Origin of the sequence: Sinosporangium siamense, assembly GCF_016863435.1 — a bacterium.
In the GTDB taxonomy this organism is placed as follows: domain Bacteria; phylum Actinomycetota; class Actinomycetes; order Streptosporangiales; family Streptosporangiaceae; genus Sinosporangium; species Sinosporangium siamense.
Genome location: NZ_BOOW01000050.1, coordinates 1 through 106052 on the forward strand (window position 1 = coordinate 1; position 106052 = coordinate 106052).

General features: G+C 68.3%; 97 protein-coding genes. 60 read left to right on the forward strand and 37 right to left on the reverse strand.

What is annotated here, in order from left to right:
- Positions 1 to 210 precede the first annotated feature (210 nt).
- A complete protein-coding gene (locus Ssi02_RS34265; RefSeq protein ID WP_204031831.1) occupies positions 211 to 816 on the reverse strand; it encodes a hypothetical protein in 606 nt (201 codons plus the stop codon).
- 310 nt (positions 817 to 1126) lie between these two features.
- On the opposite strand from Ssi02_RS34265, the gene Ssi02_RS34270 reads away from it, so the two are divergent.
- Positions 1127 to 2371 (forward strand): aldehyde dehydrogenase family protein, encoded by a 1245-nt coding sequence (locus tag Ssi02_RS34270; RefSeq protein ID WP_239130260.1) that lies wholly within the window; start codon positions 1127 to 1129, stop codon positions 2369 to 2371.
- A 45-nt stretch (positions 2372 to 2416) separates the two neighbouring features.
- Here the strand turns inward: Ssi02_RS34270 and Ssi02_RS34275 are convergent, their stop codons facing one another.
- Together Ssi02_RS34275 and Ssi02_RS34280 are read right to left on the reverse strand one after the other, a co-directional pair.
- On the reverse strand, positions 2417 to 2923 hold the full coding sequence (locus tag Ssi02_RS34275; RefSeq protein ID WP_239130269.1) for a TetR/AcrR family transcriptional regulator: 507 nt from the start codon (positions 2921 to 2923) through the stop codon (positions 2417 to 2419).
- A 163-nt stretch (positions 2924 to 3086) separates the two neighbouring features.
- Positions 3087 to 3776, reverse strand: a complete 690-nt coding sequence (locus tag Ssi02_RS34280) for a TetR/AcrR family transcriptional regulator (protein WP_204031839.1) — start codon at positions 3774 to 3776, stop codon at positions 3087 to 3089.
- Positions 3777 to 3937: 161 nt separating this feature from the next.
- On the opposite strand from Ssi02_RS34280, the gene Ssi02_RS34285 reads away from it, so the two are divergent.
- Positions 3938 to 4657, forward strand: coding sequence for a DUF2306 domain-containing protein (locus Ssi02_RS34285; RefSeq protein WP_204031842.1), 720 nt, complete (start codon positions 3938 to 3940; stop codon positions 4655 to 4657).
- Between the two features lie 128 nt (positions 4658 to 4785).
- Here Ssi02_RS34285 and Ssi02_RS34290 read toward each other — a convergent pair whose 3' ends face one another.
- The 3 genes from Ssi02_RS34290 to Ssi02_RS34300 form a co-directional block, all read right to left on the reverse strand.
- Entirely contained in the window at positions 4786 to 6078 is a 1293-nt protein-coding gene (locus Ssi02_RS34290; RefSeq protein ID WP_204031844.1) for an MFS transporter, read from the reverse strand.
- Between the two features lie 89 nt (positions 6079 to 6167).
- The gene (locus tag Ssi02_RS34295) at positions 6168 to 6539 is read right to left on the reverse strand and encodes an ArsR/SmtB family transcription factor (protein ID WP_445009413.1); all 372 of its coding nucleotides are present in this window, start codon (positions 6537 to 6539) and stop codon (positions 6168 to 6170) included.
- Between the two features lie 420 nt (positions 6540 to 6959).
- A complete protein-coding gene (locus Ssi02_RS34300; RefSeq protein ID WP_204031847.1) occupies positions 6960 to 7799 on the reverse strand; it encodes an SDR family NAD(P)-dependent oxidoreductase in 840 nt (279 codons plus the stop codon).
- Positions 7800 to 8111: 312 nt separating this feature from the next.
- Here Ssi02_RS34300 and Ssi02_RS34305 point away from each other — a divergent pair, with 312 nt between their 5' ends.
- The 6 genes from Ssi02_RS34305 to Ssi02_RS34325 all read left to right on the forward strand — a co-directional run bounded on the left by Ssi02_RS34305 (position 8112) and on the right by Ssi02_RS34325 (position 14872).
- Positions 8112 to 8249 carry an acyl-CoA dehydrogenase N-terminal domain-containing protein gene (locus Ssi02_RS34305; protein ID WP_204031849.1) on the forward strand — a complete coding sequence of 46 codons (138 nt, stop codon included), beginning with the start codon at positions 8112 to 8114 and terminating at the stop codon, positions 8247 to 8249.
- A 347-nt stretch (positions 8250 to 8596) separates the two neighbouring features.
- Positions 8597 to 9025, forward strand: a complete 429-nt coding sequence (locus Ssi02_RS34310; protein WP_204031851.1) for a hypothetical protein — start codon at positions 8597 to 8599, stop codon at positions 9023 to 9025.
- A gap of 172 nt (positions 9026 to 9197) precedes the next feature.
- Complete coding sequence (locus Ssi02_RS39510) at positions 9198 to 9323, forward strand: hypothetical protein (RefSeq protein WP_275410787.1); 126 nt, start codon at positions 9198 to 9200, stop codon at positions 9321 to 9323.
- A gap of 61 nt (positions 9324 to 9384) precedes the next feature.
- A complete protein-coding gene (locus Ssi02_RS34315; RefSeq protein WP_204031854.1) occupies positions 9385 to 10602 on the forward strand; it encodes a YcaO-like family protein in 1218 nt (405 codons plus the stop codon).
- A gap of 85 nt (positions 10603 to 10687) precedes the next feature.
- A complete protein-coding gene (locus Ssi02_RS34320; protein WP_204031856.1) occupies positions 10688 to 12847 on the forward strand; it encodes an NACHT domain-containing protein in 2160 nt (719 codons plus the stop codon).
- A 60-nt stretch (positions 12848 to 12907) separates the two neighbouring features.
- The gene (locus Ssi02_RS34325) at positions 12908 to 14872 is read left to right on the forward strand and encodes a DNA/RNA non-specific endonuclease (RefSeq protein WP_204031859.1); all 1965 of its coding nucleotides are present in this window, start codon (positions 12908 to 12910) and stop codon (positions 14870 to 14872) included.
- 57 nt (positions 14873 to 14929) lie between these two features.
- Here Ssi02_RS34325 and Ssi02_RS34330 read toward each other — a convergent pair whose 3' ends face one another.
- Both Ssi02_RS34330 and Ssi02_RS34335 read right to left on the reverse strand, forming a co-directional pair.
- Complete coding sequence (locus Ssi02_RS34330; RefSeq protein ID WP_204031861.1) at positions 14930 to 15814, reverse strand: hypothetical protein; 885 nt, start codon at positions 15812 to 15814, stop codon at positions 14930 to 14932.
- 49 nt (positions 15815 to 15863) lie between these two features.
- The gene (locus Ssi02_RS34335; protein WP_204031864.1) at positions 15864 to 16250 is read right to left on the reverse strand and encodes a peptidase inhibitor family I36 protein; all 387 of its coding nucleotides are present in this window, start codon (positions 16248 to 16250) and stop codon (positions 15864 to 15866) included.
- Between the two features lie 704 nt (positions 16251 to 16954).
- Here Ssi02_RS34335 and Ssi02_RS34340 point away from each other — a divergent pair.
- The 3 genes from Ssi02_RS34340 to Ssi02_RS39105 all read left to right on the forward strand — a co-directional run bounded on the left by Ssi02_RS34340 (position 16955) and on the right by Ssi02_RS39105 (position 20444).
- On the forward strand, positions 16955 to 17791 hold the full coding sequence (locus Ssi02_RS34340) for an SDR family oxidoreductase (protein WP_204031866.1): 837 nt from the start codon (positions 16955 to 16957) through the stop codon (positions 17789 to 17791).
- Positions 17792 to 17878: 87 nt separating this feature from the next.
- On the forward strand, positions 17879 to 19879 hold the full coding sequence (locus Ssi02_RS34345) for an ATP-binding protein (protein ID WP_204031868.1): 2001 nt from the start codon (positions 17879 to 17881) through the stop codon (positions 19877 to 19879).
- Between the two features lie 304 nt (positions 19880 to 20183).
- Positions 20184 to 20444, forward strand: coding sequence for an ATP-binding cassette domain-containing protein (locus tag Ssi02_RS39105; RefSeq protein ID WP_307825856.1), 261 nt, complete (start codon positions 20184 to 20186; stop codon positions 20442 to 20444).
- Between the two features lie 6 nt (positions 20445 to 20450).
- Here Ssi02_RS39105 and Ssi02_RS34355 read toward each other — a convergent pair whose 3' ends face one another.
- Positions 20451 to 21563, reverse strand: a complete 1113-nt coding sequence (locus Ssi02_RS34355; RefSeq protein WP_204031873.1) for an alpha/beta hydrolase family protein — start codon at positions 21561 to 21563, stop codon at positions 20451 to 20453.
- 166 nt (positions 21564 to 21729) lie between these two features.
- On the opposite strand from Ssi02_RS34355, the gene Ssi02_RS34360 reads away from it, so the two are divergent.
- Positions 21730 to 22920 carry a sensor histidine kinase gene (locus Ssi02_RS34360; RefSeq protein WP_204031876.1) on the forward strand — a complete coding sequence of 397 codons (1191 nt, stop codon included), beginning with the start codon at positions 21730 to 21732 and terminating at the stop codon, positions 22918 to 22920.
- Positions 22917 to 23570 (forward strand): response regulator, encoded by a 654-nt coding sequence (locus Ssi02_RS34365; RefSeq protein WP_204031878.1) that lies wholly within the window; start codon positions 22917 to 22919, stop codon positions 23568 to 23570. Before Ssi02_RS34360 ends, Ssi02_RS34365 begins: the two co-directional genes overlap by 4 nt.
- Positions 23571 to 23654: 84 nt before the next feature.
- Here Ssi02_RS34365 and Ssi02_RS34370 read toward each other — a convergent pair whose 3' ends face one another.
- The 8 genes from Ssi02_RS34370 to Ssi02_RS34405 form a co-directional block, all read right to left on the reverse strand.
- Positions 23655 to 23909: a Txe/YoeB family addiction module toxin gene (locus Ssi02_RS34370; protein WP_204031881.1), complete on the reverse strand. Its 255-nt coding sequence runs from the start codon at positions 23907 to 23909 to the stop codon at positions 23655 to 23657.
- Positions 23906 to 24166 carry a type II toxin-antitoxin system Phd/YefM family antitoxin gene (locus Ssi02_RS34375; protein ID WP_204031883.1) on the reverse strand — a complete coding sequence of 87 codons (261 nt, stop codon included), beginning with the start codon at positions 24164 to 24166 and terminating at the stop codon, positions 23906 to 23908. Before Ssi02_RS34375 ends, Ssi02_RS34370 begins: the two co-directional genes overlap by 4 nt.
- 118 nt (positions 24167 to 24284) lie before the next feature.
- Positions 24285 to 25439 carry a Gfo/Idh/MocA family protein gene (locus tag Ssi02_RS34380; protein WP_204031885.1) on the reverse strand — a complete coding sequence of 385 codons (1155 nt, stop codon included), beginning with the start codon at positions 25437 to 25439 and terminating at the stop codon, positions 24285 to 24287.
- A complete protein-coding gene (locus Ssi02_RS34385; RefSeq protein ID WP_204031887.1) occupies positions 25433 to 26485 on the reverse strand; it encodes a nucleoside hydrolase in 1053 nt (350 codons plus the stop codon). The genes Ssi02_RS34380 and Ssi02_RS34385 overlap by 7 nt, the downstream gene beginning before the upstream one ends.
- 4 nt (positions 26486 to 26489) lie before the next feature.
- Positions 26490 to 29564 (reverse strand): carbohydrate binding domain-containing protein, encoded by a 3075-nt coding sequence (locus Ssi02_RS34390; protein WP_204031889.1) that lies wholly within the window; start codon positions 29562 to 29564, stop codon positions 26490 to 26492.
- Positions 29564 to 30373 carry a carbohydrate ABC transporter permease gene (locus Ssi02_RS34395; RefSeq protein ID WP_204031891.1) on the reverse strand — a complete coding sequence of 270 codons (810 nt, stop codon included), beginning with the start codon at positions 30371 to 30373 and terminating at the stop codon, positions 29564 to 29566. Before Ssi02_RS34395 ends, Ssi02_RS34390 begins: the two co-directional genes overlap by 1 nt.
- A complete protein-coding gene (locus Ssi02_RS34400; RefSeq protein WP_239130262.1) occupies positions 30366 to 31202 on the reverse strand; it encodes a carbohydrate ABC transporter permease in 837 nt (278 codons plus the stop codon). Before Ssi02_RS34400 ends, Ssi02_RS34395 begins: the two co-directional genes overlap by 8 nt.
- Positions 31203 to 31243: 41 nt before the next feature.
- Entirely contained in the window at positions 31244 to 32491 is a 1248-nt protein-coding gene (locus Ssi02_RS34405; RefSeq protein ID WP_204031896.1) for an ABC transporter substrate-binding protein, read from the reverse strand.
- Between the two features lie 146 nt (positions 32492 to 32637).
- On the opposite strand from Ssi02_RS34405, the gene Ssi02_RS34410 reads away from it, so the two are divergent.
- On the forward strand, positions 32638 to 33828 hold the full coding sequence (locus Ssi02_RS34410) for an ROK family protein (protein ID WP_204031898.1): 1191 nt from the start codon (positions 32638 to 32640) through the stop codon (positions 33826 to 33828).
- Positions 33829 to 33879: 51 nt separating this feature from the next.
- Positions 33880 to 34224: a hypothetical protein gene (locus tag Ssi02_RS34415; RefSeq protein WP_204031900.1), complete on the forward strand. Its 345-nt coding sequence runs from the start codon at positions 33880 to 33882 to the stop codon at positions 34222 to 34224.
- Positions 34225 to 34318: 94 nt separating this feature from the next.
- Here the strand turns inward: Ssi02_RS34415 and Ssi02_RS34420 are convergent, their stop codons facing one another.
- The 3 genes from Ssi02_RS34420 to murJ form a co-directional block, all read right to left on the reverse strand.
- Complete coding sequence (locus Ssi02_RS34420; RefSeq protein ID WP_204031903.1) at positions 34319 to 37165, reverse strand: hypothetical protein; 2847 nt, start codon at positions 37163 to 37165, stop codon at positions 34319 to 34321.
- 162 nt (positions 37166 to 37327) lie between these two features.
- Entirely contained in the window at positions 37328 to 37957 is a 630-nt protein-coding gene (locus Ssi02_RS34425; protein ID WP_204031905.1) for a GNAT family N-acetyltransferase, read from the reverse strand.
- A 72-nt stretch (positions 37958 to 38029) separates the two neighbouring features.
- Positions 38030 to 39667, reverse strand: coding sequence for a murein biosynthesis integral membrane protein MurJ (gene murJ / locus Ssi02_RS34430; protein WP_275410788.1), 1638 nt, complete (start codon positions 39665 to 39667; stop codon positions 38030 to 38032).
- Positions 39668 to 39967: 300 nt separating this feature from the next.
- Here murJ and Ssi02_RS34435 point away from each other — a divergent pair, with 300 nt between their 5' ends.
- The 5 genes from Ssi02_RS34435 to Ssi02_RS34455 all read left to right on the forward strand — a co-directional run bounded on the left by Ssi02_RS34435 (position 39968) and on the right by Ssi02_RS34455 (position 44203).
- Complete coding sequence (locus Ssi02_RS34435; RefSeq protein ID WP_239130263.1) at positions 39968 to 40819, forward strand: hypothetical protein; 852 nt, start codon at positions 39968 to 39970, stop codon at positions 40817 to 40819.
- A 35-nt stretch (positions 40820 to 40854) separates the two neighbouring features.
- Positions 40855 to 41217, forward strand: a complete 363-nt coding sequence (locus Ssi02_RS34440) for a BlaI/MecI/CopY family transcriptional regulator (RefSeq protein ID WP_204031910.1) — start codon at positions 40855 to 40857, stop codon at positions 41215 to 41217.
- Complete coding sequence (locus Ssi02_RS34445; protein ID WP_204031913.1) at positions 41214 to 42083, forward strand: M56 family metallopeptidase; 870 nt, start codon at positions 41214 to 41216, stop codon at positions 42081 to 42083. Before Ssi02_RS34440 ends, Ssi02_RS34445 begins: the two co-directional genes overlap by 4 nt.
- 14 nt (positions 42084 to 42097) lie before the next feature.
- The gene (locus Ssi02_RS34450) at positions 42098 to 43270 is read left to right on the forward strand and encodes a DegT/DnrJ/EryC1/StrS family aminotransferase (RefSeq protein ID WP_204031915.1); all 1173 of its coding nucleotides are present in this window, start codon (positions 42098 to 42100) and stop codon (positions 43268 to 43270) included.
- Between the two features lie 213 nt (positions 43271 to 43483).
- Positions 43484 to 44203, forward strand: a complete 720-nt coding sequence (locus tag Ssi02_RS34455; RefSeq protein ID WP_204031916.1) for an SRPBCC family protein — start codon at positions 43484 to 43486, stop codon at positions 44201 to 44203.
- Between the two features lie 127 nt (positions 44204 to 44330).
- Here the strand turns inward: Ssi02_RS34455 and Ssi02_RS34460 are convergent, their stop codons facing one another.
- The 3 genes from Ssi02_RS34460 to Ssi02_RS34470 all read right to left on the reverse strand — a co-directional run bounded on the left by Ssi02_RS34460 (position 44331) and on the right by Ssi02_RS34470 (position 47412).
- Positions 44331 to 44705, reverse strand: a complete 375-nt coding sequence (locus Ssi02_RS34460) for a DUF488 domain-containing protein (RefSeq protein WP_204031918.1) — start codon at positions 44703 to 44705, stop codon at positions 44331 to 44333.
- A 428-nt stretch (positions 44706 to 45133) separates the two neighbouring features.
- On the reverse strand, positions 45134 to 45550 hold the full coding sequence (locus Ssi02_RS34465; protein WP_204031921.1) for a nuclear transport factor 2 family protein: 417 nt from the start codon (positions 45548 to 45550) through the stop codon (positions 45134 to 45136).
- A 116-nt stretch (positions 45551 to 45666) separates the two neighbouring features.
- Positions 45667 to 47412: a gamma-glutamyltransferase family protein gene (locus Ssi02_RS34470; protein ID WP_204032028.1), complete on the reverse strand. Its 1746-nt coding sequence runs from the start codon at positions 47410 to 47412 to the stop codon at positions 45667 to 45669.
- Positions 47413 to 47783: 371 nt separating this feature from the next.
- On the opposite strand from Ssi02_RS34470, the gene Ssi02_RS34475 reads away from it, so the two are divergent.
- The 13 genes from Ssi02_RS34475 (at position 47784) to sigJ (ending at position 59420) form a co-directional block, all read left to right on the forward strand.
- On the forward strand, positions 47784 to 48443 hold the full coding sequence (locus Ssi02_RS34475; protein ID WP_204031922.1) for an RraA family protein: 660 nt from the start codon (positions 47784 to 47786) through the stop codon (positions 48441 to 48443).
- The gene (locus Ssi02_RS34480; RefSeq protein WP_204031923.1) at positions 48440 to 49588 is read left to right on the forward strand and encodes a pyridoxal phosphate-dependent aminotransferase; all 1149 of its coding nucleotides are present in this window, start codon (positions 48440 to 48442) and stop codon (positions 49586 to 49588) included. Before Ssi02_RS34475 ends, Ssi02_RS34480 begins: the two co-directional genes overlap by 4 nt.
- A 108-nt stretch (positions 49589 to 49696) precedes the next feature.
- Positions 49697 to 50314: a TetR/AcrR family transcriptional regulator gene (locus Ssi02_RS34485; RefSeq protein ID WP_204031925.1), complete on the forward strand. Its 618-nt coding sequence runs from the start codon at positions 49697 to 49699 to the stop codon at positions 50312 to 50314.
- The gene (locus tag Ssi02_RS34490) at positions 50296 to 50655 is read left to right on the forward strand and encodes a hypothetical protein (protein WP_204031928.1); all 360 of its coding nucleotides are present in this window, start codon (positions 50296 to 50298) and stop codon (positions 50653 to 50655) included. Before Ssi02_RS34485 ends, Ssi02_RS34490 begins: the two co-directional genes overlap by 19 nt.
- A 234-nt stretch (positions 50656 to 50889) precedes the next feature.
- Positions 50890 to 51591 carry an alpha/beta fold hydrolase gene (locus Ssi02_RS34495; protein WP_204031930.1) on the forward strand — a complete coding sequence of 234 codons (702 nt, stop codon included), beginning with the start codon at positions 50890 to 50892 and terminating at the stop codon, positions 51589 to 51591.
- Complete coding sequence (locus Ssi02_RS34500; protein ID WP_204031933.1) at positions 51588 to 51773, forward strand: hypothetical protein; 186 nt, start codon at positions 51588 to 51590, stop codon at positions 51771 to 51773. The genes Ssi02_RS34495 and Ssi02_RS34500 overlap by 4 nt, the downstream gene beginning before the upstream one ends.
- Positions 51770 to 52882, forward strand: a complete 1113-nt coding sequence (locus Ssi02_RS34505) for a DUF3500 domain-containing protein (protein ID WP_204031935.1) — start codon at positions 51770 to 51772, stop codon at positions 52880 to 52882. The genes Ssi02_RS34500 and Ssi02_RS34505 overlap by 4 nt, the downstream gene beginning before the upstream one ends.
- 265 nt (positions 52883 to 53147) lie before the next feature.
- Complete coding sequence (locus Ssi02_RS34510; protein WP_204031938.1) at positions 53148 to 53891, forward strand: YoaK family protein; 744 nt, start codon at positions 53148 to 53150, stop codon at positions 53889 to 53891.
- Between the two features lie 134 nt (positions 53892 to 54025).
- On the forward strand, positions 54026 to 54250 hold the full coding sequence (locus Ssi02_RS34515) for a hypothetical protein (RefSeq protein ID WP_204031940.1): 225 nt from the start codon (positions 54026 to 54028) through the stop codon (positions 54248 to 54250).
- Positions 54247 to 55641, forward strand: a complete 1395-nt coding sequence (locus tag Ssi02_RS34520) for an MFS transporter (protein ID WP_204031942.1) — start codon at positions 54247 to 54249, stop codon at positions 55639 to 55641. The genes Ssi02_RS34515 and Ssi02_RS34520 overlap by 4 nt, the downstream gene beginning before the upstream one ends.
- On the forward strand, positions 55638 to 56885 hold the full coding sequence (locus Ssi02_RS34525; protein ID WP_204031945.1) for an FAD-dependent monooxygenase: 1248 nt from the start codon (positions 55638 to 55640) through the stop codon (positions 56883 to 56885). Before Ssi02_RS34520 ends, Ssi02_RS34525 begins: the two co-directional genes overlap by 4 nt.
- 505 nt (positions 56886 to 57390) lie before the next feature.
- The gene (locus Ssi02_RS34530; protein WP_204031947.1) at positions 57391 to 58551 is read left to right on the forward strand and encodes an NAD(P)-binding protein; all 1161 of its coding nucleotides are present in this window, start codon (positions 57391 to 57393) and stop codon (positions 58549 to 58551) included.
- Complete coding sequence (sigJ, locus tag Ssi02_RS34535; RefSeq protein WP_239130264.1) at positions 58548 to 59420, forward strand: RNA polymerase sigma factor SigJ; 873 nt, start codon at positions 58548 to 58550, stop codon at positions 59418 to 59420. Before Ssi02_RS34530 ends, sigJ begins: the two co-directional genes overlap by 4 nt.
- A 258-nt stretch (positions 59421 to 59678) precedes the next feature.
- Here sigJ and Ssi02_RS34540 read toward each other — a convergent pair whose 3' ends face one another.
- On the reverse strand, positions 59679 to 60245 hold the full coding sequence (locus Ssi02_RS34540) for a nucleoside deaminase (RefSeq protein WP_204031950.1): 567 nt from the start codon (positions 60243 to 60245) through the stop codon (positions 59679 to 59681).
- 300 nt (positions 60246 to 60545) lie between these two features.
- Between Ssi02_RS34540 and Ssi02_RS34545 the strand changes: the two genes are divergently transcribed.
- From Ssi02_RS34545 to Ssi02_RS34560, 4 genes are all read left to right on the forward strand, one after another.
- A complete protein-coding gene (locus tag Ssi02_RS34545; protein WP_373870247.1) occupies positions 60546 to 61328 on the forward strand; it encodes an antibiotic biosynthesis monooxygenase in 783 nt (260 codons plus the stop codon).
- 39 nt (positions 61329 to 61367) lie between these two features.
- A complete protein-coding gene (locus Ssi02_RS34550; protein WP_204031952.1) occupies positions 61368 to 62723 on the forward strand; it encodes an FAD-binding oxidoreductase in 1356 nt (451 codons plus the stop codon).
- A 96-nt stretch (positions 62724 to 62819) separates the two neighbouring features.
- On the forward strand, positions 62820 to 63161 hold the full coding sequence (locus Ssi02_RS34555) for a VOC family protein (protein WP_204031954.1): 342 nt from the start codon (positions 62820 to 62822) through the stop codon (positions 63159 to 63161).
- Positions 63162 to 63328: 167 nt separating this feature from the next.
- On the forward strand, positions 63329 to 63619 hold the full coding sequence (locus tag Ssi02_RS34560; RefSeq protein WP_204031957.1) for a DUF6881 domain-containing protein: 291 nt from the start codon (positions 63329 to 63331) through the stop codon (positions 63617 to 63619).
- Between the two features lie 146 nt (positions 63620 to 63765).
- Here Ssi02_RS34560 and Ssi02_RS34565 read toward each other — a convergent pair whose 3' ends face one another.
- The 5 genes from Ssi02_RS34565 to Ssi02_RS34585 form a co-directional block, all read right to left on the reverse strand.
- On the reverse strand, positions 63766 to 64590 hold the full coding sequence (locus Ssi02_RS34565) for an SAM-dependent methyltransferase (protein ID WP_204031959.1): 825 nt from the start codon (positions 64588 to 64590) through the stop codon (positions 63766 to 63768).
- A gap of 328 nt (positions 64591 to 64918) precedes the next feature.
- A complete protein-coding gene (locus Ssi02_RS34570) occupies positions 64919 to 66097 on the reverse strand; it encodes an ABC transporter permease (RefSeq protein ID WP_204031961.1) in 1179 nt (392 codons plus the stop codon).
- Between the two features lie 2 nt (positions 66098 to 66099).
- Positions 66100 to 66777, reverse strand: a complete 678-nt coding sequence (locus Ssi02_RS34575) for an ABC transporter ATP-binding protein (RefSeq protein WP_204031964.1) — start codon at positions 66775 to 66777, stop codon at positions 66100 to 66102.
- Positions 66770 to 68710 (reverse strand): peptidoglycan-binding protein, encoded by a 1941-nt coding sequence (locus tag Ssi02_RS34580; protein WP_239130265.1) that lies wholly within the window; start codon positions 68708 to 68710, stop codon positions 66770 to 66772. Before Ssi02_RS34580 ends, Ssi02_RS34575 begins: the two co-directional genes overlap by 8 nt.
- 58 nt (positions 68711 to 68768) lie before the next feature.
- Positions 68769 to 69602, reverse strand: a complete 834-nt coding sequence (locus Ssi02_RS34585) for a hypothetical protein (RefSeq protein ID WP_204031966.1) — start codon at positions 69600 to 69602, stop codon at positions 68769 to 68771.
- 323 nt (positions 69603 to 69925) lie between these two features.
- Between Ssi02_RS34585 and Ssi02_RS34590 the strand changes: the two genes are divergently transcribed.
- The 3 genes from Ssi02_RS34590 (at position 69926) to Ssi02_RS34600 (ending at position 74226) form a co-directional block, all read left to right on the forward strand.
- Positions 69926 to 70585, forward strand: coding sequence for a response regulator transcription factor (locus Ssi02_RS34590; RefSeq protein ID WP_204031969.1), 660 nt, complete (start codon positions 69926 to 69928; stop codon positions 70583 to 70585).
- Positions 70582 to 71874: a sensor histidine kinase gene (locus Ssi02_RS34595; protein ID WP_239130266.1), complete on the forward strand. Its 1293-nt coding sequence runs from the start codon at positions 70582 to 70584 to the stop codon at positions 71872 to 71874. The genes Ssi02_RS34590 and Ssi02_RS34595 overlap by 4 nt, the downstream gene beginning before the upstream one ends.
- A gap of 435 nt (positions 71875 to 72309) precedes the next feature.
- Complete coding sequence (locus Ssi02_RS34600) at positions 72310 to 74226, forward strand: flavin-containing monooxygenase (protein WP_204031971.1); 1917 nt, start codon at positions 72310 to 72312, stop codon at positions 74224 to 74226.
- Between the two features lie 96 nt (positions 74227 to 74322).
- On the opposite strand, the gene Ssi02_RS34605 is transcribed toward Ssi02_RS34600, so the two are convergent.
- Together Ssi02_RS34605 and Ssi02_RS34610 are read right to left on the reverse strand one after the other, a co-directional pair.
- Positions 74323 to 75000, reverse strand: a complete 678-nt coding sequence (locus Ssi02_RS34605) for a TetR/AcrR family transcriptional regulator (RefSeq protein ID WP_204031974.1) — start codon at positions 74998 to 75000, stop codon at positions 74323 to 74325.
- Positions 74997 to 75764, reverse strand: a complete 768-nt coding sequence (locus Ssi02_RS34610) for an SDR family NAD(P)-dependent oxidoreductase (protein ID WP_204031975.1) — start codon at positions 75762 to 75764, stop codon at positions 74997 to 74999. The genes Ssi02_RS34605 and Ssi02_RS34610 overlap by 4 nt, the downstream gene beginning before the upstream one ends.
- A 47-nt stretch (positions 75765 to 75811) precedes the next feature.
- On the opposite strand from Ssi02_RS34610, the gene Ssi02_RS34615 reads away from it, so the two are divergent.
- The 9 genes from Ssi02_RS34615 to Ssi02_RS34655 all read left to right on the forward strand — a co-directional run bounded on the left by Ssi02_RS34615 (position 75812) and on the right by Ssi02_RS34655 (position 83486).
- Positions 75812 to 76534, forward strand: a complete 723-nt coding sequence (locus Ssi02_RS34615) for a PaaI family thioesterase (RefSeq protein ID WP_204031978.1) — start codon at positions 75812 to 75814, stop codon at positions 76532 to 76534.
- Positions 76535 to 76566: 32 nt separating this feature from the next.
- Positions 76567 to 78252 carry a class I adenylate-forming enzyme family protein gene (locus tag Ssi02_RS34620; RefSeq protein ID WP_204031980.1) on the forward strand — a complete coding sequence of 562 codons (1686 nt, stop codon included), beginning with the start codon at positions 76567 to 76569 and terminating at the stop codon, positions 78250 to 78252.
- A complete protein-coding gene (locus Ssi02_RS34625; protein ID WP_204031983.1) occupies positions 78249 to 78512 on the forward strand; it encodes an SDR family NAD(P)-dependent oxidoreductase in 264 nt (87 codons plus the stop codon). Before Ssi02_RS34620 ends, Ssi02_RS34625 begins: the two co-directional genes overlap by 4 nt.
- On the forward strand, positions 78512 to 78970 hold the full coding sequence (locus Ssi02_RS34630) for a MaoC family dehydratase (RefSeq protein ID WP_204031986.1): 459 nt from the start codon (positions 78512 to 78514) through the stop codon (positions 78968 to 78970). Before Ssi02_RS34625 ends, Ssi02_RS34630 begins: the two co-directional genes overlap by 1 nt.
- A 62-nt stretch (positions 78971 to 79032) precedes the next feature.
- Positions 79033 to 80184, forward strand: coding sequence for an acyl-CoA dehydrogenase family protein (locus Ssi02_RS34635; protein ID WP_204031989.1), 1152 nt, complete (start codon positions 79033 to 79035; stop codon positions 80182 to 80184).
- A 17-nt stretch (positions 80185 to 80201) separates the two neighbouring features.
- Entirely contained in the window at positions 80202 to 81392 is a 1191-nt protein-coding gene (locus Ssi02_RS34640; protein WP_204031991.1) for a thiolase family protein, read from the forward strand.
- Positions 81392 to 82153: a 3-oxoacyl-ACP reductase FabG gene (gene fabG, locus Ssi02_RS34645; RefSeq protein ID WP_204031992.1), complete on the forward strand. Its 762-nt coding sequence runs from the start codon at positions 81392 to 81394 to the stop codon at positions 82151 to 82153. Before Ssi02_RS34640 ends, fabG begins: the two co-directional genes overlap by 1 nt.
- A gap of 89 nt (positions 82154 to 82242) precedes the next feature.
- The gene (locus Ssi02_RS34650; RefSeq protein WP_204031993.1) at positions 82243 to 82674 is read left to right on the forward strand and encodes a hypothetical protein; all 432 of its coding nucleotides are present in this window, start codon (positions 82243 to 82245) and stop codon (positions 82672 to 82674) included.
- Complete coding sequence (locus Ssi02_RS34655; protein WP_204031994.1) at positions 82671 to 83486, forward strand: alpha/beta fold hydrolase; 816 nt, start codon at positions 82671 to 82673, stop codon at positions 83484 to 83486. The genes Ssi02_RS34650 and Ssi02_RS34655 overlap by 4 nt, the downstream gene beginning before the upstream one ends.
- Before the next feature lie 913 nt (positions 83487 to 84399).
- Here the strand turns inward: Ssi02_RS34655 and Ssi02_RS34660 are convergent.
- The 3 genes from Ssi02_RS34660 to Ssi02_RS34670 all read right to left on the reverse strand — a co-directional run bounded on the left by Ssi02_RS34660 (position 84400) and on the right by Ssi02_RS34670 (position 86490).
- Positions 84400 to 85314 (reverse strand): ThiF family adenylyltransferase, encoded by a 915-nt coding sequence (locus Ssi02_RS34660; RefSeq protein ID WP_204031995.1) that lies wholly within the window; start codon positions 85312 to 85314, stop codon positions 84400 to 84402.
- Between the two features lie 515 nt (positions 85315 to 85829).
- Entirely contained in the window at positions 85830 to 86222 is a 393-nt protein-coding gene (locus Ssi02_RS34665; RefSeq protein WP_204031996.1) for a hypothetical protein, read from the reverse strand.
- A gap of 1 nt (position 86223) precedes the next feature.
- Positions 86224 to 86490, reverse strand: a complete 267-nt coding sequence (locus tag Ssi02_RS34670) for a multiubiquitin domain-containing protein (protein ID WP_204031998.1) — start codon at positions 86488 to 86490, stop codon at positions 86224 to 86226.
- Positions 86491 to 86588: 98 nt separating this feature from the next.
- Here Ssi02_RS34670 and Ssi02_RS34675 point away from each other — a divergent pair, with 98 nt between their 5' ends.
- Both Ssi02_RS34675 and Ssi02_RS34680 read left to right on the forward strand, forming a co-directional pair.
- Positions 86589 to 86948 carry a helix-turn-helix domain-containing protein gene (locus Ssi02_RS34675; protein WP_204032000.1) on the forward strand — a complete coding sequence of 120 codons (360 nt, stop codon included), beginning with the start codon at positions 86589 to 86591 and terminating at the stop codon, positions 86946 to 86948.
- 3 nt (positions 86949 to 86951) lie between these two features.
- Entirely contained in the window at positions 86952 to 87530 is a 579-nt protein-coding gene (locus Ssi02_RS34680; RefSeq protein WP_204032003.1) for an ImmA/IrrE family metallo-endopeptidase, read from the forward strand.
- A 578-nt stretch (positions 87531 to 88108) separates the two neighbouring features.
- On the opposite strand, the gene Ssi02_RS34685 is transcribed toward Ssi02_RS34680, so the two are convergent.
- Positions 88109 to 88336, reverse strand: a complete 228-nt coding sequence (locus Ssi02_RS34685; RefSeq protein ID WP_204032005.1) for a hypothetical protein — start codon at positions 88334 to 88336, stop codon at positions 88109 to 88111.
- A gap of 868 nt (positions 88337 to 89204) precedes the next feature.
- The gene (locus Ssi02_RS34690) at positions 89205 to 90020 is read right to left on the reverse strand and encodes an alpha/beta fold hydrolase (RefSeq protein WP_204032008.1); all 816 of its coding nucleotides are present in this window, start codon (positions 90018 to 90020) and stop codon (positions 89205 to 89207) included.
- Positions 90021 to 90779: 759 nt separating this feature from the next.
- On the opposite strand from Ssi02_RS34690, the gene Ssi02_RS34695 reads away from it, so the two are divergent.
- The 6 genes from Ssi02_RS34695 (at position 90780) to Ssi02_RS34720 (ending at position 96266) form a co-directional block, all read left to right on the forward strand.
- On the forward strand, positions 90780 to 91865 hold the full coding sequence (locus Ssi02_RS34695) for a prephenate dehydrogenase (RefSeq protein WP_204032010.1): 1086 nt from the start codon (positions 90780 to 90782) through the stop codon (positions 91863 to 91865).
- A gap of 52 nt (positions 91866 to 91917) precedes the next feature.
- The gene (locus Ssi02_RS34700) at positions 91918 to 92571 is read left to right on the forward strand and encodes a response regulator transcription factor (protein WP_204032013.1); all 654 of its coding nucleotides are present in this window, start codon (positions 91918 to 91920) and stop codon (positions 92569 to 92571) included.
- Positions 92572 to 92702: 131 nt separating this feature from the next.
- Positions 92703 to 93188: a hypothetical protein gene (locus Ssi02_RS34705; protein WP_204032016.1), complete on the forward strand. Its 486-nt coding sequence runs from the start codon at positions 92703 to 92705 to the stop codon at positions 93186 to 93188.
- A 68-nt stretch (positions 93189 to 93256) separates the two neighbouring features.
- Positions 93257 to 94243, forward strand: a complete 987-nt coding sequence (locus Ssi02_RS34710; protein WP_204032018.1) for a hypothetical protein — start codon at positions 93257 to 93259, stop codon at positions 94241 to 94243.
- Positions 94240 to 95019: an ABC transporter ATP-binding protein gene (locus tag Ssi02_RS34715; RefSeq protein WP_204032021.1), complete on the forward strand. Its 780-nt coding sequence runs from the start codon at positions 94240 to 94242 to the stop codon at positions 95017 to 95019. The genes Ssi02_RS34710 and Ssi02_RS34715 overlap by 4 nt, the downstream gene beginning before the upstream one ends.
- Positions 95016 to 96266: an ABC transporter permease gene (locus Ssi02_RS34720; protein WP_204032022.1), complete on the forward strand. Its 1251-nt coding sequence runs from the start codon at positions 95016 to 95018 to the stop codon at positions 96264 to 96266. The genes Ssi02_RS34715 and Ssi02_RS34720 overlap by 4 nt, the downstream gene beginning before the upstream one ends.
- 11 nt (positions 96267 to 96277) lie before the next feature.
- Here Ssi02_RS34720 and Ssi02_RS34725 read toward each other — a convergent pair whose 3' ends face one another.
- Positions 96278 to 97450 carry a sensor histidine kinase gene (locus tag Ssi02_RS34725; protein WP_204032023.1) on the reverse strand — a complete coding sequence of 391 codons (1173 nt, stop codon included), beginning with the start codon at positions 97448 to 97450 and terminating at the stop codon, positions 96278 to 96280.
- A gap of 145 nt (positions 97451 to 97595) precedes the next feature.
- Here Ssi02_RS34725 and Ssi02_RS34730 point away from each other — a divergent pair, with 145 nt between their 5' ends.
- The 3 genes from Ssi02_RS34730 to Ssi02_RS34740 form a co-directional block, all read left to right on the forward strand.
- Positions 97596 to 99518, forward strand: coding sequence for an ABC transporter ATP-binding protein (locus tag Ssi02_RS34730; RefSeq protein ID WP_239130267.1), 1923 nt, complete (start codon positions 97596 to 97598; stop codon positions 99516 to 99518).
- Positions 99515 to 104524: a non-ribosomal peptide synthetase gene (locus Ssi02_RS34735; RefSeq protein WP_204032024.1), complete on the forward strand. Its 5010-nt coding sequence runs from the start codon at positions 99515 to 99517 to the stop codon at positions 104522 to 104524. The genes Ssi02_RS34730 and Ssi02_RS34735 overlap by 4 nt, the downstream gene beginning before the upstream one ends.
- A gap of 154 nt (positions 104525 to 104678) precedes the next feature.
- The coding region (locus Ssi02_RS34740; protein WP_239130268.1) for a condensation domain-containing protein at positions 104679 to 106052 on the forward strand (1374 nt) is incomplete at its 3' end.

Genomic DNA, 106052 nt, shown 5'->3' on the forward strand with positions numbered 1-106052 from the left:
TGTTTACGAGGGGGAGGATGTCAATGCTTGGTCTGCGAGCGGGCGGGTGATGAGGTCGGTGACCTCCATCGCATCCATAAGTCCAACGGTAACGGCATATCTCCGCCCTTGGCGGGCAGAGTGGGGTGCTCATCGTGTCAGGTGGAATGCGACCAAAGCCCTGTGTCCTCCTCAAGGTCGTTTGAGGAGGACACAGGGTGCGTCGCGCCGTCAGGCCTGGTAACGGCAGACCAGGGCTTCGGAGGAATGGCCGATCGCGGCTACCACCGGGCGGCTGGCCGGGCGGTCCAGCCAGGCGCAGGCGGTGTAGGGGTTGAAGTCGATGTTGCCGGAGTTGCGTAGGCACAGGAAGCGGCCGTTGCGGTAGACGCCGATCCATGAGTCCGAGGCGACCTGCTGGTTGCAGTAGCCGCCCACCGACACCGGGCTGTGGATGACGTCGACGGTGGTCGGCGGGGGCACCGTCGGGGTCGTGTCATAGCGGCAGGTCAGCGCGTCGGTGGGGTGGGCGCGCCGGGCGGCGAGCACCGGCCGGGCGTTGGCGCGGTCGAGATAGCTACACACGGCCACGGGGTTGACGTGGACCCTGCGGAACGGTTGGCCGGGTTCGGTCACATGGCAGGCGAGGCCGGTCATCTCGAAGGGGGCCACCCAGGTGTGCGGGCTGACGTGGGCTCTGCAGTACTCGGCGGTCGACACGGGGCTGTATGTGACCTCGACGTAGCTCATGGCGCTGGCGGTCTGGACGGGTATGACGGAGAACGTGACCACGGTGGCGAGCACGCCGAGCACGGAGGCGACTAAGCGTCGGAACATGGGTGACCTCTTCACAAATACGGGGGAACATCACGCGCGGCAGGCATGGGTGCTGTGGAGCGTTCGTGAGTACCCCCGAGAGCCGAAATGTCCGCACGGCATTGCTCAAGGGCAGACGGGGATGGCATGGTCGTCAAGCACGCAAACGGGAGCGTTCCGAAGTGCGGCAACCAGGTGCGTTTCGCCTTGCACACGCAGTATCAGATAGGAAACCTTCCTATGCAATAGGGGTTGGAGCGGATTGAATATCATGGCGCTCCAAGCCCCGTACGGCGGAAGCCGCACATACGACATAGAAGGCTCAAAGCCTGTGAACTCCACTGACGTCGTTCAAACCGTGACCGAGCTGGGCGCGGCAGCAAAGGCCGCCGCGCCTCACCTGCTCAAGGCGAGCGACCACACGATCGTCGAGGCGCTGGCCGGCATGGCCCGCCTGCTCAAGACCAACGAGGGCGCGCTGCTCGAAGCCAACGCGGCCGACGTCGCCGCCGCCGCGGAGTCCGGCCTGTCCACGGCGCTGACCGACCGGCTGCGGCTCGACGCGCAGCGGCTCGCCGCGATGGCGGCGCAGCTCCAGGACCTGGCGGCGGCTCCCGCGCTTGACCGCCGCCGCGTCGTGCGTGATCTCGGTGACGGGTTCGTCGTGGAGGAGTGGCGCAGGCCCGTCGGGGTGATCGGGGCGACGTTCGAGGCACGTCCCAACGTCGTCATCGACATCGCCTCGCAGTTGCTGCGTTCGGCGAACGCCGGCGTGCTGCGCACGGGCGGCGCGGCCATGCGCTCCAGCGCGGCCCTGGTGGACCTGGTCATCGGCCCGGCGCTGGCGGAGCAGGGCCTGCCGCCGGAAGCCGTGCAGCTGATCCGCATCCCCGACCGGGCCGCGGCCTTTGAGCTGGTGCGTCATCCGTCGCTCATCCCCCTGGTGATCGTCCGCGGCAGCGGCGAGACGACCAGGCTCCTCGGGCGGGAAGCCGCTCACCACGGGGTGCACACGCTGGCCCACGCCGACGGCGGAGGGGTCGCCTACATCGCCCGCAGCGCCGACGCCGCTATCGTGCACGAGACCATCCGCGCCAGTCTGGACCGGCTCGGCGTCTGCAACCGGCTCAACCTGCTCCTCATCGACAGGGCGGCGGAAACGACGCTCTGGCCCCCGGTGCGCGAGCTGCTGGGCTCGCTGGGCATCCGCGTCGCGAGCCCGGAGGCCTCACGATCCCGTGGTCACGAGTGGGCCAACGACGACGGCAACGAAGCCACCGTCACCGTCGACTGGGTGGACTCCGCCGAGGAGGCCGCCGGCATCGCCAACGAGGAGACCTCGGGGCTGGCGGCGACGGTCCTCACCGCGGACGCCGCCGAGGCGCAGCGGTTCATCACCGCCTACGGTGGCACCGGCGTCTTCTGGAACACCACCACCCGCCGCCTGGACGGCTACCGCCTCCTAGGCCTACCCGAAACCGGCATCAACGTCGACCACGTTCCGGGCCCCCGAGGCCCGGTCACCTTCCACGACCTGTGCCTGCGGCAATATGTCGTCGTCCCGCAAGAGGGATAACACCAGCGGCAGGCCTTCCCGCGGTCTCCCCCTGACGAAGGTCGTTCACCCGGACGGCCAGGCGCGGGTCACATAGCGTGCCGAGCTCAGCAGCCGGGCGCCGTCCACCCCGTCGCGGGCCTGGGCGGCCATGCCAGTCAGCACGGTGTCGACGAACGCCGCGAGGCCGTCGGCCTCGGCGTCCGATGAGAGCTCGCCCTCGGCGGCGGCCCGGCGCAGGCGTGCGCGGATCGCCGAACGTGTCTTCTCGCGCCGCGCGGCGAGCCTGGGCTCACCCATGACCAGGCAGCCGGGGGGACTCCCCGGCGCCGTGAAGTGCTCAAGCGAGGAGTGCAGCAGGCGCTCGATCGCCTCACGCGCGGTGGGCGCCGACAGGTCGCGATCCAGGGCCTCGTCGAGATGCACGGTGTATAGCGCGCACGCCTCCTCGAACAGGGCTTCCTTGTCACCGAACGCGGCGTAGAGGCTAGGCGCGGCGATGCCGGCCTCCGCGCACAGCTGCGCGACGCTCACCCCGCCGTATCCGCGCTCCCAGAACGCGCGCATCGCCATCTGCAGCACCGGGGCGCACCGCTCCTGACCGGCGCGGGCCTCCCATCTAGGGGAGGTACGGCAGAAGCCCGCTTCGCCGGGTGCCCGGAAGAAGGCCGGGCACCCTGCCGGCCGCAGTGGAGGCGGCGGCGCGAGCACGACGAGCGGCGAGCAGGCCGGATGCTCAGTGTGTGACCCGGTCGAGCCGTTCGAGAAGCACCCGGATCTCGTTCTCGAAGATGGCGTCCGCGTCAAGGTTCATCGCGGCGAAGCCCCCACCGAGTTCGAGGCTGACCACGCCGTGCAGGCGTGACCACAGGGAGACGGCGAGCTGGAACTGCGAGTTGCCCGCGCTGCGCGCGGCGAGCACCTCCTCGTGCGGATATGGCACGGGCCTCTCGGCGGGAGCCTCGGCGCTGTCGAGGTCGTGCAGAACGCCCAGCACGATCGCCATGAGCGACCTGGCGGCGCCGGCCAGAGGCTCGGTGTGCGCGTCGTAGCCCGGTAGCGGCGGCTTGAACAGCAGCTCGTAGCGGTGCGGCTCGGCCAGCGCCCAGGCGCGGTAGGCCCTGCCCACCCGGCGGATGCGCTCTTCGGCGCCGGTGGCGGGCTTGCCGGTGTCGACTTCCCGCGCCAGGGCGTCGCGCAGGTCGTGGTAGGCGTCGATGACCAGCGCGGTCAGCAGGTCGTCCCTGTTGGCGAAATAGCGGTAGAGCGCCGAGCCGGACACTCCGAGCTGCTTGGCGATGGCGTTGAGCGAGATCGCGTGAGCGCCGCCAGCGGCCAGTTGCTCCAGAGCCGCCGCCTTCACATCCTCACGGACCTGCTCACGGAACCGTTCCCGCATGGAGGTGTGGGGACCTGCTGCCGACATGCTGCTCCTCCTTGCGTGCCCCGCAACTATAACACGCTGACATAGAAGTCAAGATCTCTCACTAGAGGTTGTACTTCTTCCTTACATGGGCAATCATAATTTCCGAGAGAACCTCTCTCTAAACGGATAGGGGCACGCGCTCAGCAATCTTGGAGTTGACCATGACCACTGCTTCCGCCGCCAAGAGCACCCGCCGCCGCCGATGGTGGGCCTTGTGGGGGTTGATGGCCATATCCGCGATCGGCATCGCCGCCTATGCCGTGCCCCCGTACCTATCCGGGGACCCGGCCAACAGCAACGTGCCGGTCGACCCGGATGTGGCACTGCACTACCTGTCCCTGGGGGTGCACGCTCTTCCCGGCGGCCTCGCCTTGATCATCGGGCCGCTTCAGTTCGTGTCCAAGTTGCGCGTGAGCAGACCCAAGCTGCACCGGATGCTGGGCCGGATCTACATGATCTCCATCCTGATCGCCTCCGCCGCCGCCTTGGTGGCCGCCACGGTTTCACTCGGCGGATTCGCGATCCAGGTCGCGTTCTACATCCTCACGGTCGCCTGGTTGTACACGTTGGCCAAGGCATACCGATGCATTCGCCGCGGCGAGGTACAGCTGCACCGGATCTGGATGATCCGCAACTATGCCCTGACCTTTGCCGCGGTCACCCTGCGCGTCTATCTGATCGCCGGCTTGCAGCTGAAGCAGGTGATCCCCTCCCTGGAGTTCGACCAGATCTACACCGCCGCCGGCTGGGCGTCCATCCTGGGCAACGTGCTCGTGGCCGAATACTTCATCGTGCAGCGCACCCTCGCCCCCCTGGCCCGCCGCAGGCAACGCCAGGAGTCCACCCCGGCCACCACCCCGGTCCCGGCGGCCCAGAGCTAACGGCCCGTACGGCGCAGCCGTCTCGAAGGCTTCGCCGTACGTCGATCCAAGCCGGGTCGCCACGGTGAAGATCACGCCCCTGCTCTCGGAGACGCCGAGAGCAGGGGCGGCGCGGGTCGTGTCGGCGGTCAGACTGTCTCCCGGCGCCTCGCGTGGGCGTGGTGGAGGTGGCGCAGGCTGCGGGGGCCGGGGGCGTGCCGCGGGCGGCGCGGGGTGGCGGGAGACACGCGGGCGGGCCACAGGATCCGGGTGGCGACGGCCGCTGTCAGGCCGATCACCGTGAGCGTGGCGGCCGCCGCCGTCATGCCCGACTCCGACGCCAGCCACCCGGCCAGCGGATAGGTGAGCAACCACGCCGCGTGCGACAGGGAGAACTGCGCGGCGAACGCGGCCGGCAGGTCGGCCGGCGCGACCGAACGCCGGATCAGCCGGCCTGTCGGGGTGAGCACCGCGGCGGTGGCGGCGCCCAGCACCGCCCAGGCGGCCAGCATCACCGGCCAGGAGAACACGCCCGCCGCCAGGGTGGCGGTCACCGTGAGGAGGCCGCCGACCAGGGTGTACGCGCCGGAGAGCATCACCGTGCGGTCGCCAACCCTTGTGAGGACGCGGGGCAGGAGCAGTGCCACGGCCATGGACCCGGCCCCGAACGCGCCGAGGGCGAGTGAGGTGTCGCCGGCGCCGCGCTGGAGATAGTCGCGAGCCAGGACCACGGTGTTCACGATGACCATCGCACCACCCGCGGCGACCGCCAGGTTCAGCGCGAGCAGCGCACGCAATTGCGGAGCCTTCCCAAACAACCGCGCCCCGAAGGTGGCCGCCGCGAAGGGCCCGCCGGTGCGCTCGACGGGTTGCGGCTTGGGCAGGACCACGAAGACCACGAAGGCCGCCGAGGCGAGGAACCCGAACACGGTGCCCATGAACAACCAGTTGTACGTGATCAGCGAGAGCAGCCCGGCGGCGAGAACCGGGCTGAACAGGCTCTCAAGGTCGTAGGCCAGCCGCGACAGTGTGAGCGCCTGGGTGTAGTCACGCTCGTCCTTGAGCAGTTCGGGGATGGTCGCCTGGAAGGTCGGCGTGAAGGCGGCGGACGCCGCTTGAAGCAGGAAGATGAGCACATAGATCTGCCACACCTGAGTCACGAACGGCAAAGCCAGCGCGACCCCGGTGCGAATCAGGTCCGAGCCGGCCAGCAGTGTCCGGCGCGGGATCCGGGTGGCGAACGCCGCGACCAGGGGCGCGATGCCCACGTAGGCGACCATCTTGATCGCCAGCGCGGTGCCGAGGACGGCGGAGGCGTCGGCTCCGGCCAGATCGTAGGCCAGCAGGCTCAGCGCCACCGTGGCCAGACCGGTGCCCACGAGGGCGACGACCTGGGCGATGAACAGATGACGGTAGGTGCGGTTGCGCAGTACCCGAAGCATGACCTGCTCCTCGATTTAACATGTGCATTGATGTGCACATGTTGAACCTTGGAGGAGGTCAGGAGATTCCCGTCCGGGAGGAGAAAAGCTCAGGCGTGCCAGGGGTCGCCCGTCACCTTGTGCTCGGCATGGCTCAGCGCCTCGATGACGAGGTTGCGCAGATGCCCGTCGCGCAGCGAGTAGACCACGCGCCGCCCCTCCTTACGCGACCGCACCAGATTGGCCAGGCGGAGTTTGGCCAGGTGCTGGCTCACAGTGGACAACGACGCGCCGCTGGCTCCGGCCAGGTGGCTCACATCCGACTCCCCCTCGGACAACAACCACAGCAGGTGCAGCCGCGTGGGATCGGACAGCAGGGCGAACACCCCGCTCGCGGCGTCCAGCTGCGCCCGGTCGGGCGCCGGCCGGTGGCGATGGACCGCGGGCGACGAGGAGTGGTCGTGCTCCGGCATGGTGCTCATAGTAGGTCCCCGAACCCATCACAGCTCCAAGGCGCCGAGCCGCTGCGTGAGATATAGGAGCGCTCCAGGAACACCCCGCCTTCCGACCCGGCTCCCCAGCCGGTGTGCGGGGGAGGGAAGTCAACGGGTAGCCCCTGTCTGGGTACGAGTAGTGGTGGACTCGAACATTGCCGTTTGGGTGGCGGTGCAGGGCGGGGGGTGGGTAGCGTTTGGGGTGCCTTGGTGTTCGGCGCGTGCACCGGGTGCGGAGAACGGGGCAGCATCCTGCAGCTGCCCCGGTTCGGCCTCCACTCCGCTTTCTCCGCTTCTGCGCGTCAGGCGGTCGGCTCACTTCCGGCTGCTACTTCTCTCCAGCCGGATTTCCCGGGTGCGCCAGCACCGCACCCCCACTAACCGCTAGGACCCGGGGAGCCCGTCGGGTCAGGCGGCATCGTCGTATGACGTGGCGAGGGACTTCTCCTGCCAGGTCGCCATGTCATCCTCCAGTGCTTCGATCTTGAGCTTCTGGCGTTCGATCGCGTCCCGGCCAAGGGCCAAGTGGCCGGGGAGTTTGTCCTGGCAGGTCACCTCGTAGATCAGTGCGGCACCCTTCACCGGGTCGCCGAACTGGACGTGGTTGTTGGTGGCCGCCCACTCCAGCATGTCGTGGGCCGGAGTGCCGGCGTAGGCGTCGATGCGCCGGGCGGAAAGGGCCATGGAGCTCTCGTCGAGGAAGTCGGTACGGAAGACTCCTGGCTCCACGACCATGCTCTGGATTCCAAACGGCGCCAGCTCCGCCGCCAGGGCTTCGCTGATGCCCGCGACCGCGAACTTCGTGGCGCAGTACATCCCGGCCCCCGCGGCCCCTTCAAACCCGCCGCGGGACCCGATGTTGACGATCTTGCCCCTTCCCGCCGCCCGCATTCCCGGTAGAACCGCACGAGTGACGTTCATCAGCCCGAAGACATTGAGGTCGAACAGCGAACGCACCTCGGCGTCGGTGTTCTCCTCCAGTGCGCCGAACAGGCCCCGGCCCGCGTTGTTGACCAGGACGTCGATGCCGCCGAAGCGTTCGACCGCCGCCCGCACGGCTCGATCGATGTCCTCCTGACGGGTGACGTCGAGGGCAACACCGAGTACACGTCCGGACCGCTTCAGGTCGTCCGGCAGGTTGTCCGGGTTACGGGCACCCGCGACCACGGCCTCGCCGCCCGCCAGAGCGGCACGCGCGATCTGCAGGCCGAGGCCCCGGGAAGCGCCGGTGATGAACCACGTGGACATGCAAAAACTCCTCTTCCTGATAGGGAAGGCTCGGCCCGGGAGCGTGTCCCGGCATCCGGCCCGGCTTCCACTGAACCAGCTCCCGGCAGCCGGTACGGGCGGCAAAATGGCCCACCTCATCAGGGGACAAACTGGGCCACCTTACCGGGAACTTGCGTGTGATCAAGGCGCGACACCGGATGACCCGCCATCCCTCACCGGTCGCGGCGGTATACGGGGCCCGCCGGAGCCTCAGCGCCGGCGAGCGCGACGTTTCGCATGATAGGAGGAGCGCCACACTGCCCGGCAGGGCTGCTATCGGTAGGACTTCCCATGCATGAACTCGCCGCCGAGGAGGGCCAGATCGTCGATCTGGTGCGGGAGTGGGGCGAGCGGGAGGTGAAACCTGTCGTCCAAGACCTCGAACACTCCAACACCTACCCCGCGAAGCTCATCGAGCGTTCGGGCTGACGTGTGGGAGCGGCAGGCCGAGACGGCTGTGCGGGACCTTGGCGGGTGCGCATGACGGCACGGGGGCCATCGTCACTGGGTGAACGGATAGCGCGGGCTTTGCCGTGGCGTGCAGGATTTCCACGCAGTCTGTGCATTGGATCTTCCGGTCGTGTGGCGTACAGATAGCTTCTAGGTCCCCCCAGGGCAGCGCTCTGATCCCGACCCCCACTCCTGAACGGCGTGGCGGGGACGGGCTGTGCCGCAAGCTGCCCAAGCCGTCACGCGCTGCCACCGTGCCCTGTGCCGAGGCGCCCGCGCGCGGCGAGGGATCTGATGGAACAATCGATCAAAACGAAGGAACGATCTTGATAAAGCTGTTCCGTAGCGTGCTCGTTCCCATCGCCGTTGTCATCGGCGTTCTGGCCGCGGTCGCGCCCGCACCGGCAGCCGCGACCCATAAGCAGAACTTCACCGTCTGCTTCAAGAACTCCGACTGCAACATGGGCTTCACCACCGGCACCATCGACTGGGTCGGCGGCCCCAATGTGGACGGCGACGGCCTGGTGATCGGCAAGGTGGTCAACCGCGCCAACAGCGACTACTCCACCACGGTTGTCTACGAGGCGTATGTCGGAGACAACAAGAGACACTCAACGACCCGGACCGTCAAGGACGGCAGCAAGACCATCACTCCGTTCCACTTCTCCCGGCCCGTCAACCGGATCAAAATCACCGTGTGCCAGAACTTTCGGACAGGGAAGCGGTGCGGGACTCCGAAGCACTACTCCCACTGATCTCGTCGTGGGATGAACTGCAGCGCTGGCTTTACCGTACGGTCCGACCCAAATCAAACGCCTGCTTACTAAGCTCTCGAATATTCCAGGGGTCATTGAATATTGAAAGATTCCTTTGCCGGCGTCTTGTCGATATAGGGCTACAATAAACGGGACACGAAGGGAGATTGTCATGGGAAACTTCGTGGACTATATCTCGGTTGAGTCGCTGGACAGGCGTGCTCAGCACCTGACCCAGGCCGAGCATGAGCGGCTGGCGGAGCTGCTGTCCACCATGACCGGCGATGGCGGGCGGTAGGACGCGTCAGGATCATCGGGATTTGAAATCCCGTTCCCGGGGCTCCGCAACGGAGCGCACGGTGTCATTGGCCGAGGCCGCGAAACGGGGGCTGGCGGCGCTGGCCGTGCTGGGCCTGCGGAAGGAGTCCGCGGACGTGGGCCGGGGCCGCGATCCGACCGCCTGGCGGTGCGGGTTGTACGCCGACGGGGGAGACGTCTCTCCGGTCGCGTTCGGGATGGGGAAGGGCCGCCCGGAGGAGGCCCGCGTAGGCGCGCTGTTCGAGGCGGTTGAGCACTATCTCACCGGCCCCGCCTGGTTCGACTCCACTGCTGTGGAGTTGGCCGGGCCCGCCGGGCTCGCGGCGGGGCCGTTCCATGAGGACGCCTGCGCGCCGCTGCTGGCCGGGATGCCCGGCCGGCGGATGGCCTGCCTGCGATACCGCCCGCTCGGAGGACAGGGCGCGGTGCTTGTGCCGCTGTTCCTGTCCGCCCCCTGGTATGTCGAGGCCGGTGCCGCGCGGCTCCGGGACCTGACCGGGGACGACTGCGACTACAGCCACCTGGTGCGATACAGCTGCAACAGCGGCTCCGCCGTCGGTGTGGCCGCCTCCGAGGCGCTGCTGCACGCCCTCAACGAGGTGATCGAGCGGGACGCATTGTCCCTGTTCCTGGTGCGGGCCTTCCTGAGCGATGGCCGCTTCCGGCCCAGGCTGATCGATGCGGGGACACTCCCGTACAGCACAGCCCAGGCATACGCCACAGCGGAGGATGTGACCGGATCACCTGTGCAGTTGCTGGACATCACCAGTGATGTCGGCGTGCCGACCATGATGGCGTACACGCCTCCCACCTCCCGGCATCCGCACCGGCGCGGCACCGGGACGTCGCTGAGTCCGGCCTACGCCGCCTGGCGCGCGCTCACCGAGCTCATCCAGGTCACCCTCGGCGAGAGCCTGTCGCAGTCCGGACCTCGCGGTGATCTGGCGGGGCTGGCGGCACATCCCGCACTGCATGCGTGCGGGCGGTTCGATCTCACCGGCCTCTTGGGTGAGGCGCGTGTGGTCGCCTTTCCACAGACCGCCGAGGCGGGCGAGCCCCCCGAGGGCCAGGTGCGGAGGGTGGTCACGATGCTGGCCGCCCGGGGCTACACGGGCTATCGCCGTACGGCTCGCGCCCTCGCATGCGGGGTCACCGCCGTGCACGTGATTGTGCCGGGCTTGGAGCGGTTCATGCTGGTCACCGACGGCAACCTGGTCATCCCCGGCCCTAGGGGGCACGCGATTGCATCTTCCGAATGAATGAGGCAGTCGGCTTTTCCGGTTTATAAACCTGCCCGTGAGGACCTTTGGTCCTCTCCGCGAGAAACGTACTTACACTAAAATTATGTCATCGGCCTACTGGCGGCGGAATCGCAAAGCCAGGGAAGCCCTGCTCGGTTTCCTGCTCCTGGCCGCATCCACCGCCTTTCTGATATGGGTCCTGAGCCAGCAATCGCGTGGGGCGTCGACGAACGTGGTGGGATTCGTCGCGGTCGTGTCGGCGGTGGGTGGCGCGGTGACGCTGGGCAACGGCTTACTGCAGTTTCTGTCATGGTGGCGTGGGCGGACAGCGCCCGCGCCCGCGCCGACGTCGGCGGACATCGGCACCGCGAAGGACATTCTGGCCGGCCTCGTGATCGAGCAGTGGCGCGACGAGACGGCCCTGCGCTCGCTCTGCGATCCGGAGCCCATGCCGCTGCCCTGGCGGTCGACCGAGCGCCGCGAACTCGTCGACCATCCCGAGATCATCGCCAGGGGCAGTGTCGCCTTTTCCGGCTTGAGCGTGCACATTGCAGACATGGCGCGCAACTTCCGCGCACTTCGTTGCCGTCGGCTGGTCATATTGGGCGATCCGGGCACCGGCAAGACGACACTGGCCGTGCAGCTGGTGCTCGAACTACTGCGCACACGGCAACCGGAGGAGCCGGTTCCGGTGCTGCTCTCGGCGGGACGCTGGGACGACCATCTCTACCCGCACCTGCGGGACTGGCTGGCCGCGAGCCTCGCGGCGGACTATCCGGCGCTGCGCGCGGAAAGCCTCGGCTCCGACATCCCGGAAACGCTCGTCGCCCGCGGCGAGGTGCTGCCCGTCATCGACGGACTGGACGAGCTGCCCGGCTCCGCCCGCGTGGACATGCTGACCACGCTGAACCGCTCAATGCGCGAGAACGATCAACTCATCATCACCTGCCGCACAGAGCAATTCGCGAAAGCCGTCGAGGAGATCGGTGACGTCCTCACCGCGACGGCGGTCATCGAGCCGCAGCCCATGGCTCCTGCCGCGGCTGCGGAATATCTGCGGGCATGCCTGCCCCCCGTGCCGCATCCCGCCTGGCCCCGGGTCCTTGAGGCGCTGCGCGAGGGCACCACCCCCGCGTTGTCCGAGGTCACCTCGACGTCTCTCGGGCTCTGGCTGGTCCGCGCCACCTACATCGCGCCGCGGGTGGATCCCGCGCCGCTGCTGGAGCTCGGGCGCGGCAGCGCGGGGGAACTCCACGACCACCTGTGCGACAGACTCATTCCCGCCCTGGTGAGTGCCCGCCCACCCGCCGACAACCAGCCTTTCCGGCCCCGGCACGCATGGGGTCCCGAGCAGGTCGGCCTCTGGCTCACATACCTGTCCCACCAGCTAAGGCTCAGCGAGGAGGACTTGCGCGACATGGCGTGGTGGCATCTGGCGCGCCATACCTCCAGCCGCACGGTCCGGGTGTGGTCCGGCATCGCGATCGCGATCGGGGCCGGGGTGGCCTTCTGGCTGCTGACCGAGTCTCCTCACGCCGGCGCGGCGATCGGCCTGGTGTCCGCACTCGTGGTCCTGATCGTGATCAGGTCGTGGTTCGGCGAGCCGCCTGGCCACGCCGACTTCCACTTCCGCGGCAGGCTTCCCCAGCTCCTCGGCGTCCTGCGGGACGGGCTGATCGTCGGAGCCCTGGGGGCTGTTGTCGGGGCCTTGGGGATGATCGTCGGCTTGTACGTGGCCAAAGGGATAGGCGACGGAAGCGGCGCTTTGGAAGCCGCGAAACAAGTCGGCCTGTTGTCCGGCATCGGGTTCGTCGTCGTACTCAGCCTCATCCGCTGGGTCGAGCACCCCACCACCACGACGACCGCGAGATCTCCGCGCTCGACCTGGCGGGCCGACCGGACCCTGACCGTCATCCGGATCTTCAGCGGGGTCTTGGTCGGAGCCGTGGGTGGGGCGATCGTGCTGCCAAAGGTCGGCCTGAAGGCGGCAATCCTGGGCGGGCTGGTGGGACTGCTGCTGGGTCTCGTCCTGGGACGCCACCACGCCTGGCTGGCATACAAACTGACGGTTCTCCGCCTGGCCACCAAGGGGCGGGTGCCGCTGCGCGCGATGGACTTCCTGGACGACGCCCACCGCCTGGGCCTTCTGCGCACGGAGGGGCCGTACTACCAGTTCCGGCACATCGAGTTGCAGCACCATCTCGCGCATGGGCGACAGGAGACGACCGGGGAGGAAGCACAGCAGCCGTCACAGGGCAGGTGACGCCGGCTCCCCGGTAGCACCGGAGAGCCGGGAAAACACCAGGGCCAAAGGGGGGCAGGCATGACCTCGATCGAAGAGACGCCCACCGCGCTGCTGGAGGATGTGGCGGCACGGGTGGCCGGCAGGAGTGAACAACGCCACCGGAGAATCGCCGTGCTCGCCGAACCGGGCGGCATCGCCCGCGCCGACGAACCCGAACGGGTGGCCAGCCGCATCGACCGGCTCAGCCGCCACTACCCGGGTGTCCGCCCCATCGACCCCGCCGCCATAACCGCCGCAGAACCGGCTGCAGTGACGGCGGCGGCGGACCTGCTGGAGCGCATCATCAACACCAACGACCTGCTCCCCGTCGGCTATCTGGAAGGCGGGGCGCTCGCGGCGCGGGCGGTCGCCCGCGTGGTCGTCCGCGACGCCCGCGGGCGTCCTGCCGGCTACGGCACCGGATCGCTGATCTCCCCGGATCTGCTGCTCACCAACCATCACGTGCTCAGCGACGCCGCCACCGCCGGATGGAGCGGCGTCGAGTTCGACTACCAGGACGGCGTCGACGGACATCCCCTGCCGCTGCGGAGGTTCTCCCTGGACCCCGGCCGGTTCTTCCTCGCCGACGAGGAACTGGACTTCGCGCTGGTGGCGGTGAAGGCCGGCGCGGGCGAACTCGCACGGTTCGGCTTCAACCGGGTGATGGCGGCCGAGGGCAAGGCCATCGTCGGCGACTTTGTCACGATCATTCAGCATCCGGGCGGGGAGAGGAAGCAGGTCGCCCTGCGGGAGAACCGCATCGTCGACATCCTGGACCTGTTCCTGCACTACCAGACCGACACCGAGCCGGGCTCCTCCGGTTCCCCGGTCTTCAACGATCAATGGGAGATCGTGGCCCTGCACCACGCCGGCGTTCCCGCTCCGGACCAGGGCGGCGTCATCAACGAGGGCGTGCGTATCAGCCGGCTACTGGACTTCCTGCGCGGTCAGGCGTTCCCGCCGGCTCAGCAGGCCCTGCTCGACCGGCTGTTCACCGAACGCATCGGCCTCCAGTCCCCCACCCCGCCGGCCGAGCAGGGGGAGACGGTGACGCTCACTGTGGCGGCCCCCTTCGACATCCGGCTCCACGGCGAGCCGGTCGAACCACGCGGTACGGCAGGAGCCAAGGCAGAGGCGATCCAGATCGATCCCGACTACTCACACGGCCACGGCTACGACCCGGACTTCCTGCCGGGCAGCCACCGGGTGCCGCTCCCGGAGCTGGACCCCGGCCTGGTCCCGCTGGCGGCCGTCAACAGGGACGCCGGCGACGGGCACGCGCATGTGCTGGACTACCACCACTTCAGTGTGGTGATGAACCGGCAGCGGCGGCTGGCCTTCTTCACCGCGGTCAACATCGACGGCGAGAGCAGCGTCCGCATCCGCCGCGACCCCGACCGCTGGATCTTCGACCCGCGCCTGCCCGACGACGAGCAGACCGGTGAGGAGGTCTACCGCGACAACCCGCTGGACCGCGGCCACCTGGTCCGCCGCCTGGACCCCGCCTGGGGCGCCCGCCACACCGCGGCCAAGGCCGGCAACGACGACACCTTCCACTTCACCAACTGCACGCCCCAGCACAAGGACTTCAACCAGAACCGGACCACCTGGGCCGGCCTGGAGGACTACATCCTGGAGAACGCCGACACCCGTGACCTGAAGGTCACCGTCTTCACCGGCCCGGTCCTGGCCGACGACGACGACCCCTACCGCGGCGTCCAGCTACCCCGCCAGTTCTGGAAGGTCGTGGCGATGACCAAACAGAACGGCGACCTGTCGGCCACCGGCTACCTGCTCAGCCAGGATCACCTCATCGAGGGACTGGAAGTGGCGCCCGGGGAGTTCTCCTACGGCGCCTACAAGACCTACCAGGTCCCCGTCCAGCGCATCGAGGATCTCACCCACCTGTCGTTCGACAGCCTGAGCGACGCCGACCCGCTGGCACACATGGAGACGACCACCACAGCTCGGGAAATCAACGACCCACGCCAGCTCACCCTCTAAAAGCGGCGGAGGCCGCTGCTGTCGATGCCACTCCACCCTGAGCGAGAACGGCGCTCCTTACTGTTCGGAATCAGACCGAGGGCTTTGCGCGATAATCCGACGAGCGGTCTCAAGCTGCTTCACCTTGACCGCCCGCAATGCCGGGAACCTCTGCGGGTGGGCACGGATGACGTCGTTTTGGAGGCGAGTCTCGGCCGCGGCCCAGACCGACACGAGACCGGTCTTCTCTTTGCACCTGACGTCCGCCTGGGCTGCGCGGATCTCCTCCGCGGTGGTCTGGCCCGTCGCCCAGCGCTTGTCGGTGACGGCGGAGAGCGGGTCCGGATAGCGGAGACCTTCGCCCACCATGCATTCGCTCCAGGCCCTGAACACGCGGGTGACCTTCCCGTCGCGCTGAGAGGCGTCGAAGGTGGTGAAGATGATCTCGTTGAAGAACGCGGCGTCGGCTTTCGCGGGCCCCGTCACCATGCGGGCGCGTGCCTGGTCGCGACACCGCTTGGCGGCGTCGCGCACCTTCGGTGGTGCCGCCTCCATCCGCACCCGGTGGTTCGCCTTGTGCGCGGCCACGGCAGGCCGGTCAGGGGGTAGGTGATATCCGAAGACATCCGCCATTTCTGATTCGATGACGCCATAGCGGCGGCGGTGCGGCGGGGCGCTCTCACTCTCCGCCGGGCCCGGCAGGGTCCGCCAGTCCAGGCCGAGCCCTCGCATGCAGTCGCGGACGAGGAGATCCTCGGCGACCTCCAAGGTGATGACCTCGGCCGGGCTGAAGTTGTAGGCGTCGAAGGGCAGTGTGAGCTGCCGCGCCTGCCGGCCGGGTTCCGGAACGGCGACTTCCCGCAGGTGCTTCGACGGCGCGTCGGCCTGTGTCTCCGCGCAGCCGGAGGCCGCTCCGGCGAGGAACACCAACACTGAGATCGTGCGCCATCGCCGGATCGGCATCTTTCTCTCCCGGATCGGGGTGGCCGTGGTGTGCACCGCAGGAGTTACGTCACATCAGGAGCGAGGAGGTCTTGTTGTCGAAGCCGTTGTTCGTCAAATCCTTGTCCGAGCTGTTCGGCGCCGCAATATAACCCACCGCGCCTACACAGTTTGCTCGGTCGTAAAACCAAACGCTCCGGTCGTAACCATTCCGCATTGAACTCGCCCAGTTATTATATTGAGGTGTAAGGGTGTAGCATATGGCGGGACGGAGCGATAGCCAAACGGAACCTCCGCCCAATACGCTGTAGTTGTCGTCCTCGTACAGACACACATTGTTATCGCATATCTCGGCGGCGACTGCACCGGCAGTGGCCGGGGAGACAGGGCCGAGTCCCAATACTCCTGTAACGCTCAGCGACAGAGTGCTGATGGCTAGTGCGATTTTGTGCTTCATCTATATCCTTTCACCGCTACGCGAACATTGACGCCGTGCTCACTATCTGTGGCGGGGACCCCGCGAACAGAGTGGACCTCTTATGAATAAGGGCAGACGGAGACAGCGGGAAAGAGCGGTGCACGGATTGCACGAATTTCGTGCACGCTATGTCAAGAAGCGTGTGGTCAGTCCGCGATGTGGATGACGGACTTGCCCACGTGCCCGCTCTCCGCCATGTCGTAGAGGGCCTCGACGGCTTGCCGCCGTGGCGCCGGCCGAGCCCGACGGGCTCGCCACGGGATCGTTCCGCGAGGACGCCTGCGCGCCGCTTCCGGCCGGGATGCCCGGCACGCGGATGGCCTGCCTGCGCTACCGCCGCCTTCGGCCGGCACGGGTTTGCCGGGCAGAGATGTGGCTTGCGGGCTGCCGGTGTGGGCGCCGCGGGTCTAGCGATCGCGCCATGCCTGCGCAAAACTCAAGCCATTTTGCGTTGCCTTGAGATAGCCTCATAAGTGATGCATACTCCCAGACGCTAGAACCTCTCACAGATCAAAGAGAGTCGTGCGCGGCTCTGCCGTACGGAAAGCGGATCCAGCCGTGGGCGCAACCGGCCAGGTCACAGCGCACCTGCGGGGTGATCCCACGCAGCCTGGCTACGGCCGTTACGGTCCGGACGGCATGGGCGCCCCGCTCTCGCACTACGCACCAAAGAGGAGTTCGATATGACCGATCGGAAAGTCGCGCTCGTAACGGGAACGTCCAGCGGGATCGGCCTGCACACCGCCGTGGGTCTGGCGCGTATGGGCATTCACGTCGTCGCGACGATGCGGGACACCGGCCGGGCCGGCCGTCTGCGTGCCGAGGCCGCCGAACAGGGGGTCGACCTGACGATCCGGAGACTGGACGTCACCGACCGCGACCGTGCCCGGGCCACCCTCGACGAGGTGGCGGCCGACTTCGGGCCCATCTCGATTCTCGTCAACAACGCAGGCCAAGCCGTCCTCGGCACCCTGGAGCAACTCGACGACGCCGCCCTCCAGCGGCAACTCGACGTCAATCTCCTGGGTGCCGCCGCGCTCACCCGGCATGTGCTGCCGTCGATGCGCGAGTCCGGCGCGGGCCGGATCGTCAGCGTCACCAGCGACGGCGGAGTCGTGGGGCAGCCGTTCCTCGACGCCTATTCCGCCTCGAAGTTCGCCCTCGAAGGCTTGATGCAGTCGCTCGCGACGGTAGCGGCCCGCTTCGGGATCGCGGTCAGCGTGGTCGAACCTTCCTATGTCGCAACAAACATGACCGAGAACCTGGATGCGACAGCGCTCGCCAACCCCGACGATCCCTACCGCAGCCTGGCGGAGAAGTACGCCCAGACCGCCACCGCCGGCATGGCGCGGGCACAATCGGCTCAGGAAGCGGCGGCGGTCGTGATCGAGGCGGCGACGACCGGCACACCCCGTTTCCGCTGGCAGACCTCCGAGGCCGCGGTCGCCTCGGTCGGCCTGTCCCTCACGGATCTGGACGGCGGCGCCGTCGTCAAGGCGATGTCCACCTGGCTGGACTGAGACAGAACATCACCTGCCTGTGCTGAAGCGGCCGTTCGCCGGGAGTTCCATCGGCGAGCCGGGGGAAGAGCTCGGAGGTTTGGGCGTATGTCAATGGAGATTGCCTGCCGGTCCGGCGTGCTGGGATGGCGGGTGCAGGCCACGCGTGAGCTGGCGTTCGTGGGGCGGGAGGAGGAACTGGAGGTCTTCCGCGCGGCGTTGCGCGGCGAGGGGTGCAGCGTTCTATATGTGCATGGTCCCGGCGGGATTGGAAAGTCGGCCCTGTTGCGGATGTTCGCCCGGGAGGCCGCGGCGGTGGGGCGTGCGGTGACGAGTGTCGACGGGCGGATCGCGGCGTTGTCGCCCGCGGCGTTCGAGGCTGAGGCGGAGCGGGTGCTGCGCGACGCCCGCGCGGTGTTGCTGGTGGACGCGTTCGAGCAGGTCCAAGGGCTCGAGGGGTGGTTGTGGGAGGGGGTCCTGCCGCGGGTGCCCATGGGTGCGCTGGTGGTGATCGCCGGACGGTTCCCGCCGGACATGCGCTGGCGGGCCGACCCCGGGTGGGAGGGGGCGCTTCAGGTGCTGGCGTTGCGCGGGCTGAAGCTCGCGGACGCACATGCCCTGCTGGATTTCAGCGACGTGCCACACGAACTGCGCGAGCCGGTGCTGGCCTTCGCCGGCGGACATCCGCTGGCCCTGCGGCTGGAGGCCGCCGCGGTCAGGAACGGCACGTCGTCGCGGCACGATGTGGTGGCCGCGCTGCTGGACCAGGTGGTGGGGCAGGTGCCGTCGGCGGCGCACCGGCGCGCCCTGGAGGTCTGCGCACACGCGTATGTGACGACCGAGGATCTGCTGCGCGCGGTGCTGCCGGACGACGCCGATGCGCTGTTCCAGTGGCTGCGCCGGTTGCCGTATGTGGAGTCGAGCGGCCTTGGCCTGTTCCCGCACGATGTGGTGCGCGAGGTGCTGGAAACGGACTTCCGATGGCGGGACTCGCCGGCATACGCCGACATGCACGACCGTATTCACGCATATTTAGCGGACAAGATACGGACCGCGGCCGATCCCGATGTGCCGGGCGCGGTGGGGGCCTTGTTCTATCTGCACCGCGTCGACGGGCCGAATGCCGTGGTCCGCGACGCTCACCGGGAATCCGAGATCCGGGAGGACGTGCTGCGGGCCGGGGACACCGACATGCTGCGCCACCTGGCCGCGGAGGGCGAAACATCGGCCTTCTGGGCACAACGCCGGCCGGAGTCGTTCCGGATCTACCGGCGGGCCGCCACCGGCGAACCGGTGGCCTGCTGTGCGTGGTTGTGCCTGCCCAAGCTCGACGAGGAGGAACTGGCGGCCGACCCGGTCGTGGCCGCGGCGTGGGCGCACGCGCGTGCCACCGCGCCGCTGCGCCCCTGTGAGCAGCTGACCGTCGGCCGGGTGTGGCTGCTACCCTCCGGCCGCGACGATGCGCAGGTGGCGGAGCTGATCACGCGGCGGCTGATCGGCAACTGTTTACGTACAGACCTGATGGCGTGGTCATATATCGCGCAATGGGATCCAAGCCCTGACTCGGTGGAGCGATTCCGGCACCTGGGCATGCCCGACGTCGCGGAGAAGCCTCAGCAGGGACAGCCGGCCTACAGCCTGTTCGCCCACGACTGGCGGGCCGCTCCCGCCTCGGCCTGGCTGGAGCGCCTGAACAGGCCACCCGTCACCGACACATACGCCGCCGGCGCGAAGCTGGTGGTGCTGTCGCGCGCCGAGTTCACCGAGGCGGTCAAGAAGGCGTTGCGCCAGATCTCGCGGCTCGACGCGCTGGCCGCCTCCCCGCTGACCCGCACCAGACTGGTCACCGAGCGGAGCGGCCAGGACCCGGCCACGGCCTTGCACGATCTCCTGCGCCAGGCGATCGACGGTCTGCGCGACGACCCGCGCTCGGTCAAGTTCCACCGGACCCTGTCGGCCACCTTCCTGAGCGGCACGCCTACTCAGCAACTGGCCGCGGAAAAACTCGGACTGCCCTTCACCACCTTCCGCCGTCACCTGACGGGGGGCATCGAACGCGTCTGCGCCGACCTGTGGCACTGCGAACTGTACGGTGGCGTAACGCCATGACCGAAAAGGCTGACTCAGGTTGGGTTTTGGTCAGGCTTTGATCTGTCAAGTGGACAGTGAAGAACCCTGAGTTGCCTCCGATCCGAGTACGTCACCAACCGGGGGCAAGGAGTCTTCCGTTGAGAAACAACAGCACCCGCGTGCTGCCCACCCTGCCTGCCGCGGCGCTGACGACCAGCGCCTGCGGTGCGGACAAGACCGAGGCCGCGGGAAGCGCCAACGGTTGTGACACAAGCAAGGGCACACTCGTCGTGGGTGTGATCGCGCCGATGTCGGCGGGATGGGCACGGTGCCGGGTGCGGTCGTGGGCGCAGGAGCGAGGCGCGGGCGGTCGAGCGGGCCCGCGCCGAGCCGGCGTTCGTGGGACTCGGGCCCCGAGGGCCCCTGGCCGGCCCGCAGCCTGCCGTACGGTGACCAGCGCCGTCTGGAGATCGCCAGAGCGCTGGCCGGCGACCCGGTGGTGCTCATGCTCGACGAACCGACCGCGGGCATGAACGCCCAGGAGACCACGGCCATCCGGACGCTGATCGCCGACCCGCGCGTACGCGAGGCATACCTCGGTTGAAGGCGCTCAGCGCCGGTAGGAGACCTCGGGAAACTCCGCGGACGGGCCCTCCAGCAGCGGGGCGGGCTTGCCGAGCAGGTGTTGTTCGAAGAAGGCCGCCGGGTAGGCGCGCTGGAAGGCCTGGGCCTGCTCGGGGGCGATGGTGCCGACGAGCTCGGTCAGTTCCGCCTGGCTCAGCCCGAGCCGGCCGGCTGCCGCCCGGATGAGCACGACGTCGTCCCCCATCGAATTGTGCGCTGCGCCGCGGATGGTGAGATGCAGCCGCCAGCCACTGAGCTTCTCCCAGAATCGGCGCACCGCCGGGTTGGTGGCCATGCCGCCCTTGCCGGGGGTGTCCACCAGGAGGAAGGGCCGGGACAGCCCGTTCGGCGCGGAGTCGTGGGCGCCGAGTTTGGCTCCGTCCAGGCCCATCCCGGCTCTGATCCGCCGATCGCGCAGCATGGTCGCGGAGGTGGTCCATGCCCCGAGGGAGTGGCCGAACATGCCGATCCGGTCAAGGTCGAGCAATCCGTACAGGTCATCCTCCCGGTTCAGGTCCGTCAGCCGGTCGAGGACGAAGCGGACGTCGGCGATGCGTACGGCAACCGCCTGCTCAAGGTCGGACGGCTTCCGCCCGAGCACGACGCGCCCGCCGGGGAAGGAGACCACGGCAGCGTCGTGGGTGTGGTCGATCGTGACAACGACGAAGCCGCGGCTCGCCAACTCCTGCACGACGGCTGTGCCGTAGGAGCGGGAGGCGTCCAGGCCGGGGGAGTAGAGCACGACGGGCAGCCGCCCCAGGGCCCGGGTGACGGGCGCTCCCTCGTGCCCATGGGTGCGGTCCAGGCGGATATCCGTCAGGCCGTTCTCCTCCAGATACTGCTTGGCGGCGTCGGCGGGCATCCAGGGGGCGACCGGGAAGCCTTGCACGGTCCGCGCGGGATACCACACGCTGATCATCAGCTCCCGTCTGCCGCCCGTCCACGGGTCGGTGCGGGCGCCGTCCTCCAGGCGCATCGTCCTGGTGCCCACCGGGTGCGGGCCGGTCGGGGCGGGCAGGTTCAGCGTGTACGGCGCAGCCGGGGCGCAGGCGACCGCGCAGGACAGCACGACCGCGGTGAGAAAGAGGCGTCGATCCATGTGTCCAGGCTTTCTGGCCCGGCCGGTCGGCGCCTCGTACGGCGGAGCGAACATCTCCTCAGCCCAGGAAGGTAGCCGCGGGGTCCTCCCTGGGGAGTACTACCCCACCGGGATGACGTCCCGATGGGCGATGACCCCGGCGAACCCGCCTCGTTATCGTGCTCAAGTGAGCGAGGCACGACCTTTGATCATTCGGCGGCTGCGCCCAAGCCATTGGCTCGCCGTGGACGCGGTGGCGGCGCTGCTGCTAGCCGCTGCCTTCGGCCTGGCCTCCTGGCTGGCGGAAGGCGGGCGGTGGAGCCCGGCGCTCGCGGTGGTTCTGGTCGCCACGTTGCCGCTGGCGGTGCGCCGTCACCTGCCGCTGCCGGTGCTGGCGCTCACCCTGGCCGCCGCGGTGACCGCGCCCGCGCTGGGGTGGGATGAGCCATACGTCGCCGTCGCGGTAGCCGCGCACGCCGTCGCGCTGCTGGAACCCCGGCGGGTGGCGGCAGTCGCACTGGCCGGTTCGCTCGTGGCGACCGCCGCCGGATTCGCGGTCGCGGACTGGACCCGGATGCCGGGCGAGACCCTGTTCGGCTGGCTGCTGATCGCGTTGGCGTGGACCGTGGGACTGGCCACCCGCGAACAGCGGGCCTACGCGGCACGGGCCGCCGCCCTGGCGGCCCGGCGGGCGATCGAGCAGGAGCGGCTACGCATCGCCCGCGACCTGCACGACGTGATCGCCCACAGCCTGAGCGTGATCTCGTCCCGGGCGGGGATCGCCGCCCACCTCGCCCCGGAGCGGCCCGAGGAAGCCGAACGAGCGCTGACGCTGATCGGGGAGATCAGCCGCTCGGCACGGGCCGACATCCGCCACCTCCTCGGCCACCTGCGCGAACCCGGAACGCCCGCGCCCGAACCCCTCAGCCTGGAGGCACTGCCCGACCTGGCCGCACGAGCGCGGGAGGCGGGAGTGGAGGTCGACCTGAGGGTCGAGCCCGGCCTGCGGGTGCCGGACGCACTGGCGCTGACCGTCTACCGCATCTCCCAGGAGGCGCTTTCCAACGTGGTACGGCACGCCGCGCCCACCCGGTGCGACGTATCCCTGACCCTGACCCCCGAAGGCGAGCTGGATCTGCGTGTTGTCGACGACGGGCGAACAGCCGGCCACGGGCCCCCCGGGTTCGGCCTGCTCGGCATGCGGGAACGCGCCGAGTCCTTCGGCGGCAGCCTCAGCGCGGGCGCACGGCCCACGGGCGGCTTCGCCGTACACGCCCGTTTCCCGATGGGAAGACAAGCCCGATTCCCGATGGCAGGAGAGACCCGTTTCCCGATAGCAGGACAAACCCGATTTCCGACGTCGGGACAGGCCCGATGACGACCGTGCTGGTGGCCGACGACCAGCCGCTGCTTCGTGCGGGCTTCCGCCTGCTGATCGACTCCACCCCGGACCTGGTCACCGTGGGAGAGGCCGCCACCGGCCGGGAAGCGGTGGAGCTGGGCCTGGCCCTGCGACCCGACCTGGTGCTCATGGATGTGCGCATGCCCGGCCTGGACGGCATCCAGGCCACCCGCACCCTGGTCCCTGCCGGGGTGAAAGTGCTGGTGCTGACCGCCTACGACCTCGACGAACACGTCCACGCCGCCCTGCGCGCCGGCGCGGCCGGCTTCCTGCTCAAGGACGCCCCACCAGAAGCCCTGCTGACCGCCATCCGGCAGGTCGCGGCGGGCCAGGCATCCCTGGACCCTGGCGTGGCGGCCCGCCTGATCGCCGAATTCGCCCGCCGCCCCGACCCCGGCGCCCCGGAAATCGGCGACCTGGCCACGCTGACCCCCAGGGAACGGCAGGTACTGACACTGGCCGGCCGCGGCTGGGACAACCGCCGCATCGCCACCTACCTGGACTTGCGCGTCGCCACCGTCAAGACCCACATCAGACACCTCATGGCCAAACTCGACGCCCACGACCGGGCCCAACTGGTGGTCGTGGCCTACGAGAGCGGCCTGATCGCCCCCGGAGGCCGGTGACAACGGTCCGTCAAACCAAGGCCACTACCCAACCTTGCTTTCGGATCGCGCTAACCGATGCGTTCAAAGGGGCAGCATGAGCGCTCAGTAGTGATAGCGCGCCTGGAGCATGATCAGTTGGTTGTCGCGAGGCAGGTAGACGAGGCGGTGTTCCTCGGTGATGCGACGGGACCACGCTCCTTGGAGCGCGTGTTTGAGAGGTTCGGGTTTACCGATGCCTCCGTATGGGTCGCGTAGGGCGTCTTCGATGAGCCGATTGATCCGTTTGAGGACCTGCCGGTCGGCGGAAAGCCAGGAGGTGTAGTCCTCCCAGCCCTCAGGAGTGAAGGACAGCTTCACTGCTGTGCGGCGGGGTCAATGAGGTCGCGGATCTCATGCCGGCCTTCCACGGCATTCAGGTAGGACGCGATGAGGCGGCGCATGTTGGCCGGGGAGCGGAGAAGATGAGCGGTCTCCGCCAGCGCCTCGTATTCCGCGGCGGGCACGAGATAGGCGCGGTTGTTCTTGGCCACGATCTCTATGGCCGCACCGTTGTCGTTCACCTCGTCGATGAGCGGGAACAGCCTGCGCCGGGCTTCACTTGCGTTGATGGACATCAGGAGCCTCCCTTTAGGCGCGGTACCAGATATCGTACCACTCTCCTGTCTGGAATCACCGCGAACGGCCTCCGAACCTCCGCCGGCACCGAGGTGGCCGTCGGCGGCAGGGAGCCTGTCAAGGTTGTCCCGCGTCGAAGTAAGCGCGCACGTCCGGGGCGACCGCCGGCACCACCTGCGGCGCGGAGCCCGAGCGCAGGGACGTTGTGGCAGCGACACCCGCGGCCACGCTGTCGCGGGCGGCGACCGGTGAGGTGGCGAGCGCACGCTTCCCGAGGAGAAAGCCGAGAAACTCTTCGACGATCGCCACATCCGCCCCACCGTGGGTGCCTTCTCCCGTGGGGATCGGTATGACCCGGTCTCCCGCGCCGTTGTACTCCGAGCGGGAGTTCCACAACCGTACGACCCCGCCGTCAGAGTCGCCGAAGTTCTCCAGTCTCCCCTCTGTTCCGATCACGGTGTAGTTCCGCCAGTAGTCGGGCGCGAAGTGGCATTGGGAGTAGTTGGCGAGCACACCGTTCCCAAGCCGCATGGACATGATGGAGACGTCTTCCACGTCGATCACGGGATTGAGCCCGGTCTGGGTGAGCGGCGGCCAGTTGTCGTAGCTGGCCAGGCGCCCCATCAGCCGGTCGGAGTTGTCCTGCCGGTCGGCGATCCCGCCGTACACCATGAGGTCGCCCATGGCGACGACCTCGACGCTGGAGGCGCCGGACAGCCAGTGAATGACGTCGATGTCGTGGCTGCCCTTCTGCAGGAGCAGGCCGGTGGTCTTGGCCCGTTCGGCGTGCCAGTCCTTGAAGTAGAAGTCGCCGCCGTGCCCGATGAAATGACGGCACCACACCGTTTTGACCTCGCCGATCGTCCCCGTGTCGATCAGGTCCTTCATGAGGCGCACAACCGGCATGTGGCGCATGTTGTGCCCGACCGCCAGCCGGGTGCGGGTGGCCCGGGCGGTCGCCAGGATGGCGTCGCAGTCCGCCACGGTGGTGGCCATCGGTTTCTCAAGGTAGACCGGGATGCCCGCCCTGAGCAGGTCGAGGGTGACCGTCGCGTGGGTGTGGTCCGGGGTGAGCACGAGGGCGCCGTCGAGGTCCAGTGCCGGGAGGCGGCGGTGGTCGTCGACCACCTGCGCTTCGGGGAAAGCACGTGCGGCGCGCTCGCGGCCGGCCGCCGAGTTGTCGGCCACGGCGACGATCCGGCCGCCGCCGGGCCCGACATAATCCGCGAGGGAGCTGCGGGCTCCGGCGCCCACGACACCGATTCTCAACATGTGTGCTCTACCTCCTGTGGGTCGACGGCTGTCACGAGCGGGCCGTTTGGCCGCTCCTCAGTGAGTCCCCAGGGCCTGAGCGGGGGCCGTTCCAGGTAGTCGTCGACGGCGGCGGCGAGGACGTCGGGCGGGGCGACGGCGATCGCGTGGCGATGGCGCCCTCCGGGGTGCGCCACCCATTGTGTACGGCCGGCGAAGTCGGCCGAGACCGTGCCGGGAGAGCTCCACCGGATGAAACCGGGGAGGTCGCCGGCGGCCAGGAGGACGGTCAGCGGGTCCCAGCTCGGCCTGCCGTTGCCTTTGCCACTGTGCAGCGCGTAGGCGACAGCGACGGGTGTGGCCGCGCTGTGCCGGGTGTGGAGCCGCCGCCCGGTCACCACGTCGGCTGCCGCCTCCCAGCCGACGAAGTCGACCGGCCCCGGCCACCCCTGGAGAAAGCCGGCGGTGTGTGCGGGGTCATGCGCGAAGTTGTGCTCGGCGGGGAGCCCGGAGGGGTCGTGCGCGAAGTTGTGCTCGCTGGGGAGGCTGGACAGGGAGTGCTCGCCCACGCGCGAGGAGGCGGAACCCCCACCGAACCGGCCGCCCATGACCAGCGTCCGCACAACCGTGCGGCGTACAAGCTCGGCCCCGTTCAGCGGACTCCACTCGTCCGGGCCGGAGCGCAGGAGGTCCACCAGGTTGCCGTAGTACCCGATCGACACCAGTGTGACGCCGGAGCGCGCCGCGGCGAGCGCGGCCCGGAGCACGCCGACCGCCTCCCGCGGCGCCCGGCTCCGAGCGATCTCGGGATGCATACGGCTGATCGCCCTGGCGTAGTCCTCCGGCCCGATCTCGGTGCCGACCGGGTGCCGGACGCCGACCGGCAGCCCCGGCCTGCCGTAATAGGAGTTGATCACGCGCGCCGCGCTCTCGCTCCAGTGCCCGCAGGTGTTGATCCCGATCGCGAGCAGGTCGAGCGCCCCGGCGTCGCTCAGTGCGTGCGCGACGGCGAGGGCGCCCGCGTCGTCGACGTCGTCGCGCAAATCGGTCTCGATGATCACGCGCACGGGTTCAGCGCCTGCGGGCGATGGTGATGTCGTCAATGGAAAGTGCTCCCCCAAGGTGCATGCCCCAGATGAGGCGATAGTCGGTACGGTCGCCCGTGGTGAAGGTGACCGAGCGGGTGACGATCCGGCCGAGGGGGCCGCGCCAGCGTGTCACGCCGACGTCACCGGCCGGTCCGGCGTCCTGCGACCGGACTAGGAAGTAGAAATGGCCGGAGGGGCCCGGCGCGGCGCTCGCCTTCGCCGAGAACTCAACCCTGTACTTCGTGCGGGGTTCGAGCGTGATGTGCGCCGGATCGGAGCAGAGGACATCACACCGGTCGACGTTCCGCTCGGCTGTGCCGTACGCGGAATAGCGCCCGGAGACCACAGCCGTCTGCGTGATGCCGTTGCCGGTCCCGCCGGGTCCCTGGGTGAAGGGGCCGAGGTCGCCGGTCTCGAAGTCGAAGCGTACGCCGCCGCGCACGAGCGGGTTGCTCCTGGTGAGAAGAAGAGTGTCGCCTTTGTTGAGGGTGAACTGCGCGGTGGTGACGCCGGTCCCGACCAGCCGGTCGGCTCCCGTGTCGTAGACGGGTTCGGGGCGTGGCAGCCTGATGGTTTTGGTGCCCGTGGTGGCGGCGTGCAGACTGATCCACGAGGCGTTCACCTCCAGCCCGTCGCCGCCGTCGGTGTAAAGCCAGACGCCGGCGTCCGCGTAGACCTTGCGGAGCACCGGCACGGGGAGCGGCGGCGCGCTCGCCAGCACGGAGGTCCAGCCGTTCATGGCCTTGCCGGCGATGACCGGCCGCGGCTTCGGGCCGGTGGACCGGGCAAGGGTGGTGAAACCGGTGCCGGTGGGGTGGAAGAGCGGGTCCAGCGCGATCTCACCGCCGTAGGTCGCGGTGTCGCCGGGGAAGACGACCGGGTCCAGCCGGTAGCTCACCGGCGGCATCCCGGCGTTGGCGATCTTGGTGACGACGATGTCGTCGACGGCCACGCCGCCGCCGTTGTGAACCCCCCAGATGAGGTAGTAGTCGGTGAAGTTCTTGAGGGTGAACTCGAACTCCTTGGTGCCGCTGTCAGTCCATTGGTGCACGCCGACGTCCTGAGGCACCCCGCCTGAGGCCGTACGCGCCAGGAAGTAGAAATACGCGCCGGCTCCGGGTGCGGTCAGCGTCCGGGCGGAGAAGCGCACGCGATAGCCGGCGTTGGCCTCCAGCGGGATGTCCGACGGCTTGCTGAACAGGAATTCGTGCCAATCGGTGGTGCTCGGTGCCGAGCCGTGCACCTCTCCGGAGACGATCGTCCCCGGCCCGTGGTAGCCGGTGCCGTTATACGTGCCGGACTCGAAGTCCTCGACGTCGAGTGGCGCCGACGGGTCGGGTGGCGGGCCGCCGCTCGCGGTCACCAGGTCCAGATCGAAGCCGGTGAGGCTTTCGACGTCGGCTTTCGACAGGCCCGCCCGGTCGGCGTAACCCGGTGCCCAACCCCACACGAGAGTGCGCCCCGCGGACTTCAGTACGGCTATCGCCGCCCTTTGCGCCGCGTCGAGCCGGAAGGCGTCGGGGAACACATAGACCTTGTAGTGGCCTGGCACGCGGCCCTCGACCAGGTCGTCGATCACGTAGCGGTCGAAGGGCGCGCCCGCTTTGCTGAGTTCCCCGAGGCCTTGGCGGCTGGTGAGCGAGGGCCCTTCGTAGAGCTTGGCGGTGGTGTCGGTGTCGCCGGCGAGGGCGAACTCGGCGGTCGGCACCGAGATGACGGCCACCTCCGAGACACGTTGCCTGGGCAGGTTCAGCGAGTAGTCACCCCAGCGGTTGAGCCGGGTGAACTCGGCGCCGAAGGCCGGGTCGGCGTACCAGAGCCCGGAGGAGTGATCCATGTACCACATGCCGCACGCGTGGGTAACCGCCTGGCCGAAGGCGCGGCGGACGAGGCCGAGCGACTCGGCCATCGTGGTCGCGTAGACGAAGGACGTGCCCGGCGGGGCCAGATGGGTGCGGTCGTCCGCCTCGTCGATGAAGAGTTTGCCGTGCAGGGCGAGGCTCTCGGTATAGGTACGGAAGGCGCCGTCGTCGCCGGGGGCACGCCGATAGTAGGAGTGGGGCGAGGTCACCATGTCGACGTCGCGGATCCTGTGCAACTCGGCGACGGCGCGGTGGTGCTGCTCCTGGGGCAGGTAGCCCTGGTCGGGGGAATATCCGTACAGCACGGAGACGAGCAGCCTGCCGCCGCTCTCGTCCTTGACGATCCGGGCGAAGTGCGCGATGGCCTCGGCTGTGACGCGGTGGTAGGTCTCGTAGTAGTCGAGTACCCGCTGTGAGGTGGCGGGGTCGCGGAAGAGTCCGACGCTGCGGGCGCGCCGGTCGGCGGCGGTGGGAATGGCGGCTCCGGAGAACGTCGCCGCCGGATCGTTCCAGGCCGAGCGGAGCCTTGTGACGTCGTCGCCGTATTTCTCCCGCAGATCGGCGATCCATGCCCGGCGCATCGCCTCGCTGGTGTCGGGCAGGTATTCGGCGTTGTAGCACAGCCATTCGCCGTAGAGGCCGCCGGCGATGGTGACGCCCATGACGCGCCTGCCCTCTGGGCCGTCGAGCAGGTGGCGGACCATGGAACGGAGCATCGCCCCGGCCTCCTGCCGCCAGGTGAGCGAGGCGAAGGAGGCGTCCCGCGGGATGCCTGCCGTACCTGGGGTGATGGCGTAGTCGACCACGTCGCCCGGGTGGGTGTCCAGCCACCACGACGGCGCCCACAGGTGCAGGCGCGGCAGGGCGTAGCCGGAGGGGGCGTGCTCGGCGAAGACGCGCATGACGCGGTCGATGACGGTGAAGTCCTGCTGTCCGGGGCCGGTCCAGCCGAGGTCGAGGAAGCTGGTCTTCTCGATGAAGGAGAAGAATTCGAACGGCGGGGCGTCGGCGGCGGAGATCTCCTGCTCGAACAGGTACATCGGGAAGCGGGGCACGTCGTTGACGAACAGGCAGGGGCTGCCTCGGTGCGGTCCGACGCGGAAGCGCGGGGGAGCCTTGGCGGTGGCGAGGGCCGGATCGACGAGGGCGACGAGTAACGGCGCGGTCATCGCACCGAGGAAATGGCGTCTTTTCATCATTTGAGTCCTGAGAAAGCGATGCCCTCGATGACACGGCGCTGCATCACGAGGAAAAGGATCACGATCGGCAGCATCGCCATCAGCGAGGCCGCGAGCATGGAGGGGAACTGGGTTCCGTGCTCGCCGGTGAAGGAGGCGAGCCCGACCGACAGCGGCATCATGTCCTGGCTGTTGACCACCACCAGCGGCCACAGCAGCGACGACCACGACGCCATCACGGTGAGGATGGCAAGCGCGCTCAGCCCCGGCCTGGCCAGCGGGAGCATGACGTGCCAGAACACCTGGCCGGGGTTGGCGCCGTCGAGCCTGGCCGCCTCCTCCAGCTCCCTCGGCAGCCCGAGGAAGAACTGCCGCATCATGAAGATGCCGAAGGCGTTGACCAGGCCGGGCACCACGATCCCGGCGAAGGAGTCGAGCCAGCCGAAGCTCTGCACGGTCTGGTATTGCGGGATGAGCAGCAGCGTGCCCGGCACCATGAGCATCGTCAGGACCAACGCGAACAGCGGGCCTTTGGCGTAGAAGCGCATCCTGGCGAAGGCGTAGCCGCCGAGCGCGCACAGCACCAGCGTGGCGACGGTGGTGAGCACGGTGATGACGACGGTGTTGAGCAGTTGGCGCAGGAAGGGGATCTGCGCGAACACCGCGGCGTAGGCGCCGAGGTCCCACTCGGTGGGCCAGAGGGTCGGGGGAACGGAGGTGATCTGGTCGTTCGTCATGAACGTCGCCAGCACTTGATACACGAAGGGCGAGACCATGATCAGGCCGCCGCCGAGCAGGACGAGGTGAGCGCCGAGGTGTTTACGCATAGTGCACCCATCTGCGCTGCAGCCTGAACTGGAGGGCGGTCAGCAGCGCGATCAGGGCGATGATCACGATGCCTATCGCGGTGGCGTAGCCCTTGTCGTTGTGGAGGAAGCCCTCGCTGTAGAAGAAGTAGACGAGCGTCTGCGATCGTTCGGCGTTCGGGCCGGTGCCGAGCATGACGAAGATGAGGTCGAACACCTGAAAGCCGCCGATGAGGGTGAGCACGGTGACGAAGAAGAGGGTCGGCGTCAGCAACGGCAGCGTGATCGAGCGGAACTGCCGCCAGGGCGTCGCGCCGTCGATCGCCGCGGCCTCGTAGAGCTCGGGCGGGATGCCGTTCAGTCCGGCGCTGAAGACGATGATGTTGAAGCCGAGGGAGAGCCAGATGCCGACGATCGCGACGGCCACGAGCGACACCCCCGGGGTGGACAGCCAATAGGGCCCCTGGATCCCGAACAACCCGAGGAAGGCGTTGATCAGCCCGAAGTCGCCGCTATAGAGCATGCGCCAGACGATGGCGACGGCCACCGGCATCGTGACGACGGGCAGGAAGTACAGAGCGCGATAGAGAGCCCGCAGGCGCAGACCCGGCCGGTTCATGAGCGCCGCGAGGTAGACGGCGATCGGCACGTTGAGCATGACGATCAGCGTGTAGATCGCCGTGTTCCCCAGGGCGAGTGTGAAGTCCGGATCGGACAGCAACCGCTCGTAGTTGTCCAGCCCGGTCCAGCGGACCTCTCCGAAAAAGCTCCACGTGGTGAAGCTGTAGTAGAGCGTGCGCAGCAGCGGCCAGAGGAAGAAGATCGCGAGCGGCACCAGGATCGGGGTCATGAAGATCCACGGCCATACACCGTCGTGCCTGCGGGCGGACATCACTTGGGCTCGGCGGCGAGGACGTCGTTCATGGCCGCCGCGAGCTGCTTGCACGCCTCTTCGACCGACAACTCGCCCCGCCATGCCTTGGTGAGATATTCGTTCTCCAGCTTGTTCCACGCTTCAGCGGAGATCGAGGCCGGGTACGGCGCGGCGTTCGCGGCCTGTTCTGCGAAGAACGTGAGGTCCCACTGAGGGAAGGCGGCGGTGAAGCTGCCCGAGCTGCCGTTGAAGGCGGGGATTCCAAGCCCCGCGGCGCCGAAGAGCTCCTGGGCGGTTTTGGAGCCGAGGAACGCCTGGAAGGCCTGCGCCGCCTCCTTGTGCTCGGACTGGGCCGACACCGCGTCGGCGCCGCCCTGAACCGTGGTGACCAGGCCTGAGCTGCCCTTCGGCATGGGCGCGACGGCGAAGTCGCCGGCGAGCTTGGCGTCCTTGAGCGTGTTGACGTTCCACGGACCGGACCACATCATCGCGAGCTTGCCCGAGGTGAAGTATTGCGGGACGGGGGTGTCGGTGATCTGCTGGACCGACGGTGAGACGCCCTCCTTGGCCAGGTCGACCCAGAGCTTGATCCCGGCGATGGTCTCCGGACGGTCGTAGCCGGAGCGCCTCTTGTCGGCGGAGACGACCTCGCCGCCGGATTGGTAGATCGTGTTGTAGTAGGTCTCCTGGCCGGTCCACGGGGCCGCCGCCGCACCGAAGACGTCCAGCTTCTTGGAGATGGTCCGGGCGGCGTCGAGGAAGTCCGCCTGCGTCCAGCCCTTGCGGGGGTGGGCGACGCCGGCCTTGTCGAAGAGGCGCTTGTTGTACCAGACGCCCATCGTGCCGATCTCCCTCGGCGAGGCGTAGAGCTTGCCGCCGGAGGTGTAGCTGTCGATCAGCCCCCGGGGGAAGTTCTCCGCGGGAAGCGAGGTGATCGGTTCGAGCGCTCCGTTGGCGGCATAGAGGGCGGCGTTGGGCTCGTTGACCCAGAACACGTCGGGCAGGCTCTTGCTCGACGCCTGCGTTTGAAGCTTGGTCCAGTATTGCTCCCAGGGCAGTGCCTGGATATTGACGGTGATGTCAGGGCGCTGCTTGGCGAACGCCGCGATGATCTCCTTGTACGGCTTGAGCGCGTTGGCGTCCCATATGACGTAGTCGATGCCGACCGGGCCCTTCTTCTCCGCCGGGGCGTTGTCGGCGGCACACCCGGACAGGACGAGACAGAACGCGACCGCTGCGGCCGCTGCGGCGAGGTGACGGTTCATAGCTGCGACCTCTACTTAATTAACAAACTTGGCATGTAAATTACGCATCAGTCCGCCAAGCGTCAACCCTCCAATCCACCAGCATGGCCTGGACCAGCGCGCTAGGATAAATAACCAACTTGCCAAGACAACCCTGCGGGAGACCCATGCCCTCCGTGCCACAGGGAGCAGGTGACCGCTCGCTCCTGCGCCGGATCAACACTCACGCGGCGCTGCTCAGGTTCCGCGAGCGGCCGCACACGGTCAGCGAGCTGGCCGAGCAGCTCGGCCTGTCCCGCACCGCCGTCGAGGACGTGGTGCGCGATCTGGTCGACCTCGGCTGGATCGTCCAGCTCGACGAGCCCGCCCGCGACGCGCGCCCCGGCCGTCCGGCCAAGAGCTATCGCTTCGCCGCCGAATCCGGCCACGTGATCGGCGTCGACATCGGCGTGCACAAGATCCTCTGCATCGTGGCCGACCTGCGCGGCGAACCCCGGTCATCCCGCAGGGCCGAGGTAGGCGAAAACGCCCCCGCCCAGGAACGCCTCTCCCTCACCGACGCGGTCGTGCGCGACTGCCTGCGCGCGGCGCGCCTCGACATGGACGACGTGTGGTGCGCCGGCATAGGCTCACCGGGCGTCATCGGCAAGCACGGCACCGTCGATCGCTACGGCGGCAACGGCCTGCCCGGCTGGATCGGGCTCGACCTCGCCGCGGAGTTCAAGGCCCGCTGGGGAATGCCGGTCCACGTCGACAGCGACAACAACCTCGGCACCATGGCCGAACACTGGCGCGGCAGCGCGCGCGGCGCCCGCGACGTCGTCTACGTCCTGTCCGGCAACCGCACCAGCGCGGGCATCCTGATCAACGGCGCCATCTACCGCGGCCACCGAGGAGCCGCCGGACTCGTCGGCGCGCTGCCGCAACTCGGCTGGGCACAGGCCCCGGCCCACGTGGAGGCACTGGCCGGCTCGGGCATCGAACCCGCCCGTGAGGCCATGTTCAGCGCCGCACGCGAGGGCAACCCCCTGGCGCTGGCCGCCCTGGACGGCTTCGCCGCCGACCTCGCCACCGGACTGGTCGCCATGGCCCTGGCGGTCGACCCCGAGCTCATCGTCCTGGGCGGAGGCGTGTCCCGAGGCGGCGACGTCATCCTCGACGCCATCCGCAAACACGTCGAGCGCCTCCACGAACACGCCCCACGCCTCACCCTCTCCTCCCTCGGCGACGAGTCCGTCGCACTCGGCGCCGTCAAGGCCGCCCTCGACAGCATCGAGGCCGGCCTACTGTCCGCCGTGGAAACCGCCCCCGGCTTCCCACCCCCTTCCCGAACCACCTTCACCAAGGCGACCACATAGGCGTGTGCCGACGATGCCCCGGGCCGGTGGGCGGCTACTCCCGTAACCTCAGTGGCCACCTGGCCGACGCCCAGCCTGGCCACCCTGCGCGAGGCATTCGCCGTAGCCCCCGGACTCACCGCCGCACGAACGGTCGTCCTGCGCACCAACCGAATCAACGCCTACGGCCGGGTCGAGGTCGGCTGCATGCTCGCCGGCCGCTTCAAACGCCACTCTTTAGAGGGCGTGCGATGGAACCCCGCCGACGCCGCCACCGTGGTCAACAACATCGCCGACCACCTCCTGTTCAACCCAAAGGGCACCGCCAAGGAGCCACACCCACTCGACCTATACACCGAGCCCGAGCTGCAGGCATTGGTGAACGCGGTCGACCTGAGGGAACTGACCGCCCGCTGACTCATCACCGCCCTCGACGAGCACGTCACACCGCTGATGAACGCGTTTTTGGAGCGGTGCGTCAGACAGTCGGCCCCCTCCACCGTTAAGCCGATCAGGTTTCCCGGGTCAGGAGTTGGTGGAGGTTCCGGCAGGCGCGGATCAGCGAGGTCGAACCGCGCTTCTTCGCGTGGGTGGCCACCTCGGGGAGCTCACCGCGCGCGTCGGCCCACGTGGCGATGTCCGTGGCCAGCACGACGGCGTCGGTGTGCAGACGCCGGGCCCGCTCGCCCTCCCTTGGAAGGAAGACGGCCAGGAAGTGGCGCAGGATCGTCCACACCTCAGCGTGCGCGCCCCGCTTGGCGGCCAGCTCCAGGGAGGGCAACGCGGGGTCGGCCTCGTAGCGGGTGCGGTGGCTGAGCAGGCCCAGCAGGTGGCCCGTCTTGGCGGCGGGGAGCGCGCTTTTGGCCGCCAGCTGAAGCAACGGGGGCACCGCGTCGTCGCCCTCCAGGGTAAGGAAGTAGGCCAACACCAGGGCCGTCGCCGGGCCGGACGTGCCTTCGGCCAGGGCCAGGTTGCGGAGGTCGTCGATCGCGATGTCGGGCGGGTCGAAACGGTCGATCAGGCCGATCGCCAGATGGGCCGCCGCGAGCTCACGGTGGTGGGGCATCATGCCAGGCCAGAAGTGACGTGACACACGCCGGAACGGGCGCATCCCGGGCGCGGTCAGCAGGGCGTCGAGGTGGGCGAGGCCGGTGGGCGCCACGGGTTGCCAGCTCACGTTGGCGATGCCGCGCTGGTCGAGGACATCGTCGTCGTATGGCACGACGCGGGAGCCGAGGTCGAGGGTCCAGGTCAGCTTCACCTCCGGGGTCGGGGGCGCGCCCCGCTCGAACCGGCGGGCCACCGCCGCGGCCGCCGCAGAGCCGATGCCCTTCGCGCGTTCGGCCAGGTCGGGGGCGGGATCGGGCGCGATGCGCAACAGGGCCTGTTCCAGGTCCAGCGGGAGCGGTTCGCAGCCGGATTCCGCGCACACGGCCAGGCGGTTGAGCAAGGTCTCGGGATCGAGGTGGCCGTCGGCGCGGGTGGGGGTGGCCAGCAGCACCGGGGGCAGGGCGCCGGCCTTCGCGGCACGCAGGAGTTCGTCGAGGCGGGCCAGGAGGAAGGCGTGGGGACGGGCGCACTCCCGCGGGTGGGGGAGACGGTTCCAGGGGGCGGGCGCAGGTCGCGCCTTCGGATCGTAGAGGTCGTGGAGGTCGTAGGGGTCGGTCTGGACGTCGGTCGTCCGCAGCATCTCCTCCTGCACGTAGTCGGGCATCTCGTGGAGCGGGACGATCCTGCGGAGGCCCGGGAACAGCTGAAAGGCCGCGGCCGCGACGTTCACCATGCCGTCGTACAGCGCCTGCCCGAGATCGCCGGACAGGCCGGGGAAGGCCTGCTCCGCGTCGGTCCGCTGCTCCTCGGAGACCGTCTTCCGGTACGGCGGGAGCCGCCTCGGCGGACGGGACCCGGGCGGCCCCGGATCCTCGCCGGGGTTGACGAGTTCTCTGGCCAGCGCGGTGCACCAGTCACGCGGGGACTGCCACGCCGGCGCGTCGTAGAGCACCGGCCGCAGGTGTTCGCCGAACCGCCGGGCGAGCGTTTCCCGCAGGGAGTCCGGGTTCGTGTATGCCTCCCGGGTGACCGCCGCCAGCCACGCCTCGACGTCGATCCAGCCGATCTCCTCCGGAGGGCCGCTCTCCAGGCCGGAGGTGGGGAACGGGCCGGGGACGGTGGCTTCCGGCAGGCGGCCGGGGGTGAAATCGCCGGTCCAGCCTTCGGTGAAGCACTCGAAGAGCGGCCGGGCCGAGGCCGGGGGCAGCAATTCGGCCGCGTCCAGGATCGGGGCGGGATCGGTGACGTGGTCGGCGTATTTCAGGGTGAGGGCAACCGCGCGGTCGCGCACCTCGTGAGACGCGTGCGAGAACGCGTTGGTCAGCGCGGTGACGTGGTCGGTCACACGTTCCGGTGTGGTGGAGAGGTCGCGGTCGAGCCAGGTCAGGCCCTTCACGGCGAGCTTGGCCTCTCGGCGGAAGGTCATCGCCTCGACGGCCTCGGCGACATCTTCCGGGGCGAGCCGCGCCCGGCGCACCTGCTGCCAGGCCAGCTCGGCTACCGGGCCCGGCGCGGCGGGCAGCAGACGCAGATAGTCGCGCAGCCGCCCGGCCGACTCCTCCGGCGTGGGCGCGACAAGCGTGTGCAACCGTACGAAGAAACGCAGGTCCTGCGCGTCACCGCCGAGCAGGAAACGGCTCACGCACCCGGTGATGATCTGCTCGCGCGGCAGCGTGCGGGCCACCAGGGCCAGCCGGCGGGACGGCTTCGGGGTGAGCGTCTCGTTGAGCAGCGCCCGGCCCGCGCCTGCCGCCTCGAAGATCTTCGGAAGCAGGTGGGGCGTGAGCGGGTCCTTGGCCACGCCCACCGCCGACAACCAGGCAGCCACCAGCGGCTCGTGGTCGGGTGGGGTGGCCTCGCTGTCGCGAAGCAGTTCCAAGGCCAGTGGCACGATCCGGTCGCCGGGACGGCGGATGCGGCGCGCGAGCCGTACCGCCAGATCGGCACGCCAGGCCATCGGGCGGCCGGAGACCGCCTTGACCAGCCGGTGCGGGCTCGGAGCGCCGGACCAGCGGGAATTGAGGTCGCGCTTCATCAGCCAGGTGGCCGCCCCAGCAGGGCCGGAAATGGTCGCCGCGCCCACCATCATCAGCACCTCGGACCGGGCGGAGACCTGGCTGTCGGCGGTCCAGCCGAAGGCGTCCCAATCGGCGGCCGGGCTCTCGCGGAGCTCGGCGAGCAGGCCCGGCAACTCGGCGGCGACGGTGGCCCGCTCCGCGTCGGTGAGCTTCGGCAGCCGCAAAGCCAGGCCCTCGGCGTCGTGGTTGAGCACGAGATTCCTGATCTCGGTACGGACGTCAGAGGTCATGACGTCGCTCCCGTCAGCTGGGAGCAGGAGGGCGCGGCGTACGTGTACGCCCGCGTCGCTGAAGTCATGGCCGGGACACTAGATCCCCCCACCGACAAACCGGCGCGCCAGATGTCGAGGAGATGAAAAGATCCTTCTCGCCCAGCCTCCGGGTGCGGCGGCTCATAAGTCCTTGGCGAAGGGAATCCATGTTCCGCCTTCGCTGTCGCGCAGGGATTCCTGCTCCTTCCAGCCCAGGTTGGTATAGAACCGGCGGGCGTCGACGTTCGACGGGGCCATGTGCAATCGAAGGCAGCCGACGCCGTGCACCTTGGCGATATCGACGAAGCCGGTGACGAGCCTGGATCCGACGCCGTGGCGGCGCATCGCCTGATCTACGGCGAGGTGGCTGAGGGTTCCGGTTCGCTCGGCCGGCGTCTGGCCGGAGGTCTCCTGGGTGGCGTGGCGCAAGCGCTGGGCATAACGCTGAGCTCGGGTCCGGACAAACTTTCCGGCCAGCACGGGGTGCAGCAGCAGCGATGCGGCGCCGGCCCGGGCCAGTCGCCAGCCCTCCAGATGGGCGACGTGGCGGCGGTGGACCTCGGCGTCGGTGCAGCCGACCAGAAAACCGGCCAGTTGTCCACCGACCTCTGCGACCAGGGCGACCGCCGCCGGGCTGGTCAAAAAGGTCCGATAGTAGCGCCGCAGGAAAGTCTCGCCCAGCTCCACGAAGAAGCCCTGAGCGAGGTGGTCCTGGTGCAGGCGGATGACGGCCGGGACATCACGCAACTCCATAACGCGCAGTGTCGCCATCCGTGCCCGTGACGGGGGAAACAGGGACATGGCGACAAGCTACTACATGTGTAATAGATTGCGGTCGCGAAATCACTGGCGCCCGCGCAGGCGTCGCCACGCCCCGGAGAGAAGGGGATCGACCTCGCGCACGCCCAAGGCACGCGCCGCCATGTACGCCGGAGGCAGGCCGAGCAAACAGGCGCCCGCGATCGCGAGGAAGGCGATGAGCGCTCCACGATCCGCAGAACTCCAGGCGGCCAGAACGCCGGCTCCGATCAGCGGTGTGGCGGCGACGTAGAGGCGGGCGAGCAACCCGGCGATGGGACCGATGCTGAAGCCGGACACTCTTCGTCTCAGCACGACACCCGCGATCACGCAGCCCGATCCATAGGAGCACATCAGCCCCGCCGCTATCCCGACGACGACACGGTCGGCCGGAAGCAGCGCGGAGGCGCTCACGGCCACTATCGCGTGCACGCACAGGTTGGCGGCGGCCAGGAGTGCGGGCGTCCGGGTGTCGCCTAAGGCGTAGAAGACGCGGAGCATGAGCTGGAAGAGGGTGAAGAGCGGCAGGCCCAGCGCCAGCACCACGAGGATGTGCCCGATGGTCGCGGCGTCGGCCGCCGACGTGGCCCCTCTGGCGAAGACGAGTTGCGCCAGCGGTGCGGCGAGCATCGCGAGCGCGAGGGATGCCGGGATCATGGCCAGGGCCGCCAGGCGGGCCCCGGCGTGGAACTCCGTACGCAAGTCGTCCAGTCGGCCGTCCGCCACGTGCGCGCTCATCTTGGGCAGCAGCGCCGTGATCAGTGACACCCCGATCACCGCATAGGGCAGCTGGAAGAGTTGGTAGGCGTAGTTGTAGCTGCTCAGCCCGGCTCCGGTGCCGGCCGCGGCGGTGGCGCTGACGGCTCCCGCACGGTTGGCGAGGTTGGCGGTGAGGACGAACCCGAGTTGGGTGCAGCAGACATAAGCGAGCATCCATCCACCGGCGCGTACGGCCTCCCCCAAGCCTGAACCGGCCAGGTCCAGCCGCAGTCGCCGGCGGAATCCGGCCCTGGTCAGAGCCACCACCAGCACCACGACCTGGATGAGCATGCCCGCCACGGTGCCGGCGCCCAGCAGTGCGATCTCCTGGCCGCTGAGCTGCTCCGGCTCGGCACCCGGTCCGACGGCGAGGAAAAACGCCGTTCCGATGGCGACAACCACGAGATTGTTCAAGACCGGTGCCCAAGCGGCGACGCCGAACCGGCCGCGGGCATTGAGCAATGCGTTGCACAACCCGCTGACGCCGACGAGGAAGACCTGAGCCAGCAGCCAGCGGGCAAGCAGTACGGACACATCGGCCTGAGCCGGGGTGAAGCCGTCGGCGTACAACCGCATCAGCCATGGAGCGCATGCGATCGCGGCTGCGGTGAGAACCGTCAGGGCGATGAGGAGGACGGTGCACAACCGCTGTTCTGTCGCACGACCATCGTCTTCGTCCCCTCGACGCCGTTTGATCAGGAGGGGGACCAGCACGCCCGTCATCAACCCGCCAAGCATCAGGTCGTACAGCGAGAACGGGATCGTGTTGGCGGTGATGTAGGCATCGCCCAGCAATTGCGTGCCCAAGGCGGCGGCGAGGACAAGTGTCCTGGCCAGACCGGTGACCCGCGATGCAAGCGTGCCCAGGGCCATGACCGCACCTGAGCGCAGAAAACCGGTGGGGGTAGGAGTGCCGCCCCTCATGGGGGCGCTTGCCTTGCTCTCGCTGGAAGTGGCCGCCTCCTGCTGGTCCAGGGCGGCGATACGAGATCTTTGCTCCACGCCTCGGCAAACTATCACAGGCGTAGTAGAAAGATGGGTGAGTGGACGAACCGACTATTACATATGTAGTAGATTGACCTCGTGTCCCGTTCCCCGGCGGCTGGGCCCGCCCTTTGCGTGGCGTTGCTGATCGGCATCGCCGGCTGTGGAATGCCGTCAGGCGCTGGGGCATCACCCGCCCGCGAACCTGTCATCACCCCTTCCTCCGTTCCCTCCGCAAGCATGCCCCTGGCCCTTCCCGCGGTGACGCCGTTCATCGTTGAGGCCGACGAGCCCGCGAGGGATGTCAAACGAGCCGCCGTCAGATACCTCGAAGCGCTGCTGACCTATCCGGCGGGCGGTGGATCCGTGACGGCGAGCCGGTCCCGATTGGCGGGGCGCGGGCTCGCCGCCAACGGCGTCGCGACGGCGGCCCCCTTGCTGGACAGCACGGGTTCCGGGACGGTGCAGGTGATTTACCCTCAGCTCGGCGGTCTGACCGCGGACCGCGCCTCGATCATGGCCGTGGCACGGGTGTCGACGCTGCGCGGCCGGCGGCTCTCCCAGCGGACCCGGGTGCTGGACCTGCGACTTGCCAAACGCGAAGGCAGGTGGCTGGTCACCGGGTTGTCCTCGACAGGAGGCCGACCACCGAGCCGGTCGACATCAGGAGACCTCGCCGACCGTGTCCTGTCCTCCAGGAAAATCGTCCTGTCCGACACCTCTGCCTGGGACATTCAGGCCGGCCGGGTGGACGATCGGCTGTTGCGCCTGCTGTTGCGGCTTTCCCGCAAACACACGCTGTCGGTGTGCGTGTTGTCCACCGGCCATCCGCAGAACGTGTTCGGCGGCACGTCGGTGAGCAACCACATCCGCGGACGAGCCGTGGACATCTGGGCGATCGACGGCACACGGGTCTCGGCCTACGCCCGCCGGCCGGACGGCGAACGCAACCCGGCTTGGCGCCTGATGAGCCAGGCGATGAGTCACGGCGCCAACGAGATCGGCGGACCCTGGGCGTTCGCGGGGCGATACGGTGCGAGCTTCACCAACACGGTGCATCAGGATCATCTGCATCTCGGATTCAAACGATGACACCTGGCACTGATCAGAGAATCGAGGTCCATTCGATGTCGCGACGGAGGCTGGGACAACTCGAGGCCGAGGTACTGGCCGTGCTCGCCGGCGCCGGCGGGTTCCTTTCGCCCCAGGAGATCTGTGACCGCCTGGACGGCGAGCCCGCATACACCACTATCAACACGATTCTGTTCCGCCTGCTGGACAAGCAAATGGTGGAACGCACCAAACATGGGCGGGCCTACACATATCGGCTCACCGCAGATGAGTCCGGGCTGGCCGCCGAGCGCATGTTCGGCCATTTGCGCCTGGCGCACGACCCGTCGGCGGTGCTGAGCCAGTTCGTCCATGGGCTGAGCCCGCACGAGGAAGCCGCCTTGCGCGCACTGCTCGAGGATCCCGGGGGTGAGACGTGAGCCTGGAGATCTACCTCCCGGTCGCACTACTAAGCATGACGACCATGTTGCTGGCCTGGCGGCAGCCGCGCATGCACCCCGCCTGGCACGCACGGGTGCTGGCCGTGTTGATCGGGGCCACGGCCCTGGCAGTGCTCGGCGTGCTGGTCTTCATCATCATGATCGCGCTCGGCCCGCTGGAAAGGACCAACGCCACGGTCTTGGGCCGGGTTCTCATCGGCCACGAGAAGGTGCCCAGCCCTGTCGCGGCAGTGGTGTGCGCGATCCTGCTGATGATCGGCGTCGCCGTCGCCCGCACAGTCGCGAAGTGGCGCCGGGAACTGCGCACAACCAGAGCACTCGGCACGGGCGTCGTGGCCGACGTGCGCCCGTTCGCCTTGGCCGTGCCGGGCAGGGATGGCGGGGTCATCCTTTCCAGCGGACTGGTCGGCATGCTTTCACGGCGCGAACTCGAAGTCGTGCTGCGGCACGAGATCGCGCACATGAAGCACCGCCATCACCTCTACCTGGTGATCGGCACCATCGCCACAAGAATCTTCCCCCCACTGATCTATCCTCACCGCGCGCTGTGCTATGCCGTCGAGCGCTGGGCCGACGAAGAAGCCGCCGTCGCGGTCGGAGACCGCACTCTGACGGCACGCACGATCGCCCGGGTCGCCCTGGCTCAGTCACCGGCGGCGCCTGGGCCGTCTCCGGCGCTGACCGGCTCGCATGTCTCCCGCCGGGTTCTGGCCCTGATGGGACAGAGCCCGCCGGACAATCGCATCAGTGGCCCTGTCTTGCTCAGTGGCGCCTGGATGGCCACGGGAAGCGCCATATCACCGGCCTTGAGCCACCAAGCCAGTCTCCTGCTCGTGCTGCTGTGATTCCGAGGACGCCGATGTTCGAACGCCTGGAAGCGGAATTCACCTCTCGCCTGGGACGCGAGTGCCTCGCCGTACCGTCGAACAGGCTCGGTCTGTTTATGGTGCTGAAGCACCTCATGCCCCCCGGCGGTCGCTTGCTGATGTCACCCCTGTCGGCCGATGAAATCCTCTTCCTGGTGCTCGCCGCCGGGCTCCGGCCGGTGATGGCACCGCTCTGCCGCCGCAGCGGCAACATCGATCCCACCCGAGTGGACGAACTGCACTTCGACGGAGTGCTGACCACCAACCTGTACGGCGTGCCCGACGACGTCCTGTCCCTCGGCAAGACCTGCGCCGAACGCGATATCCCCCTCATCGAGGACGCCGCGCACGCTCTGCAGACCACTGTCGCCGACGCCCCCATCGGCACCTTTGGCGCCGCCGGAGTGTTCAGCCTCTCCAAACATGCCGGCGCGGCCCCCGGCGGCGTGATCGCCATGTCGTCTCCGTCCCAGCGACCGGCCCTGCTGGAAATGCGCGAACAGTGGTCCACCGCTCGATACAGGGCGGTGGAACTCACCGCCCTGTTCAAGGCGATGGCTCGCAACGCGCTGGCAGGAAGCATGTTCTCCAGGCACGCATGGCACATGGCGCGTGCCCTGAACATGATCGAGCACCGTGAAGGCCATCGCATCGCCCTGCGCCGCGCCGCCCTCGCCGCGAGACTGAGCGCCTCAGCCTCCTCGTCGTCCGGGCCAGGCACCCTAAATTCATGGATCCAGGCCGACAACCACCACTACCGCATGACAGCCGGCATCCTCGTCGAGAACTACGCACTGCGCAGACTCAAAGCCCTGGACCTGCAGCGGGAACGCCGCTTGGCGGGCGTGGCCCGCCTGGCCGGCCTCCCGACAGCCGCTGCCGCCGTGCGCGACCATGTCGACCAGCCACTGTTCCGGGTCCCATTGCTGGTCGAAGAACGCGAACGCGCCATCACGGAGTTACGGCGACAGGGCGTGATCATCGGCTATATCTACGACCCACCTTTCGACGACTACGCCCGAGACCTCACGGAGCCTTCCCCGTCCCCGCAAGCGGCACGCTGGTGGGCACAGCATGTGCTGCCCATCGACCCGATACAGGCCGACCGCGCTTGGCCCGTACTCTCCAAATTCTCCGCCGCGGACCTCCCCGCCCTCCCCATTTGAGAGGCAGCCTCACCAAAGGGGCGTGCACCTGCGGGCTCTTCCCTCCTGAGGCCGTCATCAGCCAGCCCTTCCCGATCGAAGTTACAGCTTCGAAGCCTAGTTATAGCTTCTTACTTTCGCTATTGACGTCCACGGAGAGGCGTTATAGCCTCTAACTCTAGTAAGAGCAGCTAACTACGCAATCAGGCCGGCCAGGGAACGAGGAGAAGAGTCATGATCGACACCAACCCGTCCGCACCGTCGTACTCGCGGACGCGAACCAACACCGCACGATCCAGCCGTCGCCAGGCCCGGCTGCGCTCCGCTCTGCTCACGGTTCCCCTGGCCGCCGCACTCCTCGGTGCCACCGCCCTTGCACCGGTTCATGCCGCGACCGCCGCCCAGAGCGCGAACTCCGGTCACGCCCATTCCGCGAAGTCGCTGACCTGCCGGGGCGAGGGCATCGACCCCACCGCCAAGCTCCACCACCGGACCGAGATCTTCATCAAAGCGCCGCTGAGCACCGTCTGGAACCTGCACACCGACGTGGAAGGGTGGCCCTCCTGGCAGGCGTCCGTCACCAGCATGAACCGGCTGGACCCGGGACCGCTGCGGAAGGGCTCGAGGTTCCGGTGGACCACTCCTGCGCCCGCCACACCCACGACCCCCGCCACGACCCTGGTCATCACCTCCTCGGTCCAGCAGGTCAAGCACAACCAGTGCATCCGCTGGACCGGGCCCGCCGTCGGCGAGGGACTGCGCATCGACGAGGGCATCCACGTCTGGAACTTCATCAAGGTCAAGGGCGGCGTCGTCGTCCGCACCGAGGAGAGCTGGACCGGCGACCAGATCGAAGCCGACCCGGCCACCTCCATCACCTACCTCGCCCCAGGTCTCGACGCCTGGCTGGCCGAACTCAAAACCGCCGCCGAAGCCCACTCCCGCCACGGCTGAGCCAACCGTCGGCTTTTCCGCCGACGTGCACCACCGGTGCATCCACCCGGCCGGACGGTGAGGCACCGGCCGCATCACGGCTTCGCCGTACGGTCACCGGCTCTCTATCCACCGAAGAGACCACGATTCAAGCCTTGGATCTCCCGGCGCCGGTCAGCCATTCGGTGAGGACGGCGGCCTGGCTGTGTTCGACATCGTGGGTGGCGGTCAGCAGGGTCAGCTTGTCGTGGCCGGCGAGGTCTCGCAGATGGTCTACGGCCTGTCGCCGTTCAGGCTCGCGCAGTTCGGTGAGGTAGCGGCGGCGGAACTCGGCGAAGCGGCTGGGCTCGTGGCCGTACCAGCGGCGCAGTTCGGTGGATGGGGCGACGTCACGCAGCCACTCGTCGAGATGTGCGTCCTCCTTGCGCATTCCTCGCGGCCAGACGCGATCGACAAGCACCCGCTTGCCGTCCTTGGGGGAGGATTCCTCGTAGATCCTGCGGTACGTGATGTCCTTGGTCATGGCGGTGCTCCCCATTGGCTGCACTCGGACGAGTCAGTGGGCGCCTTCTCCCCGTCACCAGCCTGCGGACCGGGTGCCGCCGGCCGCCTTGCTCCATGGGCCCCGTCGCCGGCCGATGAGCTCGAAACCGCCCACCGGATTTAGCCTTTTATGCATCGTCGCATGTAGGACCGGTTGCCGAACCGCCCGGGGCGCTCACCGCTCGTTGACTGAGAGTAATTGAACAGTCGCGAACGGTGTTCGCGTGAGAGCGGCAGCGACCGGTGTCCTTGACCCCCGGCCGCTCTTTCCGCACCTTGACCTCAGGCATTGCAGGCGACGGCGTGGCTCGACAGGTCGCGCACGAGCACCCGCCTGCCCGCGGCCAGTTCGTGAGCGGGGCTGACCATGCCTAGACGCGACCTGGGGCCGTCCATCGATTTGACAGCTCAATCGGCTTTTTGGTCATGGATCGGAATCGGCTCAGCTAGCGCGGCGCGCCCGGGATGCGCGGGGAAGGGGTCGGCGAAGTATTGGGTCTCGTGCGTTACGAGACCATCGATGATCTCCATGACGCTTAGCGAGTATGTGGGCGCCCCGTCATAGGTGATCAAGCACTCGCTCACCCAAATGTCGCCGCCGCCCAGGATCCGGCGTATAACGAAGTGGCGTTCGGCCGGGTGTCCGCCGCGCTGCGCCTGGATCCTTGACCGGCCTCTGAAGCGCTCGCCCGACTGCGGATAGTCCAGGATCGCGTCCTCAGCGTAGATCGCGTGCTCAGCGTCGACGTCCCCGCGTTCGGAGGCCTCCCAGTGCTGCTGGAGCCGAGCTCGGAAATCGGCGTCAAGATCATCTGTGCTGTCCATCCGTCAGCCTCTCATGATCAGAAGCAATGTCGTCGGCTCACACGACAGACGTTATCCGAGGGTTTTCGTTTAACTTGGGACCGCCATAACCGAACGTCGGCGGGCTGAGCCGGTGGTCAGCGGCCGGCGGCGTAGCCTTGGGCGCCGCGGGGGTTGGCTGCGGCGCGGAGGAACTCGCCGTCGCGGGAGACCGCGCTGAGTCTGCCGAGGGACCACGGGTCCCGAGGCTCCACCTCGTGGCCGCGGTGGCGGAGTTCCGCTACGACTTCGGCGGCGATCCTGTTCTCGATGTGCATGACGCCGGGGCGGGAGCGGCGCGGGTAAAAGGAGCTGGGAAAGTGTTCCGAGTGGAACATCGGGGCGTCGATGGCCTCTTGCAGGTTCAGTCCGCCGCCGTGGACGAGGGCGAGGAAGAAGTTCACGCTCCACTGGTCCTGCTGGTCGCCGCCCGGGGTGCCGAAGGCCAGCCAGGGTTTGCCGTCGCGCAGAGCAAGCGACGGGGACAGGGTGGTGCGGGGCCGGATTCCGGGACGCAGGGAGTTGGGCAGGCCGTCTTGGAGCCAGAACATCTGGGCGCGCGTGCCAAGAGAGAAGCCCAGGGACGGGATCGTCGGAGAGCTTTGCAGCCAGCCGCCGCTCGGGGTGGCGGAGACCATGTTGCCGTGCCGGTCGACGACGTCTATGTGGCAGGTGTCCCCGCGCACCCTCCCGTCGGAGCCGACCGTTGGTTCGCCCACGCCGCGGGCGCCCGGCAGGCCGGAGGCGAGGGCGAGGCGCGCAGGATCCGGATAGTCGGGGAGTCGCGGTTCGCCGCCGCCCGGTGAGCCTGGGCGCAGGTCGAAGGAGGCTCGCGTGCCGACGAGGCCGCGGCGCTCGGCGTTGTAGGCGTCGCTGAGCAGGTCGCTCATGGGGACGTCGGCGGCGTCGCCGTACCAGGCCTCGCGGTCGGCGAAGGCCAGCTTGGCGCACTCGATCACCGTGTGGATGTAGTCGGCGCTCAGGTGGCCCATCGCGGTCAGGTCGTAGCCGGACAGCAGCGCCAGCTGTTGAAGGAACGCCGGTCCCTGGCCCCAGGGCCCGGTCTTGCACACGGTGTGGCCGTGATAGTCGAACCTCAGCGGCTCCTCCACGGTCGCCGACCACGAGGCGAGGTCGTCACCGGTGAGCAGCCCGCCGTGCACCTCGCCTGAGCTGTCACGCCATGCGGTCGTGGTGCTGAACTCGGCGATCGCCTCAGCGACGAAGCCGCGATACCAGGCGTCGCGGGCGGCGGCGATCTGCGCCTCCCTGGTGCTGCCGACCGCCTCGGCGACGATGCGGCGATAGGTGGCGGCGAGCACGGGGTTCGTCAGCCGCGACCCGGGGGCGGGCACCTTCCCGCCGGGCAGCCAGGTAGCCGCGGAGGTCGGCCAGTCGTCGGTGAACAGCTGCTCGACCGTCTCGATGGTGGCTGAGATGCGGTCCAGAGTGGGCACGCCGTGCTCGGCGTAGTGGATCGCGGGTTCGAGCACCGCGGCGACCGACCAGGTGCCCCAGCGCTCCAGCATGAGCATCCAGCCGCCGAACGCCCCGGGCACGGTGGCGGCGAGCAGTCCGGTGCCCGGCATGACCTCGACGCCGAGGCCGGTGACGTGGTCGATGGTCGCCGAGCCGGGAGCGACGCCCTGGCCGCAGACGACGGACACCTTCTGCGCGAATTCATCCCAGAGCAAGATCGGCACCTCGCCGGCCGGCCCGTTCAGGTGTGGTTCGGCCACCTGCAGGACGAATCCGGCGGCGACCGCCGCATCGAACGCGTTGCCGCCGCCTTCGAGCACGCTCATGCCCGTCGCGGAGGCAAGCCAGTGGGTGCTGGCGACCATTCCGAAATTTCCCGCCAGTTCGGGCCGGGTGGTGAACACACTAGATCCTTTCGGCTGCCGCGTCGGGGGACGCGTTCCGGGGTGAGCAGGTGGCAGGCCGCCGGGTGGCCTGCCGTACGCGGGTCGATGAACTGCGGTTCCGTCGTGCGGCAGCCTTCGGACGTCAGAGGTCAGCCGGCGGGTGGCGGATCGATGGGGCTGGGCACGTCGCCCCCGAGCACAACCGGGCGGCTACGGCCGGATCTCGCTCCGCACCTGCTCACTCCGGCTCGGCGAGCAGTCCGGCGGCTCGAGTCATTGTAGGTGGACGCCTCAAGGGATACGATCCTCTCATCTGAGAAAGATATCTTATTTAAGAATGGAGCCTTATTGTGTTCATTGTCGCGGCGACGGACAGCGTGTTCCTCGCTCCGAGCTGGGATCGCGTGGCAGCGGATGAGACTCGCCGCCTTCGGGAGGTGCCCGCCGCCGACGTCGGCGACGCGCTGCAGCGGATGACCGTCATGGACGGCGGCATCAGGCTGCTCACGGGGCGCGCCACGCTGGTGGGGAACGCCCTGACGGTGGACGTGCGGTCGGGTGACAACCTGGCCGTCCACCGGGCGCTCGACGAAGCCCGGCCAGGCGACGTCCTGGTCGTCAACGGACACGGGGACACGACCCGTGCGCTGATCGGCGGTCTCATCGGCGAGATCATGGTGAATGCCGGGGTCGTCGGCGCGGTGGTCGACGGTGCCGTCCGCGACGTCCAGGTGCTGTCCGAGATGGGCCTCGCCGTCTACGCGCGGGCGATCACCCCCGCCGGACCTTTCAAGCACGGGCCCGGCGCCATCGGCGCCCCAGTGGCAGTCGGCGGCCTGGTGGTGGCGGCGGGTGACGTGCTCGTCGGTGACGCCGACGGCGTCGTCCTCGTCCCACGGCACCGCGTGAAGGAGGTCGTGGACGCGGTCGACGTGATCGCCGAGAAGGAGGAGGCGCTCCGGCAGCGCATCCTCGCCGCGCGCCCCGGACATACGGCGGTCGCTCGATGACCGTCATGCTGCCCGCCTTCCGGATCGGGGACCTGCGCAGCTTCTCGCGGCGCCCGGCCCTGGCCCCGGCCCCGCCGGGCGCCGTCTCCCTCGCCATGGGTGAGCCGGACTTCCCGACACCGCCGCCGGTGGTCGAGGCAGCCGTGGCCGCCTTGCGCGCGGGCAACACCCACTACGCCGACCAGAAAGGCCTGCCGGCGCTGCGCGCCGCGCTCGCCTCGAGGGTGCCGGCGCACCCCGGCAGGACCTGGACCGCGGACGACATCGTGGTCACCCAAGGCGCCACCGCCGCGCTGGCCGCCGTCGTGCTCGCGATGGTCGGCCCCGGCGACCGCGTGGTCATCCCAGAGCCCGCCTACTCGCTGTACGCCGACCTGGTCGTCTTCGCCGGGGGCACCGTGGACTTCGTCCCACTCGCCCCGGACATGCATTGGGACCTCGACGCGCTGGCCGCCGCGCTTCCCGGGGCCGCGATGATGATCTTCTCGAACCCATCGAACCCCACCGGTGTCGTGCACCGGAAGCAGGAGCTCGAGGCGCTCGGGGAGCTCCTTGACGGCTCTGACGTCCTGGTCGTCAGCGACGAGGCATACCACCGGCTGGTCTATCCGGGTCATGTGATGACCTCGGCGCTGGAGATCGAATCACTGCGAGACCGGACGGTGTACGTACAGACGTTCTCCAAGACATACGCGATGACCGGCTGGCGGGTGGGCTACTTGACCGGGCCGCGCGAGGTGGTGGACGCGGCGGCGCACGCGCACCGGACCTATAACGGCTCGTTGAACACCGCGGCCCAACACGCCGCCCTTGCCGCCCTTGATCTGCCGGACGGCGTCGTCGATGCCATGGTCGACAGGTACAGGCAGCGTCGTGAGCTCGTGGTAGCGCAACTGTCCGGCGTTCCCGGCCTGCACCTGGTTCCGCCGGAGGGGGCGTTCTACGGGTTTCTCCGCTACCACGCCGACCTGCCCTCCGAGGGGGTCGCCCGCGAGCTCGCCGAGCGGGGAGTGATGGTCCGGGCCGGCGCCGAGTACGGGCCCTCGGGCGAGGGGCACGTCCGGATTTCGTTCGCGGCCTCCGAGGACGACCTGCGGACCGGGCTGGCCCGCATCGCCGGTCACCTTGGCGATGCGAGATCCTGACGAGGGCGGGCGAGCGATACTTCATAGCGCACATGTCCGAGCGGTCGGCTGCAAGCCAATCGGACGGGATATCCTTCGCCTGCACTTCGATGAGGGCGGAGGATGCCTGTGACCGATCAGCAGGGCGCCCCACGCGCGGAGGGCAAACTGCGCAGTGACACCCGCCGCAACCGCCGGCGCCTCCTCGAGGCGGTCGGCGAGCTTGCCCGGGAAGCGCCCGACCAGCTCACCATGCAAGCCGTCGCGTCCCGTGCGGAGATCGGCCCGGCTACCGCCTACCGCTACTACTCCACGGTGGACGACGTGCTCGCGGCCTATGTGCTCAGCGTCGTCGAGGAGCTCCGCGATTTCAGCGCGGCGTCGACCGCGGAAGGGCAGCCGCTGTTCGATTCCGTCGTGGACAAATGGGTGGACCTGCTCACTGAGCACGGCCCGGCGCTGGTGCAGCTTCGATCCCGGCGAGGTTATCTGGAGCGGCTCCACAACGGGAACGAGATCATAGTCGCCATGCGGGATGCCTGGTGCAGGCCGGTGCGGGGGCTGCTCGACGACATCGGCCTCCCGGACGAGATAATCGAATACGCCCTGTTCCTTAACAACATGATGTACGACCCGCGCGAGATCCAGGACCTGTTGCAGCAGACGGACCTGTCTCGCCGGGAGGTCATCACCCGGCTGACCGAGGCATACCGCAGCGCGTTGCGTGGGTGGGCGCGGGCGGGCTGATCGCCCCGAGGGCCGGTGGGCGCCGGCGCGGATCCGACGGCAATACCGTTGCGGCCGAGCTGAGCACCCACCTGATCTGCGGCAACCACGGCGCCCGCAAGACGCCGGCGATCAAGGTGCGGCCGGCCTGCCATGCCCGCTTCCGCATACACTTCACCTCGACCTACCTCTCATGCATCAACCAGGTCGAGGGCCGGCTCGGCCGGCTCATCCGCCGCGGCATGCACGAAAGCGTCCAGGCGCCGGAGGGCGACATCCGCGCCTGGACAGACCAGTGGAACGCCGATCCCCTGCTCTTCGTAAGGGCCAATACCCTCGGCGAAAGCCGTGAAGCCCCATAGCTCGGCACACGCCTCGGGCCCCGGGCCTCCAGTCGTCGGATTCGGACATCTTCCCCCTAGCTTGGCGCGACATGAAGTGATACGTTCCTCTCAATTCATACAAGCCTCCAAGTAGCGAGTCGGCAAAGGGGGCCAGCAGTGGCCACACAACAGATAAAGCACGAACCCGTAAGTTCCATACGGGCGGGCGATCTCGAAGTCGGATACATCGACAGTGGCAGTGGTGTGCCGCTCGTGCTCGTTCACGGCGGCGAGAGCGACAGAACCCAGTTCGCCACACTCCGCGCGCACCTCGGCGCGGGAATTCGGGCGATCTCCTATGATCAACGCGATTCGGGGATCACCGTGAACCCACCGGTTCCTTACACGCCAGGCGACCTCGCCGATGACCTCGTCGCCTTGCTGGACGCGCTGGGGCTCGAGCGTGCGCACCTGCTGGGCACCTCCTTCGGCGGCACCGTCGTGCAGCACGCCGCGCTCCGGCATCCCGAGCGGGTCGCATCCCTCATTCTGGTCGCCACCACACCGAGCTTCGCGTTGTGTCCCAAGACGGTCGACGAGCTGTTTGACATGTCCCACGACGACCGGCAGAAGGCGGTCGCGGACCTTTTCATCACACCCGAGGGCCAGGCCAAGCTCCAGACCCGGGCCGCCCGGACGCTTGCCGTCCGTGATCCCGAGAAGAGCGGCCGCCGTCACGATGCCGCCCGGCAGCACGAGATCCGGGACCACCTCGGGGAGATCGCCGCACCTACCCTGATCGTGCACGGCACGGAGGACCTGCTGGCGCCCTACTCCGGCGCCGCCTTGATGGAGCAGCGGATTCCGAACGCCGAACTGCGTTCGATCGAAGGTGGGCGCCACGGGATCACGATGGAGTTCGCGGAGCCGATCGCCGGCTGGGTGCGCGAGTTCCTCGGAGTGGCAGCAGCGTGAGCGCCGCGACACACGCCCACGCCCGGCGGGCCCTGACACCGGGCTCTGCCGTACGCGACACATGCCCGCGTCCGGTGCATACGGCAGGGGTGTACGGCAACGCCGTACCGGCCGGGGCGCTCTTCACCGTCGCGACTGCCGCGGTGCTTGTGCCGGCTCACAATCAGCGGGGGCAGCGATGATCGACGCCGGACGCGAGGTCGCGCACCGGATGGCCGAGGCGGCCCTGGCGTGGCTGGACTCCCTGGACGCCGGCCAGCGTACAGCGGCGGTCGGACCACCGCCGGGCGCCGACGGCGGTGCCGAGTCCGAACGCACCCGCTGGTTCTATACCCCCACCGATCACGGCGGCCTCACCTTCCACCAGCAGCGCCCCGCTCAGCACCGGCTGGTGATGCGGCTGGTCGCGAGCGGACTGTCAGAAGCCGGATACACCACCGTCGCCACCGTGCTCGGCCTTGAGAACGTGCTCGATCGCATCGAGGGCTTCTCGGTGAACTGGGGGCGGGAACGCACTCGCGACCCCGGTATGTACTACCTGCGGGTCTTCGGCGAGCCCGGCGGGCCGCAGCCGTGGGGATGGAGGTTCGGCGGCCACCATGTCTCGCTCAACTATCTCGTGGTGGACGGGCGCGTCGCCGCCACCACGCCGTGCTTCCTGGGCGCCGATCCGGCCGGGTCGCCGCTGCTGGGCGGTGCGACGCTGCGCCCGCTGGGGACGGCCGAGGACCTGGCCCGCGAGCTGGTCCGCTCCCTGCGCCCCGAGCTCGCCGCCCACGCGGTGCTGCTGGCGCGCGCCCCGAACGACATCGTGGCGGGCAACAGCGACCGGATCGACGACCGCGTGGTGAGGCGCAGCGAACTCTGGCGCCCCGGACAGCACGTTCCGGACCGTGCCGAGAACCCCGCCACCGGCCTCTACGGTGCGGACCAGCGGGCGCTGGCCCTCACCCCGGCCCCCAAGGGCGTGCCGGGCGCCGAGCTCGACGCCGCGCAGCGGGAGTTGCTGCGCGCCCTGCTCGGCACCTACCTCGGCCGCGTCCCAGGCGGAGTGTCCCCGCTGTCCCGATATGACGACCCGGCGGCGCTGGACGCCGTGCACCTCGCCTGGGCCGGCTCCACCACGGCGGGCGAGCCGCACTACTACCGCCTGCAGGGCCCGCGGCTGCTCGTCGAGTGGACCAACATCCACCGCGGCGTCAACCACGCCCACACCGTGTGGCGGGACCCGGAGACCGACTTCGGCGGCGATGTTCTCGCCGCCCACCACGCCGCCCACCATGTGCCATGAGAACGGGATGTGACAACATGGCCGGTCAAGAGCCATTACCGATGACGCGCCCCGGGCTATGGGGCAGGTGCGGGTCAACGCATTGGCCGGCTTCCGCCGTACTGGAGCAGGGTGGCGACGCGTTCGACGCGGCGACGGCCGGTGCCTTCGTGGCCCACGGTGATCTTGTCGCCGGGTTCGCGACCGCGGCACGCTCGTCTCCGCTTGTGCCGGCGGGACAGAGCCACACTCCGCGGGGAGCGTCCGCGGCGAACGCGGCAGGGCGATGAGCGCCGTCGCGTCCGGCACCCGCACAGGCGGCGGGTTTGTGCGACGGCATGTCACGCCACTGGGTCTGATGCTCGCCCTCACCTTCGCGACGGGGGTCGTCGACGCCGTCGGATATCTACGCCTGGACCAGGTGTTCGCGGGCAACATGACCGGCAACGTGGTCATCCTCGGCATGGCGCTCACAGGCGTGACGGGGCTGCCCGTGCTCGGTCCGGTCATGGCGCTGGTCTTCTTTCTCGCCGGCGCGGCCGTGGCCGGGCGGGTGCTGCGCACCGCCGCCCCGGGCTGGAGCCGCCGGTGCACCGGTCTGCTGGGCGGCGTCGGACTGGTCCTGGCCGCCACGGCGCTCTGCTTGGCACTAACCGGGGTGGGCGCCCCCGCCGTCCGCGCGTCGATGGCGTCGTCGCTCGCCCTGGCGATGGGAGTGCAGGCGGCGACGGCCCGCCACCTGGCAGTGAAGGACGTCACCACCGTGGTCGTCACCTCCACGCTGACCGGCCTCGCGGCGGACTCCCGGCTGGGAGCGGCCCGCGGTCAAGGGGCACTGCGCCGAGGCGCGGTCGTCGCGCTCATTACCATCGGAGCGGTCACCGGCGCGGCGCTGTGCCAGCTCAACGAAGGTCTCGCGGTGGTGGCGGCGGCGCTCGTCGTGCTGGCCGTGACCGGCCTCGGCCACGCGTCCGCTCGCTCCGCCGAGCACATGGCGGCAGCCACTACGGGATCGGCGAGCAGTTCCTAAGCATCGGCCCCGCACTTACCCAACCACCCCCGGCTTCGGCGCGACGACACTGTTCGTCGACGACGAGTACTTCACACCCCGGCACACACCTCCACCCTGGCCGCGTTCGCGGCGATCGTCGACGGAGACCTGTGATGACGACCCCCCAAAAGCTCATCGCCGAGATCGGCGACCGGACCCCCGCCCACCGCGACCGCGCCATCGACGGCCTGTGCGCCCTGCCCCTCCTCGCCGTCCCGGCCGGCCGCCGGCCGCTCGGCGGCTCCACCCTCGACACCGGCATCTCCCTTCTGGCCGGCGGCCACGCGTCGTACTGCCGGCCCCTTACTCGTCCGGCAACGAGGAAAGGACGCTCATGACCACAACCCAGGCTCCCCCGGTCCGCATCGGGAAGGCCGCCGTCGCGGCTCTCGGCATGCTGGCGACCTCCGCCGGCGCCCTGGAGTCGGTGGTGGCACCGACGCTCCCGCTGTTGCAACGCGAATTGTCGTTGGGGCCTGCCGAAGGGGCACTGCTCAGCATCGCGATGCTCATCACCGGTGCTCTTGTCGCGCCCATCGCGGGCAATCTCGGTGACCGCTACGGCGGGAAATGGGTCATGATCCGGCTGATGGCGGTGGTGTCGGTCGGCGGTCTGGTGTCCGCGCTGGCACCGAACCTGCCGGTGCTGCTGCTGGGGCAGGTACTGCAGGGCGCGATGGTGGGCGCGATGCCACTCTCGTTCATCCTGGTGCGCAACTACCTCCCAGTGGGAGAGTCCAAGGTGGCCATCGGGGTGGTCAGCGGGTTGTTCATCGGCGGCGGCATGCTGGGAACGCTCATAGCCGGGCCCATCGCGGAAGGGCTGTCCCGGCACTGGATGTTCGCGATCCCGACGTTGGCCATCATCCTGACGACCCTGCTCGTCCACTGGCTGATGCCGAACGATCCGCCGTCCCAGTCGGACGCCAGGATCGACTGGCCCGGTCTGGCTCTCCTGAGCGGCATCTTGCTGACGCTCATGCTCGGGCTCTCGATGGCGCCCGAGGTCGGCAGCCGGCCGCTCCTGCTCGGCGCCCTCGTCGTGCTCCTGGCCGTCCTCGTGGCCGGATGGATCCACGTTGAACGCCGGTCACCCTCGCCGATGGTCAATCTGCGGCTGCTCGCGAAACCTGCGATATGGAGCTCCTATGTGATCACATTCGCCGTTTGCATAGGTGTCTCACTGTCGATGTATCTCGTTCCGCAGCTGTTCGCGCTGTCCGCCGACGGGTACGGCTTCGGCGCCAGCGCCACCGACATCGGGCTTTACCTGCTGCCGGGCGCCATCGCGGCGGCGCTCGCCGGGCCGGTCGCCGGAATCGCGACGCGGCGTTTCGGCTCGTCCGCCGTGGTCGCTGCCGGAATCGCCGTCACGACGGCCACGTTGGTCGCTCTGGTGTTCCTGCACAGCGAGATCTGGCACCTCGTCGTCGGCAAGGTGGTGATCGCCCTGGCCAGTGGTGTCTGCATCACGGCGGTGGTCGTCAAGACGGCCACCTCTGTCGATCAGGGCGACACCGGCACCGCCACCAGCCTGGTCCTGGTGACCCGCGTGATCGGCTTCGCGGCGGGCGCACAGATCAGCGGTGCCTTCCTCGCCGCCGGGATCCCTTCCGGGTCGAATGTCCCGGCCGAATCAGCCTTTATCACCGGCTTCGTCATCGCCGGCGTCGTCACGGCGCTATCCCTGCTTGTCGTCCGTACCATGAGCAAAGGAGTCAAGGAATGACGCGCATTGATCTAATGACGGATATCCGTGCCAAGCCGCGGCGCAAGGTCCTTATATCGGGGGCCAGCATCGCGGGGCCCGCCCTCGCGTTCTGGCTGAACCGCTACGGATACGAAGTCACGGTGGTGGAGAAGGCGGGCACGCTTCGTGCCGGTGGTTACCCCATCGACGTGCGCGGCACCGCACTGGAGGTCGTCCGGAGGATGGGCATCCTGCCACGACTGCGGGACACGCACATCGACCTGCGTCGGTTGACCTTCCTCGACGGGGACGGCGGCGAGGTGGCCTCGATCCACCCGCATTCCGTCACCGGCGGTGTCGCGGGGCGGGACCTGGAGGTGCGGCGCGGGGATCTGACCGACGCTCTGTATTCCGCGGTTCGCGACGACGTGGAGTTCTTGTTCAACGACTCCATCGACACCCTCGACCAGTCCGGCCACGGGGTCGACGTGACCTTCCGCGGGGGCGGCAAACGTACGTTCGACATGGTGTTCGGTGCGGAGGGCATGCACTCGCGCACCCGGGAGATGCTGTTCGGCCCCGAAGAGCAGTTTCACCGGTACCTCGGCTACTGCTTCGCCGTGTTCACCATGCCCAACACCTTCGGGCTCTCCCACGAGACCATGATGTGGAACACCCCGGGCAGGGCCGCGGCGCTTTACGCCGTGGGGGACAACGACGAAGTGCACGCCTTCCTGAACTTCGCCCAGCCGGAACCACCGTTCGACGCGTTCCCGAACCTGGAAGCCCAGCAGAACCTGGTCGCCGAGATCTTCGCCGACGCGGGATGGGAGGTGCCGGGCATGCTGGCCGCCATGCGCGACGCGGATGATCTGTTCTTCGACGCGGTCGGCCAGATCCGCATGCCCCGCTGGTCCAGCGGCAGGGTCGCGCTGGTGGGCGACGCCGCGTATGCTCCCTCATTCCTAACCGGCCAGGGCACCAGCCTCGCGCTCGTCGGCGCGTATATGCTGGCCGGTTCCCTGGCCGGTTCCCTGGCCGAACGGGACCACGCCGCGGGCTTCGCCGCCTATGAACACAGCACCCGTGAGTTCGTGACCGTGAACCAGGGGCTGGTGGGTGAGGGCGGTGCCACACTCTTCCCGACCACCGCTGAAGCCCTGGAGCAGCGCAACAACAGGCTGCGCAGTCTCAGCACCATGCCCTCCGCGGAGGGACGACCGGCCCATTCGGCTCTTACCCTGCCTGAATTCATGCCCATGGCGTCCGGGCACGCGCGCTGACGACGGGCGTCACCGGCGGCCGGGACCGGCGGCCCGGACCCGGCGCTGGTGTCAGTGGGTGCGCTGACCTGCGGAGCGCTACCCCGGCGGCCTGGGTGCGCTGACCTGCGGAGCGCTACGGCCCCGGGCCGGTCAACTGGGCGCTCTGGCTCCGCAGTACAGCGGCGATGGGGTGGGGCTCGACGGGCCGTCTCGTGGTATCCCGCCGGATGCCCGGCTCCGACCCGGCTCGGACAAGCTCTGGGCCGCCCCTGTGCTCCCTCGACGCGCTCTCCTGCCGAGGGCAAGGGGGACCAACCCGTACTGAACATCCCCCAAGGCCACATGCCCCCACCGTCCTGCGCTGCGGTCGACTTCGACTCCACACATGATTGACCTCCTTCCCAGGGGGCACCACACACCGCCTCAGGTGTGCATTCGGAGTCTCGATGGCCGACCGATGTCACACCTGCGGCTCCCGTTCGCTCTTATGAGGTGACAGCGCAGCTGAAAAGGGGGAGTGCAGATGTCGAGCGAGATCACGATCGTCGGTGGAGGGCTGGCCGGGTTGGTCGCGGCCATCGCGTGCGCGGAAGCAGGGGCCCGGGTCACGCTGCATGAGGCGCACGGCACGCTCGGCGGGCGGGGGCGCGCGAGCGAGGCGCCATATGTGGCCCACGAAGGGCCGCATGTCTTCTACGCCGACGGTCCGCATTGGGAATGGCTGGCCGAGCGCGGGCTGACCGGGCCGCTCGGCAGGCCGAAGGCCAGGGACGCGGTGCGCTTGGGGTTCGTGCGCGGAGGCCGGATGCGCAGGCTGCCGCCGGCGGGTTTCATCCGGATGACGATGCTGGACCGCGGGCGGAAGGCTCCGGTGGATCAGGACTTCTTCAGCTGGGCGTCCAGGACGCACGGGGAGGAGGTCGCCCGGCGGGCCGCGAACGCCATCAGCGTGGTCACCTTCGACGCCGACACAGGACGGCTGTCGGCGGCGTTCGTGTGGGAGCAGCTGCGCCGGGTGTTCGCGCCGGGGCCACCCGCGGTCCGGTGGGTGATCGGCGGCTGGCAGGCTGTTGTCAGCCGGTTGGAGGCCCGTGCCCGGGAGATGGGGGTGCGCGTGGAGCTGAACTCCAGGGTCACCGAGCTGCCGAATGGGCCCGTGATCGTGGCGACGGAGCTGTCGTCTGCCCGCGTCCTGCTGGGCGACCCTTCGCTGACGTGGGAGAGTGGCAACTGCGCGATGCTCGACCTGGCCGTCCGCCCGGACCCGCGCGACCGCTTCATCTGCTTTGACCTGGACTCTGGTGGCTTCCACGAGAGCTACTCGATGCAGGACCCCACGGTGGTGCCGCGAGGGGAGACGCTGTTCCAGGTCGCCATGCCGGTACGGCAGGGCGAGAGCAGAAAGCAGGCCGGCGACAGGCTGGAGGCGTTCACCGACTTGACGGTGCCCGGCTGGCGGGAGCGCACGACCTGGCGGCGGTCGGGGTTCGCCAAGGGACGCAGCGGGGCTCTGGACCTGCCCGGGCTGACCTGGCGCGACCGTCCGGCGATCGAACGGGGCGACGGGGTGTACTTGGTGGGAGACATGGTGGCCGCCCCCGGCATGCGAGGTGAGATCTCGGTCAACAGCGCGGTCCAGGCGGCGAAGAAGGCATTGCGCTCGGTGTCGGGGGCCGCGCTGTGAACGCATTCCAGGTCCATCGCAACCTGCTGTTCACGCTGGCCTACGACCTGCTCGGCAGCGTCGCGGACGCCGAGGACGTGGTGCAGGAGACGTGGTTGCGCTGGTCGGGCGTGGAGCATGACCGGATCGGCAACCCGCGCGCCTACCTGGCCAGGGTCGCCACCCGGCTGGCGCTGGACGTGCTGCGGCGCAGGCGCGCGGCGAAGGAGGACTACGTCGGGCCGTGGCTGCCGGAACCGCTGTGGACGAGCGGGGACGGCGATCCGGCCGGGGACGTGAACCGTGCACAGGCCCTCGCCGCCGGCCTGATGGTGGTCCTGGAGTCGCTGTCGCCACTGGAGCGTGCCGCGTTCGTGCTGCATGAGGCGTTCGGGTTTGAGCACACCGAGGTGGCCCACATTCTGGAGCGGTCGCCGGCGGCGGTGCGCCAGCTCGTCCATCGTGCTCGCGAGCACGTGCGGGCACGCCGGCCGCGGTTCCCGGCGGAGCGGGCCGTCGCGCAGGCCGCCGCCGAGCGGTTCCTGTCGGCGGCGTTCGGCGGCAGCGTCGGCGACCTGATGGAGGTTCTGGCACCCGAGGTCACGCTGTGGACGGACGGTGGGGGCCGGGTCCGCTCCGCGCTGCGCCCGGTGCGCGGCAGCGGCAAGGTGAGCCGGTTTCTGGCCCAGGTCGTGCCGACCGGGCGTCCCGTGGAGATCCAGTGGGCGCGTGACGGCGGGCCGCCCACGGCGCTGATCACGGCTGATGGGGCACCGCTCGCCGTCGTGGTGGTGGTCACGGCTCCCGGTGCGGCTTCCATCACGGAGTTGTACGGCATCCTGAACCCGGACAAGCTCGCGCATCTCTCGGCGCCCAGAGCACCGGATTGATCGATCCGGCACCGGGAAGGGTGCGTGCCGGGGCATGGCCGGCCGGGTTGACCGCCGAATCCGGAGCCCAGCCGCGTTGGACGAGCCGGGCCACCTACTCGAAGATCAGCCGGGTTCACCGTTCGCGCCGAGTGCATGGACAGAATGGCGCGATCTTGGATTTGTCGGAATACAGCCACAGCCCGATCTCTTGTGCCACTTCAACACTCACGGAACTTCACTCCTGAACGAGGCCGCCCCGTCTAGGTGGCCGGCGGGTCAGTACGGGTGGTGGTTCGGCTTGTTTGCCCAGGCGGCGTATGCCTGGGCGCCGAGTTCGGGGTAGATCTGCTCGATTCGGATCTTGCGTTGGTCGAGGGGCCGCTGGAAGTCCTCGTACTGGAAGGCGTCGTCGAAACCGATCTTCCTCGTCGCCTCGAGGTCGGAGCTGAAGTGAACCGAGTCGATCCGTGACCAGTAGATGGCGCTCATGCACATCGGGCAAGGAGCCCCGCTCGAGTAGAGGGAGCATCCCATGAGCATCCGGGCCCGCTCAGGCAGGAGGTCGGGCGAGCCGTCCGGGCGCGGCACGAGCTCGAGCGTTGAGGCGTTCTGGTGGTCCTCCGCAACGGTGGGTGCCTCCGGGTTCTGGATCTGGATGGCCTTGCGGATGGCCTCGATCTCGCCGTGTGCGGTCGGATCGCCGGTGAGCAGGACGCGGTTCTGCCCGCGGGCGAGAATCTCCCCGTCCTTGGTGATGACCGCGCCGAACGGGCCTCCCCAGCCGTTCACAACGGACTCCGTGGCGAGTCGCACGGCTTCGGCCATGAATTCCTTGGGTCCCATGTCATAACCTCCGGCAGGTAAATTACGTCTTAAATTTCGTCGTCATCGACTGCCGTTTCCAGGTCATCGCCGCCCTGCTTCTCCAGGCGGTCTTGGACTATACTTGCCCAGGTGAAGCCTGATTCGAACCGTGGGGCCTCGGATCGCAGCGTGACCGTGGTCATTTCGTCAAAGGTTCGCAAAGGGTGCGAGGAAGATTATCGCCGCTGGCAGCAGAAAATAAATGAGAGCATGCGCTCATTTGCTGGTTTTGAGGGGGCGGAGGCTTATCCGCCGATCCCCGGTGAGCAAGCTTCCTGGGTGTCTGTTTTTCGTTTCTCGGATATCGCCCGGCTGACCGGTTGGCTGAATTCGGAGTCGCGCGGGGCGCTGCTCGACGAGGTCCGGCCGCTGCTGGAGGAGCCGGCGGCGCTGGAGGTCCTCGCGGGAAGGACGTCGGAGAGCGAAGCGGTGACGGCGGTGATCTCCCACAACGTGCGGCCGGGCCATGAGGACGACTACACACGCTGGCAGGACAGGGTCCACAAGGCCGAGGAGAGGTTTCCCGGCTTCCTGGGATTCGAGGCGTTCGCGCCCGTGCCGGGCGTACAGCCGCACTGGGTGGTCATGACCCGGTTCGACACCCGCGAACACCTTGAGAACTGGCTCGCGTCCGACACCCGCAGAAAGCTCCTGGACGAAGGTCGCGACTGGGTCGCCGACTTCGACCTGCGCACCGTCAAGTCGGCGTTCGGCGGCTGGTTCCGGTTCGGCGGCGGAGCCGCCGGGGAGGGCGCTCCGCCCAACTGGAAGCAGGCCATGTGCGTGCTGCTGGCCCTCTATCCGATCGTGATGGCGCTGAACCTCACGGTGAGCCGGATGCTGACCGGCGCGGGCCTGCCCCTCTACCTCGTCCTGTTCATCGGCAACGTGCTGAGCGTCGCCATCCTCACCTGGGTCCTGATGCCGCTCGTCAACAGGGCCTTCGCGGCCTGGCTGCGTCCCGATGTGCCCCGCTCGTTCCTCGCCGGCGCCGCCGGAGCGCTTGTGATCGTGCTGTGCTACGTGCTGTCCATCGCCGTCTTCGCCGTGATCACCCGTTAAAGGCCGCGGCAGGGCGCGTTCACCTGGAGGATGTCCGACATGGAGCTGGGCCGGGACCTCGAGGGGCTGCTCGTCAGGCGAGGCGAGGCCGGCTACGAAGCCCTCAGGGCGGCTGCGGTGTGGAACGGGCTCAAGCCGGAGCGGTTCCCCGATGTGATCGTCCAGGCCGCCTCCGAGCAAGACGTCCGGACGGCGGTCAGGTTCGCTCGCTCGGCCGGCATGCGGGTCACCGTACGGGCCGGTGGCCACAACTGGGTGGGCACCTCGGTGCGCGACGGAGGCATGCTCATCGACCTCTCCCGGCTCGACGCGTGCGCCGTCGACACCGCCTCGGCCACGGCGAGCGCGCAGCCCGCTGTCAAAGGCCGCGATCTCGCCGCCGCGCTCGCCGGACACGGGCTGGCCTTCCCCGTGGGGCACTGCGGCTCCGTCGCGCTCGGCGGCTACCTGCTGAGCGGCGGGCTCGGCTGGAACCCCGGAGTGTGGGGGCCGGCCTGCCTGAGCGTCGCGGAGATCGAAGCCGTGACGGCGGCCGGCGAGGTGGTCCGGTGCAGCGAGAACGAGAACGCCGACCTCTTCTGGGCGGCACGCGGAGCCGGGCCGGGGTTCTTCGCGGTCGTCACCCGGTTCCGGTTGAGTCTGCATCGTCTTCCGACGGCGATCACCACCAGCGCCTACGTCTTCCCGCTCCCGGAAGTGGCGGACGTGACGTCCTGGGTCGTCGAGGTCGCGGCGTCGCTCCCCCCGGCGGTCGAGCTGAGCGTCACGCTCGGCACGGCGCCGCAGGAGCACGGGACGAAGGCGATCGCCGTCACGGCCACCTGCTTCGCGGACTCCGCGGACGAGGCGGCCAGATCCCTTGAGGCGTTCCGAGCGTGCCCCCTCGCCGGGCGCGCCCTGACCCGCTCGGAGGAGCAGCCGGCCACCTTCGACGCCCTGTTCGAGGGCGCCGACGCGCTCTGGCCGGAGCGCCACCGCGTCGCGGCCGACACCCTCTGGTCGATGGAGGACCTCGGCGCGCTGCTGCCGTTGCTCGCGGGCGACGTCGCCAAGGCTCCGTCCGGCAAGTCACTCGTGCTGGCGAACATCACTCCCGCGCCGCCCGGCGGAGCCGCGATGCCCGATATGGCCTTCTCGGCGCTGGGCAGGAGCTACGTCGTCGGTTATGCGATCTGGGAGGACCCGGCGCATGACCAGGTCAACATCCGCTGGTTGCGCGAGGCGACGGGCAAGGTCGTGCCGCTGGCGGCCGGGCACTACATCGCGGAGGCCGATCTACTGGCCACTCCGTCCCGAAGCCGGCGGTCGTTCACGCCCGGCACGTGGGAGCGCCTGCGGGCGGTGCGAGCACGATGGGATCCCGAGGGCGTTTGTCAGTCTTACCTGCAACCATGAAGCCCCGATATGGCCCCCATGGGCCAGACCCGGCCAGCCTTCTATCTCGACCGCGAATCGTGCCGGCGGGGGCAATTTAAGCATGTGGAGGACGACATGGCGCAGGACCTCTTCGTCGGCATCCCCGTCACCGAATACGCTGCGGCGTTGCCGTGGTACGAGCAGCTCTTCGGGGTGCAGCCCTCGTTCCTGCCGAACGATATCGAGGCAGTATGGGAGGTGGCCGAGCACCGTTACATCTACATCGTGCAAGAGCCGGAACGGGCGGGGAACGCCCTGGTGCTGTTGTTCGTCGACGACCTGGACGAGCGAGTCGCCAAGATCTCCCGGCGGGGCATCGAGCCTGCCAGGCGTGAGCCGTACGACGGTGGTGTGACCAAGGTGATCTACCGGGACGCGGAAGGCAATGAGATCAGCTTTGGCGGCGTCTCGGGGTGAGGCCACCTCGGAAACGCCATCCGGCATTATCGACGGACTGCGCGCCGACCGGGCGGTCACCCCACTGCCGGTTCCACCCCTCGACGCCGAGTCACTCGATACCGCCCGCCGCCACTGGACCCCACGACACCCCGGCACACCACGCCTGTGACCAGTCGAGGTGCTAGATGAGATACATCAGAGTGGTTTGGGAGCACGACTTCGACGAGCCTGTGCTCATCTTCAGCGAACTGGACGAAGAAGGCTGGGAAATCCGCAAAGTTCAGGTATACCGAAACGGACACTCCGAGTGGGCGGACGCCACCTACGAAACAGATTCAGTGGGACTGAGCGAGATTCCTGTCCCCGGAGTTGAAGAGATATCCTCAGACCCTGAGTTCCAGGCAGAACTAATCGACGCAGACGACTTTGAGCGCGCGTGGCTAGCCGCGCAAGCCGGCAGGGACCCAGGGGCATAACCCATGCTCAACGTTCGAGCGGCACAGCCTCACGTAACCATGATTCCCCCGCCCAAGGCGTTCTTGAGGCGCTGCGCCTCCTGGATACGCCGTCAGCGGGGCATGTACGTACGATGCGATCTACTCAAATCAACGCCCTCTGCGGCCTACGGCTTGACCGCGGCTCCGCCGTACATGTGCACGTGCGCATCGGGGACTCTGGCGGCTTCGTCAGGGTGCCAGTGATTGACGAGCACGACGCCGGGATCGATGAGCTTCAATCCGTTGAAGAATGGCACTACCTCGGCTTTGGTGCGGGCCTTGGTAGGGACACCGTGGGCGTTGTAGGCGGCGACTCCGGCGGTCACCTCCTCCGGTGCGCTGTCGGCCGTGCACGTGGACAGCGCCAGGACGCTGCCGGGGGCCAGCGGGGTCATGAGCCGTCCGATGAGGTCGTGCACCTCGGCGTCGTCAAGGATGAAGTGCACGATCGCGAGGAGGGTCAGCGCGACCGGCTTGTTCAAATCGAGGGTGTCCCGCAATTGCGGCGAGGCCAGGATGTTTTCGGGGTCGCGCAGATCGGCGTCCAGATAGGACGTCCGTCCCGCCGGGTCGCTGACAAGTAGCGCGCGGGCATGCACCAGGACGACGGGGTCGTTGTCGACATAAACGATGCGCGACTCGGGCGCGACCTTCTGGACGATGTCATGAAGGTTAGGGGAAGTGGGGAGGCCGGTGCCGATGTCAAGGAATTGGCGAATGCCATGCTCTGCCGCCAGACGGTGGGCGACGCGCAGCATGAAGTTCCGGTTGGCCCGCATCGACGTCGGCAGATTCGGCCAATCACTCGTGATACCGGCCGCCGCCGTGCGGTCGGCCTCGAAGTTATCCTTGCCGCCGAGCAAGTAATCGTAGATGCGCGCGGAATGGGGCTGATTCGTCTTTAGGTCGAGGGGGTCAGCGACTTTCTCCGAGGTTTCCTCCGTCACCATAGATACTCTTCCTCGTCCGGCTCAATGCTGCAAGCCATCCGAAACTCATGCAGGTCAGCCGGACGCCCTGGGTGAACATGCAGGCTGCGCTGCCAGGCGGCGTGGATCGGTGGCACCGCGCCTGGTTTGAAGGGGTGGCGGACTAGGTCTCTTCTTGCTGTGGCCTCCGCGGAAACCCGTCCTTAAGACTCAAGACAAGACAGCCCGGCCGCCTGTGACATGCAGGCGAAAAAGGTCGTTGGTGGCGAAGAAGGGCCGGGCCGTCCACGCGTGGTTCACGGTCTCCCACGATGTGGGGAGAGGCTCCTTCCTGGTCGGTCAGCGCCGGTCAGCGTAGGGCGTCGACGGGCTCCATGCGGGCGGCGCGCAAGGCCGGATACAGGCCGGCCAGGAGACCGACCAGTGCGCCGGCCGCGGGGGCGGCCAGGGCTAGGCGGATGTCCAGCACCGGGGTCCAGTGGCGGACGGCCGCGACCGTGACGACGGCGACGGTGCCGAGGCTGGCGCCGATGACTCCGCCGGTGAGGCCGATCAGGCTGGATTCCAGCAGGAACTGGGCGGCTATGTTGCGGCGGGTGGCTCCCAGGGCTCGGCGCAGGCCGATCTCGGCGACGCGTTCCATGATCGTGACCAGGGTGACGTTGGCGATCCCGACCGCGCCCACGATCAGGGAGACCAGGCCGAGGATGAGGAACAGGCCGTTGACGTCGTCCTGGGCGCCGTCGCGGGCGCGTTTGGGGCCGGGCGGGGCGATCACCTGGAGTTCTCCGGCGTGGTTCGGGCTGAGGGCGAGAGCGGCTTGGCGGGCGATCAGCTCGGCGGCGCCCAGTTGGGTGCCGACCAGGACGCGGGTGACGTTCTTCAGGCCGAAGTCGGGGCCGATGGTGGGCGGTACCAGGACCGCGCCGGCGAGGATCTGCTCGCGCTGCAGGCCGCCGATGATGCCGATGACGGTGTAGGCGCGGTCGTTGATGAACACCGCCGGCGCGTGGTCCAGCCGGGTGATGCCGAGCATGGCGGCGGCCTGCTCGCCCAGCACGACGACCCGGTCGCGGCGGATGATGTGGCCCGCGTCGTAGAAGCGGCCGGCCAGCAGTCTGCCGTGGGTGGTGGCCTGCAGATTCGGGGTGGCCGCGACGACGGCCAGGGTCTGCCCGGCCACCTGGGTCGGGTCGAGCAGGTTGTTGGCGGTCACGACGAGGTTGGAGCTCTTGTCGCTCTGCGCCAGCGCCGTGGCCGAGAGCACGCCGCGCAGTCGCCGCAGTTCCGCGACGGCCTCCCACGACACCAGCGCCTGGCGGCTGCTTTGCGGCACCTCGACGGTGATGCTTGTGGCCAGCAACTCGTCGAAGCGGCCGACGATCTGGTTGCCGGCGGTCGCGGCGATGCCCATGGTGACCACGAGCGTGGTGATTCCCAGGACGGTGCCCAGGGTGGTCAGGGCCGATCGGATGGGACGGGCCAGCATTCCCGCCATGGACTCGGCCCACAGATCGCGGATGTCCATCCTCACTCCTGCTCGGTCAGGACGCCGTCGCCGATGCGCACGCGGCGCTTGGCACGGGCGCTGACCTCGTCCTCGTGGGTGATCACCAGGATGGTCAGGCCCTGGGAGCGCAGTCCGTCGAACAGGTCGAGCACGGCCTCGGTGTTGCGGCTGTCGAGGTTGCCCGTTGGCTCGTCACACAGCAACAGGGACGGCCGGGCCATCAGGGCACGGGCGATGGCCACTCGCTGGCGTTCACCGCCCGACAGCCGGCCTGGCTGGAAACCGGTACGGTGCCCCATGCCCACCTGCTCCAGCGCTTGCTTGGCGCGGGCCAGGCGACCGCGGCGCGGGTGCCGCCCGTAGACCTCGGCGAGCATCACGTTCTCCGTCACGGTCCGGTGGGGGAGCAGGTGGAAGGACTGGAACACAAACCCGATGCGCGCGCCGCGCAGCCGGGTTCGCGCACCGTCGCGCAGGGTGGTGGTCTCGATGCCGTCAAGCCGGAACGAGCCCGAGCTCGGCCGGTCCAGCAGCCCGAGAACATTGAGCAGAGTGGACTTGCCGGACCCGGACGGGCCGATGATGGCCATGTAGTCGCCGGGGTCGACACGCAGTGTGACGTTGTCCAGGGCACGCACCGGCGGGTCGGCGGGGAAATCCCGGCAGATGCCGGTCAGCTCGATGACGGGCTCAGGCATCGCTCACCACGACCCGGTCGCCTTCCTTGACCGCACCGGCCCGCAAGGGTGTGATCTCCACATTGCCGTCGGCGGTCAGTCCCGTGCGCACTTCGACCTCGTCGGCTTTGTCGCCGTCCAGCGCCACCCGGATGCGGGGGCGGCCGTCGGCGGAGGTGACGACGGCGGCGACCGGCACGCTCAGCACCTCCCCTTCAGTCGAGCCTACGGAGATCCGCACCGTCAGCGACGAGCCGACCAGCGCCTTGAGCCCCTTGGTGGTGTCGGGAGTGAGCAGGATCGGCACTGAGCCGGTGTCGGGCGGGCTGCCCTGGCCCTCGTCCTTCTTCTTGTCCTGCGCGGAGACGCGGGCGGCCTCCCCGGTGGCGGTGAGCCTGGCGGGCAGCAGGGTGCCGTCAAGGGTTTCCATGGTGGCCTTCTGGTTTCGGCGCAGCAGCTTGGCCTCCTTGGCGTCCACCGACCCGGTGATCGCGAAGGCGGAGCTCGTCACGGTGGCGACCTTGGACTCGACGGTGTCGCCGGGCTTGACCTCGGCCTTGTCGATGCGGGCCGGTAGCGTCGGGAGGAAGACGATTTCGCCGGCCGGGACGCTGACGCCGTAGGTCTTGCGGAATTCGGCCAGCATGTCGCGGGCGTCGGCCAGGCCGGCGGCGCTGTTGCCGACCTTCATCCGCAGCGGGGAGACCTCCTGCGCCCGGCGTAGGTTCTGTTTGGCGGTGACCTCGGCTTCCTTCGCGGTGCGCACGGCCTTGCGCAGCTCTTCCAGCCGCTTGTCCTGCTCGTCGCGGACCTGCTCGTTGTAGCCGTCCACGGCCCTCCGGGCCTCGTCCAAGGTCTGCCAGGCGTTGGCGAGCTTCATTTCCAGCAGGCGGGTGTCCGTCGAGCGGGACGGGGTGGGAGCGGGCGGTGGCGGTGGCGGGGGGCCGGAGGGTATGCCGGAGGGTGACGGTTCCGGCGTGGGGGGCGGGGTGTTGTTCTGCTCCCTGGCCTCGTCGAGTTCCTTCTCGGCCGCGAGCACCGCCTCCTCGGCGGTGCGCACAGCCTGCCGCAGGCTCGTCAGCCTGGCGGCCTGTTCGGGAGTCACATCCTGCCGCAGCGCCTCCTGCACCGCCCGCTCGGCCGAGCGCAGGTCGCGGCGGGCGTTGTCGTGGCGCAGCTTGAGCGGTCGCACGTCGAGGCCCTCATCCAGCGCCTTGCGGGCCTCGGCCAGCTCGGACTCCTTGTTCCGGACGGCTTCGCCGTAGGCCTGCAGGTTCTTTCGCGCCTCCACGTCTGGTTCCTGGGCCTGGTAGCCGCGCTTGGCGTACCAGCGTTTCACCGCGGTGACGGTGGCCTTGTCGAAGACCCCCGTGACCGGCACCCGCATGCCCTTGCGGCGCAACGCGCGCTGCAACTGGCGGACGTCGTCGCCTTCGGCGCCCGGCACCAGCGGCCGGTACATCGGCAACCGCCCGCGAAAGACGAACACCGGCCGCCCGTTGACCTGCATCAGCACGTCACCCTCACCAATCGGGCCGACTGCGGGCGCCCTGGTGACGCGCTGGGGCGTGCCGCCACCGGCGGACCCCGAGCCCATGGCACCGGTCACGCCGACCACGCCGGCCAGCGTGATCGGCAGGGGGGAACCATAGGTGAGTGTGCCGTTGACGGTGACGGTGCTGGTGAGTTTGCGCTTGACGACAGGCGCGGTCACCAGGGACGGTTTCGGCGGGCGGCGCGCGGCCAACTCGTCGGCCGGTGAACGCAGATCCGCGCCCACCGCCCAGCCGACGCCGGCGAGCGCCATCACCGCGGCCACGACACCGGCCAATATCTTGTTCCTTGACAGGCCGCGCTTGAAGCCGCCTGTCCGGGCTGCGCCTTCCTCACCGCGTCCGCCGGGTCCGCCGGGGTCCACGGCTCGCCCGCCGGCCGCCGGCCTGAGCTTGCGCATGCTGAACTCGCTTCGATGGAAATGGAGTGAGGGGCTGATGCGGTGGAGCCTTGCGGGGCTATTCCTCAACGGGCATGGGCAGGGTCATGCCCATGCCCATAGTCAGACCGGCCTGCTCATAGACAGCGTTCAGCTTGGGCCGGTAGGCGGCGTAGAACTGCCTGCCACACTCCAGGTCGTCCAGCGCGGCCTTGATCTCACGCGCGAGGAGGGGGCGCGCCTGCTCGGGCGTGGCCTTCTCACCGAGCTTGTTCAGTTCCTGCCCGAACGGTCCTTCGGTGCTGCTGGCGATCTTGTCGGGTTGCTGGGAGGTGACCGTGTACCCCTTGCCCTTGAGGCAGCCGGCGAACTCGCCGGCCAGTTCCACCAGGCGGGCGTCGCCGTTCACCTCACGGTTGATCGCCTGCTTGAACATCTCGGATTGGATCTTGGCGGCCTCCTGCATGGAGGTCATTTTGCGGCCGGTGGCTTTGTTGAACGTCTCCAGCATGCACGTTTCCACCGCGGCGAAGTAGGCCTTCCGCTGCTCCTTCGACAGCCCGGCGACGACCTTCGAGTTCGGGTCCGAGCCCTCTCCTACCGTTATTGTCATGCGGCTGCTCTGGTCGTTCGGGTAGACGATCGAGGCGGCCCAGCCGAAGCCGTACTTGCTCCGGTACTTTTTCATGGCCTCGTAGTCGCCGGACATCTCCTTCTTCTGCTCTTCGGGCAGGTCCGGCGTGGAGACGACCGCGTGGTAAGTGAAGCCCTTGCCCTTCATACAGGCGGCGATCTGGGCCTGGCTCTCGCGCTGCTTGTTCTGCGGATCCACGGGGGGAGCCGCCGATGGCCGTGCCTCACCGGTCGAACCGCAACCGGTTACGGCGACCAGCAGGGCCGTCCCGGCCACCATGGTTGCGAGCGATCTCTGCAAGTGGATCATGGATCCTTCTCGTAAGTCGTCAAGGGATGAGTGGGGCAGTGCGCGGAAGGCCCGCGGCGCAACCGTGCGGTAGGCCCGTTCGCCTGGGGTTCGTCTAGCGGCCCGTTGCGGTGCGGACTCGCGAGCCCGGCTCAATTTCCCGTGGGCTTCCTGAAGCGAACCTGAACGCGCCTGAAGCGTGGTTTCCGGACCGAGGGCGGCGAACGCCTGGAGTGCCGTCCCTGCAGCGGCCCTGAACGCAGCCGAAGTGATCTTCAGGTTGGCTTTAGGCGGCGACAGGCAAACTGATCGCCGTGCGAGTACTACTGGTAGAGGACGAGAAGCGGCTGGCCGACCTGGTCAAGGGCGGTCTGGCGGGCGAGGGCTTCGCCGTCGACGTCGCCTACGACGGGCGCGACGGCCTGTGGATGGCCACCGAGAACGACTACGACGTGATCGTCCTAGACGTCATGCTGCCCAGGGTGAACGGCTACGCCGTCTGCGCCAAGCTGCGCGAGGCGGGCAACTGGACGCCGATCATGATGCTCACCGCCAAGGACGGCGTCTACGACGAGGCAGAGGCACTCGACATCGGCGCCGACGACCACCTCGCCAAACCCTTCTCCTATGTCGTCCTGGTGGCCAGGCTGCGCGCTCTGGTCAGGCGCGGCGGCAAGGAAAGGCCCGTATCGATCACCGTGGGAGACGTGACGGTAGAGCCCGCCGGCATGCGCTGCCGCAGGAACGGTGTCGAGATCGCCCTCACCCCCAAGGAGTTCGCCGTACTGCACGGCCTGGCGCGCAGGCCGGGCGAGGTGGTCTCCAAGAGTGAACTGCTCGCCCAGGCGTGGGACTTCAGCTACGACGGCGACCCCAACATCATCGAGGTCTACATCAGCGCGCTGCGCCGCAAAATCGGCTTCGACGTGATCAAGACCGTCAGGGGCGCGGGCTACCGATTGGATTCGGCGTGAACCTCGCGACCGTCAAGGGCTCAGGCCACCGCTTGTCGTCCGTACGGCTGCGCGCCACGGTCGCGGCCACCGTCGTCGTCGCCGCCGCGCTCGGCCTGGCCGCCGCCGTCCTCGTCGTCTCGCTGAAGGTCAGCCTGGAGACCAGCGCCAACGCCGAAGCGGGCAGAAGGGCTGTCTCCGCCGCCTCCACGCTGCTTGTTGATGCGCGGCCCGGCGAGCTGCTCCAACAGGCCACCGACCCCGACGTGCAGATCGCCGACACGACCGAGCATGCCCCGTGGAAGGCGGTGGAAGGCGACTTCGCCGTCGCGAGCATGATCGTGCCCACCGAGGCCGGCATGGTAACCGTTTACGGCCGCGCGTCGCTGGCGGCGGCCGAGCAGGCGCTTCAGACCCTGAACGGGCTGCTGCTGTTCGGCCTGCCGCTCCTGCTGGCCGTGGTCGCCGCGATGACGTGGTTCTCCGTCGGCAGAGCGCTGGCACCCGTGGCCGTGATCAGGGCGAAGGTCGCCGACATCACCGCCCGCGACCTGCACCAGCGGGTGCCCGTACCCGCCTCCGGCGACGAGATCGCCGGGCTCGCCACCACTGTGAACGTCACCCTCGACCGGCTGGAGACCGCCGTCGAACGGCACAAGCAGTTCGTCGCCGACGCCGCACACGAACTGCGCAGCCCGATCGCGACCCTCCGGGCGCGGCTGGAGCTGGCCGAGCCCACCGACCTGTCGACCGAAGCCCTGGCCGACGTCGACCGGCTCCAGCGGCTGGCCGGCGACCTCCTGCTGCTGGCCAGGCTCGACGCGGGCGAGCCGCTCAAGGCCGAAGAGGTCGACCTCGGCCAGGTCGTCGCCGAGGAGAGCCTGCGCCCGGGCACCGCCGTCACCCTGGACATCAGCCCCGACGTGGTCATCAACGGGTCGCGCGGACATCTGTCCCGGCTGGTCACCAACCTCGTGGACAATGCCGTACGGCACGCCACGACGACCGTCGAAGTCCGGGTGCGTGAGACCGACGGCGCGGCGACCCTGGAGGTGCTCGACGACGGCCCCGGGATCCCGCCCGAGCACAGGGAGGCGGTGTTCGAGCGCTTCACCAGGCTGGACGAGGCCAGAGCCAGAGACGGCGGCGGAGTCGGGCTCGGCCTGCCGATCGCCAGAGACATCGCGACCCTGCATGGCGGAACACTTGCCGTACGGGACGGAGGGTTTGTCGCACGGTTCCCGATCATCCCGGGTCTGGCGCGGCCGATCTCCGCTTATCAGAGCGCTGAGAACTGCATCGCTCCGTAGCTTCCATGAGGTGCCGATTACAGGTGTCCGACCTCCCTGTGCGGTGTCCGTCAAGCGGTCACTACTGATTGGCCAGCGATCCTTCGCACTCACGGCACGGGCTCCCGACCGCACCGGCCTCGACTCCCGAGACACCTCGGGACGAGAAGACGCGCTCAACGTCGGCCGAGACGGCCGCCTGACGTGATTTCTCGTCCTATGCCGGTCGACGCCCTAATCCGCCAGGTTGAAGTGAAAAACCAGCACGGGCAACGCACACGAAGCTTGTGAAACCGCAGCCCATCGCGCGCTGCCGCTGGCAGTCCATCCGGAATGGACGGTCCTGTCCGCGCGACCTCTGCACTGTTCGGATCTTAGGGACCGGGTCCGTGCGTGTGCGGGTTCACGGTGTACTCTTACTGAATCTAATCTATATTAGAAACGATAGGAGGGTTCGTGGAACGTAGCAGTCTCGTTGACGCCCTGACAGTGGCGAATCTCCCGACGGTGCTGATGGTGTTGCACCACCTCACCGGCGATGACAAGTGGCTCCGTGAGCCCTACCGGCCACGACGCAGTCCCGGAATGGACGATCTGGACTCCGGCGGGTTCTCCGAGGAGGTGCAGCAACAGATCCGCAGCGCGGCCGCGGACATCATTTCCAGGTGGGACGCAGGAGCACCGATTGCCGTGGCGAGCCCGGATCTTGAACATCTCCACCGAATGACCGAGGCATGCATGGGTGAGCCGGTTCCGATGGAGTTCGCCGAAATGATCGGCGAGCAGTCCGGGCTCGGTGAGCGGGCAGAGGACGATCCGCGTGCTCCGCATCGCGACTCCGCGTCGCCGATTCGCGTCGGGATCGTCGGAGCCGGGGTTTCGGGCATGCTCATGGCCCGCCAACTCCGTGACCGCGGCATCGAGTGCGTGGTCTTCGAGCGGAACCCTGACGTTGGCGGAAGTTGGTTGGACAACAGATATCCCGGCTGTGGCGTCGACACTCCGAGTTACCTTTACTCCTTCTCCTTCTACCGGCGTGACTGGTCGACTTACTTCGGCAAGCGTGACGAGGTCCTCGACTACCTCCAGGATTTCGCAACGGATCTCGACATCCGCCACCTGATCCGGTTTGGGCATGAGGTGCACCGCTTCGAGTGGTCCGAGGAGCGGGGGACCTGGACCGTGTCCTACCGTACGAGTCAGGGAGCAGGATCGGAGGAGTTCGGCTTCGTGGTCTCGGCGGTCGGGCAACTCAATGTCCCGTCTGTGCCGGACTTCCCCGGCGTCGATGGGTTCTCCGGGCAGGTGTTTCACTCGGCACGGTGGCCCGGGGGTGTCGACCTGACGGGCAAGCGCGTGGCGGTCGTGGGTAGCGGCGCGAGCGCCATGCAGATCGTGCCGGCTATCGTCGACGACGTCGACACGCTGACGATTTTTCAGCGATCGAAGCAGTGGGTGGCGCCCAACGCGGACTACTTCCGGGCGATGGACGCCCGCGTCCAATGGCTCATGCGGGATGTGCCCTTCTATCACCAGTGGTACCGAGCGCGGTTGGCCTGGATCCACAACGACCGGGTCCACGAGTCCCTCCAGATCGATCCAATGTGGGACGGCCTTGGGCTTTCCATCAACTCCACGAACGACGGTCACCGTCGTTACTTCACCGACTACCTGCTGCGAGAGCTCGACGGCCGCCCCGACCTCGTCGAGAAGGCGCTCCCGGACTATCCGCCGTTCGGTAAGCGCATGCTGCTCGACAACGGGTGGTTCAAAGCGATTCGTCGCCCGAACGTCGAGCTCGTGACGTCCGGCGTCGATCGGTTCACGAGGTCCGGAGTCGTCGGCCAGGACGGCGATGAGCGCGCGGTCGACGTGGTCATCCTCGCGACGGGTTTCCAGGCAAGGAACTTTCTGGTGGAGATCGACGTCGAGGGCCCAGCTGGTTCGCTGCGTGAAGCCTGGGGCCAGGAGGACGCCCGGGCATACCTCGGCATGACGGTTCCGGGCTTCCCAAACCTCTTCATCACTTACGGACCGAACTCGAACCTCGGACACGGCGGCAGCTACATCACGATCGCGGAGTGCCAGGCGCACTACCTGGGCCAATTGATCGGGTTGTCCGCTGAGCTCGGTCTACGCCGGGTCGAGGTCCGATCCGACGTGTACGAGGCGTACAACGCCGAGGTCGACGCGGCGCACGCCAAGATGATCTGGAACGTCGACGGGCTCAACAGCTGGTACCGCAACTCCAAAGGGCGCGTCGTCACGAACTCGCCGTGGCGTGTCATGGACTACTGGAAGTTGACGAGGTCCGTCGATCTCGAGGACTACCGCATCGACCAGGCTGCGACGACACGCGCGGGGACCGGCTGACCGAAGCTCTCGGGGGGCGCTCGGTGGGGAGGCGACGGCAGTGCCTCCCCACCTCTGAGGTGATGGGGCTTGTGGGCAACGACGCGCCCGGTGCGACTACTGATCAGTGACGAGCCCTGAAGTCAGGGCGAGTGCGGCGGCGACCACATCGTCGATGTCGCACACGCGCGGAGTCCACCACTCCGGCGACCAGTTGAGGGCGCCGATGATCAGCAGGCGAGCGGCGGTGACGTCGACGTCGGCGCGAATCTCGCCGTTGGCTTGCGCTTCCTCGAAGAGCCTCTGCCACAGCGCGCCGTAGTTCTTGTGGTCCGAGCGGATCTGCTGGCGCATGCCCTCGGGCAGCTGGCCCATGTTCCGGATCGCCGCCGTGGTGAATTCGGACAGATCCAGGACGACGCGCAGGTGCTCCTCGACGGCGCACCGGATCCGCTCAAGCAACGGCGTGCCCTCGGGTAGCTGGGCCAGGGCGTTCTCGACGTGCTCCTGCGCCGACTGCTGCCCGCGTCGCACGACCTCCTCGATGAGCGCCTCACGCGAGTCGTAGTAGTAGTAGATCGCCGGCGCCTGAAGCTCTGCTCTCTTGGCGATGTCGCCGAGACGTGTGCCGGAGTAGCCCTTCTCGGTCAGGATCACTGCCGTTGCTTTGAGCAGACGCTCACGCGTTTGCTGCCCCTTGGTTCCGTCGCTGTCGACGTGCTTGCGGGAGGAGTCGGCCCCGGCCCGGGAATAGGACGTCGTCCTCCGCTTTCTCTGTTCCCCGGGTGCGCTCACAGTGCATAGCCTCCATCGACGTTCAGCAGTTGACCGCTGATCCAGCCGGCCTCGGGGGAAAGCAGGAATCTAGTCGCCTGGGCGATGTCCTCGGCCGTCCCGAATCGCGGCAAGGCGATCGCGCGTCGAGCGGCGTTGAGGTACTCCTCTGTGTACGCGCCCTGGGCCATGAGGTCGTGCCACAGGCCGCTGTCGATCACGCCGACGCCGATCGAGTTGGCGCGCACACCGAACCGGCCCTCCTCGGCGGCGATGCCGCGGGTCATGGCCTCTACCGCGGCCTTCGGCGCGACGGACAGCATGTCCTTCTTGGCGTAGCGGTTGATGGCGGCCGACGTGATGGAGACGAGCGCACCCCGGCCTTTCCGGAGCGCCGGGATGAGCGCGTGGATCGCCGTGTAGAACCCGAGGGTGTCGGCTTCGAACTGCCCACGGACCTCGGCCGGCGAGATCTTCGAGATGTGAGTCATGCGTATGGTGGGGCCGGACGCGTAGACCACGCCCTGGAGCGGAGACGGGCCGACCGCCTCCGCCAGGACCTCACCGACGGCTTGGTCGGTGAGATCTGCCTTGACCGTCCGAACACTCGCCGAGGTCGCCGACAATGCGGCGACGAGACCTGAGAAGGCCTCCGAATCGCGTCGGTGGGTGAGGACCAGGTCCCAGCCGTCTTCAGCGAGCACACGGGCGATGGCGGAGCCGATGGCTCCCGACGCTCCGAGGATGAGTGCCGTAGGTGCGGATGGGGTCTGAGTCGAAGTCATGAGTAAAGCGTAGACTATTTTAATCTAAGTTCAATCAAGGGGGGCATATGTCTGCTCGCGAGGACGCGCCGGTGCGCGCCACCCGGCGCTTCGCCGTCGACTTTCTCCCGGGGGTTACTCGCGACTTGGTGGAGGACGCCCCGCTGTCGACTCCGGCCCGGGAGGCGGCGGTCGAGCTCGGCGTCGCGGCGCGCCACCTACTCGACGCCGTGGTCTCCAGCGAGTTGCCTCCAGGCGAGCTCGAGCAGGCTGCCCGGATGCTCCGCGACGTTGCCGCACTTCTAGGACGGGAGTCGCGGGGAGATCGCGCCGAACACGGCATCGATGATCCCGAGGTCGGGGTTCGCATGTTCAATCCCGCCGTGGGGCAGGCCAACCCGGTGGCACCTCCGGTGCATCTCTACGCGACGACGGTCGGCGCCGAGCTCGGATGGCTCGAGTTCAGCCGGTTTCACGAGGGCATCCCCGGACACGCGCACGGCGGATTCACCGCGCTGGTTCTCGACCAGATGATGTCACGTGCCAATGGTCTCGTGGGCGAGGCCGGAGTCACGCTGACGATGGAGGTCGCCTACCACCGTGTCGTGCCGCTGGGGGAGCGTCTGATCGTGGGTGCGGAGGTCGTGAAGCGGGCCGGCCGGAAGGTGTGGACCCGCGCGTGGATCGCGCGTTCCGCCGACCCCGGCACCCCTCTGGCCACTGCCACGGGCCTCTTCCTGAAGATGCCCGCCGGCCGACTGCAGGAGCTCTTCGACCAGCGGATCTCTTGAGGATTCCTTTATTCTACGCTAAATTAAATTACATGAACGCCCTGCCCCAGTCCCACCCGGGGATCACGGCCCGACGCGCAGCGATCGAGTCGCGGTTCCCGGGGTGGATTCCTCGAGCCCTCCATGAGCACCTCGACCTCATGGTGTCGGTGCACGGCGGGCGGCCCTACATCGTCACGGACGACGCTCAGCTCACTTATGACGACGTAGCCACCCTGTCGCGCCGCTACGCCGAAGGCTTGCGCCGACTTGGGGTTCGGCCCGGCGACCGGGTCGGGCTCCTCATGGCCAACTACCCGGAGTTGCCGGTCCTCAAGTACGCGTTGTCGCGTCTCGGCGCCGTTTCCGTCGGCTTCAACTTCCAGCTGCGGTCGGAGGAACTGGCCTACGTGCTGAAGCATTCGGGGTGCTCAGTACTGATCACGATGTCGAGCCACGACGGCATCGACTACCTGGAGACGCTCGAGGTCATCGAGCCAGGGTGGCGCGACGGGGCACGCACGGTGCTGACGGAGCTGACGGAGGTCGTCGTCCTGCCATGCGGAGAGGACCTCGTCGAGCACGTGATGCTTCTCGAGGAGCTCGCGGTGAGCGGACCGATGCGTGAGCCGGCTCCCGTCGACCCGTTCGGACCGTCGGACATCCTCTACACCTCCGGCACCACAGGCGTGCCGAAGGCCGTCGTCCTCAGCCACGACAGCCTGCTGCGCAGCTCCTTCGCCTCGGCCCTGTCGCGCGCCTTTGACGACGGGTGGCGGATCCTGTTCTCGCTGCCGCTGTATCACGTGTTCGGCTACGCGGAGGGCCTGCTCGCCGCCACGTGGGTCGGCGGCGCGATCATACCGCGACTCCGGTTCTCCGCCGCCGACCACCTGCGAAGCGTCGAACGGTATCGCGCGAACGACATCCTCTGCGTGCCGACGATGACGATAGCGATCCTCGATGACCCGCATATCTCGGCCTACGACCTCGGTTCGCTCCAAGCGATGTTTTCCGCGGCTGCGCCGTCGCCCGAGTGGGTGTGGGGGGCGGCGGCCGATCGGCTGGGCCTGAGCGAGATCGTCACGGGCTACGGGATGACCGAGGTGTGCGGAGCCAACACGGTCACGCTGCCGGAGGACCCCATGAATCAGCTGAGTGCCGTCGTCGGCCGTATGAAGTTCGGGGGGCCGGCCGGGATCCAGAGCGCCGCCGGCGGTGTCTGCGAGTTCAGGGTCGTCGACCAGGCGACTGGAGAAGTGCTCGGGCCGAATCGACCAGGCGAGCTGACATGGCGGGGTCCCGTGGTGGCGATCGGTTTCTGGGACGGCGCATCCGTGGTGCCGATCGCCGACGACGGCTGGCTTCGTTCAGGAGATCTCGGCTACGTCGACGACCATGGCTACTTCCGGCTGACCGGACGGAGCAGAGACGTCTACAAGAGCGGTGGCGAGCTCGTGCTCCCCGTGGAGGTGGAAACGTTCATCGGACGGATCGAAGGTGTGGCTCAGTGCTACGTCGTCGGAGTCCCTGACGAGCGCTGGGGCGAGGTCGGCTGGGCCTACGTCGTCCCTTCCCCCGGCCACACGATCGTCGCCGAGGACATCATCGCGGCGTGCAAGAGGTCCCTGGCGAGATTCAAGGTGCCGAAGAAGGTCGTGGTGATCGACGCCAATGATCTTCCCAAGACCGTCACCGGCAAGATCCAGAAGTTCAAGCTCCCTGAGGTGATCTCATGACGCACCAGGACGTCGCGATCGTCACCGGAGCCGGGAGCGGGATAGGTCTCGCGCCGGCGAGACGCCTGCTCTCGCAAGGCCGGCCCGTTGTTGCCGCCGACCCCAACGCCGAGGCGCTGCACGCGTTCGAGGAGGACATCTCAGGACCAGGACCGGCCTTCATGGACGTGCTCGGTCTGGATGCGGGAGCCGCCGGGTTCGTCGGTGTGAACCGCGGCTCCACCGGTCAGGGATCCTTCATCCGTCGAAAGGACGGCTAATGGCGCAGCGCACTTTCGCTACTCTCGCCGAGCTCGGCAGCGCGATCGGCGAGGTCGTGGGACCGACCGACTGGGTCACGATCGACCAGCCACTCATCGATCGCTTCGCCGAGGACACCGGCGACTACAACTGGGTGCATGTGGACCCGGACCGTGCCGCCCAGGCGGGCTTCGAATCCACGATCGCCCATGGGTTCCTCACGCTCTCCCTGATCGGCGCCTTCAGCGCGGAGCTGATCGCGATCGACGAGTGCCCGACCACAATCAATTACGGTCTCGACCGGGTGCGATTCCCTGCCCCGTGCCCGCGCGACTCACGGGTTCGTGCCACGGCGGAGGTCGTCCGCGTGGACGAGGTCGCCGGTGGCGGTCAGCTGACCGTGCGCTACGTCATCGAGCGCGAAGGCTCGGACAAACCGATCTGCGTGGCCGAACAGTTGTCCCGGAGACTTCGATGACCCTGGACGTCGCCCAGTGGCCGACGTCTCTTCCCAAGTCCGACCATCACTAGGAGTGCCCCATGGACATGTCCCTGGCCACGGAGCAGGTCTCCCTGCAACAGATGGCTCGCGACTTCGTCGCCCGCCACGTGACCCCGAACGTCCGTGAGTGGGACCGCGGCGAGGCGGTCGATCCCTCGATCATCGGCCACCTGGGTGATGCCGGCTTCCTCGGCATGACGATTCCCGAAGACCTCGGCGGCTCGGGCGGGACGCACCTCGACTACTGCCTCGTCCTCGAGGAACTCGCGAGGGGAGACAGCTCTGTCCGGGGCATCGTGTCTGTCTCACTCGGGCTCGTGACCAAGAGCATCGCCGGCTACGGCACCGAAGAGCAGAAGGCCGAATGGGTTGCGGCGCTTGCGAGTGGACGCGCGGTCGGGTGCTTCGGGCTCACCGAGCCGGATACGGGGTCCGACGCGGGAAGCCTCACGACGCGAGCTCGACGCGATGGCGACGACTACGTCGTCAACGGCTCGAAGATTTTCATCACGAACGGCATGTGGGCCGATGTCATCCTTCTCTTCGCACGGACCTCCGATGACGGGGCGAAGGGGATCTCAGCGTTTCTGGTCCCGACATCGGCCGAGGGAGTCACGCGGCAGAGTGTCAAGGGAAAACTCGGCCTCCGTGGCCAGTCGACGGCGGAGTTCACCTTCACGGACGTGCGGATCCCCGCCTCGGCGCGGCTGGGTGAGGAGGGGAAGGGCATGGCGATCGCCATGTCGGCTCTTGCGAAGGGCCGCATGTCCGTGGCGGCGGGTTGTGTCGGCATCGCGGCCGGAGCTCAGGCAGCCGCTCTGCAGTACGCCCAGCAGCGCTCGCAGTTCGGTAAGACGATCTCGCGCCACCAGCTCGTCCAGCAAATGCTCGCCGACATGGCCGTCGAAACCGATGCCGCACGACTGCTGGTCTGGCGGGTCGCCGACCTCATCGAGCGCGGACAGCCTTTCGGGACCGAGTCTTCGATGGCCAAGTACTACGCCAGCGAAGTGGCCGTGCGGGTGGCGAACTCGGCCCTTCAGATCTTCGGCGGCTACGGCTACATCGATGAGTTCCCCGCAGAAAAGTACGTCCGCGACGCGCGTGTCATGACCCTCTACGAAGGCACCAGCCAGATCCAGCAACTGTTGATCGGCCGCGCGCTCACCGGCGTCTCGGCATTCGGCTGACAGATACAGGAACACCAATGAGAAACAGCTTTCTTGTGGCAGGCGTCCGCACGCCCATGGGGCGATACGGAGGGGCGCTGGCGACGGTCCGACCGGACGACTTGGCCGCGCTCGTCGTCAGGACGGTCATCGAGCGCAGCGGCATCGCCCCCGCCGCCGTCGACGAGGTGATCCTCGGTGCCGCCAACCAGGCAGGCGAGGACAACCGCAACGTCGCCCGCATGGCCGTCCTCCTGGCGGGCCTCCCAGCCGACGTGCCGGGCTACACCGTCAACCGGCTTTGCGCGAGCGGGCTGACAGCAGTGATCTCGGCCGGCCAGGCGATCGCCACGGGTGCTGCAGACGTCATCGTCGCCGGTGGCGTCGAGTCGATGACGCGCGCACCATGGGTCATGGCGAAGCCGAGCAAGGCTTGGCAGTTCCCGTCCGAGCTGGCCGAGACGTCGCTTGGATGGCGGTTCACCAATCCGCAGTTGGTGCCGCTGGACGGCGGTGAGGCGACGATCTCCATGGGCGAGACGGCCGAACGCGTGGCCGCGCTCGACGGAATCACCCGCGAGCAGGCCGACGAGTTCGCGCTGGAGAGCCACCGTCGCGCTATTGCCGCACGCGGCACCGTGGCCGGCGACATTGTCCCGGTCGAGACGCGCTACGACGTGGTCGACGTCGATGAGGTTCCCCGCGAGGACGCGAGCATCGAGGCGCTCTCCGCGCTTCGACCGGCCTTCCGCTCCGACGGCATCGTGACCGCGGGATCGTCGAGCCCCCTGTCCGACGGCGCCTCTGCCGTACTGGTGGTCAGCGAAGAGGCTCTCAAGCAGTACGGGCTCACGCCTGCGGCGCGGATCGTAGGTAGTGCGAACGCCGGTGTCCGTCCGAGCATCATGGGGCTCGGCCCCGTGGCGGCGACCGAGAAGCTGTTCAAGCGCATCGGCTGGGGCATCGATGACATATCGACCGTTGAGCTCAATGAGGCATTCGCGGCGCAGGCTCTGGCGTGCATTGAACGCCTCGGCTTGGACCGGAGCATCGTCAACCCCGAGGGCGGTGCCATCGCCCTCGGCCATCCGCTGGGCTCATCGGGGTCACGCATCGCGTGGGCGCTGGCTCGCCGGCTCTCGGCAGAGGGTTCCGCCGGAGATCGTGGCCTCGCCTCGCTTTGCGTCGGCGTCGGCCAGGGAGTTTCACTTGCATTGGAGGCCTGCTGATGAACGCCGGCAACGGACGAGTCGCCCTCGTCACCGGTGCCGCCCGAGGGATCGGCGCTGAAATCGCCAAGCGACTGTCGCGTGATGGCTTCGCGGTGGGTGTCCTAGACCTCGACAAGGCGGCGGCGCAGGAGGTCGCCGACGAGCTCGTTGCGACGGGCGGCGCGGCTGCCGCAGCCGCTGCCGACGTATCGGACGAGGCGGCAGTCGACGCAGCCGTCACCGAAATCGCCGCACGCCTCGGTCCGCCGGTCGTCCTTGTCAACAACGCCGGGATCACACGCGATGCGCTGCTCTTCAAGATGTCGGTCGAGGAATGGGATCTGGTGATGCAGGTTCACCTTCGCGGGGCGTTCTTGATGTCCAAGCGTGTCCAGTCCTTCATGCGCGAAGCCGGGCACGGCCGGATCATCAACCTCTCGTCGACCTCGGCGTTGGGTAACCGGGGTCAGGGGAACTACTCCGCGGCCAAGGCCGGTGTACAGGGTTTCACGAAGACACTCGCGCTGGAGCTCGGCCGCTTCGGCATTACGGCGAACGCCGTCGCTCCCGGATTCATCGTCACCGACATGACCAGGGCCACGGCCGAGCGCCTTGGGCAGACCTTCGAGGAATTCAGCGCGGCGCGTGTGGCGAACATCCCGGTCAACCGTCCTGGGCAGCCGCAGGATGTCGCGCACGCCGTGAGCTTCCTGGCCGACGAACGGTCCGGATTCGTCTCAGGCCAAGTGATCTACGTCGCGGGCGGTCCACGCTGCTGACGCTTGCTCGACCCTCAGCAGGTGTTGTGTAGGTCACTTTTTTAATCTATTCTCGATTCATATCCTTAGGAAAGGGAAGGTGGTTCGCGGTGCGGTTTGATAATCCCGGGTTCGTCGAGGCGCTGACAAAGCAGCTCGGCGCGAATGCCCGGTTCGAGCGGGAGACGCGATGGTTCGACGGCTCCATCTTGCTGGAGTCGGGCAGCTCGCGGCTCTGGCTGAAGGTGTACCGCGGCAAGGTGATCGACCACCTTCCGTTTCAGCCCCCGATCGGCTTCACCTTCAAGCTGGGCGGTCCGGCGGCGGCTTGGAACAAGCTGCTGACGGGTGAGCGGCGCTACGCCGATCTCGTAACCCCCGGTGTGCGGCACTTCGACGATGACCCGGCCCTGACGCGCCTGGGACAGATGACCTCGGAACTGGGAATCGAAGGCAATCTGATGGAGGCCAGCCGCCTGACGGAAGCAGTGCACACGCTGGTCGAAATCATCATCGAGGTCGGACAGGAGGCTGGCGCATGACGTCCACCTGGAAGGACATTGTCGGGCGGTACGTGGAGATCGACGGGACCCCGACCTTCTACGACGAGATCGGTGAGGGTGGCCGCCCGATCATCTGTGTGCACACCGCAGGTGCCAATGCGCTGGAATATCGCTATCTGCTGCCGCTTCTCGCCGACGCCGGCTTTCACGCGGTCGCACCGGACCTTCCAGGACGTGCGCGCTCATATGCATGGCGCGGTGAGGTCACCACCACCATTCATCGGCACGCCGAGTTCATCCACCTGTTCAAGCAGCAGCTGTTCGGTGACACAAAGGTCATCGTCACGGGAACGTCGATCGGTGGCGACATCACGCTCGACCTCGCCGTCAGCTTCCCAGAGTCCTTCAGCGCGGCCATCGCATTCGAGGGGGCGGCTCGCACCCCGACCTTCCCAGACCCGGGGGAGTATATGCAGCCGAGCTGGAACCCGGGATGGCAGGACACGATGGAGCGCATCTCCGGCGCTGCACTGAACGCCAAGTGTCCTCCGCACAAGCAGGAGGAGCTTCGCTGGATGCATCGCAACGCCCAGGTGAGCGCGGTGGGCGACCTGCAGGGGTGGGCGACGCACGACATCCGCGACCAGCTCTCGAACGCGAGGTTGCCGGTCCTGGTGGCAGCGGGGGCCGAAGACTTCTGGCTCCCGGAGGAACTGGTCGACGAGACGGTCGCAGGGCTCCCGGACGGCGAGAAGCTGATCATCGACGGCATCGGCCACTATCCGATGTTCGAAGATCCTGAGCGAATCCGCTCGATCATCGTCGACTTCGTCGAGCGCAAGGGCCTCTGAGCCGAGCTCGTGGCCGACGAGGGCTGCCCATCCCCGCCCACGTCAGACCCGGCGGCAAGCCCAGGGAGTGGCCGGCCTAGACGTGCCACTCCCGGGCCGGAGTTCTCCCCTGCCCGAGTCAGCTGATAGAGACCTCCTTCTGAGTCGTCTGCTGAGGCGTGTCGCGATCAGCAATCGGACTGCTTCAACTCACGGTTGCATCAACCTTTACAACCACAGTCGCATCGATGTCGTCTTCGAATGGTGCTGCGGCCCGTCCATCACTGCGCTCCTGGATGACCGTGGGAGGCGGGGCTCTGCGAGCGCGTGGAGCGTAACCCGGACCGCGAGGAACATGAAGACGCGTGGGCTCGCGCCTTGATCGGCCGTGATCGGGTGCTGATGCGTCGAACATCGTGCTACATCCTTCCGATTACTACCGCTACCGCCGTACCGGCTCGTGGACAACCATCAGGTAAGCGTCCATCGAGGGCAATGACCGATTGCCTGCCGTTTCAGTGGCTATTCCGAATTCGTCCGCCCCCGCTCGTCAGGCGGGGGCCGCCCGCGCTTCTTGGGAATGCTGCTCGATGCGTAAGCTGACCCAGATGCCTTCCGGCGAGATCCGGCGTGCAAGACGTCGGCCGGCGTCGCTGATTGGGGTCGATCAGGGGGCATCGGCGACCTGGCACCCGAAGTGGTCAATGAGGGCTTGCACGAGACTCCGAGTAATGGACCCGAACGGTGTGCGCCGAGGCCGTCGACTGCTTGCTGACCGTCAAGGCACGGCAGTCATGCAGCCTTGCGCCGCGCTCGACCCGAGTAGGCCGTTTGGCGTGTTTCGAGGCTGCGTGGTCCTGCCGTCCATCACAGGCGGGCTGGAAACCTTCGTCGTGCGCACCTTCCCGTGGTCAAGGGCCTTGGTGGACCGTGGTCAGAATGCTCGTGTTGGTAGCCGCTGAGCATCGCCTCGGGCAAAGCGTCCTTTGACGCTACATTCGGGACAGGCTGGATCCTTGCGGATCCCGTCGTAGTACATCTTGCTGGTTCTTGGAACCCAACGCTGGAAGTGATGTTGTGCGTCCCTGTCCGATAGTCCCAGCGCACTGAACAGGAAGTCATTGGCGGCGTGGGCGGTTGCGGTGGCATTCAGCGTGATCACACTCGGCGCAGTCACTGTGGGATCGTCGACATAGCGCTGGGCGCGGCGCTCCTCAGGTGTCAGCGCCTCTTCTTGCAGCCGCGCGGTGTTGATCAAGCCGTTGCACCATAGGCAGCCGAGGTCGGGTGTGACTGGCCGGTGAACGGTGAAGATGTCGAGGATGTCGCCGGTGGTTCGGTCGGCTTGCACCTTGGCCCCCACTTGGGCGCCTGGGATGAGGTACTGATGGACAAGTGCGTTGAAGACCAGGCGTGCCTGCATGGTGTCAGCAGCGAGGAACATGAAGTCGCAATCGACGAGACGTTGCGCGACGCTGGCGTCCGCAATGGTGCCGAAGACAGTCTCGACTCGAACCTTCTGGTTCGCCGCCCGCGCGACGCGGGCGGCGATGCGCACTTTGGGCGTAGCTGTGCGGTCGCCCAGACGGCGCATCCATCCAGGCTGGCTATCCCGGGTGAGCCAGGTCCGCGCGCCCCAGCGTGTGCTTCCGACAACGCGGGGCAGATTGGTGAGCTCGATCCGTTCTGGATCGATGATCACCAGGTGCCCCACGCCGAGTCGAGCAAGATATTCCACCAGTAGCGAGCCCGCTCCACCGGCACCGATGACTGCAACCTTGAGGCTGTTGAGCAGGAGCTGTCCCCGATCGGAGAACCAGCGCGTCTGCCGATCGTAGGTTGGGTCCACCTGATCGTGCGAGACCGGGGGCGACGGAGACAGGGTCCGCCATGGGCGCCCGATGATGCGGGCTTCGGTGAGATCCTGTCGTGTGCCATCAGGGAGCCAAAGATCGCCCGCGACAGCCTGCCGAGCGAAAACCAGAGCCCCGACCGGTTGACCGCGGAGAATGTCCCGCAAGGCGGGGTAGCCGCGTTCATGGGAACGTAGGTCGGTAGGGGAGAACGACACTGAGCGCGTGCCTCCATGGCAGTGCACGGCGAGGTATGCAAGCCGCTCATCGCGGCAGTACAGGGCCGCGTCCCGGACGAATGCGGCGGTCAACATTCGATGTCCTCGCTTGCCGGGAACGTAGTCTCTCCCGTCCATCGCTGGAATGATCTCTCGGGCCAGGAGGCGTCCTCCAGTGGGAAGGGTGACCACTCCTGCGGTAAGAACAGCTGCATGCTCGTCCCCGTCTCCGGGAAACAGTTGGTTGTGTAGCTGGCGCATGACGCTTTCACTGAGCGTCAGTGTCCAGGACGTCATGGACGGGTGCGGAGCCACTCGATCACCTTCACCAGCTTGATCACGGCAGTATCGGTCACCGGGTTGAGGCGGTTAGAACGTCGAGAGATCTGGATGGCCGGCCTCCCTTCGAAGGAGGAGACACTCATGGCCTCGCCCAAGGGGCTTGCGTCACGGCGAGTGAGATCTCCGCGGACGTAGTGCGGGTAGACGTCTGCGTACGGATATTGAAAGGTGATTCGGAAGCCGATCCAGGACTCAGTCTGGTGGTACAGGGCGTCGCCGAGGGCGATGCTCTCCACGATCACGAAAGCACCACCCTCGCCGTCTTCGCGCACCGTGACCGGGCTGGGATCCACATGCAGACGGATCCACTCGATCGCATCGGCCACTTGGCGGTTGAGGGCCATTTCAGGAGTTGTCGTCGTCCGCAACGGCGGTGAACTTGGAGTTCTTGTTCACCGCAACCACATCGGAGTCGCCCACCGGCCTGGTGTGATGGTTGGGCAGTTCCTGCGACAGCAGGAAGGAAAGCTCGATGGGGACGCCCTGCGCGATCGCGGCCTGCTTGATCCGCAGGCCGGTAACGCGCGGGCCTTCGATGCTTACGGGCCGCTCGTTGACGGTGATCACAACCACGCGGTGACCCGTATCGGCGATTTCGGGCATGACAGACATACCTATTCTCCTGGACAGTTGCGATACTGGTAGCTGATTGCTAGCCAGCGATCCCAAGATAGGCTGTTGATTCGATAATCGCAATCAGAGGGGGCAGGGTGTCAAAGGCCGGATGGTTCGACGCCGAGGCGTTCTATGCTGCGCTTGACGCAGCACGCCTGGGTAGGCAGCTCAACTGGAAACAGGTCGCAGCCGAGTCCGGCGTCAGCGCCTCCACTCTGACCCGGATGGCGCAGGGCAAACGGCCCGACGTCGACGGGCTCGCCGCACTCGCTGCATGGTCCGGGCTCAACACCAACGACTTCGTCCGCTCGGTGAGTGAGACAGCCACGAAGCCAGAACCTCTCGCCATGATCTCGACCTACCTGCGCAGCGATCCCCACCTATCGGACGAGGCAGCAGTGGCCCTGGATCAGCTCATCAAGGCGACCTACGAGCGACTCCGCAAGGAGGCATAGCCCGTGGCCATTCAGTACCGGCGCGGCTTCAAGACTGAGGCCAACGACATTGCCCGCGAGGTCCGCACAGAAATGGGCATCCGAACCGCGGATAGGTTGGACCCCCACCAGTTGGCAGAGCACCTCAGCATCCCGATCATTCCCTTGTCGGGTTTCGAAGCCGACGCACCTCTCGCACACACCCGATTCGGTGGCGAAGAGACCTTTGCCTTCTCCGCTGTCACCGTCTTCTACGGCACCCGGCGCGCGATCGTTTACAACGATTTCCAGCCAGTCGGTCGCCAGGCGAACAACATCGCCCATGAGGCCAGCCACGGGTTGCTGCATCACCCTCCGACGCCGGCCATCGACGACCGGGGTTGCCGAAACTGGCATAAGGAGGTCGAGGACGAAGCGAATTGGCTTGCCGGTGTACTACTGATCCCAGAAGACACCGCCTTGTACATCGCGCGCCAGCAATGGCCCATCGAGCAGGCCGCCGAGCGCTTTGGCGTCAGCGTCGAGCTTCTCAGGTGGCGCCTCAATATGACCAACGCATACAATCGCGTCAATCGGTGGAAAGCCTCCATGGGGCGCTGCTAGCGGCCTAATTTCGCGTATCGCAGAATTTAACAGCCTTTTTCGTAGTGAAGATATTCGTATGTCCGATGAGTCTTCCCGTGGCGGCTCCGAGTTCAGTCCCTGCACATCGTCGCCCGCGCCCACACCATGGGCGCCCCCGCCTGGCAGCTGGTCATCGCAGATGAGGCCCATCGCAGCGTAGGCACCATTGGACGCTGGTCGATCACGACGACGCCTGCATCCCCACCGCCCACCGTCTCTACATAACCGCCACCCCATGCCTGTTGAACGACAGCAGCGGGCGCGTCCTATCAATGGGCGACGAGACGACCTTAGGAAGGCAGGTCTACCGGCTCTTCTGTCACGACGTGCCGAGTTCTGCCGTTTTGTTCGCCAAGTTCCCCGAGATAGTGCCGGTCGGTGGCGACCCGTGCCGCGTCGTATCACGTACCCGCGAGCAACCACCGAGCAACCACCGAGCAACGGGAAACTAACCGGTCTAGTAGATGGCCTCGCATTCGTCTCAAGGGTGGATGATCGCGGTGTCCAGGCGCCGGTGCAGCATCAATATCGAGGTCAGCACGTCGAGGGCGTCCGACCTAGAGGTGACCCACAGAACCTTTGACACTGCGGATGCCGGGGCAGAGCTTGAACACGTCGATGAGGCTGATGTAGGTGGCGTCCTGTCCGCAGCCGGGGGCGGCGCCGTTGCTGTCGGCCACCTTGTGGATGCCGAGCATGGAGGTGGCGTACTCAGCTTCGGCGTAGAGGATGTCAGCGTCCTTGTCGCACACGGTGATGTGCCGCCGGTCGGCGGAGACGGTCACGGTGGCGTGCGCGGTGGCGAAGCTCCACCCGGTCGACGGCTTGCGGCGTAGGCGGGGAGGAAGCTGGCCAGGAGGCTGAGGGCGGTGGGGAGCTTGACCATGGTGGCTCCGTTCGTGGAGGGGTTGCGAACGGAGTCACTGTGGTCGCGTCATGCATGCTGGCCCGACCTGCTGTGGTCTCGGGGTCGGGGCTTGATGGAAGCTTGCCGGGGCAGCGTGGACCCGGTGGTGCTGTGCCCGGTTTGAGAGAGTATCGGGCTTGGTGTTCTCTTGCCCGTTCTATTGGTCTTTGGTGGCGGACGACGCCTGAACGATCTACCGGCCTGAGCGGTCCGTGCTTGCGAGCATCCGGCGAGCAACCACTCGGGGTCGCCTCGGTACGGCGAAGCCGCCTGGACCGAGTTTTTGCAGGTCAGGTGTGGTGCAAGTGGTAGGCCGCCCGGGACTCGAACCCGGAACCTATGGATTAAAAGTTGGCTCGATCGGTGCCGCCCAGTGCCACTGAGTGTTGTTTTGCACCGCCGTCGTCGGGATTCGCCTCGCCATCGTTGTCGCCCTATGCCGGTGCGCGCCGCATTGTATCGCATACATGCGAGCAACCACCGAGCAACCATGCGTTCTTAACTATTGGCATTATGTGCCGCTTGTCCTCATGTCGGGACCTGTTGGGTATGGTCATGCTTTCGTGATGAGACCTGAGCTCCACGTAGATTGCATGCGCACGGCAACCACCGAGCGGCCACCGGCCGGCGATTTCCGTACGCGAATCCAGACGACTTCAAGTTGATCGGGGATGTGACGCGTAGTCGGCCTGACAGGCATGGATGCAGGTTTCGGCAGGCGCAGTGCTCGCTCCCCGATGAGCTACTCAGTCGAGGTCGCTGATGAACTCGGTGAGTATGTCGGCGAATTGCTGAGGCGTTTCGAGGTGCGGGGCGTGACCGGCGCCCGGTATCACCTGCACGGCGTCGCGCCACAGCGTCGGCATGGTGAGCCCGCGCAGGTAGTCGAGGTTGACCAGTTGCTCGTCCGCACCGTGCAGCACCGCAATGGGCTGTGTCAGCCGTGTCACTATGGCGACCTCGTCGGAGAACCGGCCGGTTCCGATGCCGGCCGCCAGGCCCGCGCGGGCCGCGCCGTCGGTGGCCAGGATGTCGGCGACGAGCTCGTCGAGCTGAAGGGGCGATCCTGGGGCCAGGAAACTCCTGGCATAGGACAGGGCCGCCTCGGGGTCGACCTGGGCGGTGAACCCGATGTTCACCGCCGGATTCGGCAGGAACGCCTGGGCCAAGTGCTCCGCGGAGGCGACCGGCGGGGTGCCGAAGACGACGAACCCCGCGGCCCCGGGCAGGCTCGGCGCGGCTTCGATTGCTATGTGGCCGCCCAGGCTCCATCCGACGATTACGGCCTCCTGGGCGGAGACCTCGTCAATGAATCCGGTGAGGATCTCGGCGTATCCCGGCATGGAGTAGACGTTCGACCGCGCGGTGGGAGCCGACCGGCCGTGGCCGGGCAGATCAAGGGCCAGGCAGCGGAACCGTTCTCCGAAGGCGCCCGTCAGCAGCGGGCGCCAGACCCGGGCGGAGGAGGAATTGCCGTGCACGAAGACGACAGGTCGTCCGGAGCCTGCGGACGTCGTGAACGCGATGTCCTGATCGGCGATTCTGACACCGTGTTCGGTCACGGCCGGCCTCCTGCTCTCGGGGATTTCTCCGGCCACGACACCGGCGTCATAGGCGGCCATGCCGACAGAGATAACGCGTAACACCCAGGTCATCAGCAAAACCACGGAAGGCAACATCGTAACGATCAGTCGCCGGCTTGGCGATGTCTTCTGCCGGCCGAGGTAGGGGCATGGGGGCGTCCTCGCGGTGGCTCCCGGAGTCGGGCGGGGCCGAACCTGCAGCCAGGGATACCGCACCACGGAAGTTCCTTGACCTAGTGCCGTTCTTGGACGGCCGAACCTGCAGCCAGGGATACCGCACCTCTGCTCACTCATGTCGGCGCGGGTCAGCGCCGCAACCAAGTGGCGTTCCTGCAACGGCGAGCCGAGTGGGCGTTGACGGCAGCCGAGTCCGCCGCTCGCCGTGCGGTGCCGTCCGCGCCGACACCGTGTGCTCACCCTCGGGTGGACAGCCTCGACGCTGGTCTCACGCGTGGAGTATCAAGGACAACCATGACGCTCAAGCAGCCGCGTGTGGTCCACCGCGACGCCCGATCTGACCGTGGAGGCTCCGGCCCCGGCCGCGGGGAGGCTAGGCACAGGGCAGCGGCTCCAGTGAGATCGCGGTCCCGAGTGCCCTGCCCCGGGTGATACGGCTGACGGCGCACATGGAGACCGGTCTGCCGCGCTCGTCCATCCGCCGCTCTCCGTCCTGATTTCGCGCAGTGACGCCCAGGAGTCCCGATCTCGCGCAGTGACGCCCAGGAAGAGTGGTGCACCATGCAGAAACTGTCCACAGTGCTCGTCGTCGGGGTCGGTCTCATCGGCACCTCGATCGCGCTCGCCCTGCGCAGCGGCGGTGTGACGGTCGCGCTCTCCGACGTGGACGAGGATGCCGTACGGCTGGCACGGGAACTCAGGGCCGGGGAGCCGTGGCAGGGTGAGCCCGTTGACCTCGGGGTGCTCGCGGTGCCTCCGGACCTGATCGCCGAGGTCCTTGCCGATCTGCAGAAGCGTGGCGCCGCCCGCGCGTATACCGACGTGGCCAGTGTCAAGGCAGAGCCAACGGCTGCGGCGGCCCGGCTCGGATGTGATCTGACCACATTCGTCCCGGGGCATCCACTGGCCGGGCGGGAGCGCTCCGGCCCGGCCGCTGCCCGCGCCGACCTCTTCCTGGGCCGTCCATGGGCGCTCTGCCCCGAACCCGGGACCTCCGCCGATGCCCTACGGCTGGCGCGCGAGCTGATCTCGCTCTGCGGGGGTAAGGAGGTCACCGTCGGAGCGCGGGAGCACGACGAGGCGGTGGCCTTGGTGTCGCACGCCCCGCACGTCGTGTCCGCGGCTGTAGCCGCGGCGCTGCAGGGGGCGGACGGGCATGAGCCCGATCACCGGCCCGTCGCGATGGAGTTGGCCGGCCAGGGGCTGCGCGACGTGACCCGGATCGCGGGCGGTGACGTGCGGCTGTGGCGGGCGATCCTCGCCGGGAACGCTCTCCCGGTCGCCGATGCGGTCGATGGAATCGCCCGAGACCTCGCCCGTTCGGCGGCCGCCCTGCGCATCGGTGACCTGGATGCGATATCCGACCTCTTGCAGCGCGGGATCTCCGGGCGGGGGAGGATCCCCGGCAAGCACGGTGAGCCCGCCCGCGACTACGCCGTGCTTCAGGTGGTCCTGCAGGACCGGCCCGGCGAGCTCGGCCGCCTGTTCAACGCGTCCGGGCTCGCCGAGGTGAATATCGAGGACGTCCGCCTCGAGCACTCGCCTGGCTTACCCGTCGCCGTGGCCGAGATCTCCGTGCGACCGCAGGACTCCGGGCGCCTGACCGACGCGCTGCGATTCCATGGTTGGCACGTGTCGACGACGTGACCTGATCATTGTGACCCTACTGTGACTGACGTCGGAGCAGGATGGGTGCATTATGCGCGTCCTCGTTGTGGAAGATCAGGCCGAGCTGGCGGATTCGGTGGCCAGGGTGCTGCGCCGAGAAGGCATGGCCGTCGACGTCAGCTACGACGGAGACGATGCGCACAAGCGCCTCTTCGTGGTCGATTACGACGTGGTGGTCCTGGACCGGGACATCCCTGGAATGCACGGTGACGACCTCTGCGGAGAGCTCGCTTCTGGGGCCAGGCAAACGCGGGTGCTGATGCTCACCGCCTCTGGCACGATCGCCGACCGGGTGGCCGGCTTGAGCCTTGGAGCCGACGACTACCTGCCGAAGCCCTTCGCCTTCGCCGAGCTCGTGGCCCGGATCCGTGCCCTGGGAAGGCGGGCCCAGCCGCCTACGCCGCCCATCTTGGTCCACGGTGATCTGAGGCTCGATCCGGCCGGGCGGGTGGCGACGAGAGCCGGCATGCGCCTGCCGTTGGCCCCCAAGGAACTGGCCGTGCTGGAGTACCTGCTCGCCGCCCGCGGTCGCGTCGTCTCGGCCGAAGAGCTGCTGGAGCGGGTGTGGGACGAGGAAGCCGACCCGTTCACCACCACCGTCAAGGCGACGATCAACCGGCTCAGGTCGAAGCTGGGGCCGCCCCCGCTGATCGAGACCATCCCTCGCGAGGGCTACCGGATCTGATCGTCGCAGGCTGACGGCCGGCCCGTCACAGCACGGTCACAAGGCGCCTGACGCCCCTGTCACCGCTCCTCCCGTAGACAAGTGCCGAGAAGTTCACCGGACAGGGGAAGGGCACCATGCGGAAGGCACTAATGACACTGGCGGCGTTCGGGCTGATCGTCGCAGGCTGCTCGAACGGGCAGACCTCCGACGGCGCTGCCGGCGGGGACACCACCGGCGCCTCGGCCGGGCAGGCGAAGGCGGTGAAGTTCGCCGAGTGCATGCGCGGCAACGGACTCAAGGACTTCCCTGACCCGGTCGAGGGTCAGTTCAACACCAACTTCAAGCGCGGCACCGTGCTGGACCCCAATTCGCCGCAGTGGAAGACGGCCCTGGACAAGTGCAAGGATCTGCAGCCTGCCGGGTTCCTGGGCGGTGATGGTCAGGTGAGCGGCGAGCAGCAGCAGAAGATGATCAAGTATGCCGAGTGCATGCGGAAGAACGGCGTCCCGGATTTCCCCGACCCGTCGGGCGGCGCCATGCTGAGCGGGGACGCGGACCCGAACTCGCGAGAGTACAAGGCCGCGGCAGAGGCTTGCCGCGAGTTCAACCCCGGCGGGATGATTGGCGGTCAGTGATGCGGAGATTCCGGGTCATCGCAGGCCTGGCGGCCGGCGCCGCCATTGTCGCCGCAGGGGTGATCTTCGTGACATCTCCCGGTGGCACCACGCCGAGCGCGCAGTCCCGCCCACCGGAGACGGCGACGGTGACGAAGGGGCAGCTTGATTCCCAGATCACCGACGACGGGACGCTCGGATATCGCAAACGCCCTGACGGCTCGCCGTACGCCGCGGTCAACCAGGCCCGCGGGATCTACACCCAGTTACCGCAGGAAGGTGACAAGGTCGACTGCGGAGGCACGTTCTACCGCGTCGACAACCGTCCGGTGCTGCTGCTGTGCGGGGACACGCCGGCCTACCGCGACTTGTCGATCGGTGCGGAGGGCAAGGATGTCCGGCAGCTCAACCAGAACCTGAAGGTGAAGGGAGACCGGTTCACCGCGAAGACGGCGCAGGCGCTGCGGAAGCTGCAGAAGAAGCGAGGGATGCCGGTGACCGGCAAGCTCCCCCTGGGCGATGCGATCTTCATGCCCGTCTCCATCAGGGTTATCGGGGTCGCCGGAAGGCTCGGCACCGCCGCCCGCGCCGGCGCTGAGGTCGTGCAGGCGTCGCTGGCGGAGCGCCAGGTGAGTGTCGATCTCAATGCCGCCCAGCAGAGCCTGGTCGAGGAGGGGAACCGCGTTCAGATCACCCTGCCGGACAACAAGACGACCTTGGGCAAGGTCATCCGGGTGGGCGCGGTCGCCAGGCGAGGAGAGGGCGCCGGGGCCGGAACCACCGACACCACGATCCCGGTCCTCATCGACTTGGACCGGCCGCAGGACGTGCAGAAGCTGGACAACGCCCCCGTCCGGGTCGAGATCACGGTCGGCGGGGTGAAGGACGCACTGATCGTGCCGGTGACCTCGGTGATCGGCAGGGCCGCCGGCGGGTTCGCAGTGGAGCGGGTGCGCGCCGACGGGCGGCGGGAGATCGTCCCCGTGGAGCTCGGCTTGTTCGACAACGTCAGCGGGCGTGTCCAGGTCACGGGGGCTCTCGCCGAGGGCGACAGAGTGGTGGTGCCGTCGATATGAAGCGCTCTGCCTATTCCCCTGAGCGAAAGCTCGCCTTGGCATCGAGTCAGGACAAGGTTCTGGAGCTTGAGGAGGTCACCAAGGTCTACGGTGAGCAGCCGCCGGTGCCCGCACTGCGGGGGGTAAGTTTCACTGTGCGCCGCGGCGAGCTGACGGCGATCGTGGGCCCGTCCGGCTCGGGCAAGTCCACGCTGCTCCATGTGATGGGGACGCTGGAGCGGCCCAGCGGCGGCACCGTGCGGATCGACGGCGTCGATGTGGCCGGACTGACCGACACGGAACTGTCCCTCCTGCGAGCTCACCGCATCGGCTTCGTCTTCCAGCAGTTCTTCCTCGCCGAGTACGCCACCGTGGTGGAGAACGTCGCCGACGGCCTGCTCTACACCGGAGCCGACCTGTCCGAGCGCCGCGCGCGTGCCGAGGAGGCGCTCAGGCGGGTCGGCCTGGCGCACAGGGCAGGGTTCCGGCCGCCCAAGCTCTCCGGCGGTGAACGGCAGCGGGTGGCCATCGCCCGCGCCTTGATCGGCCGGCCGGCGATCGTCCTTGCCGACGAGCCGACCGGCAACCTGGACAGCGTCACCGGCGCGTCGATCGTGGAGCTCCTCCACGAGCTGCATGCCGACGGGGCGACGATCATAGTGGTCACGCACGATGCGGAGCTCGCCGCTGCCCTGCCGCGCCAGATCCGGATGCTCGACGGCCAGGTGGTCTACGACTCGGCTGCGACGCGGCGACAGGACGCGGTGGGGCAGCACGAGGAGGGCGGGGTCGGATGAGTACGGCAACGCATGAGCGCGCCGGCGTAGGACGCAGGGTCCGGCTGTCCTTCTGGGACAGCGCAAGGGTCGCGAGTGTGGGGCTGCGCACGCGGCCGCTGCGTGCCACCCTGTCGGCGCTGGGGATCGCCATCGGCACGGCCGCCATCGTCGGAGTTCTGGGCCTGTCCTCATCCTCGCAGGCGGGGCTCCTCGCGGAGATCGACAGGCTCGGGACCAACCTGCTCAAGGCCGAGGCCGGTCGGACCTTCGGCGGCCAGACCGCGAATCTCCCGATCGAGGCCCCCGCGCGGGTGTCGCACATCCCCAACGCCGAGCAGGTGGGGCACGCGGGGTTGATCAAGGACGCGAAGGTATACCGGAGTCCCATGGTCCCTCAGGCGAATACGGGGGCCCTGCAGATTCGGGCGGTCAGCCTGAACCTGCCCTCGGTCCTGACCATCGGCGTGGATCGGGGGAGCTGGCTGAACGCCGGCACCTCTGAGGGCCCCGTCGCGGTGCTGGGCTCGGTGGCGGCGCAGCGGCTGGGGATCGACCGCGTCCATCCCGGCCTGCGCATCTGGGCCGGCGGTCAGTGGTTCCACATCGCGGGCATCCTGAAGCCGGCCACGCTGGCCCCGGAGATCGACGCGAGCGTGCTGATCGGCTACGAGGCGGCCGGCAAGTATCTGGGGCATGTGGGCGTCTCGCGCGGTGAGGCTACGCATGGCCCGCCCACCACGCTTTATGTGCGCGCGGCCACCGATCACGTCGAGGAGGTACAGGCCGCGCTGGCACGGACCGCCAATCCCCAGGCCGCCAACGAGGTGAACGTCAGCCAGCCGTCCGACGCGCTGACTGCCCGGGCCGCGGCCGAAGGGGCATTCAACAGCCTTTTCCTCGGCCTCGGCGCCGTGGCACTGGTGGTGGGCGCCGTCGGCGTCGCCAACATCATGATCATCTCAGTGCTCGAACGCCGCTCCGAGATCGGCCTGCGCCGCGCTCTCGGCGCCACGAAGGGGCAGATCCGCATGCAGTTCCTCGGCGAAGCGCTTCTGCTCGCGGCGCTCGGCGGCGTCGCCGGCGTGGGCGCCGGAGCGCTGGCCACCGCGGTGTACGCGGCAGGCAAGGGCTGGGCCGTCGTCGTCCCCGCGGAGGCATGGGCGGGGGGTATCGCCGCCGCGCTGCTGATCGGTGCGGTCTCCGGGCTGCTGCCGGCCCTCCGCGCGGCCCGGATGTCGCCGACCGCCGCGCTCCGCTCGGTGTGACCGGCAGGTCCTTAAGGATCGATCCTGCACGGCGGGCTGATCGCGGGAGGGAAGGCGACACGCATCGACAACCCGCCATCGGGCCGGGCCTGCGCGGTGAGCACGGCGTCGTGTGCGGCGGCGATAGCGCGGACGATGGACAGGCCCAGCCCGTGGTGGCCGTTGCTGCGGACGGTGCGATCCAGCCGCTGGAAGGGCTCGAGCAGGCGTTCCAGCTGGTCGGGCGGGATCACCGGCCCGGTGTTCAGCACCGAGACGACGGCCCAGCCGTCCACCACACCGGTCATCACCTCGACCCGGCCGCCGGGGACGTTGTAGCGCACCGCATTGTCGACCAGGTTGGCCACGAGGCGTTCGACCAGCGCCGGGTCTCCTGAAGCCAGGGCGGGCGACAGATCAGACAGGAGCCGCAAGTCGCCGGCGGAGGTCACGCCTACCACCCGGTCGGCGATCGCGGCCAGATCGACGGACTGCCGGTAGGCGAGCCCGCCCTCGCTCTCGGCCAGGGTGAGCAGCGACTCCAGCAGGCGCCCCTGCTGCTCGCTGATGGCCAGCAACCTGCCCATGGTGGAACGCAGCGAGCCGGCGTCGGCCTCGGAGTCGAGCATGGCCTCTTCCAGAAGCGCGTGTTCCACGGTGAGCGGCGTGCGCAGCTCGTGTGCCGCGTTGGCGACGAAATGCCGGCGCGCGTCCAGCGCGGCGTGCAGCCTGCTGAGCAACCCGTCGACGGTGTCGGCGAGATTCCGCAGCTCGTCCTGGGGGCCCTGAAGGGCGAGCCGTTCGTGGATGTTCCGCGCGGAGATCCGCCTGATCGTGTCGTTCATCGTCCGGAGCGGCCGCAGGATCCGTCCGGAGACCAGCCAGCCGACCGCGAACGAGATGATCGTCATGATGGCGAGCGCGATCACCGACTGGATCAGCAGGTCCTGGATGAGGGCCTCGTTCTGCCGCTGGATGTATTCGCGGGAATGCTCGGCGACGCTGAGATCCGGGGCGAGCACTTGCTGCCCGGGCTCCAGGATGCCGTAGCGCAGCGCCTCGGCGTTGCGCCGGGAATTCCAGACCAGCAGAAAGGTGATGGCCAGCAGCACCGCGCCCGACGCGGCGAACAGCACTCCGTACAGGAGGGTCAGACGCAGCCGGACCGTCCGGGGGGAGGTGATGAACCGCAGGGAAGCCAGCATCTCCCCCATCATAGGGCGGCACCTGCCCGCGCCGTCCTCGCGAAGGCGGTGTCCAAGTGAAGCTCGCGTGCGGTTGGACCGCTCGTGGACAGAATGCGGTGCCGTACACGATGGATGGTGCGACGTAACCGGCCCTGGGGGAGACATGGGACAGGTCATGATGACGGCGGGACCAGGGGGGGTGATGGTGCGTGGCGGCGACGACGCGGGAAGCGCCCGGATTCGCCCCGGGACGGCACGCCGGACGCTTGCCTACCTGCGGCCGTACGGCGGGGCGATAGCCGCCTTCGGCCTCGTCGCCGCGGTAGAAGCGGTGATCATCGTCGCGACGCCGTTGCTGCTGAAGGCGATCGTCGACGACGGGATCTTGAAGAACGACCTGGTGACGGTGGCCCGGCTGGCCGGCGTGGTCGCCGGGCTCGCTCTGATCGAGGGGCTGGCGCAGCTCGTGCTGAGCCGGATCTCCGGTTGGATCGGCCAGGGGGTCAGCCGTGACCTGCGGGTTCAGGCCCACGACCACGTGCAGCGGCTGCCGCTGGCATTCTTCACCCGCACCCAGACCGGGGTCTTGTCCAGCCGGATGCACACCGACATCGTCGTCGCCCAGCACGCGTTCACCCAGGTGCTCATGTCGGCGTCCGCCGCGGTCACGGTCGTGCTCGTGGTGGCCGAGCTGTTCTACCTGTCATGGCTGGTCGCGGTCGCCGCCCTGCTGCTCATTCCGATCTTCCTGGTGCCGTGGGTCTACGTGGGCCGGCGGCTGCAACGCCATCAGCGTCGGCAGATGGAGCTTCAGAGCGGCCTCGCCGGGCTCATCCACGAGCGGTTCAACGTGCAGGGTGCGATGCTCACCAAGCTCTTCGGCCGGCCCGCCGAGGAGCTGGCCGATTATGCGGACCGGGCCGAGCGGATCCGCCGGATCGGCGTGACCGTCACGGTGTACGGCCGCCTCGCGTTCATCATCATGGCGCTGCTGGCGTCGCTCGCCACCGCGGTCGTCTATGGCGTCGGCGGCGGGCTGGTGCTGGACGGGGCCTTCCAGCTCGGCACCCTGGTGGCGCTCGCCATCCTGCTGGGCCGGCTCTTCGGCCCCATCACCCAGCTCTCCGGCATGCAGGCAGGCGCGCTGAACGTGCTGGTCAGCTTCGACCGGGTGTTCGAGCTGCTCGACCTGAAGCCGTTGATCACCGAACGCCCCGGGGCGGTCGCGCTGCCGTCCTCCGGCGCGGCGCCGGACATCGAGTTCACGGGTGTGCGGTTCCGCTACCCTCGCGCCGACGAGATCTCCCTGGAGTCGCTCGAAGCGAACGCACATGCCGTTGCCGAGCGCGAAGACGAAAGCCCCGAGGTGCTGCGCGGGGTCGACTTCCGGATTCCGTCCGGTACGGTCACCGCCCTGGTCGGTCCCTCCGGAGCGGGCAAGACCACGCTGGCGCACCTGGTGTCCCGGTTGTACGACCCTACGTCGGGTGCCGTTCGCCTCGGCGGCCACGACATCCGTGACCTGACCTTCGAATCGCTGCGCCGGACGGTCGGCGTGGTCTCGCAGGACTCCTACCTGTTCCACGACACCATCCGGGAGAACCTCCGCTATGCCAGGCCGGAAGCCACTGAGGAGGAACTGATCGAGGCGTGCGAGCGCGCGCAGATCTGGGATGTGATCAAGTCTCTGCCGCGCGGGCTGGACACGGTGGCCGGTGACCGCGGATACCGCATGTCGGGCGGGGAGAAGCAGCGGCTGGCCATCGCCCGGCTGCTGCTCAAGTCACCGTCGGTGGTCGTCCTCGACGAGGCCACCGCGCATCTGGACTCGGAGTCCGAGGCGGCGGTCCAGCGTGCCCTGGTGGCCGCCCTGCAAAGCCGTACCGCGCTGGTGATCGCGCATCGGCTCTCCACCGTCCGCGAGGCCGACCAGATCCTCGTCATCGACGACGGCGGGGTCCGCGAGCGGGGCACGCATGAGGAACTACTCAGGGCCGGTGGCCTCTACGCCGGGCTGTACCACACCCAGCTGAACGGGAACGGGGCGGCGAGACACCAGGCGGTGGCATTGGAGGAGAGACGATGAGCGCGGTGCCTGTTGGCGAGATCGAGGGGGTGCTGGCGGCTCAGCCCGGGGTACGGGAGGCCGCCGTGGCAGTGCGCGAGGGCCGCCTGATCGGTTATGTGGTCGCTCACGCACAGCTGGATCCGGTACGGCTGCGCGACCGAATGTCCGAAGTGCTGCCCGGCCACATGGTGCCGGCCGTGATCATTCCGCTGGACGTGATCGACCGGCAGGCGCTGCCCGAGCCCGGCGCCCCCGGGGGCATCGCGGCCCCGCAGGCAGTGGACCCGAACGTCGAGCGGGTCTTCCGTGAGCTGTTCTCCGAAGTCCTCGGGGTGCCCGGGGTTGGGGCCGGCGAGCGCTTCCTCGAACTGGGGGGCGACTCGATCCTGGCCATGCGCGTCGCAGCGCGGGCAGCCCGGCACGGCCTGACGGTGACGCCGGCCCAGGTGCTGACGGAGGGGACGGCGGAGAGACTGGCCGCCGTCGCCGGACGCCGGGAAGCCGCCCCGGCCAGGGTGCGGCACCTGGTCGAGCTGTCCGCCGACGACGAGGCGGAGCTGGCGGCGGCAGTGCCCGGCCTGTCCGAGGTCTGGCCGCTGTCCCCGCTGCAGGAGGGCCTGCTGTTCCACGCCGAGAGTACCGACGCCTACCAGGGCCAGTGGATCGTGGAGCTGTCCGGGCCCGTCGACGTGCCGCGGCTGCGCGCGTCGTGGGCCGCGGTCTTCGCGCGGCACGCGGCCCTGCGGGTGTCCTTCCACACTCTGGCATCGGGCAGGGCTGTCCAGGCCGTCGCAGGGAGTGTGGTCCCCGGTTGGCGTGAGGTGGATCTGGTCCACGTGAACGACCAGGACGCCGCGGTGGCCGATGTGATCGCCAGGGAGCAGGCGGAGCTGCTGCACCTCTCGAAGGCGCCGCTGACCCGGCTGGTCCTGATCCGGCTGCGGGAGGATCTGCACCGGCTGCTCGTCGTGCACCATCACATCGTCACCGACGGCTGGTCGGTCGCAGGGGTTCTCAACGAGGCGGCCGAAGTGTACGCGGCCGGTGGTGACGCGTCCCGGCTCGGCCCGGTGACCTCCTACCGCGAATATCTCGACTGGCTGGCCGGCAGGGATGCCAATGCCGCACGGGACGCCTGGCGTGCTGAGCTGTCCGGCCTTGACGAGCCCACTCCGGCCGGCATCGGCGCCCCCGGAGGCGAGAGCGTGTACAGCGACCTCGTCGTCCCTGAGGCACTCCATTTGGGTCTGATGGACTTCGCCCGTACCCGCGGGCTCACCCTCGGTGTGATCATGCAGGGTGCCTGGGGGATCGTCCTGTCCCGGCTGGCCGGCCGGAACGACGTGGTCTTCGGCACGGTCGCGGCCATCCGGCCCCCCGAGCTCCCCGGCGTGGAAGGGATGCTCGGGCTGATGATGAACACCGTGCCGGTCCGGGTACGGCTGCGCGGCGGGCAGCCGGTCGGCGAGATGCTCGCGGAACTGGCGGCACGGCAGGCGCACCTGATGCCCCACCAGTACCTGGGGCTGGCCGAGATACAGCGGGCCGCCGGGCCGGCCGCGGGCTTCGACACCCTGCTGGTCATGGAGAACTACCCGCGTGACTTCACCGGTGCTTACCGTTATCTGGGCACGGTCGAGGCGACCCACTATCCGCTCACCATCGGCGTCGTGCCGGGTGAGGAGCTGACGCTGCGGCTCGCCTACCGCGAGGGGGCGTTCGACGCCGGTGTCGCCGGGTCCCTGCTGGAACAGCTTCTCGGCGTGCTGGCCGGCATGGTGGCCGAGCCTCTGGTGGGCAGGCTCGGCCTGCCCGGAGCGCAACCTCTTGATCGGCCACTTGACGAGCCGGTGGCGGCGCCGCCGCTGCCGGTGCTGGTCGGACGGGCAGTGGAGCGCGACCCCGGTGCGGTGGCCGTGACGGGCCAGGACGGCGAGCTGACCTACGCCGAGCTGTGGGATCGGGCGACGGAGCTGGCGGGCAACCTGGTGGCGCAGGGGGTGGGGCCGGAATGCCTGGTGGGCGTTGTCGCCAAGCGGTCGCCGGAGCTGGTGGTAGGCATGCTCGCCGTGTCGCTGGCGGGTGGCGCCTTCGTCCCGGTGGATCCGGATTATCCGGCGCAGCGGGTTGCGACCGTCCTGGCGGACGTGCCGGTCGTGCTGTGCACCCCGGAGACGAGGGGCGTGGTGCCGAGCGGGCCCAAGGTCATCGGGATCGACACTCCCGGGCGGGCTTGGGGTGGGCCGCTGCCGCAGGCAGATGGAAGGAACGCGGCCTACGTCATATATACGTCCGGGTCGACCGGAGCCCCGAAGGGGGTCACCGTGTCGCACGCGAGCCTGTCCCGCTTCATCGCCTTCCGCCGGGAGAGGTACCTGCTTGACGCGTCGAGCAGGGTGCTGCAGCTCTCGTCGCCGAGCTTCGATGTCGCGATGGGTGACATCTGGCCGACGCTGTGCGCCGGTGCGACCCTCGTGCTCGGGCCTGTCGCCCGGTTCTCGGGGGAGGAGCTCGCCGACCTGATCCAGGACCGCCGGGTCACTCACGCGATCATGGTGGCCGGCATCCTGACACAGCTCCCGGACCGGGATCTTCCCGACCTGCGGGTCATAGTGATCGGCGGGGAGGGCGGGAGCGACATCGCGCTCCGCCGGTGGTCGTCCAGGGTCGAGCTGGTCAACGAGTACGGCGTGACCGAGGCGACCGTCACCTCCACGGTCACCGACGCGCTGACCGGTGCACCCGCACCGCCGATCGGCCGCCCGATCCCGGGTTGCCGCGCGTACGTCCTCGACGCGTTCCTGCAGCCGCTGCCCGCGGGGATCACCGGCGAGCTGTACATCGCCGGGGTCGGTGTCGCCCGGGGTTACCACGGGCGCGCCGCCCTGACGGCGCAGCGATTCGTGGCGGTGCCGGGCCCGCTTCCTGCCGCGTCCGCGGGCGAGCGGATGTACCGCACCGGCGACCTGGCCTACTGGACCCCGTCGGGGGAGCTGGTGCACGCGGGCCGGGCCGACAGCCAGGTCAAGGTGCGCGGGCACAGAGTGGAACTCGGCGAGATCGAGGCCGCGCTGATGACCCACGAGTCCGTCGGCGAGACCGTGGTGACGGTGCGGGAGGTCCATCCAGGAAGGCAGCACGTCGTCGGCTATGTCGTTCCGGGGGAAGCGGCGCCGGACCCTCGCCTCCTCCGTGAGCACGTGGCCGGCAGGCTCCCGGAATTCATGATCCCGACGGCGATCGTCGTGCTGGAAGGGCTGCCGCGGACCGCCAGCGGCAAGGTGGACCGAGAGGCGCTCCCCGCGCCGGACTTCGCCCGGCCGGCTTCCGGCCGCGAGCCCGCCACCGCGCTCGAACGGCTCCTGTGCCGGCTGTTCGCCGAGGTCCTCGGCCTGGCCACGGTGGCCCCGGATGACGGCTTCATCGAACTCGGCGGTGATTCGATCACCTCGATGCAGTTCGCGGCGCGTGCCCGCCGCGAGGGGCTCCATTTCACGTCGGCGCAGGTCTTCGCGGCGAAGACCCCGGAGCGCCTGGCGCAGCTGATCGACGGTGACCCGTCCCCGGCCTCGGCCGGTGAGCCGGCGGACGCCGACGGCATCGGCGAGGTCCCACCGACTCCGGTGATCAGGGCGTTCGGCGACGGAGCGCTGGGAACGGGATTCGCGCAGTGGGCGGTGGTCGCCGCTCCCGCCGACCTGACCCTCCCGGTGCTGACCGGTGCGGTACAGGCGGTGCTCGTGACGCACGGCATGTTGCGGGCCTCGGTAACGGACGGGCGCTTGGTTGTTCCCGCCGCCGGCGCCGTCGACGCAGGCGATCTCATCACCCGGATCGAGGCCGCCGGAGATGTCGACGCTCGGACGGCGCAAGCCGTACAGGATGCCCGAAATCGGCTGGCCCCGAAGCTCGGCCGGATGTTCCAGGTCGTGTGGGTGGTGGGAGAACCTGCCCAGATGGGCAGGCTGGTGCTGGTAGCCCACCATCTGGTGATCGACGGCGTGTCATGGCGCATTCTGCTGCCGGACCTGGCGGCGGCCTGCCAGGCGGCCACCGCCGGCCGGGAACCGGCGCTCGAGCCGGCGACCACGTCGTTCCCGGCCTGGTCCACCCTGCTGGCGCGGGAGGCGGGTAGTCCGGCGCGGGCAGTGGAGCTGGACTCATGGCGCGCCGTACTCGATCACCCGGCTCCACCCCTGAGCGAGCCCGACAGGGTGAAGGACACAGGGGCGACGATGCGGTCGCGATCGTGGACCCTCTCGGGGGAACGGGCGGTACGGCTGGCCGAGCGCGCACCGGCGCTTTTCCACTGCGGGATCCACGAGGTGCTCCTGGCCACGCTCGCGGGTGCCGTCGCCCGGTGCTGGGGGACCGGCTCCGTGGTGCTGGACGTCGAGGAGCACGGCAGGCGACCGCTCATCCCCGGAATGGATCTGTCGCGGACGATCGGCTGGTTTACCAGCGTTCATCCGGTACGGCTGTCGCTGACCGGCATCGACCTGGACGAGGCAGTGGCAGGTGGCCGGGCCGCCGGGCACTTGGTGCTGACGGTCAAGGAGCAGGCGCGTGCCGTACCCGGCGACAGGCTGGGGTATGGCCTGCTCCGCCACCTCAACTCCGAGACCGCGCCGGTCCTGGCCGCCCTGCCGGCTCCCCGGATCGGGTTCAACTACCTGGGCAGGTTCACCGGCTCCGGCGGCTCGGCGCCCTGGCAGATGATCGGGGGCATCGGCGGGTCCATGGATCCAGGCACGCCGCTGCAGCATGCGATCGAGGCCAACGTGATCGTGCGGGACGGGCCGGAGTTCGACTTCATGGTGAACTGGGCCGACCGGCTCCTCGACGGTGACGACGTCGAGGCTCTCAGCCGTACCTGGCTCGACCTGCTGTCCGGGCTCGCCGACCACACGGAAGCGCCGGACGCCGGTGGCCGTTCCGTCTCCGACTTCGACCTCATCGCCCTCGACCAGGACGACGTGCGCGAGTTCGAGTCGATCGCGGCACGGCTGACAGGCGACAGCTGATCCCGGAGCGCCCAACCGTGGGATATCCGCAGTTGGACGACGCCTTTGTGACTCTGGGTAATTGGACAATTCTTGATGATTGCGGGCGGAGATACGTAATTTCGCGGTGTTTACCCGAGATCCGCGCTCGACTGCACTGATTAGGGAGACGTCGATGACCGCGTCATCACACGCCGCCGGGCCGGCCTTGGCCGAGGTCTGGCCGCTGACACCGATGCAGGAGGGCATGCTGTTCGACAGCGGGCTCGACGGACCCGCCGGCTCGGGTCCCGCTCCCGACGTCTACGTCATCCAGCAGTCCCAGCTCATCGACGGAACGCTCAACGCGGACCTGCTGCGTATCTCCTGGCAGGCATTGCTCTCCCGGCACGCGGCGCTGCGGGCCTGCTTCCACCGCGGCAAGTCGGGTGCGCCCGCGCAGCTCATCCTGCGGGAAGCCGAGCTGCCGTGGAGCGAGCGGGACCTGTCCGGGCTCTCAGAGGAGGCTGCCCGAGTCGAGGTGGCGGTGCTCGCGGAGAAGGAACGCAGCGCGGGATTCGACCTGGAGGTGCCGCCGCTGCTGCGATTCCTGCTGATCAAGCTCGCCGACGATCGTCATATCCTGGTGACGACCGGCCACCACCTGTTGATGGACGGCTGGTCGAAGGGCATCTTGCAGGCGGAGCTGCGGGCCGTCTACGAGGCCGGTGGCGATGCCACGGTCTTGGCTCCGGCTGTGTCGTTCCGCGAATACCTGGCCTGGCTGGACCGGCAGGACAAGGAGGCGGCCCGGTCGGCGTGGCAGGCCGAGCTGGCGGGGTTCGACTCCCCGGGCTCCGCCGTGGGCGGGGATGGACTGGGCGAACGGCAGGAGATGGAGCCGCCCGCCCAGGTGGAGTTACGGCTGACAGCCGAACAGACCGCAGCGCTGACCGAAGTCTCCCGGACCTGTGGGCTGACGTTGAACACCCTGGTGCAGGGCGCGTGGGCACTGATACTGGCGCGGCTGTCCGGGCGGACGGACGTGGTGTTCGGGACGGCGGTGTCCGGGCGCCCGCCGGAGTTGCCGGGCGTGGAGCGGATGGTGGGGATGTTCGTCACCACCGTGCCGGTGCGGGTGCGGCTGCGCGGCGAGCTCCCGTTCCTGGACCTCCTGGCCGAGCTGCAGGAACGGCAGCACGCGCTGTCGTCTCACCATCACCTCGGCCTCGCGGAGGTGCAGCGATTGACCGGGGTCACCGTCGACACGCTGGTGGTGTTCGAGAACTACGCCGGAATGAACGACGCGGGTGGGAAGAAAGGGCCGGTTCCTGTCGGCTCCCTGGGGTTCACGTTGCTCGACGTCGATCAGGCCACGCCGTATCCGCTGACGCTGACCGTCCTGCCCGGCAAAAGCCTTGAGTTCCAGGTGCAGTACCGGCCCACCGCGATCGACGGTCCCGTCGCGCGCGGCGCTCTCGGCGAGCTGGTCCAGGTCCTGGAGCACTTGGTGACGGATCCGCGTATCCCGGTGGGCCGGGTGGAAGCGATGACCGCTTCAGTGGATGGC

Excerpts from the sequence above, each read along its gene's own strand:
- Ssi02_RS34265 (WP_204031831.1), bottom strand. The coding sequence starts at position 816 with ATGTTCCGACGCTTAGTCGCCTCCGTGCTCGGCGTGCTCGCCACCGTG.
- Ssi02_RS34275 (WP_239130269.1), bottom strand. The coding sequence starts at position 2,923 with ATGGCGATGCGCGCGTTCTGGGAGCGCGGATACGGCGGGGTGAGCGTC.
- Ssi02_RS34280 (WP_204031839.1), bottom strand. The coding sequence starts at position 3,776 with ATGTCGGCAGCAGGTCCCCACACCTCCATGCGGGAACGGTTCCGTGAG.
- Ssi02_RS34285 (WP_204031842.1), top strand. The coding sequence starts at position 3,938 with ATGACCACTGCTTCCGCCGCCAAGAGCACCCGCCGCCGCCGATGGTGG.
- Ssi02_RS34290 (WP_204031844.1), bottom strand. The coding sequence starts at position 6,078 with ATGCTTCGGGTACTGCGCAACCGCACCTACCGTCATCTGTTCATCGCC.
- Ssi02_RS34295 (WP_445009413.1), bottom strand. The coding sequence starts at position 6,539 with ATGAGCACCATGCCGGAGCACGACCACTCCTCGTCGCCCGCGGTCCAT.
- Ssi02_RS34300 (WP_204031847.1), bottom strand. The coding sequence starts at position 7,799 with ATGTCCACGTGGTTCATCACCGGCGCTTCCCGGGGCCTCGGCCTGCAG.
- Ssi02_RS34305 (WP_204031849.1), top strand. The coding sequence starts at position 8,112 with ATGCATGAACTCGCCGCCGAGGAGGGCCAGATCGTCGATCTGGTGCGG.
- Ssi02_RS39510 (WP_275410787.1), top strand. The coding sequence starts at position 9,198 with ATGGGAAACTTCGTGGACTATATCTCGGTTGAGTCGCTGGACAGGCGT.
- Ssi02_RS34320 (WP_204031856.1), top strand. The coding sequence starts at position 10,688 with ATGTCATCGGCCTACTGGCGGCGGAATCGCAAAGCCAGGGAAGCCCTG.
- Ssi02_RS34325 (WP_204031859.1), top strand. The coding sequence starts at position 12,908 with ATGACCTCGATCGAAGAGACGCCCACCGCGCTGCTGGAGGATGTGGCG.
- Ssi02_RS34330 (WP_204031861.1), bottom strand. The coding sequence starts at position 15,814 with ATGCCGATCCGGCGATGGCGCACGATCTCAGTGTTGGTGTTCCTCGCC.
- Ssi02_RS34335 (WP_204031864.1), bottom strand. The coding sequence starts at position 16,250 with ATGAAGCACAAAATCGCACTAGCCATCAGCACTCTGTCGCTGAGCGTT.
- Ssi02_RS34340 (WP_204031866.1), top strand. The coding sequence starts at position 16,955 with ATGACCGATCGGAAAGTCGCGCTCGTAACGGGAACGTCCAGCGGGATC.
- Ssi02_RS34345 (WP_204031868.1), top strand. The coding sequence starts at position 17,879 with ATGTCAATGGAGATTGCCTGCCGGTCCGGCGTGCTGGGATGGCGGGTG.
- Ssi02_RS34355 (WP_204031873.1), bottom strand. The coding sequence starts at position 21,563 with ATGGATCGACGCCTCTTTCTCACCGCGGTCGTGCTGTCCTGCGCGGTC.
- Ssi02_RS34365 (WP_204031878.1), top strand. The coding sequence starts at position 22,917 with ATGACGACCGTGCTGGTGGCCGACGACCAGCCGCTGCTTCGTGCGGGC.
- Ssi02_RS34375 (WP_204031883.1), bottom strand. The coding sequence starts at position 24,166 with ATGTCCATCAACGCAAGTGAAGCCCGGCGCAGGCTGTTCCCGCTCATC.
- Ssi02_RS34380 (WP_204031885.1), bottom strand. The coding sequence starts at position 25,439 with ATGTTGAGAATCGGTGTCGTGGGCGCCGGAGCCCGCAGCTCCCTCGCG.
- Ssi02_RS34390 (WP_204031889.1), bottom strand. The coding sequence starts at position 29,564 with ATGAAAAGACGCCATTTCCTCGGTGCGATGACCGCGCCGTTACTCGTC.
- Ssi02_RS34395 (WP_204031891.1), bottom strand. The coding sequence starts at position 30,373 with ATGCGTAAACACCTCGGCGCTCACCTCGTCCTGCTCGGCGGCGGCCTG.
- Ssi02_RS34400 (WP_239130262.1), bottom strand. The coding sequence starts at position 31,202 with ATGACCCCGATCCTGGTGCCGCTCGCGATCTTCTTCCTCTGGCCGCTG.
- Ssi02_RS34405 (WP_204031896.1), bottom strand. The coding sequence starts at position 32,491 with ATGAACCGTCACCTCGCCGCAGCGGCCGCAGCGGTCGCGTTCTGTCTC.
- Ssi02_RS34410 (WP_204031898.1), top strand. The coding sequence starts at position 32,638 with ATGCCCTCCGTGCCACAGGGAGCAGGTGACCGCTCGCTCCTGCGCCGG.
- Ssi02_RS34420 (WP_204031903.1), bottom strand. The coding sequence starts at position 37,165 with ATGACCTCTGACGTCCGTACCGAGATCAGGAATCTCGTGCTCAACCAC.
- Ssi02_RS34425 (WP_204031905.1), bottom strand. The coding sequence starts at position 37,957 with ATGGCGACACTGCGCGTTATGGAGTTGCGTGATGTCCCGGCCGTCATC.
- murJ (WP_275410788.1), bottom strand. The coding sequence starts at position 39,667 with ATGAGGGGCGGCACTCCTACCCCCACCGGTTTTCTGCGCTCAGGTGCG.
- Ssi02_RS34435 (WP_239130263.1), top strand. The coding sequence starts at position 39,968 with ATGCCCCTGGCCCTTCCCGCGGTGACGCCGTTCATCGTTGAGGCCGAC.
- Ssi02_RS34440 (WP_204031910.1), top strand. The coding sequence starts at position 40,855 with ATGTCGCGACGGAGGCTGGGACAACTCGAGGCCGAGGTACTGGCCGTG.
- Ssi02_RS34450 (WP_204031915.1), top strand. The coding sequence starts at position 42,098 with ATGTTCGAACGCCTGGAAGCGGAATTCACCTCTCGCCTGGGACGCGAG.
- Ssi02_RS34455 (WP_204031916.1), top strand. The coding sequence starts at position 43,484 with ATGATCGACACCAACCCGTCCGCACCGTCGTACTCGCGGACGCGAACC.
- Ssi02_RS34460 (WP_204031918.1), bottom strand. The coding sequence starts at position 44,705 with ATGACCAAGGACATCACGTACCGCAGGATCTACGAGGAATCCTCCCCC.
- Ssi02_RS34465 (WP_204031921.1), bottom strand. The coding sequence starts at position 45,550 with ATGGACAGCACAGATGATCTTGACGCCGATTTCCGAGCTCGGCTCCAG.
- Ssi02_RS34470 (WP_204032028.1), bottom strand. The coding sequence starts at position 47,412 with ATGGTCGCCAGCACCCACTGGCTTGCCTCCGCGACGGGCATGAGCGTG.
- Ssi02_RS34480 (WP_204031923.1), top strand. The coding sequence starts at position 48,440 with ATGACCGTCATGCTGCCCGCCTTCCGGATCGGGGACCTGCGCAGCTTC.
- Ssi02_RS34505 (WP_204031935.1), top strand. The coding sequence starts at position 51,770 with ATGATCGACGCCGGACGCGAGGTCGCGCACCGGATGGCCGAGGCGGCC.
- Ssi02_RS34510 (WP_204031938.1), top strand. The coding sequence starts at position 53,148 with ATGAGCGCCGTCGCGTCCGGCACCCGCACAGGCGGCGGGTTTGTGCGA.
- Ssi02_RS34515 (WP_204031940.1), top strand. The coding sequence starts at position 54,026 with ATGACGACCCCCCAAAAGCTCATCGCCGAGATCGGCGACCGGACCCCC.
- Ssi02_RS34520 (WP_204031942.1), top strand. The coding sequence starts at position 54,247 with ATGACCACAACCCAGGCTCCCCCGGTCCGCATCGGGAAGGCCGCCGTC.
- Ssi02_RS34525 (WP_204031945.1), top strand. The coding sequence starts at position 55,638 with ATGACGCGCATTGATCTAATGACGGATATCCGTGCCAAGCCGCGGCGC.
- Ssi02_RS34530 (WP_204031947.1), top strand. The coding sequence starts at position 57,391 with ATGTCGAGCGAGATCACGATCGTCGGTGGAGGGCTGGCCGGGTTGGTC.
- Ssi02_RS34540 (WP_204031950.1), bottom strand. The coding sequence starts at position 60,245 with ATGGGACCCAAGGAATTCATGGCCGAAGCCGTGCGACTCGCCACGGAG.
- Ssi02_RS34550 (WP_204031952.1), top strand. The coding sequence starts at position 61,368 with ATGGAGCTGGGCCGGGACCTCGAGGGGCTGCTCGTCAGGCGAGGCGAG.
- Ssi02_RS34555 (WP_204031954.1), top strand. The coding sequence starts at position 62,820 with ATGGCGCAGGACCTCTTCGTCGGCATCCCCGTCACCGAATACGCTGCG.
- Ssi02_RS34560 (WP_204031957.1), top strand. The coding sequence starts at position 63,329 with ATGAGATACATCAGAGTGGTTTGGGAGCACGACTTCGACGAGCCTGTG.
- Ssi02_RS34565 (WP_204031959.1), bottom strand. The coding sequence starts at position 64,590 with ATGGTGACGGAGGAAACCTCGGAGAAAGTCGCTGACCCCCTCGACCTA.
- Ssi02_RS34570 (WP_204031961.1), bottom strand. The coding sequence starts at position 66,097 with ATGGACATCCGCGATCTGTGGGCCGAGTCCATGGCGGGAATGCTGGCC.
- Ssi02_RS34575 (WP_204031964.1), bottom strand. The coding sequence starts at position 66,777 with ATGCCTGAGCCCGTCATCGAGCTGACCGGCATCTGCCGGGATTTCCCC.
- Ssi02_RS34580 (WP_239130265.1), bottom strand. The coding sequence starts at position 68,710 with ATGCGCAAGCTCAGGCCGGCGGCCGGCGGGCGAGCCGTGGACCCCGGC.
- Ssi02_RS34585 (WP_204031966.1), bottom strand. The coding sequence starts at position 69,602 with ATGGTGGCCGGGACGGCCCTGCTGGTCGCCGTAACCGGTTGCGGTTCG.
- Ssi02_RS34610 (WP_204031975.1), bottom strand. The coding sequence starts at position 75,764 with ATGACTTCGACTCAGACCCCATCCGCACCTACGGCACTCATCCTCGGA.
- Ssi02_RS34615 (WP_204031978.1), top strand. The coding sequence starts at position 75,812 with ATGTCTGCTCGCGAGGACGCGCCGGTGCGCGCCACCCGGCGCTTCGCC.
- Ssi02_RS34620 (WP_204031980.1), top strand. The coding sequence starts at position 76,567 with ATGAACGCCCTGCCCCAGTCCCACCCGGGGATCACGGCCCGACGCGCA.
- Ssi02_RS34625 (WP_204031983.1), top strand. The coding sequence starts at position 78,249 with ATGACGCACCAGGACGTCGCGATCGTCACCGGAGCCGGGAGCGGGATA.
- Ssi02_RS34630 (WP_204031986.1), top strand. The coding sequence starts at position 78,512 with ATGGCGCAGCGCACTTTCGCTACTCTCGCCGAGCTCGGCAGCGCGATC.
- Ssi02_RS34635 (WP_204031989.1), top strand. The coding sequence starts at position 79,033 with ATGGACATGTCCCTGGCCACGGAGCAGGTCTCCCTGCAACAGATGGCT.
- Ssi02_RS34640 (WP_204031991.1), top strand. The coding sequence starts at position 80,202 with ATGAGAAACAGCTTTCTTGTGGCAGGCGTCCGCACGCCCATGGGGCGA.
- fabG (WP_204031992.1), top strand. The coding sequence starts at position 81,392 with ATGAACGCCGGCAACGGACGAGTCGCCCTCGTCACCGGTGCCGCCCGA.
- Ssi02_RS34655 (WP_204031994.1), top strand. The coding sequence starts at position 82,671 with ATGACGTCCACCTGGAAGGACATTGTCGGGCGGTACGTGGAGATCGAC.
- Ssi02_RS34665 (WP_204031996.1), bottom strand. The coding sequence starts at position 86,222 with ATGGCCCTCAACCGCCAAGTGGCCGATGCGATCGAGTGGATCCGTCTG.
- Ssi02_RS34670 (WP_204031998.1), bottom strand. The coding sequence starts at position 86,490 with ATGTCTGTCATGCCCGAAATCGCCGATACGGGTCACCGCGTGGTTGTG.
- Ssi02_RS34695 (WP_204032010.1), top strand. The coding sequence starts at position 90,780 with ATGCAGAAACTGTCCACAGTGCTCGTCGTCGGGGTCGGTCTCATCGGC.
- Ssi02_RS34700 (WP_204032013.1), top strand. The coding sequence starts at position 91,918 with ATGCGCGTCCTCGTTGTGGAAGATCAGGCCGAGCTGGCGGATTCGGTG.
- Ssi02_RS34705 (WP_204032016.1), top strand. The coding sequence starts at position 92,703 with ATGACACTGGCGGCGTTCGGGCTGATCGTCGCAGGCTGCTCGAACGGG.
- Ssi02_RS34715 (WP_204032021.1), top strand. The coding sequence starts at position 94,240 with ATGAAGCGCTCTGCCTATTCCCCTGAGCGAAAGCTCGCCTTGGCATCG.
- Ssi02_RS34720 (WP_204032022.1), top strand. The coding sequence starts at position 95,016 with ATGAGTACGGCAACGCATGAGCGCGCCGGCGTAGGACGCAGGGTCCGG.
- Ssi02_RS34725 (WP_204032023.1), bottom strand. The coding sequence starts at position 97,450 with ATGCTGGCTTCCCTGCGGTTCATCACCTCCCCCCGGACGGTCCGGCTG.
- Ssi02_RS34730 (WP_239130267.1), top strand. The coding sequence starts at position 97,596 with ATGGGACAGGTCATGATGACGGCGGGACCAGGGGGGGTGATGGTGCGT.
- Ssi02_RS34735 (WP_204032024.1), top strand. The coding sequence starts at position 99,515 with ATGAGCGCGGTGCCTGTTGGCGAGATCGAGGGGGTGCTGGCGGCTCAG.